Origin of the sequence: Alitabrizicola rongguiensis (assembly GCF_021491355.1) — a bacterium.
In the GTDB taxonomy this organism is placed as follows: Bacteria; Pseudomonadota; Alphaproteobacteria; order Rhodobacterales; family Rhodobacteraceae; genus Aliitabrizicola; species Aliitabrizicola rongguiensis.
Map to the genome: position 1 here is coordinate 281,261 of NZ_JAKENF010000001.1, position 110,578 is coordinate 391,838.

General features: G+C 64.1%; 108 protein-coding genes, 1 tRNA gene, 1 pseudogene and 1 riboswitch (2 of these 111 cut by a window edge). Of the genes and pseudogenes, 33 read left to right on the forward strand and 77 right to left on the reverse strand.

The features are described 5' to 3' along the window. The 3 genes from glcF to L0V05_RS01385 all read right to left on the reverse strand — a co-directional run. Positions 1-117, reverse strand: partial view of a glycolate oxidase subunit GlcF gene (gene glcF, locus L0V05_RS01375; protein WP_234867670.1) — the 5' portion only. The gene continues 1,179 nt to the left of window position 1, outside the view; 117 of the gene's 1,296 nt are visible here — the first part of the coding sequence; the start codon lies at positions 115-117; the stop codon falls past the left edge of the window. Between the two features lie 6 nt (positions 118-123). Further along, complete coding sequence (locus L0V05_RS01380; RefSeq protein WP_234867672.1) at positions 124-1,233, reverse strand: FAD-binding protein; 1,110 nt, start codon at positions 1,231-1,233, stop codon at positions 124-126. A gap of 71 nt (positions 1,234-1,304) precedes the next feature. Further along, positions 1,305-2,738 carry an FAD-linked oxidase C-terminal domain-containing protein gene (locus L0V05_RS01385; RefSeq protein WP_234867675.1) on the reverse strand — a complete coding sequence of 478 codons (1,434 nt, stop codon included), beginning with the start codon at positions 2,736-2,738 and terminating at the stop codon, positions 1,305-1,307. Between the two features lie 84 nt (positions 2,739-2,822). On the opposite strand from L0V05_RS01385, the gene L0V05_RS01390 reads away from it, so the two are divergent. After that, a complete protein-coding gene (locus tag L0V05_RS01390; RefSeq protein ID WP_234867677.1) occupies positions 2,823-3,518 on the forward strand; it encodes a DUF599 domain-containing protein in 696 nt (231 codons plus the stop codon). On the opposite strand, the gene L0V05_RS01395 is transcribed toward L0V05_RS01390, so the two are convergent. From L0V05_RS01395 to L0V05_RS01410, 4 genes are read right to left on the reverse strand one after another with little or no spacing between them, the layout of a single operon-like run. Further along, a complete protein-coding gene (locus tag L0V05_RS01395) occupies positions 3,515-5,650 on the reverse strand; it encodes a hypothetical protein (protein ID WP_234869169.1) in 2,136 nt (711 codons plus the stop codon). The genes L0V05_RS01390 and L0V05_RS01395 overlap by 4 nt on opposite strands. Positions 5,651-5,661: 11 nt before the next feature. Then, complete coding sequence (locus tag L0V05_RS01400; RefSeq protein WP_234867679.1) at positions 5,662-8,421, reverse strand: DUF4159 domain-containing protein; 2,760 nt, start codon at positions 8,419-8,421, stop codon at positions 5,662-5,664. Continuing rightward, positions 8,421-9,293, reverse strand: a complete 873-nt coding sequence (locus tag L0V05_RS01405) for a DUF58 domain-containing protein (RefSeq protein ID WP_234867681.1) — start codon at positions 9,291-9,293, stop codon at positions 8,421-8,423. Before L0V05_RS01405 ends, L0V05_RS01400 begins: the two co-directional genes overlap by 1 nt. Next, positions 9,290-10,294, reverse strand: coding sequence for an AAA family ATPase (locus tag L0V05_RS01410; RefSeq protein WP_234867683.1), 1,005 nt, complete (start codon positions 10,292-10,294; stop codon positions 9,290-9,292). The genes L0V05_RS01405 and L0V05_RS01410 overlap by 4 nt, the downstream gene beginning before the upstream one ends. 83 nt (positions 10,295-10,377) lie before the next feature. Here L0V05_RS01410 and L0V05_RS01415 point away from each other — a divergent pair, with 83 nt between their 5' ends. Next, positions 10,378-10,956: a DUF1285 domain-containing protein gene (locus L0V05_RS01415; protein WP_234867684.1), complete on the forward strand. Its 579-nt coding sequence runs from the start codon at positions 10,378-10,380 to the stop codon at positions 10,954-10,956. A gap of 139 nt (positions 10,957-11,095) precedes the next feature. Then, entirely contained in the window at positions 11,096-11,284 is a 189-nt protein-coding gene (locus tag L0V05_RS01420) for a zinc-finger domain-containing protein (protein WP_234867685.1), read from the forward strand. Here L0V05_RS01420 and L0V05_RS01425 read toward each other — a convergent pair. After that, entirely contained in the window at positions 11,275-11,487 is a 213-nt protein-coding gene (locus L0V05_RS01425; protein ID WP_234867686.1) for a hypothetical protein, read from the reverse strand. The genes L0V05_RS01420 and L0V05_RS01425 overlap by 10 nt on opposite strands. A 108-nt stretch (positions 11,488-11,595) precedes the next feature. Between L0V05_RS01425 and polA the strand changes: the two genes are divergently transcribed. Continuing rightward, a complete protein-coding gene (polA, locus tag L0V05_RS01430; protein ID WP_234867687.1) occupies positions 11,596-14,418 on the forward strand; it encodes a DNA polymerase I in 2,823 nt (940 codons plus the stop codon). Between the two features lies 1 nt (position 14,419). Next, on the forward strand, positions 14,420-14,995 hold the full coding sequence (locus L0V05_RS01435; protein WP_234867688.1) for a YdeI/OmpD-associated family protein: 576 nt from the start codon (positions 14,420-14,422) through the stop codon (positions 14,993-14,995). A gap of 53 nt (positions 14,996-15,048) precedes the next feature. Here the strand turns inward: L0V05_RS01435 and L0V05_RS01440 are convergent, their stop codons facing one another. The 3 genes from L0V05_RS01440 to L0V05_RS01450 all read right to left on the reverse strand — a co-directional run bounded on the left by L0V05_RS01440 (position 15,049) and on the right by L0V05_RS01450 (position 17,547). Then, positions 15,049-15,516: a DUF1203 domain-containing protein gene (locus L0V05_RS01440; RefSeq protein ID WP_234867689.1), complete on the reverse strand. Its 468-nt coding sequence runs from the start codon at positions 15,514-15,516 to the stop codon at positions 15,049-15,051. Between the two features lie 71 nt (positions 15,517-15,587). Continuing rightward, positions 15,588-15,965 (reverse strand): HIT domain-containing protein, encoded by a 378-nt coding sequence (locus L0V05_RS01445; protein WP_234867691.1) that lies wholly within the window; start codon positions 15,963-15,965, stop codon positions 15,588-15,590. A gap of 4 nt (positions 15,966-15,969) precedes the next feature. Continuing rightward, positions 15,970-17,547, reverse strand: a complete 1,578-nt coding sequence (locus tag L0V05_RS01450; protein ID WP_234867693.1) for a DUF5928 domain-containing protein — start codon at positions 17,545-17,547, stop codon at positions 15,970-15,972. 136 nt (positions 17,548-17,683) lie between these two features. Here L0V05_RS01450 and L0V05_RS01455 point away from each other — a divergent pair, with 136 nt between their 5' ends. Continuing rightward, positions 17,684-18,502, forward strand: a complete 819-nt coding sequence (locus L0V05_RS01455; protein ID WP_234867695.1) for a sulfotransferase family protein — start codon at positions 17,684-17,686, stop codon at positions 18,500-18,502. Between the two features lie 71 nt (positions 18,503-18,573). Here the strand turns inward: L0V05_RS01455 and L0V05_RS01460 are convergent, their stop codons facing one another. Together L0V05_RS01460 and nth are read right to left on the reverse strand one after the other, a co-directional pair. Beyond that, positions 18,574-19,557 (reverse strand): adenosine kinase, encoded by a 984-nt coding sequence (locus L0V05_RS01460; RefSeq protein WP_234867697.1) that lies wholly within the window; start codon positions 19,555-19,557, stop codon positions 18,574-18,576. Beyond that, positions 19,554-20,198 (reverse strand): endonuclease III, encoded by a 645-nt coding sequence (gene nth, locus L0V05_RS01465; RefSeq protein ID WP_234867699.1) that lies wholly within the window; start codon positions 20,196-20,198, stop codon positions 19,554-19,556. Before nth ends, L0V05_RS01460 begins: the two co-directional genes overlap by 4 nt. Positions 20,199-20,313: 115 nt before the next feature. Between nth and L0V05_RS01470 the strand changes: the two genes are divergently transcribed. Both L0V05_RS01470 and L0V05_RS01475 read left to right on the forward strand, forming a co-directional pair. Continuing rightward, positions 20,314-21,195: a methylated-DNA--[protein]-cysteine S-methyltransferase gene (locus tag L0V05_RS01470; RefSeq protein WP_234867701.1), complete on the forward strand. Its 882-nt coding sequence runs from the start codon at positions 20,314-20,316 to the stop codon at positions 21,193-21,195. A gap of 67 nt (positions 21,196-21,262) precedes the next feature. Continuing rightward, positions 21,263-22,033, forward strand: a complete 771-nt coding sequence (locus tag L0V05_RS01475; RefSeq protein WP_234867703.1) for a FadR/GntR family transcriptional regulator — start codon at positions 21,263-21,265, stop codon at positions 22,031-22,033. Between the two features lie 54 nt (positions 22,034-22,087). On the opposite strand, the gene L0V05_RS01480 is transcribed toward L0V05_RS01475, so the two are convergent. From L0V05_RS01480 to L0V05_RS01500, 5 genes are all read right to left on the reverse strand, one after another. Next, positions 22,088-22,642: a F0F1 ATP synthase subunit B gene (locus L0V05_RS01480; RefSeq protein ID WP_255683602.1), complete on the reverse strand. Its 555-nt coding sequence runs from the start codon at positions 22,640-22,642 to the stop codon at positions 22,088-22,090. Between the two features lie 5 nt (positions 22,643-22,647). After that, on the reverse strand, positions 22,648-23,181 hold the full coding sequence (locus tag L0V05_RS01485; RefSeq protein ID WP_234867707.1) for a F0F1 ATP synthase subunit B': 534 nt from the start codon (positions 23,179-23,181) through the stop codon (positions 22,648-22,650). 74 nt (positions 23,182-23,255) lie between these two features. After that, a complete protein-coding gene (locus L0V05_RS01490) occupies positions 23,256-23,492 on the reverse strand; it encodes a F0F1 ATP synthase subunit C (RefSeq protein ID WP_234867709.1) in 237 nt (78 codons plus the stop codon). Positions 23,493-23,541: 49 nt separating this feature from the next. Then, the gene (locus L0V05_RS01495) at positions 23,542-24,270 is read right to left on the reverse strand and encodes a F0F1 ATP synthase subunit A (protein WP_234867711.1); all 729 of its coding nucleotides are present in this window, start codon (positions 24,268-24,270) and stop codon (positions 23,542-23,544) included. A 49-nt stretch (positions 24,271-24,319) separates the two neighbouring features. Further along, positions 24,320-24,658, reverse strand: coding sequence for an AtpZ/AtpI family protein (locus L0V05_RS01500; RefSeq protein WP_234867713.1), 339 nt, complete (start codon positions 24,656-24,658; stop codon positions 24,320-24,322). 227 nt (positions 24,659-24,885) lie between these two features. Here L0V05_RS01500 and L0V05_RS01505 point away from each other — a divergent pair, with 227 nt between their 5' ends. Further along, complete coding sequence (locus L0V05_RS01505) at positions 24,886-25,230, forward strand: ArsR/SmtB family transcription factor (protein WP_234867715.1); 345 nt, start codon at positions 24,886-24,888, stop codon at positions 25,228-25,230. Positions 25,231-25,302: 72 nt separating this feature from the next. On the opposite strand, the gene L0V05_RS01510 is transcribed toward L0V05_RS01505, so the two are convergent. The 13 genes from L0V05_RS01510 to L0V05_RS01575 all read right to left on the reverse strand — a co-directional run bounded on the left by L0V05_RS01510 (position 25,303) and on the right by L0V05_RS01575 (position 35,563). After that, positions 25,303-26,811: a malonate--CoA ligase gene (locus L0V05_RS01510; RefSeq protein ID WP_234867717.1), complete on the reverse strand. Its 1,509-nt coding sequence runs from the start codon at positions 26,809-26,811 to the stop codon at positions 25,303-25,305. Positions 26,812-26,828: 17 nt separating this feature from the next. Next, a complete protein-coding gene (locus L0V05_RS01515) occupies positions 26,829-27,638 on the reverse strand; it encodes a division plane positioning ATPase MipZ (RefSeq protein WP_234867719.1) in 810 nt (269 codons plus the stop codon). A gap of 100 nt (positions 27,639-27,738) precedes the next feature. Continuing rightward, positions 27,739-28,176, reverse strand: a complete 438-nt coding sequence (locus L0V05_RS01520) for a hypothetical protein (protein WP_234867721.1) — start codon at positions 28,174-28,176, stop codon at positions 27,739-27,741. A gap of 87 nt (positions 28,177-28,263) precedes the next feature. After that, positions 28,264-28,485: a 50S ribosomal protein L31 gene (gene rpmE, locus L0V05_RS01525; RefSeq protein ID WP_234867723.1), complete on the reverse strand. Its 222-nt coding sequence runs from the start codon at positions 28,483-28,485 to the stop codon at positions 28,264-28,266. Positions 28,486-28,496: 11 nt separating this feature from the next. Next, on the reverse strand, positions 28,497-28,880 hold the full coding sequence (rplS, locus tag L0V05_RS01530) for a 50S ribosomal protein L19 (RefSeq protein WP_234867725.1): 384 nt from the start codon (positions 28,878-28,880) through the stop codon (positions 28,497-28,499). A gap of 49 nt (positions 28,881-28,929) precedes the next feature. Beyond that, entirely contained in the window at positions 28,930-29,787 is an 858-nt protein-coding gene (gene trmD, locus L0V05_RS01535; protein ID WP_234867727.1) for a tRNA (guanosine(37)-N1)-methyltransferase TrmD, read from the reverse strand. A 42-nt stretch (positions 29,788-29,829) separates the two neighbouring features. After that, positions 29,830-30,732: a hypothetical protein gene (locus tag L0V05_RS01540; protein WP_234867728.1), complete on the reverse strand. Its 903-nt coding sequence runs from the start codon at positions 30,730-30,732 to the stop codon at positions 29,830-29,832. A gap of 67 nt (positions 30,733-30,799) precedes the next feature. Continuing rightward, complete coding sequence (gene rimM, locus L0V05_RS01545; RefSeq protein ID WP_234867731.1) at positions 30,800-31,309, reverse strand: ribosome maturation factor RimM; 510 nt, start codon at positions 31,307-31,309, stop codon at positions 30,800-30,802. Between the two features lie 72 nt (positions 31,310-31,381). Further along, complete coding sequence (rpsP, locus tag L0V05_RS01550; RefSeq protein ID WP_234867733.1) at positions 31,382-31,735, reverse strand: 30S ribosomal protein S16; 354 nt, start codon at positions 31,733-31,735, stop codon at positions 31,382-31,384. A gap of 43 nt (positions 31,736-31,778) precedes the next feature. Then, positions 31,779-32,075, reverse strand: coding sequence for a chorismate mutase (locus L0V05_RS01555; RefSeq protein WP_234867735.1), 297 nt, complete (start codon positions 32,073-32,075; stop codon positions 31,779-31,781). A gap of 72 nt (positions 32,076-32,147) precedes the next feature. Beyond that, entirely contained in the window at positions 32,148-33,254 is a 1,107-nt protein-coding gene (locus L0V05_RS20610) for a GNAT family N-acetyltransferase (RefSeq protein WP_319937671.1), read from the reverse strand. 94 nt (positions 33,255-33,348) lie between these two features. Continuing rightward, positions 33,349-34,842, reverse strand: a complete 1,494-nt coding sequence (gene ffh / locus L0V05_RS01570) for a signal recognition particle protein (protein WP_234867737.1) — start codon at positions 34,840-34,842, stop codon at positions 33,349-33,351. Positions 34,843-35,050: 208 nt separating this feature from the next. After that, on the reverse strand, positions 35,051-35,563 hold the full coding sequence (locus L0V05_RS01575) for a hypothetical protein (RefSeq protein ID WP_234867739.1): 513 nt from the start codon (positions 35,561-35,563) through the stop codon (positions 35,051-35,053). A 126-nt stretch (positions 35,564-35,689) separates the two neighbouring features. Here L0V05_RS01575 and L0V05_RS01580 point away from each other — a divergent pair, with 126 nt between their 5' ends. The 7 genes from L0V05_RS01580 (at position 35,690) to L0V05_RS01610 (ending at position 44,869) form a co-directional block, all read left to right on the forward strand. After that, positions 35,690-36,484 carry a glycosyltransferase family protein gene (locus L0V05_RS01580; protein ID WP_234867741.1) on the forward strand — a complete coding sequence of 265 codons (795 nt, stop codon included), beginning with the start codon at positions 35,690-35,692 and terminating at the stop codon, positions 36,482-36,484. 88 nt (positions 36,485-36,572) lie between these two features. After that, a complete protein-coding gene (locus tag L0V05_RS01585; RefSeq protein ID WP_234867743.1) occupies positions 36,573-37,460 on the forward strand; it encodes a LysR family transcriptional regulator in 888 nt (295 codons plus the stop codon). After that, complete coding sequence (locus tag L0V05_RS01590) at positions 37,457-38,368, forward strand: DMT family transporter (RefSeq protein WP_234867745.1); 912 nt, start codon at positions 37,457-37,459, stop codon at positions 38,366-38,368. The genes L0V05_RS01585 and L0V05_RS01590 overlap by 4 nt, the downstream gene beginning before the upstream one ends. A gap of 133 nt (positions 38,369-38,501) precedes the next feature. After that, positions 38,502-39,143, forward strand: coding sequence for a TetR/AcrR family transcriptional regulator (locus tag L0V05_RS01595; RefSeq protein ID WP_234867747.1), 642 nt, complete (start codon positions 38,502-38,504; stop codon positions 39,141-39,143). 1 nt (position 39,144) lies between these two features. Beyond that, positions 39,145-40,338: an efflux RND transporter periplasmic adaptor subunit gene (locus tag L0V05_RS01600; protein WP_234867750.1), complete on the forward strand. Its 1,194-nt coding sequence runs from the start codon at positions 39,145-39,147 to the stop codon at positions 40,336-40,338. Positions 40,339-40,346: 8 nt separating this feature from the next. Beyond that, positions 40,347-43,652: an efflux RND transporter permease subunit gene (locus L0V05_RS01605; protein ID WP_234867752.1), complete on the forward strand. Its 3,306-nt coding sequence runs from the start codon at positions 40,347-40,349 to the stop codon at positions 43,650-43,652. A gap of 185 nt (positions 43,653-43,837) precedes the next feature. Continuing rightward, positions 43,838-44,869 (forward strand): LacI family DNA-binding transcriptional regulator, encoded by a 1,032-nt coding sequence (locus L0V05_RS01610; RefSeq protein WP_234867754.1) that lies wholly within the window; start codon positions 43,838-43,840, stop codon positions 44,867-44,869. A 14-nt stretch (positions 44,870-44,883) separates the two neighbouring features. Here L0V05_RS01610 and L0V05_RS01615 read toward each other — a convergent pair whose 3' ends face one another. The 3 genes from L0V05_RS01615 to L0V05_RS01625 are packed head-to-tail and all read right to left on the reverse strand — an operon-like array spanning position 44,884 to position 48,847. Then, a complete protein-coding gene (locus L0V05_RS01615) occupies positions 44,884-45,843 on the reverse strand; it encodes a glycosyltransferase (RefSeq protein WP_234867756.1) in 960 nt (319 codons plus the stop codon). Positions 45,844-45,869: 26 nt separating this feature from the next. Further along, positions 45,870-47,402, reverse strand: coding sequence for a hypothetical protein (locus L0V05_RS01620; RefSeq protein WP_234867758.1), 1,533 nt, complete (start codon positions 47,400-47,402; stop codon positions 45,870-45,872). Beyond that, positions 47,399-48,847: an NAD(P)/FAD-dependent oxidoreductase gene (locus L0V05_RS01625; RefSeq protein WP_234867760.1), complete on the reverse strand. Its 1,449-nt coding sequence runs from the start codon at positions 48,845-48,847 to the stop codon at positions 47,399-47,401. Before L0V05_RS01625 ends, L0V05_RS01620 begins: the two co-directional genes overlap by 4 nt. A 225-nt stretch (positions 48,848-49,072) precedes the next feature. On the opposite strand from L0V05_RS01625, the gene L0V05_RS01630 reads away from it, so the two are divergent. The 6 genes from L0V05_RS01630 to L0V05_RS01655 all read left to right on the forward strand — a co-directional run bounded on the left by L0V05_RS01630 (position 49,073) and on the right by L0V05_RS01655 (position 55,827). Next, a complete protein-coding gene (locus tag L0V05_RS01630; RefSeq protein WP_234867762.1) occupies positions 49,073-50,131 on the forward strand; it encodes a UDP-glucuronic acid decarboxylase family protein in 1,059 nt (352 codons plus the stop codon). Positions 50,132-50,192: 61 nt separating this feature from the next. Beyond that, on the forward strand, positions 50,193-51,122 hold the full coding sequence (locus L0V05_RS01635) for an NAD-dependent epimerase/dehydratase family protein (protein WP_234867764.1): 930 nt from the start codon (positions 50,193-50,195) through the stop codon (positions 51,120-51,122). A gap of 69 nt (positions 51,123-51,191) precedes the next feature. Further along, positions 51,192-52,445: a glycosyltransferase family 2 protein gene (locus L0V05_RS01640; protein ID WP_234867766.1), complete on the forward strand. Its 1,254-nt coding sequence runs from the start codon at positions 51,192-51,194 to the stop codon at positions 52,443-52,445. Then, positions 52,442-53,773: a glycosyltransferase family 2 protein gene (locus L0V05_RS01645; RefSeq protein ID WP_234867769.1), complete on the forward strand. Its 1,332-nt coding sequence runs from the start codon at positions 52,442-52,444 to the stop codon at positions 53,771-53,773. Before L0V05_RS01640 ends, L0V05_RS01645 begins: the two co-directional genes overlap by 4 nt. A gap of 31 nt (positions 53,774-53,804) precedes the next feature. Further along, on the forward strand, positions 53,805-54,578 hold the full coding sequence (locus L0V05_RS01650; RefSeq protein WP_234867771.1) for an ABC transporter permease: 774 nt from the start codon (positions 53,805-53,807) through the stop codon (positions 54,576-54,578). A gap of 1 nt (position 54,579) precedes the next feature. Further along, positions 54,580-55,827 (forward strand): ABC transporter ATP-binding protein, encoded by a 1,248-nt coding sequence (locus tag L0V05_RS01655; protein WP_234867774.1) that lies wholly within the window; start codon positions 54,580-54,582, stop codon positions 55,825-55,827. Here L0V05_RS01655 and L0V05_RS01660 read toward each other — a convergent pair. Further along, complete coding sequence (locus L0V05_RS01660) at positions 55,791-56,792, reverse strand: glycosyltransferase family 2 protein (RefSeq protein ID WP_234867776.1); 1,002 nt, start codon at positions 56,790-56,792, stop codon at positions 55,791-55,793. The genes L0V05_RS01655 and L0V05_RS01660 overlap by 37 nt on opposite strands. A 201-nt stretch (positions 56,793-56,993) precedes the next feature. Here L0V05_RS01660 and L0V05_RS01665 point away from each other — a divergent pair, with 201 nt between their 5' ends. Beyond that, positions 56,994-59,405, forward strand: a complete 2,412-nt coding sequence (locus L0V05_RS01665) for a tetratricopeptide repeat protein (protein ID WP_234869171.1) — start codon at positions 56,994-56,996, stop codon at positions 59,403-59,405. Between the two features lie 14 nt (positions 59,406-59,419). On the opposite strand, the gene atzF is transcribed toward L0V05_RS01665, so the two are convergent. From atzF to L0V05_RS01745, 16 genes are all read right to left on the reverse strand, one after another. Then, positions 59,420-61,207: an allophanate hydrolase gene (gene atzF / locus L0V05_RS01670; RefSeq protein WP_234867778.1), complete on the reverse strand. Its 1,788-nt coding sequence runs from the start codon at positions 61,205-61,207 to the stop codon at positions 59,420-59,422. Then, the gene (gene uca, locus L0V05_RS01675) at positions 61,207-64,710 is read right to left on the reverse strand and encodes an urea carboxylase (protein WP_234867781.1); all 3,504 of its coding nucleotides are present in this window, start codon (positions 64,708-64,710) and stop codon (positions 61,207-61,209) included. The genes atzF and uca overlap by 1 nt, the downstream gene beginning before the upstream one ends. A gap of 5 nt (positions 64,711-64,715) precedes the next feature. Beyond that, entirely contained in the window at positions 64,716-65,309 is a 594-nt protein-coding gene (locus L0V05_RS01680) for an urea amidolyase associated protein UAAP2 (protein WP_234867793.1), read from the reverse strand. Positions 65,310-65,320: 11 nt separating this feature from the next. Then, the gene (locus tag L0V05_RS01685) at positions 65,321-66,121 is read right to left on the reverse strand and encodes an urea amidolyase associated protein UAAP1 (RefSeq protein WP_234867795.1); all 801 of its coding nucleotides are present in this window, start codon (positions 66,119-66,121) and stop codon (positions 65,321-65,323) included. A gap of 16 nt (positions 66,122-66,137) precedes the next feature. Beyond that, positions 66,138-66,953, reverse strand: coding sequence for an ABC transporter ATP-binding protein (locus tag L0V05_RS01690; protein WP_234867798.1), 816 nt, complete (start codon positions 66,951-66,953; stop codon positions 66,138-66,140). Beyond that, positions 66,950-67,768, reverse strand: a complete 819-nt coding sequence (locus L0V05_RS01695) for an ABC transporter permease (RefSeq protein WP_234867800.1) — start codon at positions 67,766-67,768, stop codon at positions 66,950-66,952. Before L0V05_RS01695 ends, L0V05_RS01690 begins: the two co-directional genes overlap by 4 nt. Before the next feature lie 16 nt (positions 67,769-67,784). Further along, positions 67,785-68,849: a putative urea ABC transporter substrate-binding protein gene (locus L0V05_RS01700; protein WP_234867802.1), complete on the reverse strand. Its 1,065-nt coding sequence runs from the start codon at positions 68,847-68,849 to the stop codon at positions 67,785-67,787. 77 nt (positions 68,850-68,926) lie between these two features. Continuing rightward, a riboswitch (guanidine-I (ykkC/yxkD leader) is annotated at positions 68,927-69,037 on the reverse strand. Positions 69,038-69,188: 151 nt separating this feature from the next. After that, on the reverse strand, positions 69,189-69,542 hold the full coding sequence (locus L0V05_RS01705) for a cupin domain-containing protein (protein WP_234867805.1): 354 nt from the start codon (positions 69,540-69,542) through the stop codon (positions 69,189-69,191). Beyond that, complete coding sequence (locus L0V05_RS01710; RefSeq protein WP_234867807.1) at positions 69,526-70,194, reverse strand: cysteine hydrolase family protein; 669 nt, start codon at positions 70,192-70,194, stop codon at positions 69,526-69,528. Before L0V05_RS01710 ends, L0V05_RS01705 begins: the two co-directional genes overlap by 17 nt. Beyond that, positions 70,194-70,808 (reverse strand): ATP-binding cassette domain-containing protein, encoded by a 615-nt coding sequence (locus L0V05_RS01715; RefSeq protein ID WP_234867810.1) that lies wholly within the window; start codon positions 70,806-70,808, stop codon positions 70,194-70,196. Before L0V05_RS01715 ends, L0V05_RS01710 begins: the two co-directional genes overlap by 1 nt. Further along, positions 70,799-71,734 carry an ATP-binding cassette domain-containing protein gene (locus L0V05_RS01720; protein WP_234867838.1) on the reverse strand — a complete coding sequence of 312 codons (936 nt, stop codon included), beginning with the start codon at positions 71,732-71,734 and terminating at the stop codon, positions 70,799-70,801. The genes L0V05_RS01715 and L0V05_RS01720 overlap by 10 nt, the downstream gene beginning before the upstream one ends. Further along, a complete protein-coding gene (biuH, locus tag L0V05_RS01725) occupies positions 71,731-72,408 on the reverse strand; it encodes a biuret amidohydrolase (protein ID WP_234867840.1) in 678 nt (225 codons plus the stop codon). Before biuH ends, L0V05_RS01720 begins: the two co-directional genes overlap by 4 nt. 11 nt (positions 72,409-72,419) lie before the next feature. Then, on the reverse strand, positions 72,420-73,343 hold the full coding sequence (locus L0V05_RS01730; protein ID WP_234867841.1) for an ABC transporter permease: 924 nt from the start codon (positions 73,341-73,343) through the stop codon (positions 72,420-72,422). Beyond that, on the reverse strand, positions 73,343-74,455 hold the full coding sequence (locus L0V05_RS01735) for an ABC transporter permease (RefSeq protein WP_234867843.1): 1,113 nt from the start codon (positions 74,453-74,455) through the stop codon (positions 73,343-73,345). The genes L0V05_RS01730 and L0V05_RS01735 overlap by 1 nt, the downstream gene beginning before the upstream one ends. A gap of 19 nt (positions 74,456-74,474) precedes the next feature. Continuing rightward, positions 74,475-75,599 (reverse strand): BMP family ABC transporter substrate-binding protein, encoded by a 1,125-nt coding sequence (locus L0V05_RS01740; protein ID WP_234867845.1) that lies wholly within the window; start codon positions 75,597-75,599, stop codon positions 74,475-74,477. Between the two features lie 222 nt (positions 75,600-75,821). After that, positions 75,822-76,721, reverse strand: coding sequence for a LysR family transcriptional regulator (locus tag L0V05_RS01745; protein WP_234867853.1), 900 nt, complete (start codon positions 76,719-76,721; stop codon positions 75,822-75,824). A 280-nt stretch (positions 76,722-77,001) separates the two neighbouring features. Between L0V05_RS01745 and L0V05_RS01750 the strand changes: the two genes are divergently transcribed. From L0V05_RS01750 to L0V05_RS01760, 3 genes and pseudogenes are all read left to right on the forward strand, one after another. Next, entirely contained in the window at positions 77,002-78,291 is a 1,290-nt protein-coding gene (locus L0V05_RS01750; RefSeq protein ID WP_234867855.1) for a tyrosine-type recombinase/integrase, read from the forward strand. Continuing rightward, positions 78,288-79,049: a hypothetical protein gene (locus L0V05_RS01755; RefSeq protein ID WP_234867857.1), complete on the forward strand. Its 762-nt coding sequence runs from the start codon at positions 78,288-78,290 to the stop codon at positions 79,047-79,049. Before L0V05_RS01750 ends, L0V05_RS01755 begins: the two co-directional genes overlap by 4 nt. Before the next feature lie 48 nt (positions 79,050-79,097). Beyond that, positions 79,098-79,264 (forward strand): annotated as a pseudogene (locus L0V05_RS01760) (IS481 family transposase); the annotation flags it as partial. 74 nt (positions 79,265-79,338) lie between these two features. On the opposite strand, the gene L0V05_RS01765 reads toward L0V05_RS01760, so the two are convergent. From L0V05_RS01765 to L0V05_RS01790, 6 genes are read right to left on the reverse strand one after another with little or no spacing between them, the layout of a single operon-like run. Further along, positions 79,339-80,265 (reverse strand): electron transfer flavoprotein subunit alpha/FixB family protein, encoded by a 927-nt coding sequence (locus L0V05_RS01765; RefSeq protein WP_234867859.1) that lies wholly within the window; start codon positions 80,263-80,265, stop codon positions 79,339-79,341. Position 80,266: 1 nt separating this feature from the next. Then, a complete protein-coding gene (locus L0V05_RS01770) occupies positions 80,267-81,028 on the reverse strand; it encodes an electron transfer flavoprotein subunit beta/FixA family protein (RefSeq protein WP_234867861.1) in 762 nt (253 codons plus the stop codon). 16 nt (positions 81,029-81,044) lie between these two features. Beyond that, positions 81,045-81,893, reverse strand: coding sequence for a sugar phosphate isomerase/epimerase family protein (locus L0V05_RS01775; protein WP_234867863.1), 849 nt, complete (start codon positions 81,891-81,893; stop codon positions 81,045-81,047). A 1-nt stretch (position 81,894) separates the two neighbouring features. After that, on the reverse strand, positions 81,895-83,043 hold the full coding sequence (locus L0V05_RS01780) for a dihydrodipicolinate synthase family protein (protein ID WP_234867866.1): 1,149 nt from the start codon (positions 83,041-83,043) through the stop codon (positions 81,895-81,897). Between the two features lie 11 nt (positions 83,044-83,054). Further along, positions 83,055-83,816 carry a 3-ketoacyl-ACP reductase gene (locus tag L0V05_RS01785; protein ID WP_234867868.1) on the reverse strand — a complete coding sequence of 254 codons (762 nt, stop codon included), beginning with the start codon at positions 83,814-83,816 and terminating at the stop codon, positions 83,055-83,057. Continuing rightward, positions 83,813-84,955, reverse strand: a complete 1,143-nt coding sequence (locus L0V05_RS01790; RefSeq protein ID WP_234867870.1) for an acyl-CoA dehydrogenase family protein — start codon at positions 84,953-84,955, stop codon at positions 83,813-83,815. The genes L0V05_RS01785 and L0V05_RS01790 overlap by 4 nt, the downstream gene beginning before the upstream one ends. Positions 84,956-85,093: 138 nt before the next feature. Here L0V05_RS01790 and L0V05_RS01795 point away from each other — a divergent pair, with 138 nt between their 5' ends. Further along, on the forward strand, positions 85,094-86,110 hold the full coding sequence (locus tag L0V05_RS01795) for an aldo/keto reductase (protein WP_234867872.1): 1,017 nt from the start codon (positions 85,094-85,096) through the stop codon (positions 86,108-86,110). Beyond that, positions 86,107-86,559 (forward strand): MaoC family dehydratase, encoded by a 453-nt coding sequence (locus L0V05_RS01800; RefSeq protein WP_234867874.1) that lies wholly within the window; start codon positions 86,107-86,109, stop codon positions 86,557-86,559. Before L0V05_RS01795 ends, L0V05_RS01800 begins: the two co-directional genes overlap by 4 nt. Positions 86,560-86,561: 2 nt before the next feature. Here L0V05_RS01800 and L0V05_RS01805 read toward each other — a convergent pair whose 3' ends face one another. The 4 genes from L0V05_RS01805 to L0V05_RS01820 are packed head-to-tail and all read right to left on the reverse strand — an operon-like array spanning position 86,562 to position 90,475. Further along, positions 86,562-87,821, reverse strand: a complete 1,260-nt coding sequence (locus L0V05_RS01805) for a glycerate kinase type-2 family protein (RefSeq protein ID WP_234867876.1) — start codon at positions 87,819-87,821, stop codon at positions 86,562-86,564. Then, entirely contained in the window at positions 87,818-88,129 is a 312-nt protein-coding gene (locus tag L0V05_RS01810) for a Dabb family protein (RefSeq protein ID WP_234867877.1), read from the reverse strand. Before L0V05_RS01810 ends, L0V05_RS01805 begins: the two co-directional genes overlap by 4 nt. 1 nt (position 88,130) lies before the next feature. Beyond that, on the reverse strand, positions 88,131-88,907 hold the full coding sequence (locus L0V05_RS01815; RefSeq protein ID WP_234867879.1) for an enoyl-CoA hydratase/isomerase family protein: 777 nt from the start codon (positions 88,905-88,907) through the stop codon (positions 88,131-88,133). Then, entirely contained in the window at positions 88,904-90,475 is a 1,572-nt protein-coding gene (locus L0V05_RS01820; protein WP_234867881.1) for an acyl CoA:acetate/3-ketoacid CoA transferase, read from the reverse strand. The genes L0V05_RS01815 and L0V05_RS01820 overlap by 4 nt, the downstream gene beginning before the upstream one ends. Positions 90,476-90,609: 134 nt before the next feature. Here L0V05_RS01820 and L0V05_RS01825 point away from each other — a divergent pair, with 134 nt between their 5' ends. After that, positions 90,610-91,428, forward strand: coding sequence for an aldo/keto reductase (locus tag L0V05_RS01825; RefSeq protein ID WP_234867883.1), 819 nt, complete (start codon positions 90,610-90,612; stop codon positions 91,426-91,428). Positions 91,429-91,487: 59 nt separating this feature from the next. Here L0V05_RS01825 and L0V05_RS01830 read toward each other — a convergent pair whose 3' ends face one another. From L0V05_RS01830 to L0V05_RS01860, 7 genes are all read right to left on the reverse strand, one after another. Further along, positions 91,488-93,089, reverse strand: coding sequence for a GMC family oxidoreductase (locus L0V05_RS01830; protein ID WP_234867884.1), 1,602 nt, complete (start codon positions 93,087-93,089; stop codon positions 91,488-91,490). A gap of 1 nt (position 93,090) precedes the next feature. Then, on the reverse strand, positions 93,091-94,587 hold the full coding sequence (locus L0V05_RS01835) for an aldehyde dehydrogenase family protein (RefSeq protein ID WP_234867886.1): 1,497 nt from the start codon (positions 94,585-94,587) through the stop codon (positions 93,091-93,093). 78 nt (positions 94,588-94,665) lie between these two features. Then, complete coding sequence (locus L0V05_RS01840; RefSeq protein WP_234867888.1) at positions 94,666-95,697, reverse strand: zinc-dependent alcohol dehydrogenase; 1,032 nt, start codon at positions 95,695-95,697, stop codon at positions 94,666-94,668. Between the two features lies 1 nt (position 95,698). Further along, positions 95,699-96,640 (reverse strand): ABC transporter permease, encoded by a 942-nt coding sequence (locus L0V05_RS01845; RefSeq protein WP_234867891.1) that lies wholly within the window; start codon positions 96,638-96,640, stop codon positions 95,699-95,701. Between the two features lie 11 nt (positions 96,641-96,651). Further along, complete coding sequence (locus tag L0V05_RS01850) at positions 96,652-98,157, reverse strand: sugar ABC transporter ATP-binding protein (RefSeq protein ID WP_234867893.1); 1,506 nt, start codon at positions 98,155-98,157, stop codon at positions 96,652-96,654. Between the two features lie 10 nt (positions 98,158-98,167). Then, on the reverse strand, positions 98,168-99,133 hold the full coding sequence (locus tag L0V05_RS01855; RefSeq protein WP_234867895.1) for an ABC transporter permease: 966 nt from the start codon (positions 99,131-99,133) through the stop codon (positions 98,168-98,170). 87 nt (positions 99,134-99,220) lie between these two features. Beyond that, positions 99,221-100,330 carry a sugar ABC transporter substrate-binding protein gene (locus L0V05_RS01860; RefSeq protein WP_234867897.1) on the reverse strand — a complete coding sequence of 370 codons (1,110 nt, stop codon included), beginning with the start codon at positions 100,328-100,330 and terminating at the stop codon, positions 99,221-99,223. 246 nt (positions 100,331-100,576) lie between these two features. Here L0V05_RS01860 and L0V05_RS01865 point away from each other — a divergent pair, with 246 nt between their 5' ends. Next, positions 100,577-101,245 (forward strand): TetR/AcrR family transcriptional regulator, encoded by a 669-nt coding sequence (locus tag L0V05_RS01865; RefSeq protein ID WP_234867899.1) that lies wholly within the window; start codon positions 100,577-100,579, stop codon positions 101,243-101,245. Between the two features lie 4 nt (positions 101,246-101,249). Here the strand turns inward: L0V05_RS01865 and L0V05_RS01870 are convergent, their stop codons facing one another. Genes L0V05_RS01870 through L0V05_RS01880 form a run of 3 tightly spaced genes read right to left on the reverse strand, consistent with a single transcriptional unit; the run spans position 101,250 to position 103,216 of the window. Further along, on the reverse strand, positions 101,250-101,666 hold the full coding sequence (locus L0V05_RS01870; protein WP_234867902.1) for a GlcG/HbpS family heme-binding protein: 417 nt from the start codon (positions 101,664-101,666) through the stop codon (positions 101,250-101,252). Positions 101,667-101,674: 8 nt separating this feature from the next. Further along, the gene (locus L0V05_RS01875; RefSeq protein ID WP_234867904.1) at positions 101,675-102,673 is read right to left on the reverse strand and encodes a zinc-binding dehydrogenase; all 999 of its coding nucleotides are present in this window, start codon (positions 102,671-102,673) and stop codon (positions 101,675-101,677) included. Positions 102,674-102,697: 24 nt separating this feature from the next. Then, the gene (locus tag L0V05_RS01880) at positions 102,698-103,216 is read right to left on the reverse strand and encodes a VOC family protein (protein WP_234867907.1); all 519 of its coding nucleotides are present in this window, start codon (positions 103,214-103,216) and stop codon (positions 102,698-102,700) included. A 327-nt stretch (positions 103,217-103,543) separates the two neighbouring features. Between L0V05_RS01880 and L0V05_RS20785 the strand changes: the two genes are divergently transcribed. Then, a complete protein-coding gene (locus tag L0V05_RS20785; protein ID WP_490372018.1) occupies positions 103,544-103,753 on the forward strand; it encodes a hypothetical protein in 210 nt (69 codons plus the stop codon). Between the two features lie 468 nt (positions 103,754-104,221). Here L0V05_RS20785 and L0V05_RS01885 read toward each other — a convergent pair whose 3' ends face one another. Continuing rightward, positions 104,222-104,647: a hypothetical protein gene (locus L0V05_RS01885; RefSeq protein ID WP_234867909.1), complete on the reverse strand. Its 426-nt coding sequence runs from the start codon at positions 104,645-104,647 to the stop codon at positions 104,222-104,224. Positions 104,648-104,841: 194 nt separating this feature from the next. Next, positions 104,842-105,456, reverse strand: a complete 615-nt coding sequence (locus L0V05_RS01890) for a hypothetical protein (protein WP_234867911.1) — start codon at positions 105,454-105,456, stop codon at positions 104,842-104,844. A gap of 819 nt (positions 105,457-106,275) precedes the next feature. On the opposite strand from L0V05_RS01890, the gene L0V05_RS01895 reads away from it, so the two are divergent. Then, on the forward strand, positions 106,276-106,518 hold the full coding sequence (locus L0V05_RS01895; protein ID WP_234867913.1) for a type I restriction-modification system subunit M N-terminal domain-containing protein: 243 nt from the start codon (positions 106,276-106,278) through the stop codon (positions 106,516-106,518). Here the strand turns inward: L0V05_RS01895 and L0V05_RS01900 are convergent. Next, a protein-coding gene (locus L0V05_RS01900) for an IS3 family transposase (protein ID WP_234867915.1) occupies positions 106,508-107,676 on the reverse strand; the annotation gives its coding sequence in 2 pieces (ribosomal slippage) (positions 106,508-107,412 and positions 107,412-107,676; 1,170 coding nt in all). The two genes, L0V05_RS01895 and L0V05_RS01900, sit on opposite strands and share 11 nt — an antisense overlap. Before the next feature lie 93 nt (positions 107,677-107,769). Here L0V05_RS01900 and L0V05_RS20460 point away from each other — a divergent pair. After that, positions 107,770-107,904, forward strand: a complete 135-nt coding sequence (locus L0V05_RS20460; protein WP_255683603.1) for a hypothetical protein — start codon at positions 107,770-107,772, stop codon at positions 107,902-107,904. 155 nt (positions 107,905-108,059) lie between these two features. On the opposite strand, the gene L0V05_RS01905 is transcribed toward L0V05_RS20460, so the two are convergent. The 3 genes from L0V05_RS01905 to L0V05_RS01915 all read right to left on the reverse strand — a co-directional run. Continuing rightward, positions 108,060-108,136 (reverse strand) — tRNA-Arg (locus L0V05_RS01905). Between the two features lie 66 nt (positions 108,137-108,202). After that, a complete protein-coding gene (locus L0V05_RS01910) occupies positions 108,203-109,624 on the reverse strand; it encodes a sensor histidine kinase (protein WP_234867917.1) in 1,422 nt (473 codons plus the stop codon). Between the two features lie 42 nt (positions 109,625-109,666). Continuing rightward, positions 109,667-110,578 carry the 3' portion of a dihydrolipoyl dehydrogenase family protein gene (locus L0V05_RS01915; protein ID WP_234867919.1) on the reverse strand. The gene runs 504 nt beyond the window's last position, so 912 of the gene's 1,416 nt are visible here — the last part of the coding sequence; the start codon falls outside the window, past its right edge; the stop codon is at positions 109,667-109,669.

Below are 110,578 nucleotides of genomic sequence, written 5' to 3' on the forward strand. Positions count from 1 at the left end.
TTGATAGGTCGGACAAGTCGCGGTGCAGAATCCGCAATGCACACAGGTGCGCAAGATTTCGTTCGCGCGCGCGATGCCCGGATCGGCCAACTGTTCGGGGGTGAAGTTCGTCTGCATCGGGGCTTAGTCCATCAGGCCGGGGTTCAGGATGCCGCGCGGGTCGAATCTCGCCCTGAGGCCGCGTGTAAGCGCCGCAATCGGTGGCGCCTCGGGTGGAAAGGCCGGGATCATCGCACGGATCGGCTCGGAGGCCCGCACCAGCGTCGCATGGCCGGCGATGGGGCCGAGACGCGCACGCAGGTCGGTTCCCTCGCTGACCAGGGCCCAGATCAGGCCGCCCCCCCAGTCAAGCTGCAGCGCCTCTGCGTCAAGCCGATCCAGCAGCCCGGGTGCTGTTGACGGGGCGACCGACAACCGCCAGACGTCCCCCTCCCGCCCATGAAAGGCCTTCACATCGCGGATCTCTGCCCATCGCCCGGCCGATGCGGTGCCCAATTCCACTTGCGGATCGCCCCACCGGCCCAGTAACTCCGTCAACCGCCCGACACGATAGCGCACCGACAGATCCAGCCCTTCGACCCGGAACGCGGTCGTTCCATCGACCTGACGGGCCGCGCCCGTCACCTCGAAGGGCGAGCCAAGCGCCGCCGACATGGCCTCGACCGCCCGGACCGGATCGAGATCGGAGAGCAGCAGCGTCGCCTCGGCTTCAGGCGCGGGGAGCACCTTGAAGCTCACCTCACTCAAGACGCCGAGGGTGCCGTAGCTGCCCGCCACGAGCTTCACGAGGTCATAGCCGGTGACGTTCTTCATCACCCGTCCGCCGTTCTTCACGATGGTGCCGCTTCCGTCGACGAAGCGCACCCCGATCAGGCTGTCGCGGCAGGCACCCGCCTGCACCCGGCGAGGACCTGAGGCATTGGCGGCAACGACCCCGCCGATGGTGGATTGCCCCTCGCTCCCCAGAAGGCCGCGCATATCCGGGGGTTCGAAGGGCAGCCGCTGGCCTTCCGCCGCCAGCACCGCCTCAATCTCCGCCAGCGGCGTGCCCGCCCCGGCCACCAGTGTCAGCGCGCCCGGCTCGTAAAGGCGGATGCTCGAAAGCTCGACGGTCTCAAGCCTCTCACCTGATGCTGCCCGCCCGATCATCCGGGTCCCGCCACCCCGGATTGCCAATGGGCCATTCGCGGAGCGGATCAATTCGGCCAGTTCGGTCTCGGACTGCGGACGCATCTGCCCCTGCTTCTTCTGTTCACAAATATCCCACGGGGGTGCGGGGGTGTGAAATCCCCGCTTCCGCCCTCTCAACCCGCGCGCCGCCCGGCCGTCAGCTCCAGCGGAAACACCTTGGCCGGGTTCATCAGCCAGGACGGATCGAACACGTCCTTGACCCGCATCTGCGCTTCCATGTCGGCGGTCGAGAACTGCACACTCATCAGGTCGCGTTTCTCGACCCCGACCCCGTGCTCGCCGGTCAGGCAGCCACCGACCTCGACGCAAAGCCTCAGGATCGCCGCACCAAAATCCTCGCAGCGTTCAAGGTCGCCGGGCTTGCTGGCATCGAACAGGATCAGCGGGTGCATGTTGCCATCGCCGGCATGGAAGACATTCGCCACATCCAACCCGAATTCGCGGCTCATCTCGCCGATCCGGCGGAGCACCAGCGGCAGGGCCGAGACCGGAATGGTCCCGTCGAGGCACATGTAATCGTTGATCTGCCCCATCGCCCCGAAGGCCGATTTCCGCCCGAGCCAGATGCGCCGGCTCTCCTCTTCGCTCCGGCTTTCGCGGAGCTCGACCGGATCGTGCCGCCGGGCAATTTCCATGATCCGTCCCAGCTGGTCATCGATCTCGGCTTCCGAGCCCTCGACCTCGACGATCAGAAGCGCCTCGCAGTCCGGATAGCCCGCATGGGCGAAATCCTCGCAGGCCCGGATACAGGGACGATCCATGAATTCGATCGCGACGGGCAGGATGCCCGCCTTGATGATGTCGCTGACGCAGGCCCCTGCCACCTCGTTCGAGGCGAAGCCCATCAGTACCGGCCGCGCGCCTTCGGGCTTGGGCAGGATGCGAAGCGTGGCCTCGGTCACGACGCCAAGCTGGCCTTCCGAACCGCAGACGACACCCAGAAGGTCTAGCCCGCCCGGATCCATCCACGGCCCGCCAAGCTCGACCACGGTGCCGTCCATCTGCACCAGCGTCACGCCCAGAAGGTTGTTGGTCGTCACCCCGTACTTCAGGCAATGCGCTCCGCCGGAGTTCATCGCGATGTTGCCGGCAATGGCGCAGGCGAGCTGGCTGGACGGATCGGGCGCATAGAAGAAGCCGTCCGCCTCGACTGCGCCGGTCACCGAAAGGTTCGTACGGCCGCTCTGCACGCGGATGTATCTGTCGGCGTAATTCGTCTCGATCACGGCGTTCAGCCGCGCCACGCCCAGGATCACGCTGTCAGCTGTAGGCAGTGCCCCACCTGCCAGTGATGTTCCGGAACCGCGCGGCACCACCGGTACCCGCTCATCGTGGCAAATGGCGAGGACCGCCGATACTTCGGCCGTGCTGCGCGGCAAAACGACGGCGAGCGGCGGGCAACGATAGGCGGTCAGCCCGTCGCATTCATAGGCGCGGGTTTCGGTCGGAGCATCGATCACGGCATCCGCAGGCAAGGCCGCGCGTAGACGGGCGACGATCGCCGACTTGCGGTCAAGGAGCCTGGCATCGGGCACCGGCATCTGCATCGTCGCTCTCCCTTGAATCCGGTAAGAAATTATTACCAATCCAGGCGACTGGCAAGGCAGCCCGACCGGTTGTAGAGTCAGTCTATGTCTCTACCGCCCTTCTTTGCCAGTCTCAGTTATCTCGACATCGCTGCAGTTCTGCTGCTGGTGATCGCCTGGCTGGTGACCGGGCGGCTGACCGAGCATCCCCCGGCGGGGCGTCCCTCGGTTTCGGTGCTGATGGCCGACTACCGGCGCGACTGGATGCGGCAATTCGTAACGCGGCAGCCACGCATCTTCGATGCGACGGTGATCGACAGCCTGCGTCAGGGCACGGCCTTCCTGGCCTCGGCCTGCATGATCGCGATTGGCGGGGGTGTCGCACTGCTCGGCAACTCCGACCGGCTGGAAGGCGTCGCCCGTGACATCACGCCCGGCATCATCTCCGACGCACTGGAGATCCGCATGATCCTGCCCCTTCTGCTTCTGGCAAATGCGCTGCTGAAGTTCATCTGGTCGAACCGGCTCTTCGGTTACTGCGCAATCCTGATGGCTTCAGTGCCAAATGACCCGAACGACCCGCTGGCCTATCATCGCGCCGGCCAGGCAGCCGAGGTCAACATCACCGCAGCCGCGGCCTTCAACTCCGGCCTGCGGTCGATCTTCTTTGCCCTGGGCGCGCTTGCCTGGCTGTTTGGAGCCGTCCCGCTGATGCTGGCGACAGTCGTTGCTGCCGGTGTGCTCTTCCGTCGCGAATTCGCGTCGCGCTCGCGCGAGATCATCCTGAAGCGCGACCTCTAGTCCGGACGCATCGTGGGCGACCGCCGCCCCTCCCACATCCACGCCCCGACGGCCAGCAAAGCCGCCATCAGCAACGCGGCCCAGGCCGGCAACAACGGCTGCACATGCACGTCCTGCGTGATGTAGGCACCACGCGGAGTGATCCCGATCCAGCCCCGCCCGGCGGCAGCGCGACTCGCCGAAACCTCGCGGATATCGGGAACGCCATCCTCGATCCGAAGAATCCCTCCGCGTCCGGGTTCGACCACGGGCTGCAGGATGCTGCCATCGGCAATCGTGCGTTCGAATTCCCGCGGGGCCGAGGGGCCGACAGCGATCACCGTCTTGAGATCGCCTTGCACGAACCGGTAAAGGCCAAGGCCCGGCGCCAGCCAGTCGGCCTGATAGGCACCCGGGGCCGTTTCGGTCAGCGTCACGTCGACCTGCTTGCCATCGGGCCCTGTCACAGTGACCGGACCAGGCTGATCGCCGATCGTGTGGCGGGTAATGGTGATTGTCTGCCCCTTGGCGGTGGCTGACAGGAGTTCTTCCTCAAGCTCTGGCTCCTTCAGCATCCAGTGCGCCAGCCGTCGCAGAAGCTCCAGCTGCGGCCCCCCGCCTTCATAGCCGCGCCCCCAAAGCCAGGCATGGTCCGAGGCAAGGACCGCGACCCGTCCCTTGTCCACCCGGTCCAGAACCAGAAGCGGCCGCCCCTCGGCACCCTCCATCACCACTTGGCCACCCGTCGCCTCGACATCGACCTGACGGAACCAGCGGCCCCATTGCGGTTCGCCTTCTTGCGTCGCGGCCTGGGCTGGGGGTTGCGAGGCTGCTTCCTGCCCTCCCTCGTCGGGCTTGAAAGAGTCGAGTCCCTGCGTGACGGGATGGCGCCGGCCAAGGTCTGTCAATCTTGGCTTGAACCCCTCCTCGATCACCCGGCCCGAGGGAACAACCGGCAGGATATCCGCAAGGGGCGAACGATACAGGCTGTCGGCGGTGCCGAATTCCGGACCGGCCGCCATCAGAACCGTGCCGCCATTGCGGACATAGTCGCGGACGTTCTCGATGTAGGAGTTCGGCAGAATCCCGCGCTGGCGGTACCGGTCGAAGATGATGAGGTCGAACTCGTTGATCTTTGCGACAAACAGCTCGCGGGTCGGAAAGGCAATCAGCGACAGTTCCGTCACTGGCACCCCGTCCTGCTTTTCCGGGGGGCGCAGGATGGTGAAATGGACGAGGTCGACGCTGGCATCAGACTTCAGCAGATTGCGCCAGACCCGCTCGCCGGCATGCGGTTCGCCCGAGACCAGAAGCACCCTCAACCGGTCGCGGACGCCATTGATCTGCACGACGGCGGCGTTGTTGCGGTCGGTCAGCTCGCCCTCCTCGGACGGGATGCTGAACTGCAGGACGTTCATTCCGCCATGGGGCAGCTTCACCGGCAGTTCCAGATCCTGACCAACTGGGATCGGAAAGACCTGTGGCGTCTCGCCATCGACCGAGATCGACAGGGCGGCCAAAGGCTCGACTCCTTCCGGAACCGCACCGTCATCGTCGACCCTCAGCTTGAGAAACACCTCTTCGCCGAGGATGCCGAAAGCCGGGGCATTGCGGATCGTCAGCCGCCGGTCCCAGTCGCGGTCATGCCCGGTCAGAAGTACATGAACCGGCGCAGGCATCTGGGGCGCGGCCGACATGTCGTGAACCTGTCCGTCGGTGATGAGGATTGCCCCCGCCACCCTTGAGCGCGGTTCTTCCGCAAGGGCCTGCGCGAGGCCGTTCATCAGGAGCGTGCCCTTGTCACCCTCGCCATCCGCAACCCGTACGATACGTGTCTCGACATTGGCCAGCGACGCAAGTTCCCGCTCCACCCCCGCGAGCGCCTCGGCCGTCTGTGTCGGGCGGTCGCCGATCTTCTGGCTGGCGCTGTCATCGACAACGATCAGAACGATATCGGAAAGCGGAGCCCGATCTTCACGCTGGAAGGAGGGGTTGGCGAGAGCAGCAAGCAGGACCAGGGCTGTCAACGCCCTGAGCCACCAGCCCGACAGGCCTCGCCAGAGCGCAATCGCGACAGCGGCCGCAGCCAGGGCCGATATGCCCAGGAGCACAGACCAGGGCACCAGCGGATCGAAGATGATGCTGCCGTTCAGAAAGGCTCCGCTCACTGGCCCAGCCTTTCCAGAAGCGCCGGCACATGCACCTGATCGGATTTATAGTTGCCCGTCAGGACATGCATGATGAGATTGATGCCGAAGCGATAAGAGATCTCGCGTTGCCGCTCGCCCGAGAAACCGCGCCCGACGGGATAAAGCGGCAGCCCCGTATCATCGGTGGCCCAGGCCGCGGCCCAGTCGTTGCCGCCGATCACGACCGGCGTCACACCGTCGTTGAGGTTGCGGAACGGCATGCCCTCGGCCTGCTCGGCGTCCGGCGGCGATGCCTCGACCCAGATCGAACCGGCATAGCGGCCGGGAAAGTCCTGCAAGAGGTAGAAGGTGCGCGTCAACACATGGTCCGCGGGAATAGGCTCCAGGGGCGGCACGTCGAGTTGTGCTGCGATTTGCTGCAGGCGCCGCCCTTCGGGCGTCGTGCCGCCGGCACCAGCGACATCGGCATCACGGGTGTCGAAAAGGATCATGCCGCCCGTCCGCAGATAACGGTTGAGCGCGGCATAGGCCTTGGCCGAGGGGATCGGCTGGTCTGCCGTGACCGGCCAATAGAGGAAGGGAAAGAAGGCCAGCTCATCCGTCTCGATATCCACGCCAAGCGGGGCGTCAGGTTCGATCGACGTGCGTTCTGACAGCTTCTGGCTCAGGCCCAGAAGCCCGGCTTGCGCGACATCGTCAACTCTGGGATCGCCCGTCAGCACATGACCCAGGACGACGCCGGTCGTGGCGCGCAGCGCCAGCGGGTCGTCGGCCTCGCTGGCCTTCGCATTCCCCGGGGCGATCAGAAGCGCAGCCACCAGCACCGAGGCTATGGCAGCCCCCCGCATCCGCCCCGTCAGCCAGAGCGAGGCAAGGATGTCGACCAGGAGAAGGCAGAGCGCCGCGGCAAGGAATGCCCCCTTCAGCGATTGCTCATGCGCGGCTGCCATGCCCTCGACGGGCACATCAGCGGGCCAGACGGCCGGAGACAGGACCCTTTGCGGGCCGATCACGTTCAGAGCCACCCGGCGATCGTCGCCAGTGTAGAGGCCGGGGGGCAGCCCTTCATGAGGGCCATCCTTCAGCGCCTTCGCCAGATCGTCGCCCGGCACACCTGCGACCTTGCCGGCATCGGCGGCCGTGCCGAACGCATCAAGGACCGTGTCGGGCACCCAGGTCCGCCCGGTCAGGTCGCTGGCCTCCGGCATCGAGGGCCGGGTCGAGATCGCCAGCCGTTCGAGCATCTGCACGAAAAGGCCCGAAAGCGGCAGGGTCGACCATTCGGCATTGGCGGTGATGTGGAACAGCACGACCTGCCCCTGACCGACCGCCTTGCGCGTGACCAGCGGCGTGCCATCGGCGAGTGCCGCTATCGTGCGTTCGGACAGGTCGGGATCGGGTTGGGCCAGAACCTGCTCGCTGACCGTCACATCGGCGGGGATGTCGAGCCCGTGGAAGGGCGAGCTTTCCGCGAAGGGCGCCAGCGATTTTGGCTCGCCCCAACTCATCGCTCCGCCTACGGTCCGGCCGCCTTCGCGCAGGCGCACCGGCATCAGCGGATCTTCCTCGATCCGGCTGACATCGCTGGCGGCAAGCTTCGGGCCGGCGAACCGCACCAGAAGGCCGCCCTTGTCCAACCAATCGCTCAGGCCGTCGGTTTCGGATTGCGACAGCTTCACCACGTCAGCCAGCACGATCACATCGGGCGAGGCCAAGAGCACGTCCGCCATGGTGCCGTCGATCAGGTCGGCCACTGGCTCAAGCGCCTGTCGCAGGTAATGCGTAGGCGAAAGAAGTTGCAGCCCCTCGCGGCTTTCGCTGCCGGCGATGAGCGCAACCTTGCGGCGCTTGAGGCTGTCATCGGTCAGGCTAACCGCGCCGGCCGACCGGAACCCCGCCACTTCGAACCGCTGCAGCCTGTTGCGCAACTCCGGCGGCAGCGACAACTGCGCCTCGGCCTCAAGCGACCCGGCCGGGAATACCAGCGGAACGCGCGCCAGTTCCCGCTCGACACCACCCGGATCGGTTCCGCGGGCCGATAACTCCAGATCTGCCTGACCGCCCGCAACCGGACGCACGGCCTGAAGCTTGACCACACCATCGGCGAAAACCGCGGGGCGCAGGCCCACCAGCGGGCGGGCGCTTTCAAAGGCCCTGACAGGTCCGCGCGCCTGCAAGGCGGCAAGAAGCTCTGCCTTTCCGGGATGGTCAAGGCCGTCCGAGAGCCAGAAAGTCTCGAACGCGCCTTCCGGCAGCGTGGCGGCCCAGCCAGCCAGATCGCCGGCCTCCCATGGATGCGGCTGCAAGGCGCCGAGGCGCCCCTGCCAGGCTTCGGCCGTCTGGAAGGCCGGCGTTTCCGGACTATCGCTCAGCCTGACGATCGCAACCGTGCGCCCGTCGCGCTGCGCTTCTTCAAGCAAAGCCGTGGCGCGGTCAATGCGACGGGGCCAGTCGCGCGCGTCGGCCCAGCCGCCATCGAACAAGATCAGGAGTGGTCCCGAACCAGAAACGCGCGGCTCGGGGTTCAGGACCGGCCCGGCAAAGGCGATGATCGCGGCCGCGATTGCGGCCATGCGCAGAAGCAGCAGCCACCAGGGCGTCTTGTCCGTCTCGGCCTCGTCGTCCTTCAGGCCCAGAAGTAGGGCCACGCCCGGAAAACGCCTGCGGATCGGCGCCGGCGGCACCGCACGGAGCAGAAGCCAAAGGATCGGCAGCGCCACGAGTCCCAGCAGAAGCCAGGGCATGGTGAAACCGAGGGAACCTATCGTCCACATCAGCGCGAGGGCTCCAGCGCACGGTAAAGCCAGAGCAGGGCCGACTGCGCCCCCTCGGCGGTGTGGTGACAGAGGTAGTGCCAGCCAGACGCCTCGGCCAGATGCATCAGCCGGTCCTTGCGGTCAGCCAGCCGGGCCAGATAGCGCGAGCGCAAGTCGCCTGCGCGCAGCGTCTCGTGGCGCAGGCTTCCACCCATGGATTCGAAGATCGTGCGGCCGTCGAAGGGGAACTCCTCCTCTGCCGGGTCGAGGATCTGCACCAGCGCCCCGCGCACTCCACGATCCGAGGCCCGCGCCAGCGCGTCCTCGACCGGGGCCAGATCACCGAGGAAATCGGACAGGAAAACCGCGCGGCCATGCGCGACAAGCCCAGAGACATCGGGTCTGCCATAGTCCTCGCCGCCCGCGCCCCGCAGCGCCAGTGTCAGCCGCTCCAGCTGGGCGCGCCCCGATCTCGGCGGCACATCGCTGCCCGCCAGGCCAACCCGTTCGCCCGCACGGATCAGCAGGATCGACAGCGCCAAAGCCAGAAGTCGCGCGCGATCGCCTTTCGGCGCGCGCCCCCGATCACCGGAAAACTCCATCGAGCGCGAAGCATCGACCCATAGAACGACCGACTGCGCGGCCTGCCATTCCCGTTCGCGCACGAAATGCGCATCAGACCGACCCGAACGGCGCCAATCGATCATGCGGGCGGAGTCGCCGGGATGGGCGGCCCGATACTGCCAGAACTCGTCCCCCATGCCCGAGCGGCGACGGCCGTGCTCACCCAGGATGACCGTCGCGGCAAGATGATCGGCCGCTGCCAGCAGGGCCGGCAGCGACTGGCCGAGCGTCTCGGCCCTGACGCGAAGGTCCTCGTCCGGTGTCACGCGGCCGCCTCGAGCCCAGTTGAGCGGGCGACGGCGCCATCGATGACCGCGGCAAGGCTTTCGCCCCGGGCCCGGGCGGCGAAGCTCAGCGCCATGCGGTGGATCAGCACCGGCCGCGCCAACGCCCGCACGTCATCGATATCCGGCACCAGCCGGCCTTGCAGCAGCGCCCGCGCCCGGACGGTCAGCATCAGCGCCTGCGCAGCGCGTGGACCGGGCCCCCAGCTCAACACGTCGGCCAGTGCCCTGCCCTCCGGCTCGCCGGGGCGGCAGGCGCGCACGAGGTCGAGGATCGTTTCGACCACGGTCTCGCCCACCGGCATACGGCGCAGGACGGACTGGGCGGCGATCAATTCATCGGCGGCGAAAACCTGATGCACCTCGGCCTCTTCCGCACCGGTTGTGGCGATCAGGATGTCCCGTTCGGTGGCGCGATCGGGATAGGCCACATCGACCTGGACCAGGAACCGGTCAAGCTGCGCCTCGGGCAGCGGATAGGTGCCTTCCTGTTCGATCGGGTTCTGCGTCGCAAGAACGTGGAAGGGCCGGCCAAGCGGGCGATGTTCGCCCGCGATGGTTACCTCGCGTTCCTGCATCGCCTGCAGCAGTGCAGACTGGGTGCGCGGGCTGGCACGGTTGATCTCGTCGGCCATGAGAAGCTGACAGAAGATCGGCCCTTCGATGAAGCGGAAGGCCCGGCCGCCATCGGGGCGCGTATCCAGAACCTCGGAGCCGAGAATATCGGCCGGCATCAGGTCTGGCGTGAACTGGATGCGATTCCCCTTTAGGCCCATCACCGTCGAAAGCGTATCGACAAGCCGTGTCTTCCCCAGTCCCGGCAGGCCGACCAGCAGCGCATGGCCCCCGCAGAGCATGGCAGCCAGAACCAGATCGACGACCGGCTCCTGCCCGATGAAGCGCCGATTGATGCTGGATTTCGCCTGAGCCAGCCGATGACCCAGTGCTTCGATTTCGGCAACCAACGCCTGTGTCTCGGCCATGACAATCTTCCTCACGCAATTATATGCTGCATCTGAACAGACTATGCCGCCGGCTACAAATGACAAAAAAGAAGGAGGCACAAATGATCGTGAAACCATCTGCGGACAGCGTGCTGGCCGGAGCACAGGAGGCCGCCAAGAAAGGTCCGCCGCCGGTTCACCTTTGGAACCCGCCCTTCTGCGGCGACCTCGACATGCGTATTGCCCGCGACGGGACCTGGTTCTACCTCGGCACTCCTATCGGCCGGCCAAGCCTCGTGAAGCTGTTCTCGTCGATCCTGAAGCGCGAAGATGGCAAGTATTTCCTTGTCACGCCGGTCGAGAAGGTCGGCATCGTCGTGGACGATGCCCCGTTCGTCGCAGTGGATTTCGAACGGACAGGCGCCGGGCAGGACCAGACCCTCACCTTCATTACCCATGTCGGCGACCGCACCACTGCCGGCCCCGAACGGCCGATCCGCGTTGTCCGCGATCCGCACACGGGCGAGCCGTCGCCCTACGTGCTCGTGCGCGCGGATCTGGAGGCGCTGATCGACCGAAAGTCCTTCTACAGGCTGGTCGACCTCGGCGCGCATGAGCCGGTCAATGGCGAAAGCTGGTTCGGGTTGTGGTCCGCCGGGCGGTTCTTCCCGTTCATGCCCTCGTCCGAACTGGCTGCCTAGCTTTGCCGCCCGGGATCAGGGCATCGGGGCGCGGCAGGATCGCCACTTTGCCGCGGGAATGACGGGCTTCCCCTTGCCGCGACAGGCGGGATGGGTATCATGCGCGGTCATTGAAAGCCCGACCAAGGAACCGAGCCCCATGCCGATCGACGCGCCCGAAACCCAAGTGGTGAAAACCTGGAAAGTGGCCTGCGACGGCGGCGAGGGCGCTCTTGGCCATCCGCGCGTCTGGCTGACCATCCCCGAGGATCGCGGCTGGGTTGAATGCGGCTACTGTGACAAGCGCTTCGTCCACGAAAGCGTCAAGGATCCTGCCGTTCAGGGCTGACGGCTGCGCGTCGCTCTTGCAACGATCGCGCCGATGATTGCGCCGATCAGAGCTGCCGTGGGCGTTATGAAGAACACGATTCCCATCGCCGCCGCGCCTTCGCGGGTGGAGACCCACCCCTGATCCATGGCAAGAATGCCGATCGCGAGCGCGATCGCGCCTGCGATCAGCCCGCCAAGCAGAAATCCAAGAAACGTCCGCATTCCGCCCCTCCAGACTCGGCGCGATGATGCCCGCGGGCGGGGACGGGTGGCAAGCGCCCTCTGATCGTGCCAATACTTTCCCGCGAACGGAACGGCGGGAGGCACATGATGGACGGCACATTCGGCAAGGGCAGCCATCTGCATCTGATCGATGGCTCGGCCTATATCTTCCGCGCCTATCACGCCCTGCCGCCGCTGACGCGCAAGTCGGACGGCCTGCCGATCGGCGCCGTCGCCGGCTTCTGCAACATGCTGTTCCGCTATGTCGAGAATAACAAGAAGGGCGATCAGGCGACCCATGTCGCGGTGATCTTCGACCATTCCTCGAAGACGTTCCGCAACGACATCTACCCGCTCTACAAGGCCAACCGCCCCGAACTGCCCGAGGAGTTGCGCCCGCAGTTCCCCCTGACCCGCGAAGCGACACGGGCCTTCAACCTCGCCTGCATCGAGACCGAGGGCTTCGAGGCCGACGACATCATCGCCACACTGGCCTGCCGTGCGCGCGAGGCGGGCGGGCGGGTGACCATCGTCTCCTCCGACAAGGACCTGATGCAGCTCGTCGGCAACGGGGTCGAGATGCTCGACCCGATGAAGAACAAGATCATCGGCATTCCCGAGGTCGAGGAAAAGTTCGGCGTCCGCCCCGACCGCGTGGTGGATGTGCAGGCGCTCGCCGGCGACAGCGTCGACAACGTCCCTGGCGCGCCGGGGATCGGCATCAAGACGGCGGCGCTTCTGATCCAGGAATATGGCGATCTCGAAACGCTCTTGGAGCGCGCGGGCGAGATCAAGCAGGAGAAGCGGCGCCAGACGCTGATCGACAATGCCGAACAGATCCGCGTCTCGAAGCGGCTGGTCGAACTCGACTGCGACACACCGCTCGATTTCTCGCTTGAAAGCCTTGAGGTGAAGGAGCCCGAGGCGGACAAGCTGATGGGCTTCCTGAATGCGATGGAGTTCCGGACCCTGACCAAGCGTGTCGCCGACAGCCTTAAGGTGCCGGTCCCCGAGCCGACCGCTGCGCCCACCGGAGCGCCCCTTGCGACCGAAACCGAGGCCCCGGTCGAGCATGTGGCTCCCCTGCCCTTCGACCATGACGCCTACGAGGCCATCCGCGACCGCGCCGCGCTCGACCGCTGGATCGCCGAGATCCGCGAGGTGGGCCATGTCGCCGTCGATACCGAGACCACGAGCCTTGACGAGATGCGGGCAGAGCTGGTCGGCATCTCGCTTTGCGTCCATGCGGGGAAAGCCTGCTACATCCCGCTCGGCCACCGTCAGGGCAGTGGCGACCTGTTCGGGTCTTCGGCGCTTGCGGAGGGGCAACTGCCGGCCGACGAGGTGCTGGCAGCGCTTAAGCCGGTGCTGGAGGACGATGCGATCCTCAAGGTCGGCCAGAACATGAAATACGACGCCAAGATCTTCGCCCGGCAGGGCATCCGGGTCGCCCCGATCGACGATACGATGCTGATGTCCTACGCCATGCATGCGGGCCTGCACGGCCACGGCATGGATGCGCTATCGGAGACCTACCTTCACCACCAACCGATCCCGATCAAGTCGCTGCTCGGTTCGGGCAAGAGCCAGGTCACCTTCGACCGCGTGCCGATCGCCGACGCGGTCAAGTACGCCGCCGAGGACGCCGATGTGACGTTGCGGCTCTGGCAGCAATTCCGCCCGCAACTGCACCGCGCCCATGTCACGACGGTCTACGAGACGCTCGAGCGCCCGCTGGTGCCGGTGCTGGCCCAGATGGAGATGGCGGGCGTGCAAATCGACCGCGATACGCTCAGCCGCATGTCGAACGCCTTCGCCCAGAAGATGGCCGCGCTGGAAGACGAGATCCAGACGCTGGCGGGCGAGAAGTTCAATGTCGGCTCACCGAAGCAGCTTGGCGAGATCCTGTTCGACAAGATGTCCCTGCCCGGCGGCGAAAAGGGCAAGACCGGCGCCTATGCGACCGGCGCCGATATCCTCGAGGATCTGGCGGCGGAAGGCCACGACCTGCCCGCCCGCGTGCTGGACTGGCGGCAGCTGTCCAAGTTGAAATCGACCTATACCGACGCACTGCAGGACCATATCAACCCCGAGACTGGGCGTGTCCATACCTCCTACTCGATCACCGGCGCGGTGACAGGCCGTCTCGCGTCGACCGACCCGAACCTTCAGAACATCCCCGTCCGAACCGAGGAAGGCCGCCGCATCCGCGAAGCCTTCGTCGCGCCGAAGGGGCGGCTTCTGGTCAGCCTCGACTACAGCCAGATCGAGTTGCGCATTCTCGCGCATGTCGCTGACATCCCGGCGCTGAAACAGGCCTTCAAGGACGGGATCGACATCCATTCGATGACCGCGTCGGAGATGTTCAACGTGCCGCTCGACCAGATGACCCCCGAGATCCGGCGACAAGCCAAGGCCATCAACTTCGGCGTCATCTACGGGATTTCCGGCTTCGGGCTGGCGCGCAACCTGCGCATTCCGCGCGCCGACGCGCAGGGCTTCATCGACCGCTATTTCGAGCGTTTCCCGGGCATCAAGGAATACATGGACAGGACTATCGCCTTCGCGAAGGAGAACGGCTTCGTCCAGACGCTGTTCGGGCGCAAGATCCACACGCCTGAAATCAACTCCAAAGGTCCAACCGCCGGCTTCGCCCGCCGCGCCGCGATCAACGCGCCGATTCAGGGGACGGCCGCCGACGTCATCCGCCGCGCGATGATCCGGATGCCCGCCGCCATCGACGGGTTGCCCGGCAAGATGCTGTTGCAGGTCCATGACGAATTGCTCTTCGAAGTCGATGAGGATGCCGCCGACGCGCTGGCAGCGCGCGCCAAGGCGGTGATGGAAGGGGCAGCAGACCCGGCGGTGCATCTGACGGTGCCGCTGACAGTCGAGTCTGGGAAAGGCGCGACCTGGGCTGCAGCGCATTGAGATGGGGGCAGCCGACCACGCGCCTACTCTGACGATCCGCAGCCGAGCCGAGTTGCGTGCCTGGCTCGCAGAGCATCACAAGACAAGGGGCCCGGTCTGGCTTGCGAGCTACAAGAAACATCACCCCGACTATCTGGCCTACGAACCGGTCGTCGAGGAACTGCTGTGCTGGGGCTGGATCGATAGTGTCACCCGCGCCCTGGACGCCGATCGCTCCATGATCCTCGTCGCGCCGCGCAACGTGAAATCGGCCTGGTCTGCAATCAACAAGGCCCATGTCGAGCGAGCACGCGCCAGCGGCGCCATGATGCCGGCGGGCGAGGCGAAGGTTGCGGCGGCGATCGAGAACGGCCAGTGGACCTTTCTGGACGATGTCGAGCGGCTCGAGGTGCCGCCCGACCTTGCGGAAGCGCTCGGCCCCTTGCGTGCGGGATGGGAGGCCTTCCCCCGCTCGATCAAGCGCGGCACGCTCGAATGGATCAAGACCGCCCGAACCGTCGAGACCCGCGCCAAGCGGATCGAGGACGTTCGCGCCAGCCTGGCAGAGGGAAAACGTCCATCACCGTTCCGTCGGTGATGGGCGCCTCCATCTGCCAGCAGACCGAGTTCTCGCGAGACAAATTCGGGGCCTCAAGCGCGTTCGATCCTCAACTGGTAGCAGTTGTTGCGCGCAGACCGGACATGGCAATAAGCCACGGCGGGATCGGCAAGACGCGCCTCCGCCTCGACTTCGATCCGCGCGGTCGGCACCACCGCGCCCGTGCCATAGACGATCCGGTGATCGGCTGAATAACCGCGGATAATGTAGTCCGGCGAGGCGAGAATCTGCGGCATCGCATCCCCGTCAGCCGGGGCCTCGCAGGCCTCGGCACACAGGAAGATCGGTCCGATCTCGGCATAGGGCTGGGGCGCCGGAAAAGGCCGGTGCGCGAGGATCAGCATCGGCGCGCCTTCGGGGATCATCGTCAGGCAATGGCGGCAGGGATTGGTACCGGCCGCCGCGATCACGCGCTCCGGCGCCTGGCCGTTCGCGTCAGCGCCGCCCGCCTGATAGTGGCGGGCGATCTCGGTCGGGATGGGTTTGAAGCAGATGGTCATGGGAAGTCTCCTTTCCCCGACATCCTGCCGACCGGGCCGGCGTCGCGCGACCCGATCCTTGCGCATTCTCCTCAGTGCGGCAGCAGTGCCCCGAGATTGCGCCCACCGAGGATGTGCAGGTGGTAATGCGGCACTTCCTGATTGCTGTCCGGCCCTGAATTGGCGATGGCCCGGTAGCCCGCCCCGCCCTTGCCCGGCGACACGCCGAGAAGGGCGCAGACCGCCGCTGCGGTGCGGTGGAAGTCGACGATCTCGTCCGCGCTCGCCTCGGCCGAGAAATGGTCGTAATTCACGTAAGGCCCCTTGGGGATCACCAGCACATGGTGCGGGGCATGGGGACGGATATCGTGGAAGGCGAGCGTATGCTCTGTCTCCATCACCGTCTTGTTCGGAATCTCTCCACGCAGGATACGGGCAAAGATGTTCTGGTCGTCGTAGCTGTAGGTCATCTGATCAGTCCACGAAGAGATAATCGGTCGCCGCAATCTGTTGCGCCTTGTCGAGCGGAATATCAAGGAAGGCTGCCAGTGCTTCGGCGTTTTCCGCAACCGTCGCCGACTGCCGGACGCGAAAGAAGCCCTCGAATCCGGCATCGCGCAGCCGGTCACTTTCAAATCGCAGATCGAAGCGGATTGTCGGCAGCAAGAGTTCGATCGTGCCATCTGGCGTGTTGTCGCTGGCCAGTCCCACGCGCCGCGCATGCCCGATCAGGTAGTCGTCGGTAAAGTCGCAGTCGATCTCGAGCACCCGGAGCGGCGAGCGGTCCGCGGCGAAATCCTGGATCAGGTCGAGGTTTGCCGGATCAATGCACAGCACCATCCTGTCCGACCCGAAATCGTCGAACAGCATCCGAACGAGCGCCCGCCTGTGGCGCGTCCGCTTCTCGACGGTCTTCTGGATGCCCCCCAGATCGGGCAAGGCGGTCTCATCTTCGTTGAAAAGGTATTCGACTGCCGGGATATCCGTGACCTGCCGGATGCGTTCCGCCAGACGCTTGGCCACATGCCATTTCTTCGACACCACGATCTGCACCGTCCGGTTGCGCCCGACGCTGCCCTCAGACTCCCAGAAGCGCGGCGCAAAGCGGCGACCGATCCGCCCGCGCCCGGTCAGGAAACGGTAGAGCTGCCGCCCCTCGTTCGAGATGCTGAATTTCTGGCCGACCGTCGCATAAAGATTGCCGAGCTTTGTCTTGAGCTCTGCCGCATCGCCCGAAATCTTGCGCGCAAAGAGATAGTCCTGGCTGACAAGCAGGTCATAGTGGTCGTTGTAGAACGTCACCGGCATGCCGTAGTCGGAAAACATCAGGAAGGTCAGCGTGCGGCTGTCGATCTCGGCCTCGGGCACCAGGTGGCGGACCAGCGTCTGGAAAAAGGTCTCGTCCGGGATCCAGCTGTAGCGGAAGAACCGCATCACATCGGGGCGCTTGCGGCAAGACTGCAGGATCGCCTCGATGGTCCGCCGCCGCAGGCACCACCACTGGCTTCCGATCATCACCTGCAGGTCATGGGGCACCTTGCGCTCCAGCCCGAGCGATTTCTGCCAGTCCATCGAACGGTAGAACAGCGCCTTGCGCTCGCGTTCGTTGAACAGGTGCCAGTAGATCAGCCGCTCTTCCTTGATGCCTGTCTTGATCCAGTCCGACGCATAAAAATCGAAGCTCTCTATGTAGTCGCGATCCGCCCCATCAAGGAAGTCATGCGCATATTCGGCCGACTTGATCGGCATGCAGTCGCCCGAGAGCAGGTAGAAATGCGTCGCCTCCGGAAAGGCATCAACCGCGGCCTCGGTCGCCAGCAGTGTCGCCCCGACAAGGCTCCATTCCCCCCAGCCGCAGCGGATCCGCCGACGTGCGAAGGCGACAGAGGGGTTCTCGGCCAGCGCAGTTCGGATCCGATCGAAATCGGACCGGCTCGCACGCGCGTCGAAATGGATCGCGATGAAGTCGCCGACGGCGGTCAGCCGTTCCGCTTGGGCGATGATCCCGTCGGGATCCTTGTGACAGAGGAGGACATAGGCAATCCGCGCCATGACCGAAATTCTTGCCCCTTTTCTGCCCCCATTGTTTCCTTATTCCGGATTATCCACCATTGGAAAGCCGATGTTGTCTTGATTCCCGCGCATTCAGGTTGTCCACCGTCTGCAGGGTGAACGGAGAAGTGTTTTCATGGGGTTTCCCGGCACGTGGATGACGGAAAGCGAAAGCATGGTCTATCGCGTCGTCCCGAAATGCGCCTGCTCGACCATCGGGCAGATCATGTTCTTTTCCGACCACGGCCGCTTCTTTGACGGTGACATCCACGATGCCACCTCGGGCATGCACAAATGGGCGCTGGACGCCAGCCAGCCGCTGATCGAGAAGACGGTGAAGAAGCATCGCGCCTACACCTTCACCTGCGTGCGCAATCCCTACACCCGCATCCTGTCGTCCTTCTTTGACAAGATCTGCGGCATCCAGCGGAACGGCCGGCGCTATCGCGGCAATCTCGTGCCGCTCATAATCCAGAAGTACGGGATCGAGGTGGGGGGCGAGGACGGCAAGGGCGAGTTCGACCAGATCGCGAGCTTCCGCCGCTTCCTGCTCTTCGCCCGCGACACCATCCGCTGGAAGAAGCCGATGGAACCGGACATCCACTGGTCGGCCATGTCGGGCCATGTCTCGACCTTCATCGTCAATGGTGGCCGCTACGACCGCATCTTCTTCACCGAAGCCTTTGACGAGGGGATGCAGGACGTCCTCGACCATGTCGAGACGACGTATCCGATCGACCTTAAGACCATCCCCCGCTTCAACGAAAGCGAAGGCCACGGTCCGAAGCGCGCCCATCCGGTCGAGGCGTATTTCGACGATCTGTCGATGCACCTGATGTGGGAGATCTACAAGAAGGACTTCCAGATCTTCCGCTACGATTTCGAGAACCCGGCCAACAAGATGCCATTGGGCGAGATCGACCTTGACGAGGTCCACGCCAAGCTAGGCGACTAGCCCTCGACTGTCCGCGGCAGCGGCGCCGGGCGATGGCTCCAGCGGAGCCTGAGGCCGGCGCCTCTCCCGGTTCAGATCAGCCCTTCCTTGCGGAACAGCGCCTTCAGATCGGTCTCGGGGCGCGCACCATAGTGGCTGATGACTTCGGAGGCGGCGACGCAGCCCATCCGGCCTGCCGTGGCAAGGCCTTGGCCGGTCGCGAGGCCATAAAGGAACCCTGCCGCGAACTGGTCCCCCGCCCCCGTCGCATCAACGGGCACAACCCGGCGGACCGGCACGACCGCCTGATCGTCACCCATCTGCAGGATCACGTCATGGCCCGAACGGGTACAGACCACGCAGCCCGAGTCCTCCGCCGCCTGTTCCAGCGCTGCCGACAGGTCGGTCTGGTAGAGCGAGCACCATTCGTGCTCGTTGCCGATGACGTAGTCGAGGTCGCGCACCAGCCGGCGGAAGTCGTCGCGATGACGGTCGACGCAGAACGGGTCCGACAGCGCGATTCCCGCCTTGCCGCCGTTCTGCTGGCAGAGCTTCGCCGCCCGCTCGAAGGCCTGTTTGCCCTTGGGCTTGTCGTAGAGATAGCCCTCGAGGAACAGGATCTCGGCCCGGCCCGCCACATGGTCCGACACATCCTCGGGACCCAGCTCCGACGAAATGCCAAGATAGGTGTTCATCGACCGCTCGCCGTCCGGCGAGACGAAGATCATCGAGCGCGATGTCGGCAGATCGCCCCCCGGCACCGGCGCATTGACGAAGTCGGTGCCGTTCTCGGCCATGCTCTTTGCGTAGAAATGTCCAAGGGCATCGTCGTGGACCCGCCCGATGAAGGCCGTCGAAAGCCCCAGATTGCCCAGACCCGCCAGCGTGTTGGCGACCGATCCGCCCGGCGCCTGCACCCGGTTGCGCATGGCGGCGTAAAGCAGCTCACCGCGCTTCTTCTCTACCAGCTGCATGATGCCCTTCTCGATCCCCATGAGTTCGAGAAAGCTGTCGTCGGCCTGCGAGAACACGTCGACGATGGCATTGCCGATGCCGACAACATTGTAGGTTTTCATTCGGTCTTTTCCTCGAAAGGGCAGAGATCGCGGATAAGGCAATCGGGACAGCGCGGCTTGCGGGCCACGCAGATGTAACGGCCATGCAGGATCATCCAGTGATGGGCATGAAGCTGGAATTCCGCGGGCACCTGATCCTCGACCGCCCGCTCCACCGCGAGTTCGTCCTTGCCGGGCGCGATCCCGGTTCGGTTCGCCACACGGAACACATGGGTATCGACGGCTTGAGTCGGCTGGCGGAACCACATGTTCAGCACGACATTCGCCGTCTTGCGCCCCACGCCCGGCAGCGACTGCAGCGCCGCGCGGGACGAGGGAACCTCACCGCCATATTGCTCGATCAGGATCTGCGACAGTCGGATCACGTTCTTGGCCTTGTTGCGGAACAGGCCGATCGTCTTGATATGTCCGATCAGCGCCTCTTCCCCAAGCGCCAGCATCTTCTCGGGCGTGTCCGCCACGTCGAACAGCGCTCGCGTCGCCCGGTTGACCCCGGCATCTGTCGCCTGCGCCGACAGCGCGACCGCGACCAGCAGGGTAAAGGCGTTGCGATGCTCCAGCTCGCCCTTCGGCTCCGGTTCCTGCGCGTGGAAGCGGGTGAAGATCTCGCGGATCGTGCGATAGGGCAGCTGGCGGCTCATGCCTTCTCTTGCCAAAGGCATGGGCTCACGGCAAGCGGGCCTCGGCGGAAGCCGCAGGTTCCGGGTCGCGCCGTGGCCCGGCTGCCCCTATCTTCGGGGTCAAAGGAGACGCCCGATGTCCAGCACCGCCGCCGAAGACCGCTACCACTACGCCGTGATCGAGCGCGCGCTGAAGCTGATCGACGAGGGCGGGCCGGGCATGACGCTTGACGACCTGGCGGCCCGCATGGGCATGAGCGCAGCGCATTTCCAGCGGGTCTTCTCTCAATGGGTCGGGGTCAGCCCGAAGCGCTATCAGCAGTACCTCACGCTCGACCACGCACGGAGGTTGCTCGCCGACCGCTTCACCGTGCTCGAAACTTCGCTCGCGACCGGCCTGTCGGGTGGCGGGCGGCTCCATGACCTGTTCCTGCGGTGGGAGGCGATGAGCCCCGGCGATTTCGCCAAGGGCGGAGAAGGCCTGCGGATCTACTGGGGCTGGTTCGAGAGTCCCTTTGGACCCGCCCTGGTCATGGGAACCGAGAAAGGCATCTGCGGCGTCGGCTTTGCCGCCGAGATGGGCGAAGAGGGCGCGATGGGCGATCTCGTCTCACGCTGGCCCAAGGCGGATTTCGTCGAGGACCCGATGATGCTGCGGCCCTGGGTGCTCTCGGCCTTCGGGTCGAGCACACCTGCCAACTCCGATACGCCGCTCTACCTGATCGGTGCGCCCTTTCACATCAAGGTCTGGGAGGCGCTGCTGCGCATACCGACCGGTCATGTCACGACCTATTCGCAGCTTGCGTGCGCGGTCGGCCACCCGACGGCCGTGCGCGCGGTCGGAACAGCCGTGGGCCGCAACCCGATCAGCTGGCTGATCCCCTGCCACCGCGCGCTGCGCAAATCGGGGGGCCTCGGCGGCTATCACTGGGGCCTGCCGGTCAAGCGTGCCATGCTGGCCTGGGAGGCTGCCCGCTCCGACGCCGAGTCGGATGCCAATCGACGCGCTTCCTCCTGAATAGGCTGCCCTTTCGCATTGTCCGATCCAGACTTCCGCCCTAGGTTCCGCCGGGTGGAGGTGCGCAATGCCGTTCCGAAAGATCGAGCCCGAGAAACTGTCCCGATCGGTCGTCCGCCAGATCGAGTCCCTGATCCTGCAAGGGATACTGCGCCCTGGCGAACGTCTTCCCGGCGAACGCGATCTGGCCGAGCGCCTTGGCGTCTCGCGCCCCTCCCTGCGCGAGGCTCTGGCCGATCTCCAGACCGAGGGCCTTCTGGTCAGCCGACCCGGCGCGGGCATCTTCGTGGCGGATGTGCTGGGGTCCGCGTTTTCGCCGGCGCTGATCCGGCTGATGGCCGACCATGACGAAGCCCTGTTCGACTATATCGCCTTCCGCAGGGATATCGAGGCACTGGCAGCCGAGCGTGCCGCAACCCAGGCATCGGACACCGACCTTGCCGTCATTGCCGAGATCTACCGCCGAATGCAGGCCGCGCATGACAAGCCCGACCCCGAAGAGGAGGCGCGGCTCGACGCCGAGTTCCATCTCGCCATCCTCGAGGCGAGCCACAACGTCATCATGCTGCACATGATGCGGTCGATGTTCGACCTCTTGCGCGCCGGGGTGTTCTACAACCGCCAGATCCTGTTCCATCAATCCTCCACCCGCGACGCGCTGTTGGCCCAGCACCGAGCGATCCTCGACGCGTTGCAGGGCCGCAATCCCGCAGCCGCCCGCCGCGCCGTCGCCATGCATCTTGGCTTTGTCGAGGACGTGTTGGCGGCACGTCGGCGCACCGAACAACAGGAAGACGTGGCCCGCCAGAGGCTTGAACAGGAGCGCCGCCGAACATGAGAAGACGCCCGGCCGTTTCCGACCGGGCGCTTGGCTTCCTGGATCGCCGTTGGCTCAGTGCAGGCGAGCGTCGACTTCCGCGATCGATTTCTCGATCAGGGCCGTCGCCTCGTCGCCGGTAACTTGCTTGGACAACACATCGGCAGCCGCGGCGATCGCCACCGAAACAGCACGCTCGCGCACCTCTTTCAGGGCCGAGGCTTCCGCCGAAGCGATGCGCTCTTCCGCAGCCGAAATCCGGCGCGCGATCGACACCTTCAGGTCTTCCTTCGCCTGGGCCGCGGCGGCAAGCGCCTCTTCCCGTGCGGTGGTCACGATGCGGTCGGCCTGCCCCTGCACTTCCTTCTGCTTGCGCTCGTAGGAGGCAAGGATCGCCTGCGCCTCTTCGCGCAGGGCTTTGGCTTCGGCGATCTCGGCCTTGATTTGCTCGGCGCGGGCGTCGAGCATCGCGGTGATCTTGCCCGGGATCTTCAGATAGACGAGGACACCAACGAACACGATGAAAGCCAGAAGCACGACGAAGTTCGCATTGGCCAGCGTGAAGAACGGGCCTTCTGCGGCATAGGCCGGGCTGGCGGCCAGCAGGGCGAACGGAACGAGTTTCTTCATCGATCTCACCCTTTCAGCCGCGCATTGACCGCAGCGGTGACGCTGCGCGCATCCGCCTTGCCCCCGAGGGCCGCGACGATTTCCTTCGCGGTGTCCTTGGCGACTTCGGTGACCGCTTCCAGCGCGCCATCGCGGATCTCGGCGATGCGGCCTTCTGACTGCGTCGCTTTCGCCGCAATCTCGCTATCCGCCCGAGCTGTTGCCGCGTCGAGGTCCTTCTGGATCTCGGCACGGGCTTCCGCCACGATCTTGGCCGCCTCGGCGCGGGCTTGTGCCAGCGCGTCGTTATAGGCCTTCTCGGCGCGGAGCGCCTTCTGCTTCAGCTCTTCGGCCGCAGCGATATCATTGGTTATCGCGCCCTTGCGGTCGGCAAGGACGGACGAGATGCGCGGCAGCGCGATCCGCGTCAGCAGCAGATAGATCGCGACCAGCGTCACCAGAAGCCAGAAGATCTGATGCGGCCAGAGCGCGAAATCCAGCTGCGGCATGCCGGAAGCTTCGGCCGCGTGGCCTGCCGCTTCGGTTGCTTCGGTTGCCATGTCCTACTCCTGCAGACCGTTGGAATAAGGCCGGACGGGCTTCCCCTCCCGGCCCCGAACACTCGGTCGTCGGATCAGACGGCGAACATCAGCAGGAGCGCGATCAGGAACGAGAAGATCCCGAGCGCTTCGGCGAACGCGATGCCGACGAAGAGGTTGGCCATCTGGCCGGGGGCCGCCGACGGGTTGCGCAGGGCGCCGGACAGGAAGTTGCCGGCAATGTTGCCCACGCCGATGCCGGCGCCACCGAGACCGATCGTTGCCAGACCGGCGCCGATGAATTTACCCATTTGTGCGAGTTCGCCTTCCATAGCTTCAGCTCCTTATGGAATTTGGATTGAGGGGTTCTTTGTCCGGACCTTAGTGATGGTTGTCGCCGACGGCGTCGCGCAGATACACACAGGTCAGAATGGTGAAGACATAGGCCTGGACGACCGCCACCAGCGTTTCCAGGCCGTAGATCAAGGCGATCGACCCGACGACGACCGGCGACACGACCGCCATCGTTGCAAAGCCGGCAATCACCTTCATAACGGCGTGGCCAGCCATCATGTTGCCGCCAAGACGGATGGAGTGGCTGACAGGGCGCACGAAGTACGAGATCACTTCGATGATCGCGAGGATCGGGCGAATGGCGAGCGGCGCCGAGCTGACCCAGAACATCGACAGGAAGCCGAGGCCCTTGCGGTAAAGGCCAAGCAGCGTCACGCCCAGGAACACCATCAGTGCCAGCGTCACCGTTACGGCAAAATGGCTGGTGGTGGTGAAGCTGGTGGGGATCAGGCCGAGCACGTTCGCGAACAGCACGAACAGGAACAGCGTCAGGACATAGGGGAAGTACTTCACGCCGTCATGGCCGGTCACTTCCTCGACCATGTTGTGGATGAAACCGTAGATGAGTTCCGCAACCGATTGGCTGCGCGACGGGATCATGGCGCGGCGACGGGTGCCGAAGATCAGGATAGCGGCGATGACCAGGACGGTGATGGCAAGCCAGAGCGTGACGTTGCTGACCGTGTACCAGTGAACCTCGCCCTCGCCGAACAGCGGGTGGATCTGGAACTGGTGCATCGGGTCGATGTGGAACATCTGACCATCCACATCTTCCGTGAGGGGGACAACCGCTTCGCCTGCCACGTCACTTGCTCCTGCTCTGTGCGTCCGCCTCGGCGGCCGCCGTCTTTTCCTTGAGTTCGTTTGCGGTGCGAAGCATCGTCTTCACGCCCGCCGCGAACCCCAAGAGCGAGAAGATCACCAGGAAGACCGGGCGCATGCCGAACAGCTCGTCAAGCCCGTAACCGATCCCGCAACCGATCACGATGCCGGTCGCCAGTTCGATCACCATCCTCCAGGCTACCTCGCCCTGCGAGAAACCCTTGCCCATCTCGGACTTCTCCGGCTTCTTGCCCGCTTCGGCCTTCTGCGCCAGACGCTGTTCAAGCGCGCGCAAACGGTCCGGCTCGGGTTCGTCAGCCATGGAAGACGCCCTTTCGACAGTCGGGCGGAACCTACGGAGGGCTAACGCGTGAGTCAAGGTGCGATATCACCGCGCCGTGATCCGCCAACGGATTGATTATAATTGATAAAACTAACAGGCCGGCAGTTCTGGCCGCCCGGATTTCGTCCACCCGCCGCCCAGGGAAGTCGCCTGGCACATTCAACCTTTCGGTTGACCTTTCTCGGCACTGGCGGCAACCAGGGAACATGACCCACCCGCTCGACCTCGCCTTTGCCGCCCTGGCCGACCCGACCCGACGGGCGATCCTGACCATGCTGCTCGAGGATGACATGGCGGTCACCGACGTGGCAGAACCCTTCCAGATGTCGCTGGCCGCCATCTCGAAACACCTGGCCGTGCTCGCCGAAGCCGGTCTCATCGCCCAGGAAAAGCGCGGCCGGGTGAAGTGGTGCAAGCTGGAACCCGACGCACTGCGCGCCGCGTCGGTCTGGATGCAAGGCTTCGGTCAGTTCGATCCCGTTGACCTCGATGCGCTGGAACGATTCCTCGAGACGGAACTGTCAGACGGCGACAGCGCTGAACCCGACTGAGCTCTTCTGTTCCGAAATATCCTCGGGGGTGAGGCCCGAAGGGCCGAGGGGGCAGAAAGCTCCCTTGCCTGCCTACCGCTTGAACCAACCCTTGTAGGTCTCGCGCAGCAGGTTCTTCTGCACCTTGCCCATGGTATTGCGGGGCAGACTGTCGACCACCGCCGCCGCCTTGGGCTGCTTGTAGCGCGCCAGCTTGTCGCCGATTGCCGCCAATGCATCTGCCGCCTCAAGCGTGGCGCCCTTGCGGGCCACCAGCACCGCGAAGACCGCCTCGCCGAAATCCGGATGTGGCACACCGATCACGGCGCTTTCCAGCACGCCCGGCACCTCGTCGAGCAGCAACTCGACTTCCTTCGGATAGACGTTGTAGCCGCCGGTGATCACGAGGTCCTTCTGCCGCCCGACGATATGGACATAGCCCTCCGCATCGATCCTCCCGAGGTCGCCGGTGATGAAGAAGCCGTCGGCCCGCAATTCCTCCGCCGTCTTCTCCGGCATCTGCCAGTAGCCCTTGAACACGTTCGGCCCGCGCACCTCGATCACGCCGACCTCGCCCTGGGCGACCTCCCGACCGTCGGACATGACCCGCAACTCCACCCCCGGCAGCGGGAAACCGACCGTGCCCGCCCTCCGCTCGCCCCCATAGGGGTTCGAGGTGTTCATGTTGGTCTCGGTCATGCCGTAGCGTTCAAGGATGCGGTGGCCCGTTCGCGCCTCGAAGTCCACATGCGTTTCGGCCAGAAGCGGCGCCGAGCCGGAAACGAAAAGGCGCATGTGGCCGACTAGGTTGCGGGTAAAGCGCGGATCGTCGAGGAGCCGCGTGTAGAAGGTCGGCACCCCCATCAGCGCCGTCGCCTGTGGCAGCGCTGCCAGCACCTGCTCCAGGTCGAAGCCCGGCAAGAAGATCATCGCGCCGCCGGACAGAAGCGAGACGTTTGACGCCACGAACAGCCCGTGGGTGTGGAAGATCGGCAGGGCGTGCAGCAGCACGTCGCGGTCGGTGAAGCGCCAGAGATCGACCAGCACCTCGGCATTGGACAGGAGGTTGGCCTGCGTCAGCATCGCCCCCTTCGACCGCCCCGTGGTGCCGGAGGTATAAAGCAGCGCCGCCAGATCGTCCGGCCCCCGGTCAGCGGCGGAGATCTCGTCGCCCTGCCCCGTCGCGGCCTCGGTCAGCGATCCCGACCCATCGCCATTCAGCGTCAGCACGGTCGCTCCGTGCCGCGCGGCAATCGGGGCCAGTGTCCCCTCGGCCGCGCCATCGCACAGGAAGACCCGCGGTGTCGCATCGCCAAGGAAGTAGTCCACTTCAGCGGCCGTATAGGCTGTGTTCAGCGGCAGGAAGACGGCGCCGAGCGCGACGCAGGCGCCATAGGCGGCCAGCGCCTCGGGCGACTTGGCGACCTGTGCGGCCACGCGGTCGCCCGGTTCCACGCCTGCCGCGCGCAGTGCATTGGCAGTCCGCGCCACAAGCCGCAGGAAAGCATCGCCGCTGATCTTCTCGCCCGCGGCAAGGATCAGCAGGGGCGAGGATTGGCCCGCGAGGGGCGCGAACAGCGCATCGAACAGCGGGTTGGCCATCCCTGCACCCTTTTGGATCAGAAGTTCACCGTCACGCCCGGCAGGTGCAGTTCATTCACCAGATCGCGCACCTCCTGCCGGGCCGCGACGTTGGAGATATTGAGCTGATCGACCCCGGTGTCGCGCAGGTCGAGCAGGGTCAGCCCGCGCGGGAACAGTTCGCGGAAGATCACGCGTTCGGAAAAACCGGGGGCGACGCGGAACCCGATCCGCCGCGACAGATCCTCCAGCGCGGCGCCCACCTTCTTCTTGTTGTGCATCTGCTGTGCACCAAGGCGGTTGCGCAGCACGATCCAGTCGATCGGCTTCAGCCCGGCTTGGGCACGGAGTTGCCGGGCGCTCCACACCATTTCGGAATAGATCGACGGACCGATGACCCGGCCCGTCTCGGGATCGATCCGCGCGAGCAGGTCGAAGTCGACGAAACTGTCATTCAGGGGCGTAATCAGCGTGTCGGCCAGCGAATGCGCGACCTGGCTGAGGCGTGTGTGCGATCCGGGGCAGTCGATCACGATGAAGTCGGAATTGGGCTCCAGCGCCGAAATCGCCGCCGACAGGCGTTGGTCGAACGGGTTCTCGCCATCGGCCAGCGTCTCTTTCGACGCCTCGGGAAGCTCGCGGTAGTCTGGCGTTGCCAGGTGCAGGCCGGCCCGCTCCAGATAGGCGCGGCGGTTCTCGATATAGCGGCCAAAGCTCTTCTGCCGGAGGTCGAGGTCCAGCGCCCCGACCCGGTGCCCCATCCGCGCCAGCGCCGTTGCGACGTGCATGCAGGTGGTCGACTTGCCCGACCCACCCTTTTCGTTGCCCACGACGATGATATGCGCCATCAACCGAACCCTCTTTTTCCCCCGCTATAAGCGGAGCGCCGCGCAAGGGGAAGCGGGAAGGCGAAGTCGAAGCAGGCAGGTGCGGTACCGGCTGAATGCCTCACGAGACAGGTGCGCTGCAACGCAGTTGCTGGTCTTCGCACCTCACCAGCGGCCAGTCGGCTCCACCCCAGCAATACCCCTCGGGTTCGGTCGTGCGCCGCAGGATCCAGATCGGGCGGTCGCCGCTGGCGGTTCGCTCGGTCTCGCCTTCACGCCGCAGGGTGAAGCTGCCCGCATCCATCGCCAGAAGATCGTAGCGCCGCCCGCTTTCGCTGGCGCCCGAAGCCGTGGTCCGGGGCTGGTTCCAACTGAGGAAGAGATGAGGTGGCGAGGCGAGAAAGTTCATCTCGTGCGGATTGACCTCGCAAGCGGTGGCGGGATCGGTTGCCGATCCATAGAGGCCCTGCATGATCTCGGGCAGCGACTGCGCCCGCGCCGGAGCCGCAAGAACGAAAAGAAGGAAGACTGCAAACCGCATAGTCGAAACATGCGTCATGAAAGCAAGTGTGCCAAGTCCGACCTCGCTGCCAGAAATGCAAAGGGCGCCCCGAAGGACGCCCAAGCAAGATGCCGTGAGGCGGGCTCAGAACCCGAGACCGGCGTATTTGTTCTTGAACTTCGACACGCGGCCGCCGGTATCCATCAGCTTGGCCGAACCGCCGGTCCAGGCGGGGTGGGCCAGTGGATCGATGTCGAGCGCGAGCTGTTCGCCTTCCTTGCCCCAGGTGGTGCGGGTCTGGAAGGTGGTGCCGTCGGTCATCTTGACCGTGATCAGGTGATAGTCGGGGTGGATGTCTTTTTTCATGGTCCCGGTCCTTATGCGACGGCGCCGTCTTTGGCTTTGTAGTTCGCATCCTCGGCGATCCGGGCGGATTTGCCGCGACGGTCACGGAGGTAATAAAGCTTGGCGCGGCGCACGCGGCCGCGACGCACGACCTCGATCGAGTCGATGTTGGTCGAGTACAGCGGGAAGACGCGCTCGACGCCTTCGCCGAACGAGATCTTGCGCACGGTGAACGAGGCCGAGATCGTGTTGCCGCCCTTGCGGCCGATCACGACGCCTTCATAGGCCTGCACGCGCGAACGCGAGCCTTCGGTCACCTTGTAGCCGACGCGCACGGTGTCGCCGGCCTTGAAATCCGGAATGGTCTTGCCGAGTGCCGCAATCTGCTCGGCTTCGAGTTGGGCGATCAGGTTCATGCCCTGGTCCTTTCGATGCTCACGGTTTTCCCGTGAATGTGATGCCGCCTCAGAGCTCTCGGTCTTCATCCGGGTCCCTACCATGCTCGGCACAGTAAGCCCGCCAGAGATCAGGCCTGCGTTCTTTCGTCAGCCTTTCGGCCATTCCCCGGCGCCAGTCGGCGATCTTCGCGTGGTGCCCCGACAGAAGAACTTCGGGGATCTCGCGGCCTTCCCAGACCGAGGGTTTCGCATACTGCGGAAATTCAAGAAGCCCCCCCGAAAAGCTTTCCTCTTCGGTGGACACCTGATTCCCGAGCACGCGGGGTATAAGTCGAACGGTCGCGTCGATCAAGGCCTGTGCGGCGATCTCGCCGCCGGTCAGGACGAAGTCGCCCAGGCTGACTTCCTCGATCCCCCAATGGTCGATCACGCGCTGATCCACGCCCTCGAACCTGCCGCAGAGAAGGGTGATCCCGTCCGCCTCGGACCAGCGCTGCGCCATCGCCTGCGTGAAGGGCTTTCCCCGCGGGGAAAGATAGACGACCGGCCAGCGCGCCCGGTCAACCGGCGCCCCAACCGAGGCTTGGGCAAGCGCCCGGTCCACGACATCGGCACGAAGCACCATGCCTGCGCCGCCGCCAGCGGGCGTGTCGTCGACATTGCGGTGGCGCCCCTCGCCGAAGGGACGCAGGTCAATGGTTTCCAGAGCCCAAAGACCCATGTCCAGCGCCTTGCCCGTCAGGCTGAGTCCAAGTGTGCCGGGAAAAGCCTCGGGGAAGAGCGTGATGATCCGGGCGCACCAGGCCCCTTTCAGCCGGCGCGGCTCTTGCATCAGGTCACGCGGCTTGATTGACGCGCTGATCTTCAGCCGCCCATGGGATTTCGCTGCGGCCGAAGGCGGCGGAGTGTCGGATGCATCGGACATGATGCCGCCTTCTAGCGGGTTCCGGCGGCGACGGGAACCGACTTAGAGCACGGCATTGTCGGGATCGGAGACTTCGATCACCTTGGCAAAGCCGCGCAGCCTCTCTCCCAACGCGGCGTCGGGGACAGAATCGGCCGCGATCCGCAAGGAATCTGCCGCAGGGTAATCATCCCAAAGGTCGGGCCGGTCTTCGAACAGGGCCTCGGCGCGGGACAGGAACTCATCCAGAAGCTGGGGATCCTGACTGGCGATGAAGAAGGCCTCGGTCACCCCCGAAGTGCCCTTCAAGAGGTCGGCCATTGCCGGATCGGTCGCCAAACGCACGATGGCGCGCCGCAAGACCGCCTGCTCCTTCTCGGAAAAGCGCAAGTGACGCGCCAGTAGCCGCAGGTTCCCGCCGCTATCCTCGGTCCCGATCGCCTCGATCAGCGCCTCCTCCATGCGGAAATCCGGCGTGTCCTCGCCCAGATCCAGCAGCGGCGCAAATCGGCCGGGCCAATCCGATCGGGGTCGATCGGCAAGCGGCATGGCCGTCATCTGCCGCAAGGCATCGTCAAGAAACGCATCCATCTCTGATCGATTAGCCGGATTCCAGACAAGACGGCCAAGAAGGATCGCCACTGCGCTCAAGCTGACGGGCAGCCAGAACGGAACTTTAGGTTCAAAACCAAGGACATGCCCGATTCCGCGGCCAAATCCGAAGCACAGAAGGACTAACAGCAGTTGAACCACCGTCCTGGCAGCCAGCGCGATCCATGGGCGCGGAGCCAACCATTCCCTGTCCTGCTCCGGCCATGTCTCGGGGCGCAGCACGAGGAGCCACAGCAGGAATATCAAAGTGAAGATCGGAACCAGCGACCAGCCAAGCCCAGCCAGCCCAGCCAAGAGCGGGCCCAGATAAAGCAGGGCCGTCGCACCGCGAAGCAACGTTGCTCGGTTGAACATGAAACTCTTCCCTCACCCCAAGCATAAGGATGCCGAGGGGGCGGGCTTCTGGCAAGCGTGCTGAAGGCTAGTCCAGGCCTTCTGGCAGATCGACGATCAGCCGGCCGGCGGCAATGTCGACCGTAGGAACGGCGGCGCGGGTGAAGGGTATCAGCAGGGTATCGGACGGAGCAGGACGGATCACCTCGATCAGGTCGCCAGCGCCGTGATTGTAGATGGCCCGGACCCTGCCCAGCACCGCCCCACCCGTGTCACGCACCTCCAGACCAAGCAGGTCGGCGTGGTAGAACTCATCTTCGGCCGGCGCAGGAAGCCGCGAGCGGTCGGCGAAGAGGCTCGTGCCCTTGAGCGCGTCTGCCTCTTCCTTGGTGACGATTCCGGTCAGACGTGCGCCAAGCCCACCCGCCACCGGGCGGGTCAGCGTCACGCGAAAGCTGCGGGCCCCGTCCTCGGTGAAAAGCGGGCCGTAGGAAGCGATGTCGGAGGGTTCCGAGCAGAAGCTCTTCAGCCGTACCTCGCCCTTGACGCCGAAGGATCCGGCGATGGCACCGACGCAGATGCGGTCAGGTCCTGGCATGGGCGCGTCCTTGGCGGCTGCATTGGGGCGGACGGCCCGACCGGGCCGCCCGCGAGTCATTGGAAAGGCGAGTTATTCTTCCGCAGGAGCAGCCGAACGGGCCGCCTTCTTGGCAGCGAGTTCGGACATCTTCTTGCCCGGCACGGCAGCTTTCGGGTTGTTGCGCTCGACTTTGGCTTTGTGGCCGGCGGCTTCCAGCATCCGGGCGATCCGCTCGGTCGGCTGGGCGCCCTGCGCCAGCCAGTACTGTACGCGCTCGATGTTCATCTGCACGCGCTTCTCGTCGTCTTTCGCGAGCAGCGGGTTGTAGGTGCCGAGCTTTTCAAGGAAGCGGCCGTCGCGCGGCATGCGCGAGTCGGTGGCAACGATCGAATAGAACGGGCGCTTTTTCGAGCCGCCGCGGGCCAGACGGATTTTCATGGACATTGGGTAGTCTCCTTCAGGGTTGGGTATACCGGCTTGGGGCCGGTCATTTCTGCAGTTTCTCGTGGTGCCTGATGACTTCGGAGATGATGAAGTTCAGGAATTTCCTGGCAAATTCCGGATCTAGGTCTGCCTCTTGCGCCAAGCGCTCCAGACGTTCGATCTGCCGTGCTTCGCGCGTCGGGTCCGACGGCGGAAGGTCGTGCTCGGCCTTGAGGCGGCCGACGGCCTGCGTGTGCTTGAAGCGCTCCGCAAGCGTGTAGACGAGGATCGCATCGAGCCTGTCGATGCTTTCGCGGTGGGTTCGGAGCAGCGCCTGCGCGCGGGTGGCGGCGTCAGTCATTCGGGCCTCCGGGCAAGGACTGGAAACCGCAGGGCATGCGTCTGACGTCCGTCTGAGGAGCGAGACGGACGGTCATTGCCGCACCTCCGGCCGGGGATGGCGGTAGACATGAATCGGTTTGTCGTAGTCGAACGTCGGCGCACCGGGGTCGAGGCGGGCGCCAAGGCGTTCCGCCAGCGCGATCGACCGGGCATTGTCCGGCGCAATGTAGCTGACGATGTCGGTCCAGCCGAGCGCGCGGACGGCCCAGTCGCGCGCGGCACGGGCGGCCTCGAAGGCATAGCCCCTGCCTTCGGCCTCGGGCGCCCAGACCGACCAGCCGATCTCATGCTCGGGCCAGCCTTCGGGAAACCAGGGGCCCGCCATGCCGAGCGGCGTGTCAGGCGCCTCGCGGGTCGCGAAGATGAACATGCCAAAGCCGCGATGCACCCAATGGCCGGTCAAGTGCCCCATCGCGCGCCAGGCCAGCGGCCGGGACAGCGGGCCGCCGACGTAGCGGCCGCGGTCCGAAGTCAGGAATGCGGCGCAAGGCTCGAAGTCGCCAGGGCGGGGCGCCCGCAGGATCAGCCGTTCGGTCTGAAGAACCGGAGTGCCGGCCAGGGCGACGGGGGGGCGCGAATTCTCGTACGAAAATTCGGGGCTGGAAGGGAGCCGGGTCAGGTCGTGACGGATGACGACGTCAGTCGGGTCCGCGCCCGGCGCATCGACCTTTCGACCGCCGAGACGAAGCCCGAGCGCGATCGAGCGGTCGTTGCCGGGATCGATGTAATTGTCGATATGGTCCCAGCCGAAGGTCGCCGCTGCCCAGGCCATCACGGCCTGCGCCCCTTCGGCGGCAATCCCCTTGCCTTCGGCCGGTTCAGTGACGAACCAGCCCAGCTCGGGCTCGGGATAGCCCTCCGGCTGATAGATGCCGACCTCACCCAGATATTCGCCCGTCACCAGGTCATCGATCGAGAACGGCCCGAAGCCCATCAGCGGCCATTGCCCGACCTCGGAGGCGAAGATGCGCCAGGCCTGTTCGGTGGTGAACGGCCCGCCTTCCCACTTCGCCCGGTCGGCGGCGAGGAAGGTAAGCCGATGCGCGAAATCGTCATACCGCGGCATGCGCAGACGCAGGCGAGCGGTCTCAAGAACCGGCGCGGTGGCGTGCTGGACAAGCGGCGGACGGGCGATCATGCGCAACGCATCCGCAGAGCGCGAATTTTCATACGAAAATTCGGGGCTTCAGGGGAATTTTCGCCAGAAAATTCGTTGGGTCGGGCGGAGGGCATCATTTCTTCTTCATCAGCCCCGACAGGCCCGCGGGCAGGGTCAGGCCGCGCGGCATGCCCATGGGCGGCATCCCCGACATGCCTTCGCGCATGCCTTTGGCGGTTTCTTCGAGCTCGGCGGGCGACATTTTCGACAGGTCGGGCATGCCGCCCTTGCCCAGCATGGACTTGAGCGCCTGTTTCATCATGCCGCCCTTGCCCATCTTCTTCATCATGTCCGCCATCTGGCGGTGCTGCTTGAGAAGCCGGTTCAGTTCGGCCACGTCGAGGCCTGCCCCCGCGGCGATGCGCTTCTTGCGGCTGGCCTGCAGGAGATCGGGGTTCGCCCGTTCCTTCTTGGTCATCGAGTTGATGAGCGCGATCTGGCGGCGCAGCATCTTGTCGTTGAAGCCCGCTTCCTCGGCCTTCTTCGCCATGCCGCCCATGCCGGGCAACATGCCCATCAGGCCCTGCATGCCGCCCATCTTCAACATCTGGTCAAGCTGCATCTTCAGGTCGTTCATGTTGAACAGGCCCTTCGCGAAGCGTTTCGCCATGCGCTCGGCCTGTTCGGCCTCGAAGGTTTCCTGCGCCTTCTCGACCAGCGCGACGATGTCGCCCATTCCGAGGATGCGGCCCGCAACCCGGTCGGGCTCGAATGTTTCGAGCGCATCCATCTTCTCGCCAAGGCCGACGAAGCGGATCGGCTTGCCGGTGACGGCGCGCATCGACAGGGCCGCGCCGCCGCGCCCGTCGCCGTCCATCCGGGTCAGGACGACACCGGTGATGCCAACCTTGCCGTCGAATTCGGTGGCGACGTTGACGGCGTCCTGACCGGTCAGGCCGTCGACAACCAGCAGCGTCTCGCGCGGGTTCACCGCATCGCGGACCGCCTGCACCTCGTCCATCAGGACTTCGTCGATATGGAGCCGCCCGGCGGTGTCGAGCATGTAGACGTCGTAGCCGCCGAGGGAGGCTTGCGTCTTGGCACGCTTGGCGATCTGCACCGCCGTCTCGCCCTTGACGATCGGCAGGGTATCGACGCCAATCTGCGCGCCGAGGATCTGCAGTTGCTCCATCGCCGCCGGGCGGTTGGTATCGAGCGAGGCCATTAGCACCCGCTTGCCGTTCTTTTCCTTCAGCCGCTTGGCGAGCTTCGCGGTCGTCGTCGTCTTGCCCGAGCCTTGCAGACCAACCATCAGGAGTGGCGAAGGCGGGTTGTCGATCTTCAGCGCGTCGGCCGGGCCGTCGCCCGCAAGGACATGCACCAGCTCGTCATGGACGATCTTGACGACCTGCTGGCCTGGCGTGACCGATTTCGTCACTGCCTGGCCGGTGGCCTTGTCCTGCACCCGCTTGACGAAGTCGCGCGCAACGGGCAGCGAAACGTCGGCCTCAAGCAGCGCCGTGCGAACCTCACGGAGCGCGGTCGCGACATCTGCTTCGCTCAAGGCGCCCTGCTTGGTCAGCCGGTCGAATACGCCACCAAGGCGTTCTGACAGGTTCTCGAACATCGCGGCACCTCATCGTTCGCGTTTGCCCCGATATGGGGCTGCAGGGACATGATACAAAGCCGGAGCGCACCCGTGGGCGCAACGCGCTGACGGATGGCGATCCCGGGCATTGCCCATGGGACCGGAAGCGGCAAGCCTCCGGGGAATTCCGCAGCGCGATACGCCCGAGTGGTGCGGGAGTCAAGCTGGAAGCCGACCGACCACACGTTCAGTCTGCGCCGAACCAGCCATTCAGCGCGGCGGCAAGGGCACCGGCGGTCTTCTGGCTGCCATAGGCTTCGGTCAGCGGCAGGTGAGTGCCATCGCGCCGAACGAGCGCGGTCCGCCAAACGCGCGGCTCGGGTGGCAGGCGGCGGCCGGCCTTGCCGATCCTGTCGCCGGGCTTGCGCCTGATAAGCGTCGATTGGAGCGTCGCGCCCGTCAGATCGGCAAGCGAATGGATCGTCTGACGACGCCCAAATATGCCTGTCTGCGTGATCTCTGCGTGATCGGCTGCACGGTCGAGCCGCACGGTAAGCACCTGTACGAAGACACCGAAACAGCCGAGGAAGATGATGACCCCGAAGCCGATCAGAAAGAGGCCACCCGTCATCTGCCCTGCCCGCGCCAGCGCCCATCCCCAGAGCATGGGCAAAAGCGCCACAGCCAGAAGGGCAGCGCCGGGACCAAGGGGAATGTCGCGCAGCACAAGTCGTTCCGGTGTATTCTCGACAACGCGCATGATGAGCCCTCGCCACCTCGGGAAAGCGATAGCGCCGATACGATGCCGGCGCCAGCACGGCCGCCCTTGACGGATCGGCGGCGCAGTCAACCTTAGCCGCAAGAGACCGAACAGAGGGACGGCGGGATGCAAGGCGTGATCTATGTGGCGAAGGGAGCGGGTTATCTGGACCTTGCGCAGCGGTCGGCCCAAAGCCTGAAGGCGCTCAATCCTGGCCTTGAGATTGACCTCTTTACCGACCTTGCCCCCGAACCTGGACTGTTCGACCGGATCGCGGCAATTCCCGACGGTCCAACGGCCAAACTGGCAAGCCTCGGCGCCTCGCGGTTCGAACGCACGCTGTATCTCGACTGCGACACCCTCGGCCTTGCCCCGCTCGGCGATCTTTTCGATGTGCTCGACCGCTTCGATCTGGCCGTGGCACATGACGTGCGCCGGACGTCCGACCTGATCCGGACAGGAACGGGCGAGACCGTGCCCTATGCCTTTCCGCAGATGAATTGCGGGGTCCTGCTGTATCGCAGGTCCGAACCGATGGCGCGGTTCCTGACCGAATGGCAGGCGGCCTATCACGCCGCGGGTCTCGACCGCGACCAGCCGAGTTTCCGTGATGTCCTCTGGCGCAGTGACCTGCGCTTCTACGTCTTGCCGCCCGAATTCAACCTGCGCCGGGTGACGGAACTGGATGCCTGGGAACCGCTCGATGCCCGTCCGACCATCCTTCATTCGCACCGGCTGCTACAACATCTCCGTGGCGCGACCGAGCGGCTCGACGATCTTGCAGCAATCCTTCCGGAAGAGCGTCGAGCCAGACAGGAGGAATGGCACGCGATCGGGCTGCGCGATCCGGCCCAAGGCGATGATCCGGTCGCGGCCTTCCTCGCCGCCGAAGCAGCACAGGGAGGCGCGCGCGGGCAATAGGGCGGTTTTCCCTTGTAGTCCGCACGATTGGCGCTAACCCTTCGCAGAATTGCACGAAATCCGGCACATGCCGGCGACGGAGTTCGTTATGTCCTTTGACAACTGGGACGAGATCCGGACGGCCTACCAGGTTGCCCGCCTAGGCACCGTTTCAGGTGCAGCCGAGGTGCTTGGCGTCCATCACGCGACGGTCATCCGCCATATCGACGCGCTGGAAAAGCGGCTTGGAACAAAGCTTTTCCAGCGCCATGCGCGCGGTTACACCCCGACAGAAGCCGGGCGCGACCTGCAGACGGTTGCGCAGGCGACCGACGACCAGTTCGCACAGCTTTCAGGCCGACTGCGCGGGCGGGGCGATACGGTGACGGGTGAGCTCGTCGTCACCTCGATCGGCGGGCTGTCCCCTGTCCTCACCCCCGTCTTCGTCAGCTTCCAGAAGCTTCACCCGGCCGTCCGTATCCGCTTTCTCGTCGACTCGCGGCTGTTCCGGCTGGAATACGGCGAGGCGCATGTCGCGATCCGGGCCGGAGCGATGCCGGAGGAACCCGACAACGTCGTCCAGCAGTTGAGCCGGATTCATACCGGGCTCTATGCCTCGAAAAGCTATGCGGCCGAGAATGGCATTCCGTCCTCGCCGGCCGATTTTCGCGGTCACCGTTTCATCGGGGTGAACACGCCGGCGTCGCGAGCGCCATTCCACCGATGGCTGGCCGAACGCGTCGCACCCGAAGACTTTACCTTTGTCGCATCGGACCAGGCAGCGTTGATGGAGGCGATCCGCGAAGGTGCAGGCATCGGCTTCATCTCGGCAGCCGAGGCAGAAGGCGACGACAGGCTGATCGAGGTGATGCCGCCGCTGCCGGAGTGGGAAGTCACGCTCTGGCTTGTTACCCATGTCGATCTGCATCGCACGACAAAGGTGCAGGCGTTCGTCAGCCATCTGAAAGAAGCGGCGCGGCACTGGAAGGGGTTATGACACCTTCCAGGCCGAGTACGACCTGGGCCGGCCATGTGGCGATGCTTGCCTTTTCGGCGCTGATTGCCGGGTCCTTTTCGCTTGGTGTTCTGGTTGCGCCGATGGCAGATCCGGCCGCGCTGAGTGCAGTGCGTTTCGTTCTGGCGGCGGGTGTGATCGGGGCAGCCGCCCTTGCGACAACGCCCGTACGGCGCAGCGACCTGTCCGCGCCATGGCGCTATCTGGTTCTCGGGCTGCTTCTTTCGATCTATTTTGTCCTGATGTTCGAGGGTCTGAAGACCGCAGATCCGGTTTCGGCGGCTGCGGTTCTGACCTTGACCCCGGCGATGGCAGCCGGGTTTGGCCGTCTGCTGCTGCGCCAGCAGCTGTCCGGGCGCATCGCCGCAGCGCTGGCGATCGGCGCATTGGGGGCACTCTGGGTCATCTTCCGGGGCGACCCACAGGCTGCGCTGCGCTTCGAGATAGGTCCGGGCGAGGCGATCTATTTTCTCGGCTGCGTGGCCCATGCCGCCTATACGCCAATGGTCCGGAGACTGAACCGCGGCGAGCCAGCGCTGACCTTCACCTTCGGCACGCTTCTGGCCGGGAGCGGCGTTCTTCTGCTTTGGGGACTGGCTGCTATCCGCCAGACCGACTGGACCGCCCTGCCCGCCCTGTTCTGGTTCGTCATGGGCTATCTGGTGATCTGCGCCACGGCGATGAGCTTTGTGCTGCTGCAATTCGCCTCGCTGCGGCTGCCTGCCTCAAAGGTCATGGCCTATACCTATCTGGTCCCCAGTTGGGTGATACTGTGGCAAATGGCACTTGGCGCGGCGCATCCGCCCATGACTGTGATTGTCGGTGTCTGCCTGACCGCTATCGCCCTGTTCATGCTGCTGGAGAACGGGCGCGAAAGTCCCACGGCATGAAATAATGCACACCGCATATTTCTTTGGCACTTGACGTCCTGTCGCATTGACGTCAGAGAATGAATGTTCATTCACGCCGCTCTGCGGCAAAAATCTGCCGCCTCCCGCCCAAATCCCGGATTGCAAATCCAACATGACCGCACACAGCCCCGACTTCCGCCCCCCGATCCAGGACAGCCGACAAGCCGACATCCTGCAGGCCGTCCGAACCGCCTTCATCGAGAAGGGCTTCGATGGTGCGTCGATGCAGGATCTGGCGCGCGCGACCGGCATGAGCGTGGGCAACTTCTACCGTTATTTCCCGTCCAAGTCGGCGATCGTTGCGGCGCTCATTGAAAAGGATGTGGCTGAGGTCGAGCGCGACTTCGCGGCGATCCAGAGCATGCCGAACCCGTTCGACGGCTTGCGGTTGGCCGCGCAAAGGCGCGTGATTGAATGCGAATGCTCGGGCGAGGGTCAGATCTGGGCCGAGATCACGGCGGCCGCGCTGCGCAAGGGCGATGTGGCCGAGGTCGTTTGCCGGATGGAAATGGCGGTGCACGAAAGCCTGCTGCGCACCATCGCAAGCGCCAAGGGCATCGACTTCGAGACCGCCAGAGAACGCTATACAGCCCATATCGAGTTGCTGATGCTTCTGGTCAAGGGCGCCAGCACCCGCGTCGCATTGCGGCGTCCTCAGCGCGCGGCAGGAAATGGTCCTGATCTGACCGGGCTGGTCCTGCGAACAATAGATCAAGTGCTTGACGAGATTTCAAACGACGACGTGAAGGTTTGACATGAGGCAGTTTCGTTCTCTCTCTTTCGGTCTGGCGGCATTGCTTGCCACCCTGCCGGTTCTTTCAGGCGGTGCTGTGTGGGCCGAAGACGCGGCGAGCGCGCCGAAGGATGTGACACTTCCCGCCATCACCGTTTCTGCCGCCAGGATGGTTCACCTGCGCGATCGCGTTGTCGCCTCGGGGCTGGTCGCCCCGGTCGAGACGGTGCTGGTCCAGCCGTTGATCGAGGGGCAACCCATCGAGACCCTGAACGCCGATGTCGGAGACACGGTCTCGGCAGGGCAAGTGCTGGCCAAACTTTCGGATTCCACCCTGCTGCTGCAGGAAAGCCAGTTCGAAGCGTCGCTCGCGACGGCTCAGGCGCAGGTCGCCCAGGCCGAAGCGCAGCTCTTGGAAGCGAAAGCCAAGGCGGACGATGCAAAGCGCATCAATGAGCGCACGGCCGCACTTCGCGCGCAGGGTTCTGCCTCGCAGGCGGCGGCGGATACGGCATCTGCCAATGCCGTTGCGGCCCAGGCCGGAGTGACGGTTGCCGTCCAGATGCTCGAGGCGGCGAAAGCGCAGGTCAAGGTCGTGCAGGCCCAGATCGAAAATCTCGATCTCGAACTGACGCGGACAGAAGTCGTGGCCCCCGTTGGCGGTACCGTGGTCGAGCGCAATGCCATGGTCGGGGCGATCGCCTCTGCGGCTGGAGACCCGATGTTCACACTTGTCCGCGATGGTGAACTGGAACTGCGTGCCGACGTGGCCGAACGGCTTGTCGCAAAACTGCAGCCCGGTCAGCCCGCAACGCTGCGAGCTGTCGGGCTGAGCGAGCCCCTGTCGGGTACCATCAGGCTGGTTGATCCGGTCATCGACACCGGTACGCGGCTTGGGCGTGCCCGCATCACCGTGGACAGGAACGACGCGGTGCGTCAGGGCATGTTCATGGACGCAGACATCCTCGTCGCTGAACGCGATACGCTTGCGATCCCCGTCACTGCTGTTGGTGCGGCGGCCTCGGGCGCTACGGTGATGAAGGTGACGGATGGCGTCGTGTCGCGCGTTCCGGTCCAACTCGGCATCCGCGAGGACGGCCTGGTCGAGGTCGTCTCTGGCTTGAACGAAGGCGATCTGGTCGTGACGAAGGCGGCGTCCTTCGTCCGCGACGGCGACCATATCAAGCCTGTTCCCGAAACCGTCGGTACCAACTGAGGGACACCATGAACTTCTCAGCCTGGGCCATCCGAAAGCCGATCGCACCTCTGCTGCTTTTCATGATGCTGATGGTGCTGGGTTGGCAGTCTTTCAACACGCTGCCGATCACCCGGTTTCCGAACATCGATGTGCCGCTTGTCGCCGTCACCGTGACCCAGTCGGGCGCGGCGCCGGCCGAGATGGAGATGCAGGTCACCAAGGAAATCGAGGATGCCGTCGCTGGCATCAGCGGGGTGAAGAACATCACCTCGACGGTCACAGACGGCCAGTCGCAGACCCTTGTCGAGTTCCGCATCGAAACGCCAACCAACCAGGCCGTGCAGGACGTGAAGGATGCGGTTGACCGAATCCGCGGCGACCTGCCGGGGGACATCGACGCACCAATCGTCACCAAGATCGACGTTGAAGGTCAGGCGATCATGTCCTTCGCGGTCAAGGCTCCCAACATGTCTGTCGAAGAGCTTTCATGGTTCGTCGACGACACAGTAAAGCGGGCGCTTCAAGGTAGGTCCGGCATCGGACGCGTCGACCGCTATGGTGGCGCAGACCGCGAAATCCGGATCGAGCTTGACCCTATAAAGCTGGACAGTTTCGGCATAACGGCCGGCTCCGTCAGTGCCCAGCTGCGTGCGACCAATACCGACCTTGGCGCTGGCCGCGCAGAAGTCGGCACGGGCGAGCAGGCAATCCGTCTTCTGGGCGACGCCTCGACTGTCGATAGCCTCGCAAACACCACGATCGCCATCGGAAATGGGCGCTTCGTGCGCCTGTCGGATCTTGGCTCGGTGGTAGACACCAGCGAAGAGCTCCGTTCCTTCGCACGGTTCAATGGCGAACCGGTGGTGGTGTTCGCCGTGTTCCGGGCGAAAGGCGCGTCGGAAGTCAGCGTTTCTCGGACGACGAATGCGGTCCTGGACGACATCAGGAAGGAAAATCCCGAGGTCTCGATCGAGCCGGTTGATGACACGGTGTTCTACACCTTCGGAAACTACGAAGCGGCGCTGCATACCCTGATCGAAGGCGCGATCCTCGCGGTCCTAGTGGTGCTGGCGTTCCTGCGGAACTGGCGCGCCACACTCATCGCCGCGGTTGCGCTACCACTTTCGGCGGTGCCCACGTTCTGGCTGATGGACCTCCTTGGCTTTTCGCTGAACCTCGTGAGTTTCCTTGCGATCACGCTCGCGACGGGGATCCTGGTCGACGATGCCATCGTGGAGATCGAGAACATCGCCCGGCACATACGCATGGGCAAGACGCCTTACCGCGCCTCGATCGAGGCGGCCGACGAGATCGGCCTGGCCGTGATCGCGACCTCGGCCACGATCGTGGCGGTGTTCGTGCCCGTCAGCTTCATGCCCGGCATTCCCGGCCAGTACTTCCGCCAGTTCGGCCTGACTGTCGCCATCGCTGTCCTGTTCTCGCTGCTGGTGGCGCGCCTCATCACCCCGATGATGGCCGCCTACCTGATGCGGGCCAAGGACGCGATGGAGGAGCACAAGGGCGATGGCCGGATCATGCGCGCCTACCTCTGGTTCGTGCGCAAGAGCGCGGGCGGCCGGATCCTGTTCATTCCGTCTCGCTATGTAACGCTGGTGGCTGCGATCGCCGTCCTGATCGTCTCGGTTTACTTCATGGCGAAGGTACCGGGCAGCTTCATCCCTCCCGAAGATGTCAGCCGCATACCGGTCAGCGTCGAGTTGCCACCCGGATCGACGCTGGACGATACGGAACGCGCGACGGACCGCATCTTTGCCGAGTTGAAGGATATCGACGGGGTCGAAAGCATTTTCATCCTGGGCGGCTCATCACCCACGGGCGACCTCGACGTCCGGCGTGCCAGCGTGACGGTCATCCTGGAGAAGCTTGACCATTCGCTCGTGCACCGGCTGGTTTCGCTGGCGCGCGAGATTCCTGTCATCGGGGGCATGGTGCCTGAGATGAAGAGCGAAGGACGCGAACGACCGCAGAACCAGATCGAAGCAGAAGTCTTTGACAGGCTGTCGGCCATTCCCGACATCCGCGCGTTCAAGTTGAACGACCGGGGCGAACGCGACATCTCCTTCTCGATCCTTTCGTCGAACGAAGCGGACCTGAACGAGGCGGTGGCTAGGCTTGAAGAGCAGCTGCGCGGCGATCCCCTGCTTGCCAACGTCTCGTCCGAGGGCGCCCTTCCCCGGCCGGAAATCCAGATCAGGCCGCTGGTAGAAGAAGCGGCGCGGCTTGGCGTGACGACCAATGACATCGCCAACACCGTCCGCGTGGCGACGATCGGCGATGTGGATTCGGCACTGGCCAAGCTGTCGATCGACAACCGTCTTATCCCGGTACGGGTCCGTCTGGACGATGCCTCGCGCGCCGATCTGGCACGCATTGCGGCGCTGAAGGTCAATACCTCGACCGGAACCGCCGTACCTCTGAGTTCCGTGGCCGAAGTGTCCATCGCCGAAGGACCGAGCGTTGTCGATCGCCTGAACCGCGAGCGGCGCGCGACGATCGGGGCCAACCTGCCCGTCGGTGTGGCGCTTGGCACGGCGACGGACCGCTTCAAGGAGGTGCTGGCCCAGACCGAACTGCCGCCAACCGTCCGCGTGCAGGAATCCGGCGATGCCGAAGTTCAGGCAGAACTGACGCAGTCCTTCGGCAATGCGATGGTCATGGGGCTGATGCTGGTGTTGACGGTGCTGATCCTGCTGTTCGGCAGCGTGATCCAGCCTTTCACCATCCTGTTCTCGCTGCCGCTTGCCATCGGCGGTGTCGCGGCGGCGCTGATCCTGACCAATAACGCGGTGTCGATGCCGGTGCTAATCGGGATCCTGATGCTGATGGGGATCGTGACCAAGAACGCCATTCTGCTGATCGACTTCGCCATCGAGATGCGCAACCAGGGCATGAACCGCCTGGCTGCGGTGATCGAGGCTGGTCACAAGCGGGCGCAGCCGATCGTCATGACATCGATCGCGATGTCGGCAGGCATGCTGCCCTCGGCACTTGGCGTGGGCGAAGGAGGGGCGTTCCGGGCACCGATGGCCATTGCGGTGATCGGGGGCATCATCGTCTCGACCGTTCTCAGCCTAGTGGTCGTGCCGTCCTTCTTCCTGATCATGGATGATCTGTCCCGCCTGCTGGCCTGGATGTTCAGCCGGCTGATCGGGCCGAAGGAGCAGGAGCCGGAGGTGCCCGAAAACGCGGAACTTGCGGCTCGGATCGAGGAAGGCGCCGGCGAAATCGCGGCCCTCCGCAACCGGATCGCGGAGATCGAGGCAGGTCAGGCCGGCAGGCGAGGATCAACGACCCTGCACGTCGCGGAATAGATCGTCCGATACAATGAACATGTGACAAGGCACCGGCTTCGGCTGGTGCTTTTGTTTGCGACCCTGAAATTGACACGTAAATCCTGAACTTTTCTCGGGGAAAGTTGGAATTTGACAAGACCGGGGCAACCTGCCACCAACGACCATACGCCAGGAGGCCGGGCGTGATCCGGCAGGAGGGGGCGATGACAACGAGACCGGTTCGGACGATGGAGGATTTCGCGGCCAGCGTCGGCCTGTCGCGCCCGACGGTCTCCAAGTATTTTCAGGATCCCGCTTCGGTTCGACCGAAGGTGCGCGAGAAGATCGAGATCGGCCTGAAGGCGACGGGGTTTCGCCCGAACCTTTTCGCAGTGAACCTCAACCGCCGCCGGACCAAGATCATCGGCCTGATTTTCCCCAGTTCGCTTGATCCCTTCTTCACCGGCCTGCGCCGCCGGATCGAATCCGAAGCGACCGCAGCCGGATACATGCCCTTCGTCTTTTCCTCGGATGGGCGCGCCGAACTTGAAGCCGAAGCGCTTGAAACGCTTGGATCCCTGAACGTCGCGGGGGTCATCATGGTCCCTGTTCGCGGCGACGATGCCCATCGGGCAAAGGTCAAGGCGCTGGCGCAGCGCATTCCCGTTGTATTCATGGATGCGCCCTTCGATGGCGAAGAGACCTTTGTCGGCACCAATAACGCCCAGTCCATGGCGCTGATCACCGACTATCTGACGCGCCTGGGGGACCGGCCCTGCTATTTCGACATGCCGGACGTGAATTCGAACGCCCGCGACCGGCGCGAGGCCTATCTCGCGACCATGCGCCAGCGCGGGCTGGAGCCAGTGCTGGTGCCCCTGAATCCCTCGGTCAGTTGGGACTTCGAACGCTACGCCTTCGATGAGACCAATCGCATCCTGGCAAGCGGCGGGTTTCCGACCCGCACGATCCTTTGCGGCAACGACCGTGTCGCCTTCGGCCTGCTGGCGGCGGTGAATCAAGCTGGTTTGAAGGTCGGCCTCGGCCCCGACTGCGACTATCGCGTCGCTGGCCATGACAATCAGCCCCTGTCGGAATACATCTGGCCCCCGCTGACGACGGTCCAGCAGAACACCGCAGAGATGGGCCGCGCGGCCATCCGCCTGCTTCTGGCCCGGATCGCCAACAGCGAACAGAAACCACGTGCCGAACATCTTCTGATCGGGGGCGAGTTGATTCTGCGTGCCTCGGCCTGACACGCGCCGCTCACTCAGCGGCGCCCAAGCCTCGCCTCGAACATGCACCAGACATAGGTGGCCGAGGCATAGATGTAGTAGAGCTGGTGCCAGACCAGGCCGAACAGGGCAAAGATCGGGCCACCTTGGCGGTTCAGGAACAGCGCCAACCGCCAATTTGCAAGGATCGCGGACACGAACAGGACAAGAGGCAGCGGCCAGAGCCCGGCATCAGCAACTAGCGTGAGGCAACTGAGGGCAAAAAGCCCGGCCAGCCCCGCGCGAAGACGTTCGAGCCGCGAAATGTTCAACGTATCAGCAAGACCGGAGCGTTCACGGATCAGGCGTGACCATGGCAGCGCACGATGCAGGATGTCGGTCCGCAGGACATTGACGATGCGCCAGCGCTTGAGATGCGTCGCCTGCAGTGCTGGTTCGATACGGATTCGGCCAACATGGCGCAGCCGATCGCCAAGTTCGATGTCTTCGATCGACGGGTAGCGGTATCTCGCGGCATCGAAGCCGCCGACAGCCCTGAAGGCATCGGCGCGCACGGCGCCGCATCCGGCCCAGAAAGTCGTCGCTTCGCCAGCGCCCTGCGTGTGATAGAAATGGTGGATCAGGTTCTTGTAGCGCGAAAGCCAGCCCGGCTCGGGCGGGTTAGTATCGTAGCTGCCGAAGGCTGCAACCAGCGTCGGATCGACCATCAGCTTCTGCATGACCTCGCCCGCGTCGGGATGAACGGCAACATCGGAGTCGACGAACCAGAGGATCTGGCCGCTCGCCTCCTTGGAACCGCGATTGCGCGCGGCAGCCGGACCGGCCTGATGGGCCATCTGAATGACCCTTGCCCCAAGATCACGTGCCTGCGCGGCCGTGCCATCGGTCGATCCGTCATCGACAACGATTACCTCTTCGACAGTTCCCTGTCGCTGCAAGGTCAATACCGCGGCAAGGGAACGGTCGAGAAACCGCGTGGCGTTGTAGGCCGGCATGATCACGGAAATGCCCTGTCGATCGGTCAAAGGCTGACCCTTCGAGTGCTACGGGGCCAAACCGCGAGCGCCAGCGTCAAGGGCAGCAGGAAACCCACGCGCGCGCCGTAGCGCGAGGCCGGCTCGGATATCGCCCCGCAGATGAAGGCATTGGCGATGAGACCCAGAAGAACCGTCACAATGAACAGGCGCAGGGACTCCGGTGTTTCCGATCGCCGCAGTACGATCAGGAGGCCAAGCAGCGATCCGAGATAGACAGCGGCGTGAAGGGACGAAACCCAACTGATCCAGCCCCTGCTCGGGCCAAGCAATCTCCCATCGGCATGGTCCGGCGTCAGATAGGTCGGACGGGAAAAAATCGAACCGACCATGTCAGGCGTCGGGATGGTCATATCGACGCTTACCAGATGCAACTGGTCGATGGTGTTGGCAACCAGCGCCCCGGTAACGGCAAGAGGCGCGGACAGGAACGTTCGCAGGCCGAACTCCAGTTGCTCTGCGGCCACCTTGGCACGGATGTCCGGCGACAGAAGTGCATATGAACCGTCATTCGGGTCGGACGAAAACAGGATGACCGGTGCGTCGAAGCGGTAGCTTCGATCTCCCGGTCGCTCGAGCTGCTCATAAAGCGCACAGGTCGCCAATGCCGGATCGGGACAATGAGCGGCAAGATAGTCGCGGCCCGGACCGTCCTCGACCAGGCGGGCCGTCAGGAAGGGCAGATAGATGACCTGAGAATGGCGGATGGCATTGACCGCGCTGGAAAAGATGAACCGTTCGGCCAAACCACCGCCCACAAGAAGCGCACAGAGCGCAGCGATCTTCCAGCGATGACCCACCGCAGCTGGGGCCATGAGTACGCAGAGTGGGATCATCACCACCGCGATCATAAGATGGGACGGATGCGCCAGAATTGCGGCGATCGCGACGGCAATCGAGAGGACAATCTCGCTCGCACGCAATTGCCTGAGGAACGCCGTCAGCAGCGCGAGCATCAGGATCAGGACCGGTGCCAGCAAATCAGGCATCAGGAACGCGACATAGAACGGAAGTGATCCAAGCGCACCTGCCACCGTCAGACTTGCCGCGACCTCTGCCGGACGCCCCTCCAACCCGATGCCGCGGACCGCAACCTTCGCGACGATCCAGACCGCAAGCCAGAAGATCGCGAGATTCGCGGCCACGGCGAAGTCCACATTCCCAAGCCATGCGAAAAGGGCGAGCACCGCCGCATAAACTGCCGATCGGCTGCCGACCGTCGTGTTGTCCGCGGGAGCATCATGGGTCGAAGCGACAGTCGCCGTCGTCGAAGATTCACTTGCAGGAGCAATCTCCGCGCCCGTTTCAACCGAAGTGGCGACAAGATCGGCTCCGAACAGGGACAACACCTGTTTGCCTGCCTCCAGATAGCCTTCGGTGTCGTAATAGAACGTTGCCCGGCCGTTGAAGCCATAGACTGAAATCGCGCAGATCAGAGCGACTGCGACCGCCAATATCGTACGCCAGGATACCGCACTTTGGGCCGGGACACGCGTCTGGCTTACCGTTCGTGCCTTCATGCCGCAAGCGTCGTCTTCTGCCGCTGGTCCGTGGTGAACTCCTCATGGTAGGAGCGCTCGACATTCACCTGCCACAGGTCGTGGCTTTCGCCCATCAGGTTGCGTGCCGCCAACATGGCGGTCAGCATCGAATGGTCTTGGTTGTTGTAGCGGTGCAACCCGTTACGTCCGACCGTCTGCAAATTGTGGAACTTGTCCAGCCAGCCTCGGATCACGTCCAGCGCCGTCATGTAATCGGCATCGTAGACCGGGTACGCCTTCGGTTCACGAATGACGCAACCATCGATCACCGAGTCAGCGGGCGCGAGGCCGATCGCCTCGAGTTCCTTTGCGGCCTTGCGGACCAGATCCTCATCCGGCTCTGCCCACATCGCATCCGTCACGTTCAGGAAATACTCCATCCCAATCGCGGCATGGTCCGGACGCGCCAACATCTCGGGCGACCATGCCCCGAAGTTCTGGATACGACCGACAGTGACCTCGTCTGAATGGACATAGATCCAGTTGTCGGGAAAGGGCGCTGCGCGATCCAGAATCAGCACTACGATCAGGAAATCCCGATACTTGAGTTGCCGCGCCGCAGCGAGAACTTCCGGGGGCGGCGGCGGATCGAGGGATAGCAGAAGATCGCGCAACGCCATTGAATTGATCACTTCATCGACCGGCATCTGGACGATCTCGCGTCCGCCTCGTCCATCGGGCTGGTCGATCTCGAGAGCTGTCACATGGAAACCATCGCGCAACACGTGCCGCACAAACACGCCAGTGCGTACCTCGCCTCCGTCTGCAACAATCCTGTCCCGCATCTTCTCCCACATCATCCCCGGACCCAGGCGGGGATAGCGGAATTCCTCGATCAGGCTGGCGGTGTCATTCGCCCCTGTCAGCGCGTTCCAGACAGCCTTGGTCAGCGACAGGTTGCGGATACGCTGCGCCGCCCAGTCTGCGCGGATCTCGGTGCAGGGAACACCCCAGACCTTCTCGGTATAGGTCTTGAAGAACATCCGGTAGAGCCGGTCACCGAACCGGTTCGTCACCCACTCCTCGAGTGTATCCTCCCGAGAATACGGGAAAATCCGCCAGCGAAGATAGCTGGCCAACACCCGCGAGGTTTCGATGACGCCAAGCTGGCGCAAGGTGTTGGCGATCTTGAGCGGATAGTCGAAGAACCGGCCGCGAAAGAAGATGCGACTCTGCCGCGGACGTGTCAGAAAGTCGTCCCCGCAAATCGTTTCCCAGATGCGCTCGACCTCAGGCACCTTGGTGAAGAAGCGGTGGCCGCCGATGTCGAACCGGAAGCCGGCATGGCTCTCTGTTCGCGCAATTCCGCCCACCAGATCGCGGGCCTCCAGCACGACAGGGTGCAGTGGAAGTCCGATTTCCTGCGCCTGATGCGCGGCCGTAAGTCCTGCGGGACCGCCACCAATGACTGCCAGAACTTTCACTTCGGAACCTTCCAATTCACGGGGCCACTCAACCTTAAAAAGAATTCAGCACGGGCACTGCAACCGAACAAACAATCACGCGCCATAACCCTTCCGTCTTCGCATCAATATTCGGCAGAAGAAGACATTTTCGCCCTTCCGACAACAGACTTTTCCGACGAAGATCGTTTCGAAATCTGGGTATTCACGAATCGTTGCTGCAGTAGCATTGTTCCGTGGAGTTAGATGATCTTCAACTTCTTTGTAACTGGTTGGACGATGATGCAAAAAAGAATTGTTATAACTGGCGGTGCAGGCTTCATCGGTAGCCATCTTTGCGAACGTCTTGTTGATCAGGGAAATGATGTCCTTTGCGTGGACAATTATTTTACCGGCAGACGAAACAATGTCGCAAAATTGTTGGGCAGGCCGAATTTCGAATTGCTACGCCATGATGTGACGCAGCCACTTTTTGTCGAGGCTGACGAGGTCTACAACCTCGCCTGCCCAGCTAGCCCGATCCATTATCAATTCGATCCGGTCAAGACGACAAAGACGTCAGTCATGGGCGCATTGCACATGCTTGGCCTCGCTAAGCGCTGCCGCGCGAAGGTCCTCCAGGCCTCGACATCCGAAGTCTATGGCGACCCGCTGGTCCATCCGCAGGCGGAAGATTACTGGGGCAACGTCAATCCTGTCGGTCCGCGCTCGTGCTACGACGAGGGCAAGCGCTGCGCAGAAGCGCTGTTCTTCGACTATCGTCGACAGCACAATGTCCGCATCAAGGTCGTCAGAATCTTCAATACCTACGGTCCGCGCATGCTGCCGAATGACGGGCGCGTGGTTTCGAATTTCATCCTGCAGGCCCTGCAGAATGAGCCGATCACAATCTACGGAGGTGGATTGCAGACTCGCTCCTTCTGCTACGTAGACGACCTCGTCACAGGACTTATGGGGATGATGGCGACGCCAGACAGCTTTACTGGGCCCATGAACCTCGGAAATCCGGAGGAAATCACAGTTCGCGACCTGGCCGAATTGATCGTTGCCATGACTGGTTCGAAATCTGAGATCGTGAATCTTCCGGCAACTGCAGATGATCCCCGCCAGCGCCGTCCGGACATTAGCCTCGCAAAGGAAACAATTGGCTTCACTCCGACGGTCCGCCTGACTGATGGGCTGGCCAAGACCATCCGATATTTCGAAACTGTCCTTTCGCAGGGAAAGAACGATCGGATTGAAACTTCGGACCCGAGGCGGGGCGATGTCGTTACGCCGATCTTCGTCCGGTCCGGAACCCAGTGAGCCCGGTGAAGGCTTTCGCTGACCACCACGCAGTAACAAAGAAGAACGCGGAGACACGCACATGAAAGTGCTGGTTACCGGAAGCTCTGGGTTGATCGGCCGAGAAGTCGTCGCCCGTCTTGCGACCGACGGCCATACGGTCGTGAAATTCGACATCACGGATGATGGCAGTGATATCCGCGACGCCTCGGCCCTGGCTGCGGCCATGGAGGGCTGTGACGGCGTCATGCATCTGGCGGCGGTGTCACGTGTCGCTTGGGGCGAGGCAGCTCCGGCGCTGTGCGACGACGTCAACATCGCCGGGACACGCGTCCTGCTGGATGTCATGGGCCAGCGGCTCCGCAGGCCGTGGCTGGTGTTTGCAAGTTCGCGCGAAGTATATGGCGACCCGGAAATCGTGCCGGTATCGGAATCTGCGCCGATGCAGCCGGTCAATACCTACGGCCGCTCCAAAGCCGCGGGTGAACGGATGATCGAGGCCGCACGTGCAAACGGACTTTCGGTTTCCATTGTCCGTCTGTCCAACGTCTACGGTACGGTCCACGACCACCCAGATCGAGCGGTCCCTTCGCTTCTGTGGCGTTCATACAAGGGGGAGGAGTTGCGCCTGTCGGGCGTGAACGCCTTCTTCGATTTCGTCCATGTTGACGATACCGCACGCGGCCTCGTGATGGCAGCCAAGCTGCTCGCAGACGGCACCGAGCAGCTTCCGACCGTGCATCTGGCGACGGGTGTGGCGACTTCGCTGGGCGAGCTTGCCCGCCTGTCACTCGAAGTCGCGATGTCGCGGTCTTCTGTCACAGTTCTTCCTGCGCGCAGCTTCGATGTCAAAGGGTTCTGCGGCAATCCGGCCCGCGCCGCCGAGGTGCTTGGCTGGCAGGCCGAAATACGCCTGATGGATGGGTTGCGTCGCTACCTTGAGATCCTCAAGAAACGAGGACGTCCGCTCGATCCGGTCGACATGCCCGCCCTCTCGCAATCCGCAGCGTGATAGACTTTGTGAGTGCAGCGCCATCGCTTGGTGCTGTCCGGTTTCGAATAGACATGTGAGCGGACAAGTATGTGGGATCGCGAGCGGCTCAAGCCGCCTTATGTGATGCTTGACCAGGAGATAACGGATCCGGTCGCAGCCATAGAAATGGCGCCCGAGGTTAACGGCGCGCATATGATCGTGCGTTATCGGGGCCATCCGGTCAGCCGCATCTGGCTTCCCCGCTACGAATACAGTGGTTCTATACCCATATCGGTTGTCGAGGACCGAATCCACAAACAGGCCGGTCAGGCGATTGACCAGATGAAGGTCCGGCTTGCCCTGGAGAACCGCACCCGCCCTGCGCGAACTCCTGATCTGACCGTCGTTGTCTGTACACGCAACCGCGCAGATCTCTTGCGTCGTTGTCTCGGCTCGCTCATTGCCATGCGCGATGCACGGCTGGATCATGGGCCGGCGGTCGATCTTCTGGTGGTCGACAACGCCCCGCCAGATGACAGCACCCGCAACGCGGTCGCGGAATTCCCCGGCGTGCGCTACGCGGTGGAGCCAGTTCCCGGCCTCGATTTTGGCCGCAACCGCGCCATCGCCAGCACCAACCGCGCCTGGCTTGCCTATGTCGACGACGATGCCGTTGTCGATCGCTACTGGCTTGACCGGCTTGCTGAAGAAATCGAACGCTGCCCCGATGCCGGCTGTTTCACCGGTCCGATCCTGCCGATGATGCTGGAAACCGAGGCGCAGCTGCGTTTCGAATGGGCGGGCGGGTTCGGCAAGGGGTTCTTCTGGAAGCGCTACGCCAGCAGGAAATGGGGTGATGCGATCTATCCCGCCGGATCGGGCATGTTCGGCACGGGTGCCTGCATGGTCTATTCTACCGCCGTGCTGCGCGAACTCGGACTATTCGATGAAGCGCTCGATACCGGCCCGCCGCTTCCCGGAGGCGGCGACATCGACATGTTCTACCGGGTCGTTCGGTCAGGTAGGCCGCTGGTTTACGCGGGGGGGATCCTGGTTCATCACGAGCATCGCCGCGATATCCCCGGTCTTCGCAAGCAATATGGCAGTTGGGGCGCTGGCCTGATGGCCCTGTGGACCAAGAACTGGGCGCAGGATCCTTCCATGCGGCCGCAGCACAAACGGCTGCTCAGATGGTATGCCGGCCATCTTGTCCGGCAGATGCTAAGGTCGCTTCGCGGTCGGGGAGGCTATTTTCCGTCCTTCGTCTGGGCAGAAATGATTGGTGCGGTAAAGGGTTACTTCGGCGAATACGGACGGTCGCAGAAGCGGATTGCAGAACGCAAGGCAAAGGTGCTGCAATGAGTGTCGCGCCTTGGTACATCGTTCACATCGAACTGACCGATCCCCCCTCTGAGGTTACGCCCCCCCCATCGGCCAATGCGATATTTGCCGTCTATCGATATAGGGGCGCGGTGATCGGGTATGATCGATTTCTGCCCGAGGAGATGCCGCTCAAGGGGGCGGAGGTCGCTCCTCGCGCCGCCGGTACACTTGCGTACTTCGCGAAGCAATGGCTGCAGCTTTCCCCGGGCATGGAAATGCCGGCCTGGACCCCGCGGGCCGACGCCGCCTATTGGTTCCCGTTGCGCGAACTTCCCGAGGACGCGCTTGCAAGGCTAGATGCGGCACTCGATCATCGCCGAAGCCGCCCTGCGCCAGTTACGGGAACGGTGGCCATTTGCACCAGACACCGCCCGCAGCAACTGGCCGAATGCCTCGCATCGATCGCTGCCGAATGCGACGGCTCTCGCGAAGTCATCGTCGTGGACAATGGCCCGGATGCGGAAACCGAGGCTGTCGTCCGCCGATATCCCCACGTCCGCTACGTCTCCGAGACGGTGCCGGGGCTCAGCCGCGCGCGCAATGCCGCAATCCGCGAGGCGCGGGGCGATGTCGTCATCTTCGTCGATGATGACGTGCGGCCCGAACCCGGATGGGTGGAACCGATCCTGCGCGCGTTTTCAGACCCCTCGGTTGGGGTCGTTTGCGGACTGGTCCTGCCGCTTGCGCTGGATACGCAGTCGCAGATTTCGTTCCAGTTCGATCTGGGCTTCGGCGGCATGGGCTTTGTACCGCTGCGCTTCGGTCAAGACTTCGTTCGCGGCGGCTGGAGAGGCGTTCCCGTCTGGACCATCGGTGCTGGTGCCAATATGGCGGTGCGCCGGTCAGCCAGTGACGCCATCGGCGGGTTCAACGAGGCCGTAGGGCCGGGTCGCTCGGTCGGCGGAAGCGAGGATTCCGAATTCTGGCATCGGTTGCTATTTGCCGGGCATTCGATCGTCTATGAGCCTCTGTCTGTCGTGCGCCATGACCACCGTCGAGATCAAGACGCGATGAGCAAGCAGGCCTACGGCTATAGCGCCGGGCATTTGGTGGCACTGTTCGCGCAATTCGGCGAAAACCGCGACTGGGGCGACCTATTTCGCGCATTCATCACAATCCCGGCTTGGCACATCAAACGCATCATGAAGCAGCCATATCTGAAGCTGAGGGGAAGGGCCGACCCACAACTTTGGGACTGGGTCAGGGGCTATTTCAAGGGGCTCACGGCAATCCGCCTTGCATTCAGTTCGCCGGGGGCGCTAAGCGCAAAGGGCAAGAATCCAAATAGCAGCGGGAGGAACGGATGATCCCGCACAATCAAGGGCTGCTCGGATGAGCATGCCATCGTCCCGCGATCTGATGCATCTGCGCGACGTGATCCGTGTCCTGGTGTGGCGCGACCAGCGCGGGCGCTACACCACGACGCTGATGGGCGTGGTCTGGGCAGTCGCAGCCCCGGTGCTGTTCCTGATGACCTTCTATTTCCTGTTCACCTTCGTGATGCCCCTGGCGATACCGAACTATGCCTCGCATGTCTTCGTGGCGCTCGTGGCCTGGACATGGTTCCAGGCAACCGTTTCTGAAAGCGTGGAATGCATCGTAGGCAATCAGAGCCTCATCAGTCAGCCGCGCTTTCCTGTGGCAGCCCTGCCGGTTGCTTCGGCCATGTCGAACCTGCTGACCCTATGCCTGACTCTGCCGGTGCTGCTTCTGGTCCTGCTGGCTGAGGGATCGCAAGCCGGGCTTTCCTTGGTGACGCTGCCGATCATCATGCTGTGCCAGCTCGTGGTCATTCTTGCCATCGCCTTTCTGGTCGCCGCGCTGAACGTACGGTTCCGCGATCTTGGCTATATTGTGCCGATCCTGCTGCAGCTTTTCATGTTTGCCACGCCAATCTTCTACGATTACGCGGCCGTCCCCGATCGCGCGCGCGCCGTACTCGCGGTCAACCCCCTTGTCACTCTGGTCGAATCCTATCGGACGGTGCTTATCCAGGGCGGCTGGCCTGACTGGACGCCCCTTGTGCTGGTGTTCCTGGGCGGATCGGTCGCGCTGGCGCTGACCTGGCGGTATTTCCGGGCAGCCAGTGCCGACTTCCTTGAGGAGGTCTGAGATGGGGCCCGCGCTTCACGTCGCGGATCTTGGCAAGGCGTTTCGCCACCGCACCGGACAGGAGCCTCGATCGTTCCGCCGGTGGGTCGAGAACGGATTTGGCAGGACGACGACGAGCGAGCGGTTCTGGGCGCTTCGCCACGTTTCCTTCGACGTTGCGCCTGGCGAGATGCTGGGGGTCATCGGTCGGAACGGGGCTGGCAAGTCGACATTGCTGCGGCTGATGGGGGGGGTCATGCGCCCCGACGAGGGGCGCATCGAAACCTCGGCACCCGTCAACGGGCTTCTCGAACTGAATACAGGAATGCATCCCGACCTGACCGGTCGAGAGAACATCATCGTCAACGGCGTGCTGGCCGGACTTCTGCGCAAGGAAGTGGAAGAACGCGTCGACAGGATCATCGATTTCGCTGAACTGGCCAATTTCATCGACGACCCTGTCCGCACCTATTCCAGCGGTATGCGCCTCCGGCTAGGCTTTGCCGTTGCCGTTCACGTCGATCCGAAGATCCTGCTGATCGACGAGGTTCTGGCGGTGGGCGATCTGGCGTTCCAGCAGAAATGCCTGGCTCGGATCGAAGAATTCCGAGCGCGTGGTTGTGCCATCGTACTGATCTCACACGAGCTTGAACAAGTCGCAACCCGGTGTGACCGGGCGATCTGGCTTGCCCACGGCGAATTGCGCGGCAGCGGCGACGCGCCCACTACGGTCGAGGCCTACATCGGATCGATGCGGGCAGAAACGCTGCAACGCACCCCGGACCCAGCAGAAGCGGTTTCAGAAGATGCTGGCCGCTATGGAGCGCGAGAGATCTATGTCTCCGCCATTGAGGTCATCGATCGGCATGGCCTGCCGGCGACAGGGATCGGCGCGGGAGAGCCGGTGACATTCCGCCTTACGGTCAATCCGCAAGAGGAGAAACAGGCCTGGCATGTCTCTGTCGCCGTCGCCCGAGAGGATGGTACGGTACTGCTCGACCTGAACTCCGGTGCCGACGGCATTGTGCTTCCGCCCCTGACGCGCGAATGCCGGATTGACCTGCAAGTTGAGCGTCTTGATCTGTTGCCAGGCGACTATCGGATCGACGTCGGGCTTTGGCAGTACGACTGGGACTATGCCTATGACTATTTTCCGTCAGCCGCTCATCTGACCGTCGCCGGCGAACGCGGAAGGCAGGGCATTCTCCATATTCCGCACCATTGGCGGATTGATCAGGAAGCGGCCCCGACCGGAGAAAGGAACGAATAGGGCTGGCCGCCATCGGGCTCCGTCAGGTCCGCCAGCGCGACCGGCCCGTTGCCGCTGTGAAGCGCGGCCTTGAGCTTCTGCCAATGCAGAGATCTGAGCTCCCGCGACCGGAACCAAAGTGGATTGAGAAGGTAGGACTCCGTCAGCAGACGGGCCGCCAGTTTGACTTCTCCCTTGCGCAGTACCGCTGGAAGAAGCCACCCGTTCAGGGTCGTGCGGGCATCGCGGAATGCGCCTTCGGAGGCGGTTGGGCCGGTCTTGCGGATGTCGGCCAGCACGGTCCTGACGGCGCGCAATTGTCGCACAGGGTCCGACTGCGACATGCTCTCGGGCAGAAGCCGATAACCGACCAGCGGCTCGGGCACCAGCACCGGAGGTGCGACAGCGGCAAGCTGCAGGCACAGCTTCCAGTCTTCGGCGCCCTGCGCGCCTCGATCGCGCAGGCTCGAGTCGAAGCCGCCGACACTCTCTAGCGCAGTGCGGCGAAACAGAGAGGCGCTGCCGTTGCCAACCGAGTTGACCGCCAGCAAACCTTCGAAATCGTGCCGTGGCGGCGTTGTCCATCCGGGCGTCGACAAGAGGCGGTTCTGGCGGTCGATGCGAAAGGAATAGGCATAGGCAAAGGGAGCTGCCTTATTCGCCAGAAGAGCATCGCGCGTGCGTTTGAGAAAGGCAGGATGCCAAATGTCATCGGCATCAAGAAAGGCCACGAGCGTCGCGCGCGCCTCGGCCAGGCCACGGTTCCGCGCCCCTGCCAGACCGGCATTTGCCTGCCGGACGAGGCGCAGGCGCGGTTCGCCTTCAAAGGCACGAAGGCTATTCTCGAGATCGTCGGTCGAGCCGTCATCGACGATGATCAGTTCGAAATCAGCAAACTGCTGGGCCAGCACGGAGCGGATCGTATCGCCAATCGACCAGGCAGAGTTGTAAGTTGGAACCGCTATCGAAATCTCTGGGTTCGCCATTTGCGGCTCACCTCTTGGCGGCAAGGAGGGAAACGGGCAGGATCACCAAAGGCATGGCATCGATGTCAGTCATTGACGCACACTAGCACAGTCTACCCGCCGCGAAAGACCACAGCCCTGAAGCCAATCTTTACCCGCAAGACCATCTCTAGAAGATCGGCCCGCCGGTTCATCCGCAAGCGGTGGCCGCTTCTGGCCGGCGTGTTGGTCTTGGCATTGGCTCTCGCGGTACCCTTCCTGTTCGGCTCCTCCGAAGAACAATCAGCCGCAGCTTTGTCGCAAGCAAAGGCGAGCATTGCTGCAGGAGATGACGACACGGCTGTATCGCTTCTAGGTACAGCCTTGAGGCTTGACCCGGAGAACCTTGAAGCAAGGCGGACCCTCGCGGCTGCTTTTCTCCGCCAAGGCAAGACCGGTCCGGCCAGATCGCTATTTGACGAACTCGTTACCCGGGACCCCCAGTATCTGGATGGTCTGATTGCCCTCGCAACCATCGCCTACACGACTTACGATTTCTCTGGGGGTCAAACCTACGTGGCGGCCGCGCTGGCGATTTCTCCGGAAGATACAGAGGCGAATGCGATTGCGGTCGCACTGAAGGTCGAAGAGGCAATCCAGACCAAAGACCCTTCCACCCTTGCCGAGGCGGAAAGCAAGGCGCTCGAATTCGCGAGGGAGAATCCCGATAACCTGATGGCGCTACGAGCGGCTGTCCGCGCGACCATGAATGGACAAGATCCTGCATCGGCCATCCCGTTGGTCGATCATGCCATTGAACTGACCAAGGGTCGCTACGACTTCGAGGAGCTTCGGCTGGCTGTGCTGCAGAAGGCCGGCGAAAAAGAAGCTGCGGTCGATCAGATCGAGAGGATGTTTCATGCTTTCCCCGAAAGGTCCGCAATTGGCGACTGGCTGTTCTCGATACTCGACTCACGAGACGACTATGAAGGCGCGAGGCAGGTCCTGTTTGAAGCCGCTCAGCGGGCTGACTTTGGCGAGGAGCCGACTGACAAGCTGCTTGACTACGTCAGACGAAAGGGCCAGCCGGGAGACGTGCTAGCCACGCTGGAGATGATCATTGCTGCGGCTCCCGACCTCAAGACGTCGTCGCGATACGTCCTCGCAGTTGCCGATCTCCAAGCTGACGAAGGCCACCCTGACGCTGCGCTCGAAAGGCTCCAGGCGCTCCTAAACAGCGGTGCCGATGTTCAGACCATCGCCGCAGCCCGGACGATGATGGCCCGCATCTATCTGGCTCAGGGCAAGGCCGCCGAGGCGCAGGATCTTGTCCGCGAGGTCCTGGCGACGGCGCCGGAAACCGTATCGGCCTTGAAATTGCAAGCCCGGATCGAGCTGGACGCGGACAACGCCTCGCAGGCACTCACCGCCCTTCAGAGCGCTCTCGACCAGAGCCCGCGCGACAGCGAGGTCATGTTGCTGCTGGCTGAAGCCTACGAGAAATCAGGTGCTCTGCCGCTGGCGGGTGAACGCTTTGCGCTGGCAGTCGAATACTCCAACCACGGCGTAGACGAGACCTTGCAGGCCGCTGCCTTTCAGGTCCGGATGGGTAGATCCGACAGGGCGATCGAGATGCTGAACCAGGCTCTCCAGGCGAATCCCGATAGCATACCCCTTCGTGCTGCGGCAGCACGCGCCTATGCGAGCCAGTTCGACTGGGTCCATGCACGGCAGATGATCGACGCTTTGACCGCGATCGGCACCCCCGAGGCGCTGGCAGCTGCAGACCAGTCACGCGACGTAGTCATTTCAACACAGACGACGCTTGGACAGACACGCCTTGTCATCGATCGCATTCTGGCAGAGGGGCCGGGGAAGACATCCGACGCGACGCGGGCCGTCGATCGAATGATCGATCAGGGGAAACCGGATACGGCGCTGACCTATCTGCTCGACCCTGCACGCGGCATTGACCCGGCCATGACAACGCTGCGTGCCATGCTGTTCGCGCTGAACGGCAAAACCGATCAGGCCACGGAACAGCTTCGCGCAATCCTGAAAACTGACCCGACCGACGATTTGGCTTTTCTTGCACTTTACGGCCTGCTCGATCGATCTGGTCAGACTGACGCCGCCATCGCCCTTCTGGATGGCGCGCTGTCCCAGCCGGAACCGCCGATTGCCGCACTTCTTCAGGCAGCCGACAACAAGGCCGCCGCTGGTAACGTGAGCGAGGCTATCGCACTGACGAGGACCGCCTATGATCGTGACCCGGGCGACAAGATAACCGCCGCCTTGCTCGCCCGCCGCATCGTCCTTGACCCGAAGGCCACCGCCGATGATCTGCGGGAGGCACGGGATATTGCCGCGCCGCTCCGTTCTCTGGACCGACCCTTGGTGCTGGATACGCTCGGCTGGGTCGAGGTGCGGCTGGGCACGCCCGCCGCCGGCCTGAGCGATCTGCAGACTGCCGGGCGTCTCTTGCCCGACGACCCGACTGTCCGGTTCCATCTGGCGATGGCGCTGTTCGCTCTTGACCGCCAGATCGAGGCGAAAGACGCCTTGAAATCCTATCTTGCAATGACCGGCACAAAGGCCGAGGCGGATGTGGCCGAGGCCAAGGCCATCCTTCAGAAGCTCGAGACAGGTGGTTAGGCCGCCAGGGCATGTCAGCTTCGCGCAGCGCGGTAGGCTCGCCATCCCCCGAAGTCGGTAATTTCCTCCGCGCCATCAAGTGCATGGGCCTCGCACAGGAAGCCTGAAACCTGCCGCCCGTCTGCCAGCGTGACCTTCCCGATGCCTAGCGGCGACGGGATGCGGGCAACGAACCGCCCGAACACGCCCGCAGGCAGCGCCCAGACTTCAACCTCGATCCCCGGTCCGGCAAAGCCAGGCTCGTGAATGAGGCCAGGCTTTGCCGGGACGGTGCCGGCAAGCGCATAGAGCCGATAATCGGGGGCGCTGCGCGTTGCTTCCAAAAGCATCCCGCCTGCTCCGGTCAGTTCGGGATTGAGCGGCATACCCGTCAGATGGGCGCCGACCACAACAATCGGCAGCATCTCATCGCTAACGGCCACGGGTGGCGGCGGCGGGACTTCGGCCGAGCGGTCTCGGCCCAGGCCACTGGCCGCTGCGCGGTGCAGAGCCGCAGCGAAGGGTGCGAGTGCGTCGTCACTGAAACCCGGCCCGACCAACGTCACCCCCGCAGGCAGCCCGCTTGGACCAAAGCCCGCCGGAACCGCAATCGCCGCGTAGCCGAGAAGGTTCGCAAAGTTCGTGTAGCGCCCGAACTGGCTGTTGCGGGCGATCGGGTCGGCCAGCATCGCCTCGACCGTGCAGGTGGTAGGCGAGGTAGGCAGAAGCAGCATGTCGACCTCGGCCCAGACCGGCGCGACGATCTTGCGCAACTCTTCCAGCCTGTAGCGCCCGCGGAAGGCGTCAACAGCCGTCTTGTCCTTTGCACCCTCGATGATCCGTCGCACGGTCGGATCGAAATCCTCGGCGTGCTCTGCCAGGAAATCCTCGACCGCCGCCAGCCGTTCGGCCACCCAAGGACCGTCATAGAGCAGCGCCGCGACCTCGCGGAACGGGGCATAATCGAAGGGCAGGATCGTCGCACCCAGAGCTTCGGCCCGGGCGATGGCCGCGCCGTACAGCGCCTCGACCTCGGCATTGCCGTAGAACTCGCGCTCGGCACCAGCCAGAATACCGATCCGCGGACGCGAGGGTAGCGGGACCGGCAGGGCGGGCCGCGAGAACGGGTCACCCGCATCCTCACCCTCCATCAGGCGGCGGATTTCCACCCCTTCGGCCACTGTGGCGGCAAAGACCGTCACGACATCGACGCTGCGGCAGGCCGGAACCACGCCGGTATTGGGCACGAGGCCCGGAGTCGGTTTGATGCCGACGAGGTTGTTGAAGGCTGCGGGTACCCTGCCCGATCCCGCCGTGTCAGTCCCGAGCGCGAAGGTGCAAAGGCCAGACGCTACCGCCACCGCCGAGCCGGACGATGACCCCCCTGAAACATAGGCCGGATCAAAGACAGAGCGCGGCGCACCATAGGGCGAACGGGTGCCGTTCAGCCCGGTGGCGAACTGGTCCAGGTTGGTCTTGCCGATGACTATCGCGCCCGCGGCCCGAAGCCGTGCCACGACCGTGGCATCCGCAGAGGGGTGATAGGTATAGGCCGGGCAAGCGGCGGTTGTCGGCAGGCCCGCCGCGTCGATATTGTCCTTGACCGCGAAGGGGATGCCCCAGAGCAGCCGGCCCTGCGGCCCCTCGTCTGTCAGCCGGCGCGCCTCGGCGCGGAGCATCTCATCCGGGGTCGCGGTGATGAATACGGCCGGGTCCGGCAACGCCGCGCGGCGGGCGATGACCTCCTCGATCACCGCAAGCGGTGTGGTTCCGGCGGCATAGGCGGCGCGCAAAGCAGGCAGGGTCAACATCATCGGCAGCATCAGGCGGTCTCCATCACGGCAAGCACATCTCCGGCGCGCACGGTCCGTCCGGGCGCGGCACGCAGGTCGCGGATCCGCCCGGATACAGGCGCCTCGACCATGATTTCCATCTTCATCGACTCGACAATGGCGATGCGATCGCCCGCCGCCACTCGGTCGCCCGGCTCGACCAGCATCTTCCAGACGCTGCCGGGCACCGGGCTTTCGATCCCGGTGCAGCCATGGGGCACCTCGCCCTGATCCGAGGACAGGCTTTCGTCGGCAACGAAGGTGTCAAGCCCGGCCTCCTTCCAGCGCTGACGCTCGGCCTCGAAGGCGGCCTGCTGGCGGGTCTTGAAGGCGGCGATGGCACCTGCTTCGCCCGCGAGGCGTCGGCTCTCATCGGCCCAACTGAGCCGGGTCTCTTCGATCCGGACAGGATATCCGCCATGCGGGAAGGCAGCGCGCGCCTCGGTCAGTTCTGCATGGTCCACCGGGAAGAAACGGATCTGGTCAAAGAAGTCGAGCAGCCAGGGCCCATCCGCAAATGCTGCCGTTCGCCGCCAGGTGTTCCACATCTGGATCGTCCGACCGAACAGCTGATACCCCCCGGGCCCCTCCATCCCGTAGATGCACATATAGGCCCCGCCGATGCCAATGGCATTCTCGGGTGTCCATGTGCGCGCCGGGTTGTACTTCGTCGTCACCAGCCGGTGGCGCGGATCGACTGGTGTCGCGACCGGCGCCCCGAGATAGACATCGCCCAGACCCAGCACCAGATAGCGCGCATCGAAGACGATGCGCTTGACTGCGTCTTCGTCTTCCAAGCCGTTGATCCGGCGGATGAACTCGATGTTCGACGGGCACCACGGCGCATTGGGGCGGACAAGCTCCTGATACTTGCGCATGGCCAGCGCGGCATCGGGATCGTTCCAGGACAGCGGCAGGTGGACGATGCGCGAGGGCACCGACACCTCTTCAGCGGGGGGAAGCTGCTCCTCGACCGCGGCGAGTTCGCGCAAGAGGTCGGCGCGGGCAATCCGGGCCGGGTCGTAGTGGATCTGCAGCGATCGGATGCCGGGCGTCAGGTCGATCACCGGCAATCCGGCCGCCTTCACCGCCTGCATCAGCACATGCACCCGGAGCCGAAGTCCCACGTCCAGCGCCATGTCCCCATATTCGACCAACAGGTTGGCGTCACCCTGCCGGCGATAGACCACCTGCACATCGCCATGACGCTCGCCCAAGATCGGCGAGCCTGCGCGGGCCACCGAAGGGCCGGCCACCGGATCGGTGGTCCTTTCGACCGGGCGGAAGCGCACCCGGTCGCCGGGCCGAAGTTGGCCGATCTTCCACAGATCTTCCTCCGCCACGACCGCCGGGCAGACGAAGCCACCCAGGCTCGGGCCGTCGGGGCCAAGGATGATCGGCATGTCGCCGGTGAAGTCGATCGCCCCGATCGCATAGGCGTTGTCATGCAGGTTCGACGGGTGCAGCCCCGCCTCGCCGCCATCCGGCCGCGCCCAGTCCGGCGCCGGGCCGATCAGGCGGACGCCCGTGCGGGCCGAGTTGAAATGCACCTCGTAGGGGGTGGAGAAAAGCGTGTCGATGTCGCTGGTTCGGAAGAAATCCGGCGCGCCATGCGGGCCATAGACAACAGAGAGATCCCAGTCATGGGTCAGGTCCGCGGGTTCCGGCGGGGTCACGGCGCCCTTTGGGCCGTTTGCCAGATGCAAGACATCGCCGGTCTTGAGCGTTCCGGTCGCGTGGCCGCCGAACTGTCCCAAGGCGAAACAGGCGCGCGAGCCCAGCACCTCGGGCGCAGCAAACCCGCCCGCGATCGCCAGATAGGCGCGCTGCCCCGGCCCGACGATGGCGCCGATCGACAGAACACCACCTGCCGGCACATCGACCATGGGTCCGGCATGGTCCTCGCCATTCAGGGTAAGCCGCATTGCCGCCCCGGCCAGCGCCACCCGCGCCGCAGTCAGGAAACGCAACGTTGGGCCGTTGACGGTCAGCTCCAGCGCGGCGGTGTCGGGTGGGTTGCCGACCAGCCGGTTGGCATTGCGAAAGGACCGCGCATCCATCGGACCAGAGGGAGGCACACCGACATGCCAGAGACCAAGGCGACCCGGAAGTTCCTGAAGGCTCGATTGCGCGCCGGGGGCCAGAACCTCGACCCCCTCGGGCACGAAGGGGAAGCTGCGCAGCGCCGTCGTTGCAACACGGCCCGAGGTGAACAGGTCCGACACCGCAATCGCCCTAAGGTAGCCGAGGTTGGTTTCGATCCCCGACAGACGCGTTTCGGCGAGCGCAGTCTGGAGCGCAGCGATGGCGGCGGCCCGGTCAGGGCCTTGGACAATGACCTTGGCCAGCATCGGATCGTAGAAAGGCGTCACCTCGGTGCCCGTCTCGACCCAGCCATCGACACGGATGCCCGGCGGGAAGGTGACCTCGGTCAGCAGCCCCGCCGCCGGACGGAAACCGGCATGGGGCATTTCGGCATAGATGCGCGCCTCGATGGCCGCCCCAAGCGGCTGCGGCAGTACCGCCGGAATGACCGCCTCGCTCGCCGCCTGCCGGATCATCCATTCCACGAGGTCGATGCCGAAGACGGCCTCGGTCACCGGATGCTCGACTTGAAGCCGGGTGTTGACCTCGAGGAAGTAGAACTCTTCCCGTGCGAGGTCGTAGATGAACTCGACCGTTCCAGCCGAGGCATAGGCGACACTGGCGCAGAGGTCTGTCGCCGCCCGGTGGAGCCTCTTGCGCACATCGTCCGGCAAGCCGGGGGCAGGCGTTTCCTCGATGACCTTCTGGTTGCGGCGCTGGAGCGAGCAGTCCCGCTCGCCAAGCGCCACCACCTTGCCCTGCCCGTCGCCGAAAACCTGCACCTCGACATGACGCGCCTCAGAGACGAAGCGTTCGAGGTAAACCCGCGCATCGCCGAAGCTGGCGCCGGCCATGCGCTGGACCCCGTCGAAGGCCGCGGTCAGCGCCGCGGCATCGTCGCAAAGCTGCATCCCGATCCCGCCGCCGCCCGCCGTGCTTTTCAGCATCACCGGGTAGCCGATGCGGTCTGCCGCGGCCAAGGCCTCCTCCAGCCCGGAAAGGAGCCCCGACCCAGGCAGCAGCGGCACGCCCGCCGCCTGTGCTAGGTCACGCGCCGTGTGCTTCAGCCCGAAGGCCGCAAGATGCTCAGGACGCGGGCCGATGAAGGCGATCCCTTCCGCCGCCAGCCGCTCGGCAAAGCCGATGTTCTCGGACAGGAAGCCGTATCCGGGATGCACCGCCTCGGCCCCGGTCGCCTTGCAGGCGGCCACCACCGCCTCGACGTTCAAATAGCTTTCCGTCGCCGGGGCCGGACCCAGCCGCACCGCCTCGTCGGCCATGCGGACCGCCATCGAGAAGCGGTCTGCATCGGAATGGACTGCGACCGAGGCGATCCCCATCCGCCTCAGCGTGCGGATCACCCGCACCGCGATTTCGCCGCGGTTCGCGACAAGCACCTTGGCAAACATCGGCCTCAGTCCCGGATGATGACGCGGATCGGCGTCGGGTCGAAGCCGTTGCAGGGATTGTTGATCTGCGGGCAGTTCGAGATGACGCAAAGCACGTCCATCTCGGCCTTCAGCTCCACGTGGTCGCCGGGCGCCGAGATGCCGTCGTCGATGGTCATCGCGCCATTCGGGCTGATCGGGACGTTCATGAAGAAGTTGATGTTCGGAACGATGTCCCGCTTGGACATGCCGTGTCGGGCCAGTTCCAGAAGGAAATTCTCGCGGCAGGCGTGGAGGTAGCGGGTCTCATGCCCGAAGCGCACGGTATTGGACTCGCAGGAGCAGCAGCCGGCCGAGGTGTCATGCCGCCCCGAGGTATCGGCGGTGACGGTCAGCATCACGCGCCCCTCGGACGAGACGATCTTCGCCCCGGTCGAGATATAGGCGATGCCATTCGTGCGCATCGTATCCTGGTTCGAGTAGCGCTCGCCGAAGTCATCGGCGTTGTAGAAGATCGTGTCGATCGCCTGCTGGCCAAAGCTGTCCTCGATGCGGATGGTCTGGCCCTTGCGGACAACGCCGGACCAGGGCTTTTCGGCGGGAATCTCGTGGATCTGCATGATGGTCCCCCTCAGCCCCGCGCGTTGTTTTCAAAGCCGCGGATCGCCTCGGCCGTGGCGGTGCGGCAAAGGTCGTCGGCCGGCACCGGCCTTGCCGCAAGGCGGGTCGCGGTGACCGCCGGTTCCGGTCCCGTGGCGGGGTCGAGCGGATGGCGGGTATTGGACAGGGCGATCAGCAGGTCCATCTCGGCGCGCAGTTCTACCCAGTCTTGCCCAGACAGAAGCGCACCGCGCCAGCCGAAGCGGCCCGCCGCATCAACCCGCACCGGGGCGAAGAGCGTCAGCACCGCCGGCAGGTCGCGCCGGTCGAGGCCCAGCTTGCCCGCCGCCAACACCATGTTGTCGCGCTGGTTGCGCGCACGTGGATCAGCAAAGGTCGCGGGCGAAGACCCGCCGGTCAGGGCATCATGCGCGCCGGAACTGTCCTCGGTGATCGACAGCATCACCCGGCCCATGTCGGAAAAGATGACCCGCCCCCTGCGCAGCTCGGTCGTCCACTGGACCTTGACCGTATCGGGCAGGTTCATCCGTTCGGATGGGTCGCGCGCCGCCCAGGCGGCAAGGCCAACGCTCGTGCCGCTGCCGCCAAGGGCCAGCCGCAGCACCTCGCCCGCCGCCAGCCGGGTCGGCCAGTACCAGCCGCCTGGGATCACCTCGGTCTGCAGGACACGCTCCGGATCGGGATCAGGCGCCGGAACCGGGCTGGGGTCCGGCAGGGCCTTCGGCGCAAAGTTCAGGCCGCGGCGCTGGTGTTCTTCGTAGCGGGCGCGGTCGGCGGCAATCTGGTCGGGGCTGCGGGGGGTGTGGAGCATCTGCCTCTCCTGATGTCTACCGGGTCGTCCCGGATGGGGCCGCGAACAGGGCCGGGTCGTCCCGGCCGGGCAGGGTGTCGATCTCGAACATCGTGCGCTGGCCGGCCACGCGCGGCGGCCACAGGACGATGTCCTTGGTGATGGTCGCGCCGTAGCGCTCGAGTTCCTCGGTGCGAGTGCGGGTGCGCTCGAAGGCGATGATCCGGGTCGCCAGGCTGAAGGCCTCGCGCAGGTCATGGGTGACCATGACCACCGTCATCGGCACCTCGTTCCACAGCCGCTTCATCAGCACATGGATATCGGCGCGGATGCCGGGATCGAGCGCACCGAAGGGCTCGTCCAGCAGCAGCACGCGCGGCTGCATCATCAGCGCTTGCGCCAGCGCCAGCCGCTGCTGCATTCCCCCCGACAGTTGCGCGGGGTATTTCGTCTCGGCCCCCTCCAGCCCGACCTCGCCGATCATCGTCCGCGCCTGCTCCTCGATCCGGCGGCGGGTGGCGCCGAACGTCCGACCCAGCCGGCGGCTGGCGCGAAGTTCGGGGCCAAACATGACGTTGCCCAGCACCGTCAGGTGCGGAAAGACCGAGTAGCGCTGATAGACCACACCGCGATCGGGGCCCGGCTCGGGCGGCAGAGGCGCACCGTCGAGCAGGATGCGCCCGCGCGTCGGCTGTTCCTGACCCAGGAGCATCCGCAAGAAGGTGGTCTTGCCGCAGCCCGAGGGACCGACCAGCGCCACGAAGGCGCGCGGCGCGACCTCGAGCGAGATGTTTTCCAGCACGATCTGGTCGCCGTATTCCTTCCAGACCCTTTCGACGGTCAGGGCGGTCATCGCGCACCCTCCAGTTCGGACCAGGGGAAGACGCGGCGGCGGGCAAGGTCGATCAGGCGGTCACCGATCACGGCCAGAAGCGTGATCCAGGCGACATAGGGAAAGATCACGTCCATCGACAGGTAACGCCGGACAAGGAAGATCCGGTAGCCCAAGCCGGAATCGGCCGAGATCGCCTCGGCCGCGATCAGGAACAGGAAGGCCGGCCCCAGTTGCAGGCGCAGGCTGGTCAAGAGGCGCGGCAGCACCTGTGGCAGCACCACACGCAGGCCGATCAGCCAGGTTGAGGCCGACAGCGTCTCGGCCTTGACGATCTGTTCGCGCGGCAGCGCCTGCGCCGACAGCGACAAGTCGCGGATCAGGATCGGCGCCACACCGATCACGATCAGTGCGATCTTCGAGGCCTCGCCCAGACCCATTACGATGAAGAGGATCGGCAGCAGCGCCAGCGGCGGCACCATCGAGACAAAGGCAATGAAGGGCGCGAGCGTCGCCCGCATCACCGGCAAGAGCCCGATCAGCAGGCCGATGACCAGCGCGAGCGCAGTCGAGATGCCAAGCCCTGCGAAGAGACGCCAGAGGCTCGCCGCCGTGTCGGACCAGAGCAGGTAATCCCCAGTGCGCGGATCGGGCTGGAAGGCCATGCGGTTGACGGTATCCGCCAGCGTCGCGAGCGACGGCAAGAGCTTGTCATTCGGGTTGGCCTCCAGCCGGATCGCCGAGCCGATCAGGTAGGCAACGATCAGCAGGGCGAAGGGCAGGCAGTGCAGCACGAGGGTGGCCCCGCGCGACGGCCGCCGGTTGATCCAGCGCATCGGGTCGCTCCGCCGGTCAGAGCGCGCCGTCGGCGGCGAGCTTCATGTAGGTGTCGCTGAAGCGCAGCTTCACATTGCCCGTGTCACCCAGCACCGCGCCACCCGGCAGTTCGATCCCGATCACGTCAGCCGAAGGCGCGCCGGACCCGAGCAGGCCCTTGTCGAACAGGAAGCCCCGCACATGGTCCATCGTCTTGGACAGATCCGGCGAGGTCACGAAACCCACCGCATCCGCCGGCTTGGCGAACAGCTTGGTCGCTGCCAGCTGATCCTCGAAACCCGCCTGATCGGTGCCAGAGGCCGCGCCCATCGCCGCCCGCGCTGCAGCGCCTTCGGGCGTGTCAGAGGCCATCACGGTGACGGTGTCATACCAGATGCCCGCCAGCGCCTTGCCGAAGTCGGGGTTGTCGGCCAGCACCTGCGTGTTTGCGACCATCAGGTCGATGATCTCGCCCGGGATCTGGCTGCTGTCGAAGACCTTGGTCGCGCCCGGCAACTTGACGATTTCGGAGACCATCGGGTTCCACGTCACCATCGCGGTCACGTCCGGCGTCTGAAAGGCGCCGACCATGTCGGGATCAGCGGTGTTGACCACTTTCACGTCCTGCTCGGACATGCCGACGCTGTCGAGCGCCCGCGCCAGCAGGTAATGCGAGACCGAGAACTCCACGAGGTTCACGTTGCGGCCCTTGATGTCGGCCAGCGTCGCGCCGTCCTTCAGGATCACAGCGTCATTGCCTGCAGAGAAATCGCCGACGATCACCGCCGTCGTATCCACGCCCCCGGCCGAGGGGATGGAAAGCGCGTCCATGTTGGTGACGGTCACCGCGTCATAGGCACCGGCGGTGTACTGGTTGATCGATTCCACATAGTCGTTGAACTGGGTCACCTCGATGGTGATGCCATACTTGTCGGCCCATTTCTTGACGATCCCGGTATCGGCGGCATAGCCCCAGGGCATCCAGCCGACATAGATCGACCAGGCGACCTTGAAATCCTTCTTCGGTTCGGCAAGGCCGGGTCCGGCCACGGCCAGAACGGCCAAAGCGGTCAGCGTGGCAAGCGCGGTTCGACGGCACATCGTCATTCTGGTGTCCCTTTCGGCGTTGAAAAGGGATTGTCGGAACCATCGCGCCGCCAATCCCTTGGCTTTACGAGGTCTCCCGGGTTTTTATCCCGCCGTGCGCCAGGCAGGGATTTCTCCCCCTGCCGGTGGCAGCTCTCGGACCAGACGCGCCTTGCGGTGCCGGAACCCTAGCCGCCAACTCATGCCTTCCTTGATTCCGCCGACGGGGCCGCGAGCCAAGATTTTGGCGCCCCAATCTGCGCCCGAAGCCGGTCTTGCCGGATCTCGCGCCGCTTTCTCCGTCCGCCGCCCATTTCTTGGGCTTGGTGCGACCGGAGCCTGGCTTGCCTCCGGTCACGGATCCTCTCCGACGAATTCCACGGGGCGCTCCCACTGAATCAGCACGACACAACCCGGAGTGGACCATACGGAATGGATGCTGCCCTCGGGGTTGACGATCAATGCTCCGGTCCCATAGTCGCCGTGTTCGTCGCTTTGCGCCCCTTCCAGTACGAGGATGGTCTCCAGTCCGGTATGGCGATGGCGCGGGACCGAGGCGCCGGGGGCGTAGCGCAGCAGCGCGACCGAGGGAAAGCCATCGCAAAGCGGGCAGATCTCGACCCCCTGCCGGAAGGGCTGGAATGGCAGCGCCGCCCAGCCGCCGGAAGCGAGGCCCGGAAACGACAGGGGTTCAATCATCGAGCGCATCCACGATTTCAGCCGTCGTCGCCGTCCAGCCGACGATCGCCCCCTGCGCGCGGATCATCTGCAGGGCGGCTTCCTTGAATTCGGGGAAATAGCTTTCGGTCGCGTCCTCGGCGAGCAGGCAGTCAAAACCCCGGTCATTGGCCTCGCGCATCGTGGTCTGCACGCAGACCTCGGTCGTGACGCCGGCAAAGACCAGCGTTCGGATGCCGAGCCTTGCCAGATGATCGCCAAGCGGGGTGGCGTAGAAGGCGCCCTTCCCCGGCTTGTCGATCACGATCTCGCCCGCCGCCGGCAGCAGTTGCGGCACGATCTCGGCCCCCGGTTCGCCCGCGATCAGGATGCGTCCCATCGGGCCCGGATCGCCGATCCGGAGCGAAGGCTTGCCCCGCTCGCGCTTGGCCGGTGGACAGTCCGACAGATCGGGGCGATGGCATTCGCGGGTATGGATCACCGGCAGGCCAGCTGCGCGGAACCCTTCGATCAGGGCGGCCACGGTCGGGATGATGGCGGCCAGCACCGAGACGTCATTGCCTAGGGCCGCACCGAATCCTCCCGGCTCGATGAAGTCGCGCTGCATGTCGATGACGATCAGCGCCGTCGTGGCCGGATCGAAGCGAAGGGGAAAGGGCCTGGCGGCCACGATCTCGGCCATCAGGCATGTCCCCCCATGTGATGGCCGATGGTCCCGATGTCCGCCTGCGCCGCATCTACGGCATAGGCGATGCGCCCCTCAGACATGACCAGAACACGGTCCGACAGCTCGAGGATCTCGTCCAGGTCCTCGCTCATCAGCAGCACCGCCGCACCCCGGTTGCGCGCTGCGACGATGCGGGCGCGGATTTCGGCCACCGCCGAGAAATCGAGGCCGAAGCACGGGTTCGAGATCACCAACAGGTCAACGTCACCCGTCAGTTCCCGCGCCAGAACGGCGCGCTGCACGTTCCCGCCCGAGAGAGCGGCGATCGGCGCATCGACTGAGGTCGTCTTGACCTTGAAGTCGCGCACCAGCTCGTTGGCCCGCGCCCGGATCTCGCGCCCCTTCAACCAGAAACGCGTGCCCTTTCCGTCCTGGTCGAAGCTGCGGAAGCCGATGTTTTCGGCCACGCTCATCTTTGGCGCGCAGGCGTTGCGGAGCGGCTCTTCGGGCAGGTAGCGAACGGCGCGGATGCGGGCCTCGGCCCGGCTGGCGCTGTAGGGTGCGCCCTTGACCCTGATTGTTCCCGCCTCCAGCCCACGCTGGCCTGTCAGGATCTCCATCAGTTCCATCTGACCGTTGCCCGAGATGCTGCAACACCGACGATCTCGCCTGCGCGAACAGTCAGCCCCTCGATCGATATCTCCTTCAGGCCAGAACGGTCACGCGTGCGGACGCCGTCCACTTCCAGGACCGGCGCTCCTGCCATGCCCGCCCGCGCCATTGCGGCAACGGGCGCATCGGACCCGATCATCATGTTCGCCATATCGGCATGGCTCAGATCAGCCACCCTGCCCTGCCCCACGAGCCGACCGCGCCGCAGGACCGAGACATCGTCGGCAAAGGCCGTCACCTCGCGAAACTTGTGGCTGATCATCAGGACCGAGATCTCGCCCTTTTCGCACAGGCCACGGACATGACCGAGAACCTCGTCCGCCTCGTCGGGCGTCAGGACCGAAGTCGGCTCGTCGAGGATGAGGAAGCGGCGGCCGAGATAGAGCTGCTTCAGGATCTCGAGCTTCTGCTTCTCGCCCGCTGCCAGCGCCCGGACCGGCTGGTCCAGCGGCACGGCGAAGGGCATCCGCTCCATGAACTCGGTCAGCGCCGCATGTTCTTTCCGCCAGTCGATAATGGCGGGGGTGTCATCGCGGCTGATGACGAGGTTCTCTGCGGCGGTCAGCGAGGGGACCAGCGTGAAATGCTGGTAGACCATGCCGAGGCCAAGCGCATGGGCTGCCCGCGGATCGGGCACCTTCGCCTCGCGTCCTCCGACCATCATCTGCCCCGTGGTCGCGTGGTAGAAGCCCATCATACATTTCACGAGCGTGGATTTGCCCGCGCCGTTCTCGCCCAGAAGCGCATGGAACGTGCCGGGTGGCACAGTGATCGATACGTCATCGAGGGCCGTGAACCCCCCGAAGCGCATGGTCATGCCAAGGGTTCTGACCTCGAGCGCGCCTTCGGGCAGCTTTTCCTCGCCGATCACCATCATGGTCATGGCAGGGCCTCCAGCAGGGTCTTGCTGTCGGCCACCGCGCCGAAGACGCCGCCCTGCATCGTCACCATCTTCAGCGCCGCCTCATGGTTGCCGCGGTCCGTGGCACCGCAGCAATCCGACAGGACCAGACATTCGAAGCCGCGGTCATTCGCTTCGCGCATGGTGGTCGAGACGCAGACATCGGTGGTGATGCCGGTGATGATGAGGTTGTCGATGCCCTTGGTGCGCAACATCAGTTCCAGGTCGGTTGCGCAGAAGCTGCCCTTGCCGGGCTTGTCGATGATCGGCTCACCCGGCAGGGGGTAAAGCTCTTCGATGATGTCCCAGCCCGGCTCACCCCGGATCAGGATGCGTCCACACGGCCCGACCTCACCGATGCCTGCCCCGATCTGCTGCGACCGCCAGCGCTTGTTTGGCGGAAGGTCGGACAAGTCGGGCCGGTGCCCCTCGCGGGTGTGGATGATGTGATAGCCATTGGCGCGCATCGCGCCCAGCACCGCCTTGATCGGTTCAATCGGCGCGCGCGTCAGCGACAGGTCATAGCCCATCTTGTCGACATAGCCGCCCGGCCCGCAGAAGTCGGTCTGCATGTCGATGATGACCAGCGCCGTGTTGTCGGGGCGAAGCTCGCCGTTCCAGGGCCAGGCATATGGGGTTGAGGCGATGGTGGTCATCGGCGGCTCCGTCACTTTGTCAGGCTGAGTTCACCGGGCGCGCCGGTCATGGCGCGGCTGGGCGAGGAAATCGCGATCATCACGCCAAGCGTCAGGACGTAGGGCGCGGCGTAGAAGAGGTAGTAGCCGGAAGAGACACCAACCGATTGCAGCGCCGGGCCAAGTGCCCCCGCCCCGCCGAACAGAAGTGCCGCGAAGAAACAGGCGATCGGGTTCCAGCGGGCAAAGATCACCAGCGCCACGGCCATCAGGCCCTGACCAGAGGAGATGCCCTCGTTCCAGCTACCCGGATAGTAAAGTGATAGGTAAGCGCCGCCGACCCCGGCCATCGCCCCCCCTGCCCCTGTCGCCAACGTGCGGATGATCGCGGGCCGCAACCCCATGGCGCGGGCGGCGTCAGTGCTGTCGCCGACCACGCGCAGGATCAAGCCGATGCGGGTCGATCGCAGCATCCACCAGAAGAACACCGACAGCGCCGCTCCGATCAGGAACAGCACATTGACGTTCAGCGCCGCTTCCAGTTGCGGCAGGCCCGACCAGCCGCCAAAGGGGATGGACGGTAGGTCGGGCGCAACCGGCTGGATGAAGGGTTTGCCGAAGTAGAAGGCAAGCCCCATCCCCAGCAACATCATCGCGATGCCGATCGCGATGTCGTTCACCTTGGGAAGCGAGCAGATCAGGCCATGGACCAGTCCGAAGACCGCCCCCGCCAGCGCGGCAACCGCGACACCTGCCCAAGCGGAACCGGTAAGACAGGCAACCGCGTAGCCGGACATCGCTCCGAAGACGAGCGTGCCCTCGAGGCCAAGATTGATGCGGCCAGAGCGTTCGGTCAGCACCTCGCCGAGGCTCACGAACAGGAAGGGCGTCGAGACGCGGATCGCCCCGCCGAGGATTGCGATGGGGATGGCCCAGAGGCCAATATCGTTGTCCATCATGTCCTCCAGCGTTCCGGGGTGAAGATCTTGAACCGTCCGTAGAGCGCATCGCTGAGCAGGATCGCGACGAAGACGAACCCCTGCAGCACCAGGACGGTCGCGTCGGGCAGGTCCATCCGCCGTTGGATCAGGCCCGACGAAGCCTCGAACCCGGCCAGAAGGCAGGCGACGGGGATGATCGCAAGCGGGTTGTGACGCGCAAGGAAAGCAATGAGGATACCGGTGAAACCATATCCGGCCGCGAGCGAGGCATTGGCAGAGCCAAGCACAGCCGAGGTCTCGAAGAAACCGGCGAGGCCGGCAAAGGCACCCCCGAGCGCGGTAAATCCAAGGATCAGCCGGCCCACAGGCAGGCCCTGCACCTGCGCTGCGCGCACGTTGCCGCCGGCGATCCGGGCGGCGAAGCCCCAGGTCGTACGGTCGATCAGCGCCCAGGACAGGATACAGCACAGGATGCCCACCGGCAGGCCCCAGTGCAGCTCCGCCCCGGGGATGTTGCCGACGCGAAGTGCATCGGGCAGCGGCGCGGTAGACGGTTTGTTCAGGCTCGCCGGGTCGCGCAGAGGTCCTTCGACGATATGATTCATCAGGGCGATGGCGATGTAGGACATCAACAGGCTGGCAATCGTCTCGTTCACGCCGCGGTAGTGCCGCAACGCCCCGACGGTGCCGATCCAAAGTCCTCCGACGAGCGCCGCGGCCAGGGCCATCAGCGGCAGGCCGACCCAGGACGACGCGCCGCTCAGCACAACCCCAAGCGCCCCGGCCGCCACGCCGCCCAGAACGATCGCCCCCTCGCCACCAATGACCACGAGGCCCAGCCTTGCGGGCAGCGCGACGCAAAGGGCGGCAAACAGGAGCGGGGCAGCCCGCGAAAGCGTGTTCTGCCAAGAAAACCAGCTGCCGAAGCCCGCCTTGTAGACCAGGCCATAGAACTCGGCCGGGGATTTTCCCTGCGTCATCAGGAAGAAGCCGAAGATCGCGAGCCCGGCCAGAAGCGCGCCGACCGGAAGCACGACGGCCTCGGACTTGCGGGCGAGAGCGGCGCGCCATCCTTCCCCCGCCCCTGCCCTGGCTCCGGCCTGAACCATGGCTGTCACATCGGCCATGTGCCGCCCTCCGCAGACGTTACGAGGTGGAGCCGAGGACACCCTCGACGAGGTAGTCCATGCTTTCAAGCTTGACGTCCGTCTCGACGAAGGCTTCGCCCTCTGCCGCGATGACGTTGCCCTTGTTGTCCTTCAGCGGGCCCTTGATGACGGCAAAGCCACCCTTGAGGATCTCGGCCTGCTTCGCCTCGAAATCGGCCTTTGCCTCGGGGGTCACGGCAGGCCCGAGCGGCGACATCTTGATGAAGCCTTCGGCGAGCCCGCCACGGACGAAGTTCGGGATCGGCTCGCCCGCCATCGTCGCAGTAATCATGTCGGTATAGACCTTGGACCAGTTCCACTCGGCCCCGGTCAGATACTTGTCGGGCGCGAGCGAGGACTGGTTGGCATGGTAGCCGCAGACATAGGCGCCACGACCGGCCGCTGTCTCGATCACAACCTTGGGGCTGTCCACGTGGCAGGTGATGACATCACACCCCGCGTCGCACAGTGCGTTCGTCGCCTCGGCCTCCTTCACGGCCAGCGACCATTCGCCGGTGAAGATCACCTGGCAGGTGATGGTCGGATCGACCGAGCGCGCGCCCAGAAGGAAAGAGTTGACGTTCAGCAAGACCTGCGGAATCGGCTTGGCCGCAACGAACCCGATCTTCTTGGTCTTGGTCATGTGCCCGGCAACGACGCCGTTCAGGTACTGACCCATGCCGATATAGCCGAAATAGCTGCCGACATTCGTCGGATGCTTGTCGGCCTGCCACATCCCGCCCGCATGCTCAAAGCGGACATCGGGATATTTCGCCGCCATCTCGAGGATATGGGGATCGAAATAGCCGAAAGAGGTCGGGAACAGGAGCGTGGCCCCGTCGAAGTTGATCATCGACTCCATCGTCTTCTGGACGTCGATGGTTTCGGGGACGTTTTCTTCTTCCACCACCGTCACGCCGGGAATGGATTTCAGCGCCGCAGCGCCCTCGGCATGGGCCTGGTTGTAGCCATAGTCATCCTTGGGTCCCACATAGATGAACCCGACTGTCAGCTTGTCGAGGGCCTCGGCACGGGCCATGCGGGGCAGTCCCAAAAACGCGGCAGACCCGGCAAGCGCCGTCCCCATCAGAAAGTGGCGGCGCGAAAGAGAGGAAGTGGACATCAGCGGTTCTCCATCCTGGCGGGCCGCGTCTAGGACGTGAGGGGAGGAGGAAGGCAGCCCGAACAAAGATGACGATGAGCAATCAGAGTGCTGCTGTCTCCTGCTGATTTCGCACTGGATCGCTGCAAGACCTGCAGCACTTATCATGCCGGAGAAAATCCGCCCCCGCAGCCATCGGCATGGTCAGGCCCAGACGACCAAGAAGTGACGGCTCAAGAGAGATCAGCTGTAGCGCTCGGTCATGGCTCGCGCGATCTGATCGGCGAACTTCGCGGCAGCGACCGGAAGGCTTCGTCCGCGCAACTGGCCAAGCAGAAGCTGCCCGGGCGCGGCATCCCGCAGATCGAGCGGGCGATATTGCAGCCCGTCCTGCCCTTGTGGCGGCAGGCCGATCGGGATCTGGAACGAAATCAGGTTCTCGGTGGTCGGATAGCGGCGCAGGAACTCGAAGCTGTCCGACTCGACGGTGGCCGGAAGACGGAACGAGGCCCGTGTCATGGCCGCATCGATCAGATGACGCACTCCGTAGGATGCAGTCGGGAGTCCGATCGGGTATGGCACGCAGTCACGCAGGCGGACGATCTCTTTCTTCGCCAGCGGGTGGTCCGCCGCCATGACAGCGCAAATGGTCTGCTGTACCGCTGTCAGCGTGTGAAAATCGCTGAAACGCACAGGCTCCAGCACCAGCGCAATATCCGCGGAATGATCGACAAGCGCCTGCTCGGCCGCATCTCGGTCGCGCAGATGCACGCTGAAGGTCACAGCCGGGTGGTCGCGGCGATAGAGCGATATCTGCTCGGGCAGGAAGAACGGGAGCAGCGCCTGGCTGCAGGCGATCGAGATATGGCCGCGCCGTTCCCCCGAAAGATCGGCGATATGTGACCGGACTCGGTCCAGGTCGGAGATCTGGTTGCGGATGTGATGGATCAGCAACTCTCCCGCCGTCGACAGCCTTACCCCGCGCGGCAGCCGCTCGAAGATCGGAACCCCCAGTTCCTCCTCCATCGCCAGAAGCCGCCGGTTCAGCGCCGTCGAGGTGATGGCCAGCGTCTCGGCCGCCTTGCGGATCGAGCCGGCCCGGGCGATCGCATCGATATAGCGTAAGGAGTCGAGATGCTTCATGTCCGACCGATGCCGCAGGATGATGGCACCAGATGCAGTCGCGACAGCCCCGCGGTCAAGCGACCGCTCATTCCGAATTGAAGTTTGGGGAGGAAATGGCGGACCCGGAGGCCGCCTCGGTCTAGGTGCTGCCAGTAGCATTTCGTCACGCCAAGCCACTGACATGGCTGATTTTCCCAGTTTCTCCGAACTGACTAGTGACTTCCTGTTGCAGCCGGAAGCCGTCCGATGCAGAATTTTTGGTGGATTGGTTGGCGGGTAATGACTGAAAGGCGTTCAGATGCCGAAGAAAGCTCGGGAGCTAGGGCCGCTGGACATCAAGCGAATGGTGCGGCTCGGTCGCGACAAGACCGAGATGTTCTCGGTCGGCGGCGTGAGCGGCCTCTACCTTCAAGTTCTCCCAAGTGGGGCGGCGTCATGGCTGTTGCGCGTCATGGTTGGCGAGAAGCGCAGGGAGATCGGGTTGGGGGGCTATCCCGATGTGACTCTTGCCGCCGCTCGGGAAAAGGCCAGACAGGCGCGGGACGCAATCCGGCAAGGCATCGACCCGGCTGAAGAGCGCAAAGCCGCCCGCGCTTCGCTGGTGGCTATGCAGAGGCGAGAATTGACCTTCTCGACAGCGATCGACCGATGCTTGGCTGGCAAACTGGACGCTTTCCGCAACCAAAAGCACAAGGCGCAGTGGCGGTCGACCTTAGCCACATATGCCGAGCCGTATCTGGGCAAGATGGTGGTTTCGGAGATAACTACCCAAGACGTGCTTCGGGTTCTTGAACCCATCTGGTCCCTCAAGACCGAGACTGCGTCGCGCCTTCGCACGAGAATCGAGGCGGTTCTGTCTTGGGCTACGGTTGCTGGGCATCGGACGGGCGACAATCCCGCGCGTTGGGCGGGCAACCTAAAAGAGCTCCTGCCGTCGGCCGCGAAGGTGGCTAAATCTTCCAACTTCCCGGCATTAGCGCTCGACGACGCCGCGCGCTGGTTTGCAGACATTCAAGCCCGCCAAGGAACGACTGCCAGAGCATTGGAGTTTCTGGCTCTTTGTGCGGCGCGATCGGGCGAAGTGAGAGGTGCGCTGTGGAATGAAATCGACCTCGCAAAAGGGATTTGGACGATCCCTGCCACTCGGATGAAGATGGAGCGCGAGCATAGGGTGGCCTTGTCGAGCGCTGCAGTGAGGCTCCTGGGGGCACTGCCAATGCTGCATGGTAACCTCCTGGTTTTCCCCGCTCCGCGAGGTGGTGAGCTTTCCGACATGGCTCTTTCGATGGCAATGAAACGGATGCACACCGCCGATATGGAAGCAGGGAATCGTGGTTTTTTGGACCAAGTATCAAGGCGACCAGCCGTGCCACATGGTTTGCGCAGCACATTCCGTGATTGGGTGGCCGAGCGGACCAGCTTTCCCGGCGAAATGGCTGAGGTAGCGCTCGCACATCGCATCAGTAACGTGGTGGAGGCAGCCTATAGACGTGGCGACATGATAGAGAGGCGTCGTGCAATGATGGAAGGCTGGTCAGAGTTCCTCGCTTGCGAGTCCGGCAGTCCAGGGACGGAGGAGCGCGCGTGAAGCGATTTGAGCCGTGCGACTGCTGGGAGCCGGGCTGCTTTCGCTGCGCCGTAGGTTTCGCAATTTTAAGACTTGGCTTTTCCATCGATTGCAATTGCTTCGCCAACAGGGGAACGCCTTGCCGCAACAGTTGCAATCGTCTTTACTTGGATTGGGCTTCTGCCTTTGCTCGTGCGAGCCCACCCTATCTAGAGTGGGCTAGACGGCGATTGGCACGATCCGGCCTAGTCGTAAACCAAGCCTTTGTCTTCAATGGCCATGAGCAGCTGGACGTTTCTGAAGAGGTTCGAGAAGGGAGAAGATTAACTGAAGAGGAGAGTTTTTTTGTTTCCCTGCGGCAGATCGAAGATGCCGCTGCCAAGGAACTCAGTGTTGAAGTTGAACAAGATCCTGTCAGTTTCGATGCTGCTAAACTTCTAGTTGCATCAGCTATCAAGGAGGGGAGGCCAGTCCCTGCGCCGCTTCGCGCATGGGCATACGGTTTGATCACTGGCGAAACAGTCAGGCCGGTGGCCAAGGGCAAACTGCTTGGAGCGACGGACGCGCGCGACAGAATGATCTGCATGCTGGTGCAAGAGTTGCTGGATGCCTTTTCCCTAAAGCCGACCTCCGGAGAGCGGGAAGCGGGAACAAGCGCCTGCAACGCGGTTGCAAAGGCCTTTGCTTTAGTCGGCTTGGCCCCAAGCAGCTACGAGGCTGTGATTGGCATCTGGGGGAAGCGCAAGAAGCACATGCAATTCGACAGCCGCGCGGATTAGTAAGAACTCTACCAAGAAGCTACAAACGACGAGCTGCAACCGGTTCGGCAGCTGCGCACCCACCTCGCGGACTTCATGGCAGCCTACAACTTCGCCCAATGGCTGAAGACGCTCGGGGGCTCATGCCCTACGAATCTATCTGCAAGATCTGGACACCAGAGCCGGATCGATTCATCCTCGACCCGATCCAACAGATGTCGGGACCGAACTCTTAGGCACGCTACTTGACGTCCTCTTGATAAGGCCGAAGTTTGGGATTCTCGCCGCCGGTCCTGGGGCGCTGGTGTCTTCAGAGCTTTTCGATCAATTCCGGGACGGCGGAGAAGAGGTCGGCCACGAGGCCATAGTCGGCCACCTGGAAGATCGGGGCCTCTTCGTCCTTGTTGATGGCGACGATCACCTTCGAGTCCTTCATGCCGGCGAGGTGCTGGATCGCGCCCGAGATGCCGACAGCGACGTAGAGGCTCGGCGCCACGACCTTGCCGGTCTGACCAACCTGCCAGTCGTTCGGGGCATAGCCCGAGTCGACCGCCGCGCGCGAGGCGCCAACGGCTGCGCCCAGCTTGTCTGCCAGTTTCTCGATCAGCGCGAAGTCCGCTTCCGAACCGACGCCGCGCCCGCCCGACACCACGATCCCGGCGCTGGTCAGCTCCGGACGGTCCGAGGTCGCGGTCTTGTCCTCGACCCAGGACGAGAGCGACCCGTCCTCGGCCGTGGCCAGCGCTTCGACCGGGGCAGACCCGCCCATCCCCACCGCGTTGAAGGTCGCGGTGCGCACGGTGAAGACCTTCTTGCCGTCGCCCGATGTCACCGTCTGCACGGCGTTGCCGGCATAGATCGGCCGCTCGAAGGTCGACGCATCGATCACCGCCGTCACGTCCGACAGCACCATCACGTCCAGAAGCGCGGCCACCCGCGGCAGCACGTTCTTGTTGAACGCCGTCGCCGCGCCGCAGATATGCTCGTAGCCGCCCGCCAGCGACACGATCAGCGCCGCGGTCGGCTCCGCCATCCCGTGGCAATAGACGTGGTCGCCGGCAAACAGCACCTTCGCCACGCCCTCGAGCTTCGCCGCCTCGGCCGCGGCGGCATCGCCGCCCTGGCCCGCGACCAGCACATGCACCTCGCCCAGACCCTTCACCGCGGCAACGGTCTTGGCGACCGCGTCCGTCGACAGCGCGCCCTCGTTCACATCGGCAAGCAGAAGAACCGCCATCTCAGATCACCCCCGCTTCGTCTTTCAGTTTCGCGATCAGCTCGTCGACCGAGCCGACCTTCACCCCGGCCTTGCGGCCTGCCGGCTCGACCGTCTTCACGACCGTCAGGCGCGGGGCGACGTCGACGCCGTAATCGGCCGGCGTCCTGGTGGCCAAGGGCTTGGCCTTCGCCTTCATGATGTTCGGCAAGCTCGCATAGCGCGGCTCGTTCAGCCGCAGGTCGACCGTGATGATCGCCGGCAGCTTGACCTTGATCGTCTGCAACCCGCCATCGACCTCGCGCGTCACCGTTGCGCTGTCGCCTTCGACCGCAAGCTCGCTCGCGAAGGTGCCCTGCGACCAGCCCAGAAGCGCCGCAAGCATCTGCCCCGTCGCGTTCATGTCATTGTCGATCGCCTGCTTGCCCGCCAGAACGAGGCCCGGCGCCTCTTCCCTGACGACACCCGCCAGCAGCTTCGCCACGGCCAGAGGCTCGATGTCGGTCTGCACATCCGCCGCCGCCTCGATCAGGATCGCCCGGTCGGCGCCCATGGCGAGCGCGGTCCGCAGCGTCTCCTGCGCCTGCTTCACGCCAACCGAAACCACAACCACCTCGGTCGCGATCCCCTTCTCCTTCAGACGGATCGCCTCTTCCACCGCGATCTCGTCAAACGGGTTCATCGACATCTTCACGTTCGCAAGATCAACTCCCGTCCCATCCGCCTTCACGCGGACCTTCACGTTGTAGTCAATCACTCGTTTGACAGGCACCAATACCTTCATCGGCGTGTCTCCGTTGTCAGCAGCAACGGCGGAAGCGGTCCACGATCACGTCCAGCACCTCGGACGGATCGCGCTTCCACCAATTCTCGGCCGAGAAGATCTCGACCTCGCACAGGCCGGTGTATCCGGTCCCGTCTTCGACCGCTTGCCGTATCGCGCGCAGGTCCGCAACGCCATCACCCATCATTCCCCGGTCCAGAAGCATGTGGCGGGTGTCTTCCAGCCAGTCACAGAGGTGGTAACCCAACACCCTGCCCTTCGCGGCGGCAAGGATGTCGATCAGTGTCCGGTCCCACCAGACGTGATAGACATCGACCGCGAGCCCCACATTCGGAGCGGCCACCCTGTCAGCCACGGCCAGGGCATCGGCCACGGTGAAGATGCAGGTGCGGTTTCCCCCGAACATCGGGTTCAGTGGCTCCAGCGCCAGCGAGACCCCTGCCGCCGCTGCGAGCGGGGCCGCAACGGCGACGCGCTCGGCCAAGCGCTTCTGAGTCTCGATCACGCCCTTGGTCCCGGGTTCGGTTCCCCCGGTCACGATCGTCAAAACCGGAGCGCCGAGTTCGGCCGCCATGTCGATCGAGGCGCGCAGATCGCCGTCGCCACGAGGGGCCTCGGACCCGACCAAATAGGGAGTGCGGCACAGGCCCACGACCTGCATCCCCGCGGCCCGCACACGATTGCCGATCTCGACCGCGCGGGGACCGATCTCGCGCCGCCAAAACACGATCCCGCCATAGCCCCGCGCCGCGCAGGCGTCGATAACGCGTTCGGGCGACCACCCGGCCCCTGCCCCGTCCAAGTTGTGGCCCAAGCTTGCAGTGTTCAGGGCCAGGGCCGAGTGGTCATTCGTGAAGTCCCGCACCTTACGCTCCGTAAAGCGCTAGGAGGTTCTTCATCCGGGTCACCGCAAGGCCGGGATCGCGCAGGAGGCCGCAGCCGTCGGCGAGGCGGAACACTTCGGTGAAATAGGGGAGCGGACGCATCGCCTGCGCGCCGTTCAGCATGACGAAATGCTCCTGGAAGCCGTTGAGCCAGGCCAAGAAGACCACCCCGGTCTTGTAGTATTGCGTTGGCGCGCGGAAGATCAGGCGCGCGAGCGGCACGGTTGGCTCGAGCGTGGCGCGGAATCCCGCCAGGTCGCCTTGGCCCAGAAGGCCCACCGCATGGGCGGCAGCGGGGGCGAGCGGGTCGAAGATGCCCAAGAGAGCGTGGCTGTAGCCCTGGTCATCGCCCGCGATCAGTTCGGGGTAGTTGAAATCGTCGCCGGTATACATGCGGACACCCGCAGGCAGGCGGCGGCGCATCAGGATTTCCTTGTCCTTGTCGAGGAGGCTGATCTTGATCCCGTCCACCTTGGACAGGTTACGATGGATCACCTCGAGCGCCGTTTCCAGTGCGTCTTCGAACCGGGGGCTGCCCCAATAGCCGGCAAGGGCCGGGTCGAACATCTCGCCCAGCCAGTGCAGGATCACCGGCTTGTCGCAGGCCGCAAGAACCCGGTCGTAGACCTGCACATAGTCTGATGGTCCTTTCGCCACACGGGCAAGTGCCCGGCTGGCCATCAGGATGAGCCGGGCATCCAGTTTCTGGATCGCCTCGACTTGTTCCAGATAGGCGCGGATCACGTCATCCAGACTGCGGGCATCGACCGGGTTCAGGTGGTCGGTGCCGCAGCCGTTTGCCACCCGCGCCTCGGGCAGGTCTTCCCGGGTGCGGCGGATCAGTTCCAGCGCCCCGGGCCAGTCCAGACCCATGCCGCGCTGCGCCGTGTCCATGGCTTCGGCGATGCCAAGGCCGAGGCCATGCAGATGGTGGCGGAATGCCATCGTCTTGGCCCAGTCCACCGTCGCCCGGCCCGAGGGGTCATTCGCGGTGAAGGGATCAGCCACGACATGTGCGGCCGAATAGACGACGCGGGCGGCATCGCGGCCAAGCTTTCCGGCGGGAATAGGTGAGCCGGTCAGTGTGTAGTCGGACATCCGGCCCGCACAATCGGGAAGCGCAATCTTCATGGCCTGTCCTTTCAGAACCTTGGAACGAGCAAGCCGCCATCAGCGGAGATCACCTGTCCCGTCGTGTAGGGGAGTCGCCCGGAGGCAAGCGAGGCGATGATGGTGCCCATCTCGTCCGGCGTGCCGACGCGCGGCAGAAGGGTCAGGCCTGCCTCGGCCCGGGCGCGGTAGCTGTCGATGACCGCCGCCGTCATGTCGGTGGCGATCAGGCCGGGCTGCACGTCGTAGACGTGAATGCCTTCGCGGGCGAGCCGCACCGCCCATGTTTTCGAGGCCATCGCGGCGGCAGCCTTTGACATGGCGTATTCGGCGCGGGGTTCGGCCACGGCGGTCGCATTCGACGAGGTGACGTTGACGATGGCGTGGAACACGTTCCGTTCCCGCCCTATCACCCGGCGCGCAAAGGCCTGGGTCAAGAAGAACATGGCCTTGGCGTTCACCGCCTGACAGCGGTCATAGCTGGCCTCGGTGACCTCGAGCGGGTCACCACGTTGCATCACGCCGACGCCTGCGTTGTTTACCAAGGTGGTCAGCGGACCCAATTCGGTTTCGATCCGCTCAATCATCGCGGCATGGGCCGCGAGGTCGGTGACGTTCATCGGAACTGCGAGCGCATCGCCCCCCAATGCGCGGACAGTTTTGACCGCGACCGGGAGATCGGCATCGTCGGGCAATCCGTTCAGCGCGACCGCGAACCCCTCGTGCGCCAGAGCCTTGGCTGCGGACAGACCGATGCCGCGTGAGGCGCCGGTCACAAGGGCAACGCGCTTCATGCCCGGGCGCCCTTCTTCAAGAGCTCGCGTGCAATGATCATGCGCTGGATCTGGTTGGTGCCTTCGTAGATCTGGGTGATCTTCGCGTCCCGATAAAGCCTTTCCACCTCGAAGCCGCGGATATAGCCCGAGCCGCCAAAAACCTGTACGGCATCTGCTGTCCGGGCGACCGCCATGTCGCCGGCAAAGCATTTGGCAATCGAGCAGGCCTTGGTCGCATCCTGGCCGCGGTCGATCTTCGAGGCGGCCGACTGGACGAGGAGCCGCGCCGCCTCGATGTCCTTGGCCATGTCGGCCAAAAGCCACTGGACGCCCTGAAACTCGGCAATCGCCTTGCCGAACTGTTTACGGGTGCCGGCGTAGTCCACCGCCGCTTCCAGTCCGGCCTGGGCGATCCCGACGGCCAGTGAGGCGATGCCGACACGGCCCTTGTCGAGAACGCTCATCATCATGTGGAAACCGCGACCGGCGTCGCCCAGAAGTGCGTCGGGGCCAAGCCGGACATCGGTGAAGGTCAGCGCCCCGACCTGAGAGGCGCGTTGGCCCATCTTGTGTTCCTTGGGGCCGCGCTCGACGCCTTTCGCGTGCAGGTCGACGATGAAGATCGACATGCCGCGGTTCCCGGCCTCTTTGTCCGTCCGGGCAAGAACGAAGCCCAGGTCCGCGACGGGCGCGTTGTGGATCCAGATCTTGCCGCCGTTCAGCCGCCAGCCATCCCCATCCCGTTCCGCCGTCGTGCGGATGCCGGATACATCGGTCCCCGCCTCGGGTTCGGTGATGCAGTAGGCCACCTTGGTCTGCATCGCCAGGATCGGGGCCAGCAGCTTGCGCTGTGCATCTGTTCCATGGCGGACGAGCAGCGAGGAGATCAGTTCGACCAGGCCGCACTGGTCGGCAACCGACGCATAGCCGCGCGAGAGTTCCTCCATGACGATGGAATAGGTCAGGGTGTCGAACCCCGGACCGCCCATCGCTTCGGGCACACCGATCCCGAACAGGCCCAGCTTGGCCATCTCTTGATAAAGCTCGTCGGGGAAACGCTCGTCACGGTCAAGCGCTTCGGCCATGGGGCGGATCGCCTCGTCGGCAAAGCCGCGCGCCATGTCCCGAACCTGTTCCTGCATCTCTGTCAAAAGCATCGTTGTGCCCTTTAGTAACTATGTAGTTACATACTGGGCCATCCTTTGACGGTCAAGCGATTCCTCCTGTGAATGCCCTTGCCAGACTCGGGCGCCCCTGCCATTAATGCACTATATGGTTACTTATGGGAGGAATGGATGCAGCCGTCGGATTTTCGCACCTTTGGCCGTTCGGGGCTGAAAGTCACCACGTTTGCCTTCGGCACCGCACCGGTCGGCAACCTGTTCCGGCCCATCGACGATGCAACCTCGGACGCGATGTTCCAGACATCGTGGGACGCCGGGATCCGTTTCTACGATACGGCCCCCATGTACGGTCACGGGCTGGCCGAGCTGCGCACCAGCGAGAACCTGCGCTGGAAGCGGCGTGACGATTTCGTACTGTCGTCCAAGGTCGGGCGGCGGCTGGTCCCGGCAAAGCGCGAGACGATCGATTTCACGCCCTGGACCCAAGGCGCGCCGTTCAGGATGGAGTTCGACTACACCTACGATGGCACGATGCGGGCGTTCGAGGACAGCCTGCAGCGGCTGGCGCTGGAACGGATGGACATCGTCTTCATCCACGACATCGACGTCTTCACGCGTGGCAAGGACCAGCCCGAGGTTTTCAAGCAGGCGATGGAAGGCTGCTACACGGCGCTGGCGCGGCTGCGCGACGAACAGGTGGTCACGGCCATCGGCGTGGGCGTCAACGAATGGGAGGTCTGCCACGAGGCGCTGAAGCAGCGCGATTTCGACTGCTTCCTGCTGGCAGGCCGCTACACCCTTCTGGAACAGGAGGCGCTGGACGCGTTCCTGCCGCTGTGTGAACAGCGCGGGGCGGCCGTGCTGGTCGGGGGCGGGTTCAACTCGGGCATCCTGGCGACGGGGGCAAAGCCCGGGGCGAAATACAACTACGGCGCGGCGCCTGCGCATGTCATGGAGAAGGTCGCCCGGATCGAGGTGGTCTGCGCCGAGTACAACGTTCCGCTTCCGGCCGCTGCGCTGCAGTTCGTGGTGGCCCATCCGGCGGTGCCGTCATTCTGTGCCGGCACGCGGACGGTGGAACAGTTGAAGCAGAACCTGGCGTGGTTTAGCCAGCCGATCCCGGCAGAGTTCTGGGCGGCGCTCAAGTCCAAGGGCCTGTTGCGCGAGGATGCTCCGGTTCCGGCATGACCCGGCGGCAGCTGCCCCCCGGGCTTTATGGCCACAGCGTTCTGGGGATCGGAGATCGGATAGAAACGGCCCGGGTGAAGGTCACGCCTGAGGCGATCGATCGCTTCGCGGACCTCTCCGGCGACCGCTTTGCCTTGCACATGGACGATGCCGCCGCGCGTAAGCTTGGGTTTCCGGCCCGTGTGGCGCATGGGCTTCTGGTCCTGTCGCTGATCGACGGGCTGAAGAACCAGTCGCCGGTCCGGCTGGATGCGGTGGCTTCTCTGGGTTGGGACATCCGGTTCCGAGCGCCGGTGTTTGCGGGCGATGAGGTGAAGGCGACCTTCACAGTGGACTCAATGCGCCCCGCACGCGACGGCCGGGGGATCGTGGTCTTTGCGGTCGAGGCGCGCAACCAGCAGGACGAGGTTGTGCAGCAGGGCACCACCACCCTGATGATGCGGCCCTGACCTCAGCGCAGCAGGATCGCGCGGAAGTCGTTGACGTTGGTCCCCGTCGGTCCGGGTACGAACAGATCACCCAAGGCAGAAAAGGCGCTGTAGGCATCGTTGCCGGCAAGGAAGGCCGCCGGGTCGTGGCCCAGAGCGCGCAGGCGGGGTGCGGTAGTGCCGGTCGCAAAGGCCCCGGCGTTGTCCTCGGACCCATCGATGCCGTCTGTGTCAGCGGCAAGCGCGGCGAAGGGCAGGCCCTCGGCGGCCAGTGCGGTTGCCAAAAGGAACTCGGTGTTGCGCCCGCCCTTGCCCTTGGCCCGCAGGGTCACGGTGGTTTCCCCGCCTGAAAGCAGGACCACGGGCCGGGCAAACGGGCGGTCGCGCAAGGCAACCTCGCGAGCAATCGCGGCGTGGACGCGACCGACGTCGCGGGCTTCGCCCTCGATGGCATCCGACAGGATCACGGCGGGGACGCCTTGCGCTTCGGCGACCCCGGCCGCAGCCTCTAGCGACAGGCGGGCCGAGGCGATGACTTTCACCTCATGACCGGCAAAGACAGGAACGCCCGGGTCGGGCGCCTGCCCCTGATCCCCGGCCAGCCATTGCGCCACGGCTGTGGGCAGCGCGATGCGCCAGCTGGTCACCATAGCGCGGGCTTCGGACCGGGTAACTGCATCGGGGACCGTGGGGCCGCTGGCCACCTGGGCCGGATCGTCCCCCGGCACATCCGACACCACGAGGGTCACTACCTTGGCCGGGTGGCAGACCGCGGCCAGGCGCCCGCCCTTGATGCCCGAGACCTGCTTGCGGATTGCGTTCATCACCGAGATCGGTGCGCCCGACGCCAGCAAAGCCTGGTTCAGCGCGGCCTCATCCTCCAGCGTCAGGTCGCCTGGCGGACAGGGCAGCAGCGCCGAACCACCGCCGCAGATCAGCGCGACCACCAGATCGTCGGGCCCTAGCCCCCTGACCGCATCGAAAAGGGCCGCTGACGCCCGCAGTCCCGCAGCGTCCGGAACAGGATGCGCGGCTTCCAGAACCCGGATCCGCCGCGTGGGGCAGGCATAGCCGTAGCGGGTGACGACCACGCCCTCCAGTGGGCCATCCCACTGTGCCTCGAACGCTGCCGCCAGTTGCGCGGCACCCTTGCCAGCGCCGATCACCACCGTTCGCCCCTGCGGCCGGGGTGGCAGATGTGCCGCAATCGCCAAGGCCGGATCGGCCGCCTGCACTGCCGCCTCGAACAGACCCGTCAGGAACGTCCGATCCTCAGGGCTCAAAGCGCGACATCCGCCACGAAGATACTGTCGACTCCGCCGTCCAGTTCGGCCAGGACGCGCGCGCCGATCACCTTGTGCAGGGGATCGTCCAGGTAGGTGTCCCGCACTCCGGCGTCCCGGAAATCGAACCAGAAGACATCGTTGAAGCCCCGCACCAGCGGCGTTTCGACCGAGACATTGTCGAAGTGCCGGAAGTCGAGGATGCCGTCGATGTGCCCCTTCAGGCCGGCAAGGTCACGGAAGAGCGAAGCCTTAGTTTCTGCCGTGGTCCCCGCGCGGAAGCGCAGTGCAACGATGTGACGGATCATCCTAATCCTTTCTGAAATCGGGTTTGCGCTTGTCCCGATAGGCGGCAAGCCCCTCGGCCAGGCCGGGTGAGGCGGCGGCGATGGTTCCGGCCAGCGCCTCGATCACCCGTTCGCGTTCTTCGCCCTCGGCGGCGTTCACCAGCATCTTGGTCAGTTCACTGGCGCGGGGCGACCGAGCGCGAAGCCGTTCGACAACCTGATCCGCGGCCACCAATCCCTTGCCCTGCGGCACGACCTGATCGACAACACCCAGCGTCAGCGCCTGCTCCGCGGTCAGGACCTCTCCCATCAAGGCCATCCGCCGGACAACCTGCGCGCCGAAGCGGCGGACCGTCCTCTGGGTACCGGACCAGCCAGGAATGACACCAAGGCCGGTTTCCGGCAGGCCAAGCTTCACATGCGCCTCGGCGATCCGCAGGTCGGCACAGGCGGCCAGTTCCAGGCCCCCGCCAAGGCAATGGCCGTTCAGGACGGCAATCACCGGGGCTGTCAGGCGGGCGAGCGCGTCAAAGGCGAGGTGGCCGTCGCGCAGCCAGTGACGGCCGAAGTCGTCTGGCGTCAGGCTGGACCAGTTTGCGATGTCGCCTCCGGCGCAGAAGGACTTGTTCCCCTCGCCGGTCAGGATAACGGCGCAAGCTCCCGCGCGTTCGATCTGGCGACATAAGGCAAGGAGTGCATCGACCATCTCGGCATCAAGCGCATTGTGCTTGTCGGCCCTGCGGATCGTCAGGCGCGCCACCCCGTCCGAGATGGCAAGGTCAAGCCGAGGGTCGGTCACAGCGCAAGGCCCATCGGTTCGGGCTGGAACAGCCGCGCGTCCATCGTTTTCAGGTCCTTTGCAACGGCGAGCGGCGTTGCGGCCTGATCCAGAACGTCGCGTTGCAGGTCAAGGCCGGGGGCGATTTCGGACACCATCAACCCGCTGTCGACCAGCCGCAGGACGCAGCGCTCGGTGACATAAGTGATGTCCTGGCCCTGCATCCGTGCGCGCTTGCCCGAGAAGCTGACCTGATCGACCTTGGGCACGATCTTTGCGATCCGGCCTTCCTTATCGATGACCAGCCGTCCGTCTTCGAGGTGCATCTTCGCCCCGGCGTTGAAGTTGCCCGAAAAGACGATCTTGCGGGCGCGCGCGGTGATGTCGACGAAGCCTCCGGCCCCGGCGGTGCGGTGCGGGGTGGCCGACAGGCGGCTGACGTTGACCGAGCCTTCAGCGTCGATTTCCAGGAACGACAGCAGCGAACAGTCGAAACCCCCGGCCTGGAAGTAGATGAACTGGTGCGGTGAGGCGACGAAAGCCTCGGCGTTCGAGGCGCAGCCGAACTTGAAGTCGAGGAGGGGGACGCCGCCCACTGCGCCCTGTTCGATGACCCAGGTGACCTTGCCGTGGTGGCCTTCCTCGATCAGGACGCGTGGCACGTTGGCCGAGATGCCAAAGCCGATGTTCACCGCCCAGCCGGGCCGCATCTCCATGGCGACGCGACGGGCGATGACCTTTGCGACGTTGAATTCGGCCAGGCGGAAGGTGTGCAGCGGCCGGAACAGCTCGCCCGAGATTGCGGGGTCATAGGCGGTTGCGGTGGTCTGCAACTGATCCGGCGCCTCGACGATGACGTCGACAAGGATGCCCGGGACGCGAACATCGTGCGGGCGGAAGGTGCCGACGGCGGCGATGCGCTTGACCTGGGCGATGACAATGCCGCCGGAATTGCGGGCCGAAAGTGCCATCTCCATCGCGCCAAGGGTGGCGCCTTCGTGTTCGAAGGTGAGATTGCCGTTTTCGTCGGCGGTCGTGGCGCGGATGATCGCCACATCCGGGCGCAGCGCCGGGAAGTGCAGCCAGGTGTCGCCGTCGAACTCTACCCGCTTGACCAGCGGCAGGGCCCGGGCGCTGGCGTTCATGGCGCAGCCATCGATGTCGGGATCGACGAAGGTATCCATGCCGACCTTGGTCAGGACGCCGGGCCGCTTGGCCGCCCCTTCGCGCAACATGTCGAAGAGGATGCCGGAGGGGACGTTCCAGGCCGCCAGGTCCTCGGCCAGGATCCGTTGCCAGATCAGCGGGGGATCGGCGTTGGTCGGGCCCGAAGGGTAGGAGCCGCCCAGGATGCGCGCGATCATGCCCTTGTGGGCGATGTGGTCGACGCCCTTGGTCCCGAACATGTCACCGGCGGTGATGGGGTGGATCGTGGTCAGTCCGCGCGGGGCGCCCTCTTCCAGGAAACGCTCGCCCAGGGCCTTAAGGACGGCATCCGGACAAAGCAGGCCGGAGGACGAATTCACCGCCACCACCGCCCCGTCCTTGACCAGGCGCGCCGCCTCTGCAGCAGACTTGACTTTGCTCACGGCGGACTCCTTCCGGGTTGGCTTTAAGTAACTAACCAGTTATAACGATAGCGAAGGTGGCCGCCCAAGATCAAGCCTCAATTGCGCGACTATGGGATCGAGTTGCCGGGACTTGGACAGGAGGAGCGCCACCAATGAACATCACTCTCCAGAAGACCCACCAACGCGCCTTCGGGACGTTCCCGCTGAAGGGCGACGTTCTGCGCCAGGCGGTCCACGATGCGGTGGAAGCCGGCTATCGCGCCTTCGACACGGCCCAGATGTACCAGAACGAGCCGGACACTGGTCTTGCGCTGGCCGACTGCGGGCTGGCGCGCGACGAGCTTTGCATCACCACCAAGGTCGGAGTCGAGAACTTTACCAAGGCGACGTTCATGCCCTCGGTCGAGCGGTCGCTGAGGGAGCTGCGGGTCGATCATGTGGACGTCCTGCTGCTGCACTGGCCGACGCCCGGCGGGGATGTCCGGGAATCGCTGGAGCTGCTGCAAGCGGCCAAGGATCGCGGGTATACCCGGCATATCGGCGTGTCGAACTACACCGCCGCGATGATGGCCTTTGCGAAGACCGTGGTGTCGGACCCGCTGGTGACGAACCAAGTCGAGTTCCATCCGCTGCTGGATCAGACAAAACTTCTGAAGGCGGCGAACGACACCGGCATTCCTTTGGCCGCCTATTCCTCGGTCGCGCGGGGCGAGGTGTTCAAGTATCCGCTCTTTGCCGAAATCGGGGCGGGATACGGCAAGTCGGCTGGGCAGGTCGTTCTTCGCTGGATCCTGCAGAAGGGGGTGCAGGTGAATTGCATGTCGACAAAGGCGGCGAACATCCGGGCGAACTTTGACATCATGGATTTCACCTTGTCGTCGATCGACATGGCGCGGATCGACGCCATGACGGCCATGAACTACCGGATCATCGGCAAGAACCTGATCCCCTATGCGCCGGACTTTGACTGAAACGAAATCGGGGCGGCCTGCAAGGACCGCCCCAGGTTGCGCATCAGCCGGGAGGTGGCCTAGCGGTTGCCGCGGATCAGGTCGGCGGCTCGCTCGCCGATCATGATCGACGGCGCGTTGGTGTTAGATCCGACCAGCGAGGGCATGACCGAGCTGTCACAGATGCGCAGCCCGTCGACTCCCCGGACGCGCAGCTGCGGATCGACGACGGCCATGTCATCCTTGCCCATACGGCAGGTGCTGACAGGATGATAGGAGGTACGGCCGTATTGGCGCGCATATGCCTCGAAGTCGGCCTGGGTCCGCACGTTCTGGTCGGGGAAGCGGATTTCGCGGATGTATTTCTGCAACGAGGGCTGGCTGAAGATCTCGCGGCTGATCTTGACGCCTTCCGTCGACTTTCGCAGGTCGTCGGGGTCACCCAGGAAGTTCGGGTCAACGATGGGCGTTGCCGCCGGGTCGGCGCTTCGCAGGGTGACCGAGCCGCGCGCCCTGGGGCGGAGATTGTAGCTGTTCAGCGTGATGCCGGACGATCCCTTGCGCACCGAAGGAACGCCGGCCTCAGCCCCTGCGCCGCACAAGAAATGGAACTGGAGGTCGGGGCAAGAGGCCGACCCGACGCCGCCTCCGAACCAGAACGCGCCGGCTTCGACCACGTTCGAGGTTACGGGGCCGGAATTGAACAGGAAATACTGCGCCCCGGCCCATGCGGCCCAGAGCGGCTTGTTGTATTTGTCGAGGCTGTCATGGCCCTTCAACTCGGCCACGATGTCGATGCCAAAATGGTCGGTCAGGTTCTGACCGACGCCCGGCAGGTCCTGGACCACGGTTATCCCGAGGCTTCTCAGATGCGCCGCCGGGCCGATCCCTGACAACATCATCAGTTTGGGGCTGCCGATGGCGCCCGAGGTCACGACCACCTCGGACCCTGCGCGGACGGTGACCGGCGCGCCACCGGTGGAGTATTCGACGCCGACGGCCCGACCGTTTTCGATCAGCAGTCGCCGCACCAGGGCACCCGTAGTCAGCGTCAGGTTTGGCCGTTTCAAAGCGGGGCGCAGATAGCCAACGGCGGCGGAGCAGCGCCGGTTGCCGCGGATGGTCGTCTGGTAGATGCCTGCGCCTTCCTGCTGCGGGCCGTTGAAGTCCGGGTTGAAGGGGATGCCGTATTCCTGGCAGCTTTGCACAAAGGCGCGGCTGGTCGGGTTCGGGTCGGGCAGGTTCGACACCCCCAGTGGCCCGTCAGTGCCATGCCAGTCCCCCGACAGGATCGTGTTGCCCTCGGACCGCATGAAGTATTTCCGGATGTCCTGAAAGCCCCAGCCGTCGGCCCCTTCCTCGACCCAGCGGTCGTAGTCCGAGGGGTGGCCGCGGGTAAAGATCTCGGCGTTGATCGAAGAGCCGCCGCCCAGCACCTTGGCCTGCGCGTAGGGGATTTCGCGGTTGTTCGCGTGCCTTTGCGGCGCGGTGACCAGGCCCCATGTCAGCGGGCCGGTGGTCATCTTGGCAAAGCCCACCGGCATGTGGATCAGCGGGTTCTTGTCCGGACCTCCGGCCTCGATCAGGCACACCCTGGCAGAGGTGTCCTCACTCAGCCGAGCCGCCAGGACGCAGCCAGCCGAGCCGCCACCGACGATCACGTAGTCGAAACCCTGTGCCATGTCACTTGATCCAGTGGCTGCGCTTGCCAAGTTCGATGTGGACGGACTTGACCTGCGTGTACTCCTCGACCCCGTAGGTTCCGGCCTCGCGCCCCCAGCCGGATTGCTTGAACCCGCCCAAGGGCATTTCCGGCCCCCCCGCCATGATACAGTTGACCCACATCCGCCCGGCGCGGATCCGCCGCGCGGCGGCAAGAGCGGTGTCGATGTTCTTGGACCAGACGCTGGCGGCAAGGCCATAGACGGTGTCGTTGGCCAACTGGATCGCCTGCTCGGCGGTCTCGAAGCGGAAGGACGACAGGACCGGCCCGAAGATTTCATCCGTGGCGATGGCCATCTTGCGGGTGACGCCCGAGAAGAGAGTGGGTTCGATGTAACTGCCCTTGCCCAGGCTCATCGCACCGCCGCCGGTCAGAACCCTTGCGCCCTCGGCCTTGCCCTTTTCGATGTAGGACAGGATCGTCTGGTTCTGCGCGTCGGTCGTGATGGCACCGACCTGCGTCGCCTCATCGAGCGGGTCGCCGACGACGATCTTCTTCATCTTCGCGCTGAGGATCGTCTCAAGCTCATCAGCAACGCGGGCATCCACGATCAATCGGCTGGAGGAGACGCAGCATTGCCCGGTGTTGAAGCTGATCCCGAAAGCTGCACCATCGGCCGCATCTTCAAGGTCGGCATCGGCGAAAACGACGATGGGGTTCTTGCCGCCCAGCTCCAGGCCAAGCTTCTTGAAGTTCGTGTCCGCCGCCGCATGGACGACCGACCGACCGACGGCGGTTGAACCGGTGAAGGACAGCATGTCCACGTCGGGGTGTTCGGTCAGCGCCTGACCGATGCTGCGGCCCGACCCCGTCACGACGTTGTAGGCGCCTTTGGGCAGTCCGGCCTCGGCCAGGATCTCACCCAGGATCAGGGTGGTGGCGCTGGTCACCTCGGACGGTTTCACCACCATGGTGCAGCCAGAGGCGAGGATGAAGGGGACGCGTTCGCAGAGGATCAGGAACGGGAAGTTCCAGGGTGTAATCAGGCCGACGACGCCCACGGGTTCGCGCAAAACCATGCCGAAAAGGCCGTCGCCCAAGGAGTTGAAGCTGTCCCCGTGCAAGAGACGCGCAGCCCCGGCCCCCACCTCGAAGCAGGCGATGCAATGGTCAATCTCGCCCCGGGCCTGGGAGATGGGCTTGCCGTTTTCCAGCACTTCCCAATAGGCGATCTCGTCGCGGCGGCGGCGGAGGATTTCTGCGGTGCGCAAAAGGACACCCGCCCGTTCCGCCCCGGACAGGCCGGCCCAGCTGCGGTCCTCGAACGCGCGGCGGGCGGCGGCGACGGCGGCGTTCAGGTCGGCCGGGGTGCATTTCGGGATGCGGGTCACCGGCACGCCATGGCCCGGAGATCTGCGTTCGAACAGGTCGCGCCCGCCGTGCCATGCGCCGTCCATCCAGAAACCGAACTCACGCGGGGCGGTGGGAAGGCTATGTACCGTTGTGCGCTGATCCATCTCGATCTCCCATAGGATTTGCCGCCCGAAACACTCGAGCTTGTAACCGATTAGTTACTTAAGTGTCAACCCGGCGCCTTAGCCGATCACGACTTGGGTCTTCAGATCGGCCGGACGGTCCGCAAGCGTGTCGAAGGCGGTCTGGATGTCTTCCAGCCGGAACGAAGCGCCGGTAAAGTCTTTCGTCTGAAACCGGCCATGCGCCAAGAGCGTCAGGGCATCGTGCATGTCCTCGCCCATGCCCGCGACACTGCCCTTCAGGCTGTTTTCCTCAAGCACCGTCCGCAGGATGTCGACGGGCACGGTTTCACCCGGACCGGTGATGCCGAAGAAGGCGACATGGCCGCCCTTGCGGATCAGATCGAAGGCCAGCGCATAAAGCCGGGGAGAGCCAACGCTTTCGATCACCAGATCAGCGCCGCGACCCTGAGTGCGCGCCAAGACCTCGGCCTTGAGGCGCGCGGGATCGCTGATGGCGGAATCGGCCCCGACCTCCAGCGCCATGCGGCAACGGTCCGCGCTGAGGTCGGCCACGATGATCGGCGCCACGCCGCACAGGCGCAGCATCTGGACATGGAGGTTGCCGATGGGACCCGCGCCCAAGACCACTGCCGACTGGCCGAAGCCCACCCGCGCCTTGCGCGCCGCGCGGACGACGCATGCAACGGGTTCGACCAGGGCCTGCAATTCCGGCGGCATGCCGCCCGGCACCGGAATCACCAGACGGGCCGGGACCACGACATATTCGGCGAAAGCCCCATCGCGCCCGATGCCCACCTGGGTCATCGACGGGCAGTTCAGGATTTCGTTGCGGCGGCACCAGTAGCAGGTGCCACAGCCGATGTTGATGTCGGCCACGACGGCCTGGCCTTCGGTCAGGTGGCGGACATCCTGGCCCAAGACGGCCACCGTTCCGCAGAACTCATGGCCGGGAACCAAGGGCAGCCGGTCGGCGGCGTAATGGCCGTTGAAGATATGGACGTCCGTCCCGCAGATGCCGGTCCGGGTCACGCGGATCAGCACCTCGTCCCGGCCTACGGCGGGGATCTCAACCTGTTGCAGGTCGAATTTGCGGGGCTCGACAAGGACGGCGGCCAGCATCTTGCCCATGTCACTTCACCGTGCGCAGTTTGGACCGGTCGATGGTGAGCGCGATGGCCACGATCAGCACCAGCCCGAAGACCATCTGCTGCTGTGTGGCCTGCACGCCGAAATACAGCATCGAGGCGCGAATGACGGCCACGATCATCGTGCCGATCGCGGTGTTCAGGACGCCGCCCACCCCGCCGGTCAGGGGCGTGCCACCGACCAGAACGGCCACGATGGCTGGCAGAAGGAAGCCGTTGGCGATCGTCGGGGCGCCCCCGGACAGCTTGACGCTGAAAAGAAGCCCCGCGATGGCAGCCAGCGCCCCCGAGATGGCGAAGGCCAGCATCTTGTAGCGCGTGACGTTCAGACCCGAGGCCGCCGCGGCCAGTTCCCCTGCGCCGACGGCCTTCAGCGCCCGCCCCAGCGTCGTGCGCCGTTCGATGAAAAGGCAGATCGCCAGCAAGGCGGCGGCAATGAACAACTCGTTCGGGATGATGCCCGTGCGCCCGATCATCCAGCCGAAAAGGGCATCCCGCTGGTCGGCGTCCATGTTCAGCGCCCGGTTGCCCGAGAGCCACTGCGCGACCGAAAAGCAGACGCCTCCGACCGCAAGCGTCGAGATGAACGACGGCACGAAAAGACGTGTCGTAATGAACCCCGACAGAAGGCCCAGGCCAAAGCCGAGGACGATGCAGAGTGCCGCCACCCAGAGGCCAAGACTGGCGAGGTAGACCGAGGCCACCACGGTGATCATGTTGGCCATGGACTGCGCCGACAGGTCGATCCCGCCGATGTAGATCGCAAAGGTCAGCCCCAGCGCCATGATGAACAAGGGGACGATGTCACCCGCCAGCGACAGCAGGTTCGCAGGCTTCAGGAAGTTTGGGTCGGTGATGCCGACGAAGGCCACCAGGACCAGAAGTGTGATCCAGGGAAAGTGAGGCTTGAGGCGTTGCAGGTCCATCGTCTTCCCCGTCAGATCATGTAATGCAGCAGGTCGTAGAGCGTGGGCTTTGCTCCGGGCTTGCAGTCAAACCGTTGCTGGATGGCGCCGTCCTTCAGAACGATGATGTTGTGGGACAGGCCGATCGCCTCTTCCAGCGTATCGGCCACCAGGATCACGCCCACGCCGTCATCCGACATGTCACGGATCATCTCGTAGACGTCTTCCTTGGCCCCGATGTCGAGACCCCGCGTCGGATGGTCCAGAAGCATGATGTCCGACCCGCCCGACCGCCATTTCGACAGCACGACCTTCTGCTGGTTGCCGCCCGACAGGTTGCCACAATCAGCAAATTCGGAATGGGCCTTGATCGACAGTTTGCCGATCCAGTCGCGGGCCAGAGCTTTCTCGGCCGCCACGTTCAGGACCCCGGCGCGGGAATACCGGCCCATCTGTGAGAGCGTCATGTTCTCGTAGACGTTCATTCCGGCGACGATGCCTTCGATCTTGCGTTCGCGCGGGACATAGCCGACGCCTGCTGCCACGGCTGCTTGCGGATTGAATGCGCGGATCTCGTTCCCTTTGATCTTCAGCGTTCCCGAAACCGGGGTCCGCATGCCGTAGATCGTGCGCAGGATCGCCTCGCGCCCCGCGCCTTCGGTGCCAACGAGGCACAGCACTTCGCCTGCGTGCAGCGTCAAGCTGATGTCCTTGATCCGCCCGGGAAGCGAGACGCGGTCCATTTCCAGCAGCACCTTTGACGCGTCGTAAGGCTTTTGTCGCTGCTCGCGGTAATATTCGCGGTCGACGCTGCGGCCGACCATCTTGTGCTGGATCTGTTCAACCGTTGCTGCGCCGCGCGCGACGACATCCACCACCGCGCCGTCCTTCATGACGTAAATGCGGTCAGAGAGTTCCATCACCTCGTCCATTCGGTGGCTGACGAAGATGAAGGAGGCGCGCTTGGTCAGGTCGCGGACGATGGTGAAAAGCATTTTCACCTCATCCTCGGCCAGCACGCTGGTGGGCTCGTCCAAAAGGATCACGAGGTCGCCATCGACGCGTTCCTCCAGCGTCAGGACCTTGGCGAGTTCCACCAGTTGCCGCTGCGCGAAGGAAAGGGCTGAGGTGATGGTGGCCGGGTCGATGTCGAGCTTGACCTTGGCCAGTTGTTTCTCCGCGGCCTCGGACATGGCTTTCCAGTTGATCACGCCAAGCCGCACGAACTGCCGCTCGTAGCCGAGGAAGATGTTCTCCATCACCGTCAGGTTCGGGATCAGCGACTGTTCCTGGAACACCATGCCGATGCCCTTTTCCATCGCCTGGCGGGGGTTCTGGAAGCGGACAGCCTTGCCATCGATGGAGACGGTCCCGCCGTCGGGCTGGTAGGCGCCATAGATGACCTTCATCAGGGTGGACTTACCGGCGCCGTTTTCGCCCACAAGGCCGACGATCTCGCCGCGCTTGATCTCGAAATCCACCGCCTTCAAGGCGTGGACGCCGGGAAACTTCTTGTCGACTGCCTTCAGCTGATACATGGCAGCGCCCTCATTTCACGAAGCTTATGGAGCGGCGGTCGGTCGACAGGACGACCGCCACGATCACTAGAAGACCCAGCATGCCGTCCTGCAGGTAGTCCGGCAGCCCGATCACCACCATGCCGTTGTTGATGACGTTGACGATCAGCACGCCCACGACCGTGTTCCAGATGCCGCCGATGCCGCCCCACAGTGCCACGCCGCCGACCACGACCGAGGTGATGGAAATGAACATAAAGTTCGCGCCCGAGACGGATTCCGCCTGGCCAAGCTTGGCGACCTGCAGGATGCCCGCGACGGCGTAGAAGACCCCCGCCAGAACAAAGCCCAGTATGCGGACGCGGCGGACGTTAAGGCCCGAGGCGTGGGCCAGTTCCTCGCCCCCGCCGACGGCATAGAAATTGCGGCCAAGTGTCGTGTGTGACTGGATGAACCACGCAATCAGGGCCATCACGATCACCACATAGACCATAAGCGGAAAACCGGCGATCCGCCAGGTCAGCAGAGCCCGGAAGGTATCGTCGTCGATCTTGACGATGTCGCCACCCGTAATCAGTACGGCAGCCCCGGTGCCGACAAAGCCGATGGCAAGGCTTGCCATGAAGGACGGGATGCGCAGCTTGACGTGGACAAGCCCGTTTACGAGCCCGATCAGCGCACCCGCGAGCAGGATGACCGGAACAGCGACCCAGGCGCCTGCGGCCAAGGTGCCGCCCGTAGCCAGGAACACAAAGCAGAACAGCACCGCAGTCAAGCCGACCGTCCCCTCCATGGACAGGTCGATCGAGCCCATCACGATGATGAATGTCACCCCGATTGCCACCATCAAGGCCGGAGCGGCGGCAATCGCGATGCGGGCGAAATTGCGTTGCGACAGAAAAGCCGGGTTGATCGCTGTGAACAGGATCATCAGGCCGATCAAGACCAGAAGTGGTGCCCAGCGGATCGCGTTCTCGCGCGTCATAAGTCGTTTCACCCTGTCCTCCCGTGGCGGATCACCCCCCTTGGATCAGGGGACGAAAGAGGAGCGGCCAGAGACTGGCCACCCCTATCGCAGTGAAGCTTACTTGTAGACGATTCCGCCGTTCGACGGGCCCCAGAAGTCCGTCCAGTCATAGGTCGGGACGTTGTCCAGGTACTTGGCCTTGAAGTCGGCGGCGTCCTTGGCCGTCACAAGGATCGTCGGGCCATAAAACTCGCGGTGTTCGTGCGGCTCTTCCGACGGCTTGAACGTGCCGATGGCGGCATGGTATGCGAGCGACAGTGTGATGCCGCCGCCCCAGTGCGGGTTGGTGAACACGGTGGCCAAGAGCTTACCGTCCATCACCATCTGCACGGCTTCCGGGTTGCCATCATAGGCGACGATCGGCATGCCTTCGATGCCTTCGGCCTTCAGCGCCTCCATGACACCATAGGCGATGTTGTCGTTGGCGCAATGAACGCCGGTGATCTGGTCGCCGTACTTGGTCAGGAAGCTGGCCATCAGTTCGGCCGCCTTGGTGGTGTCCCAGTCTGCGGGCTGAGCGTCCAGCAGCGTGATGTCCGGATAGTCCTTCAGCGCGTTCTTCAGGCCGTTCAGCCGCTCGATGGCTGGGTTGTTGGCAGCAATGCCGCCCAGGTGAACGACCCCGCCCTTGCCACCCATCGCCTCGAACAGTATGCGGGCGGTTTCCTCGGCAGGCTTCTCATCCGACCAGGTCATGTGGCTGACCCAGTTGTCACCGAAGTCCCAGGGATGCGCGTCGTCGGTCTTGTTCCAGATCGTCGAGACATAGCCGCCCGCAGCCTGGACCGCCTCTGCCACCGGACGCGCGTTCGGGCTGTCGTTCGGATCGCAAGCGATGGCGCAGGCGCCGTTATTCTTGGCGAGGAATGCTTTGATGTCAGCCAGCGACTTTTCCGACGACCCTTCGTTGATTAGCGAGGTCATCGCATCCTTGGGCTTGCCGATGGATTCGGTGAATGCTTCGCCGCCCGAGACGATGGCGTTCCAGTAGGCCGAGGCGCGGTCGCGGTAAGACCAGGCAAGAGCAGGCTCGGTTGCGGCGCGGGCCATGCCGCCGCCGAAGACGCCGGGCATGGTGGCCGAGGTCAGACCGGCAGCCGAAGCGAGCAGGAAGTTCCGACGGTTGATCGTTTCGCGTTCGATGAAGTCCTTGATGAACGTGGACATTGGTTTCCTCCCAGTTTCCCACATCTGCGCCACTCCTTGGTGGCCGAGGCTGTCGCGTAACGAGAAGGATGAGAAACCAGGTCCGCTCTCGTTAATGCACTAACTGGTTACTTTTTAGCCGACCAGAGAGTCAAGGGTTTTGTTTGCCGACAGCAGGCATCTGACCTCGATTCCACTTTGACGTCACTGGCCTTCGCCGTGTATGCAGACTGCTAGCGCAAACGGCGGGGACGGACCGGTTAGTCCATGGAACTAGTTGCAGAAAAGACCAGCGGCGGCGGCTCATCCGCGCGCAAACCGCGGACGCGAGACGCCGAAGCGACCAAGGCCCGGATTCTGGATGCGGCTAAGCGCGAATTTGCGAAGAACGGCCTTGGCGGGGCGCGCGTCGATGTCATCGCCGAGAAGGCGCGAGCAAACAAGCGCATGATCTACCACTACTTTGAGTCGAAGGAGGGCTTGTTCCAGACGGTACTGGAAAACGCGTATGTCGACATCCGCACCGCCGAGCAGAAGCTGAACCTTGACCACCTCGCCCCTAAAGAGGCGCTGGAGCGTCTGGTCCGTTTCACATGGGATTACTACCTCAAGAACCCTGAGTTCATCACGTTGGTCAACAGCGAGAACCTGCACCGCGCAAAGCACCTCAAGAAATCTGAGATCGTGAAGGTGTACAGCCGCAAGTTTGTGTCGATGGTGAAGACCATTCTCGACCGTGGTGTGGCCGCAGGTGTGTTCCGCGACGGCGTGGACCCCGTGCAGCTAAACATCACGATTGCAGCGATCGGCTACTACTATCTGACCAACCGCTTCACCGGATCGATCGTGTTCGAGCGGGATCTTCTGGCGAAGGATGCACTTGAAGAACGCCTTCGCTTCAACATCGACACGATCATGAGGTTGGTCGCAACCTGACGGGTCAGGCTTCCCACCCAAGTCCTAGTGCCCGCAACCCGGCCTCGGCGCAGGCGATATCCTCGGGTTCTTGCGCGCCGGACACGCCGATACCACCCACGACCTGGCCTTCGTGCAGGATTGGCAACCCTCCACCCCAAGGCAGCAGCCGTTGCCGGGTGGACAAGCCTAGGGTCAGCGACGGGCGCGCGGCCATCCGTTCGGCAAAGGCCGCCGTGGCGCGCCGCATCGTTGCAGCGGTATAGGCCTTGTCTTCGGCAAAGGTCAGGATCGGAGGGGTGGCGCGCTCTGTCCGGGCCGATGCTAGCGTATGGCCGTGTGCATCGACGACACAGACCGCGACGCAAAAGCCCTGCCGAGCCGCCTCGGCCAGTGCTTCTTCGACTATACGCAGCGCTGATGTGCTGGAAAGGCTTGCCATCTGAACAATCATCTTGCCGCCGTCTCCCAGTCGATCAGGATGAAGGGTTCTGCAATCTTCTTGCCTTGGATCGACGCATAAAGTGCCGCCGGATCGTCGGACGTGGCGCGATGGACCAGTCCCGTCAGCGGGATGCGCCCTTCCGCCAGCCAGCGCATCGCCCGTTCGAACCCACCGAAGACGGAATGGTCTGCGTTGTTGTAGCCTTCCAACAGCTCTTCCCACTGGAAGCTGCGGCCGTGCATCGGCAATTCCCACTCCCAGCCAGAGCGCAACAGAACATGGTTGAAGAAGACCGCCTGCGTGACATCGTGCGCCGAATGATCAGAGAGCTTGCGCCAGGGGACGCCCACCAGGACGACTTCGCCCATGCGCCGCACGATCCGGCACCCTTCCAGAACTGCACCCTCATGGCCAGAACAATCGACGACAAGTGCCACGTTTCCCTGATAGGCGGCCTCACCCAGCGGCACGGCAGACAGCGCCGTAAGGCCACTGCCTTCCACCTGCGCTCGGCGGGTCGGGTCGGGGTCCACCACTGTCACCCGGTAACCCGAAATGTTGAACAGATGCGCCGCCAGATAGCCCACAGGACCGGCTCCGGTCACGATGACTTGATCTCCGGGCCGTGCGCGCGTCGTCATGAGGGTGGTCATCGACACGCCCATGAGCCGGGCAAGGACCGCCGTCTCGGGGTCGAGGTCCGGCGGCAGGGCCAGGGTATGCCGTGCATCATGCGTCTGGGTCGCACGGTGGCAGCCCATCGCAAAGCGCAGCTCTCCCCGGGCGATGCCGGTAACGCCCTCACCGACTTCGGCAACCCTAAAGATGGCAGCATATCCCGGGCGGATCGGGAAGTTATCGCCGTTGGCCCAGCCGATTTCGGTGCCCTGGCTGACTAGGGTGCACAAGGTCGGGCCACGGACCTGACCGGGTTGCAAGGGTGCGTCCTGATAGCTGTCCAGCACAAAGGTCTGGCGGGCAGGGATGACGATTTCCTGGGGCATGACTGGGTTCCCTTACCTTGAGCCTTAACGGTTCGTGACCGGAGACCACTGCGGCGGCTGCCCGGCGCGTTCTGCCCCCAGCGGGCCGTCCATGCTGACAATCTCAAGGAACTGGCCCCAGGGAGCCTTCAAGTAGCACCAGGTCAGACCAGCCATCGCACCGGCATCGACGTAGTTGGGGCCGTCAAGCACCTCGACCCCTGCGGCCCGCAACGTGTCGGCCGCTGCGATGCAATCTTCGACCTGGAACGCCAGGTGAAAGCCGCCCGGCTGACTGTTGCGTTTTAGCTCGGCCGTCGGATCGGGGTCGCCGGAGTACTGAAAGAGTTCAAGGTTGGTGCCATGCCCCACGCGCAGGACCCTGATGTCGTCGATCCGGGCAGAGCCGGGAACACCGAGACGACGGCGCATGTAAGTGTCATCCACGTCAATCGGTCCCGTGGACAGGCATTCTACCGCCCCGAAATGTGCTTTGAAGAAGCTGACCGCCTGGTCCAAGTCGGGCACCGTGAAGCCGATGTGCTGCATGCCGTAGATGGTCATCGAAATCCTCCTGCCAGAGATCGAAGTCCCGTCATTATATGTAATAACCAGTTAGTTCATTAGTCGATACACGAATGCGGCGGCGCGTCAAGCTTCCTACAGGATGCCAGTTGGCCCGCCCTCTAAAGAGCGGTCCTCCCTGAACTAGGATTTCGAGTCAGATTGGACTTCACCCCGTCTCTGGTCCGGACTTAATGCGACCTGCCGGAGCTGATTTCAGTTGCGCCGCATAGCGCCGGAAATCAATGCTCTGCCCCCTGAGAACTGGACCGCTTGAAGCTGGAGTTTTCCGCTACGTTTTCCTGGCTGGGAGAGGAGCGGATTCGCATGAAGGCATCGCGGTTCACGGAGGCGCAGAAGGCGTTCATCCTGCCCGGCGACATTATGCAGAAAGGACCGAACGCGTTGCGCGAAGGCAGGGTGGCGAAGGCAGCCATTGCCACACTCGAAAGGTATGGATGGCTTGTTCGACTTCCGGATGGTGCCATGGTCCGCGGCGTAGCTCGCAAGGAAGCATATCGGGTCGTGAGGGCTTGAGATGTTGTTTGACGTGCGAGCCGCCCTTGCGGAAATCCAGAACGATATACGCTATGCCGCGAAACCCGCGAATTACGCGAAACCGATAGGCGATGCACCCCCTGTTTCGCGGGTTTCGCAGGTTTCGCAATGCGCAGAGCCGCAAAACAGAAGCAGCCCGGGCGGACAACTCTTTCCACCTCCCGCCATCCAAATCCAAGCTGACGATGACCCATTCCCTCACGGTCGGGCGGTGAACGGCAACCCCAAGACATGGACGGGCCGCATCGTCAGTCTCGATGAATGGCAACGGCTGTCGGACTGGGATAGGCACGGCTCGACGGGGAAGGTTTGGAATGCGCTCACAAGACGATGGGAGCCCTAAAGACGACATACGGCATTCGACGCCAGTTGCGCATCGCTCTGAGATTTGGCCGGACTGGCCTTGTATGGATCAGTCTGCGGCAGGACAGACGTCCCTATAGGGTGTCAGGGCTCGATGTCATCTTCATCATTCAAATGGCTGTCTGGAAGAGCAGCAAGGGACGCCGACGGCAGCTCCTGCACGGATCGAATGGGCATAGCCGACCCGCGCTGTGAGATCTCGCGGATGGCCTCGGCGAGCGGGTTGACGCTGGGTTCGAGAGTCGCAGGTGCCTTGCCATAGCCCCGGTCGATGATGGCGTTGGCTGCCGACACGCGTGCCGCTGCCGGAGCATTCGCGTCTTTTGCAACATCGACGAGCACCTTCAGGGCATCCTCGGCAAAGTTACGCGCCAATTCTGCGATCTCTTTCTTGGCCTCGCTCTCCTTGCCCTTCGGCCGTCCTGCTCCCGGCCGTCGCCCTCCGCGCGAGGCAACTGATATTTGATTTGCCGTATTGTTTTTCAGATCGCCCACGAAAGCACCTTGCATCTATATGATGCGGAATCATGCCAAATATACACTGCATTTAGATTCTCAAAATCACCATGCATCCTGTTGGCATGAAGTAGATGCACGCCTGAGCTGACCGGCGCTGTCGATCTACAGGACCCATATCCAAGTGCTCGGGGGCGGCGCTGTCCTGACGCTTTACTCCCGTTCGGTCGTCGATGATCCCACCCGGATCATGCCCTAGAAGAAAACTCGGCCCTTGATCCGGCTTTACGCCATAGTGCAGCCACTCCGGCGGACCCCGCGGCGGGAATGCACCGGCGTCCCAGGAAAAGCAGCGCACCACCGAGCAGGGGCAGGGAAGCGGGGAGCGGCACTGGGGCCGGATCGTCGAGCGAGATCCGCTCGACAATGGCGCCACCGCAGAACTCGCCGCACCAGATTTGTCCAGGCTCCAGCATTTCGTAGAAATCGAAGAAGTGGTCGAAAGACGGTATGCTCAATTGGAAGAACAGCATGTCGACTTCGCCGAAGGTCTTGCCGAACTTGATGTCGAAGAGATGGGATTTCCGGCTCTTCACCTGCTTTTGGCCGACGACTTCTCCGTCATTGACCCCGATAATGTTCAGGACAACATCATAGGGCTTATTGTGGAACGCCCATTTCCGCAGCGCCGTGTCGTCATCGTCATAGGGCGGCATCGGCTTGGTCGATGCCTTCCAGATCAGGTTTTGGATGATGATCGTCGCGGAGCGGACAGAGAAGCCCTTGCGATCGACGCGCCCCAGAAAGCTTTCCGATGCACCCGAGTCGTCGTGGAGGTAGGTGACGCCATCGGGATAGGCCATGCTGGTGGAGATGTGATAGCCGTCCCGCTCGACGCAGAACACATCGTCCAGAGGGACTCGGTCGTCACATGCGACCTCGGCAGACGACCAGTCCGCCGAACCGGTTAGCACCGTTGCTGCATTGGCCGAACCGGCCAGAAGAACCGCAGAAAAGAATATTGTCAGAAATCGCATTTCAAGTCCCCAAATCACTCATGAGACTGGAGATTTCGCAAGGAGGTCAGCGATTCGCCAAGCAAATTTTTCCGGTCTTCGGTTCACCTTTCCCAGATCAAGCCATGAGGGACAAAGGTGGTGCCGCTCTATAGCGTGTTGGACTGTCGTCGGAGCTAGCCGGCTTGTGCATAGTGGGCGAGGACAGACGACTGGTCCAGGAGGCCAAGGTCCAACAGAACCCGAACCCATTGCGATCATTTGTTAGCATTGTTTAGCGGCGGGTGACTTCGTTAGGGTCAACCCCCCGCTGCCTAGCCTTTGTCGCAGGGGCAGCCTCACTTCAGCCACGTGAACGAAGACATCGTTCGCCGTGTCACCCTACCGAGATCCAATTTCTGAACTGCGTCACAGAGCAACTTTCTTGGGCCTGCTGCCCGATTGGGAACACGGGATTGGGACAATGGCGACGTAGCGGTGGTTTGGCAAAATCACAGAGGGACGTGCCTGCAAGAAGCCACGCGCTTCGGCCGTGGAGCGTAAGCATGCAGCATCGGCGGCAGCAGCCTGACCATGGGTTTCCAGGCCTCAAATTTCCCAAACTGCATCGTTGCAATCTCCGGTTGGGCGTTGTTCCATCCACGCAAGACGAGCAGGAGTTAACCAGTGAACCAACAGACCCTTTCCGCGTTTCTATGGTCTGTCGCCGATCTGTTGCGGGGGGACTACAAGCAAGCTGACTATGGCAAGGTGATCCTGCCTCTCACTGTCCTTCGTCGCATCGACTGCGTGCTCGCCCCGACCAAGGCCGCGGTGCTAGAGGAACTGGCGCTTCGGCAGCAGCAGAACATAACTCCCACTTTCTGGCCTGCCCCTTTCGGGTGGTCCTGTATCAGTCTTAGTGCATGACAGGTCTTGGCGCTACGGCCGGGGTGGCCGGCGAAGCGGGTCCGGATGGCGAAGCCGGCCACTGCACCGCCTCGGGGGCCGGGGGGCGATAGCCCAGTGATGAGTGCGGGCGCCTCGTGTTGTAGTGGCGGCGCCAAGACTCGATGACGATCTTCGCCTCGGCGAGGCTGTAGAAGATCTCCCCGTTCAGCAGTTCATCGCGGAGCTTGGAATTGAAGCTCTCGCAGTAGCCGTTCTCCCAGGGGGACCCCGGCTCGATATAGGCGGTCTTCGCGCCGACGGCGGCGATCCACTCCCGCACCGCCTTGGCGATGAACTCCGGGCCATTGTCCGACCGTATGTGATCCGGCACTCCGCGCAGGATGAACAGATCAGACAGCACGTCGATGACGTCGGTCGACCGAAGCTTGCGTTCGACGCGGATCGCCAGGCATTCGAAGCTGAACTCGTCGATGAGGTTGAGCATGCGGAACTTCCTCCCGTCGTGGGTCCGGCTTTCAACGAAGTCGTAGGACCAGACATGGTTCGGACGCTCGGGCCGAAGACGGATGCACGACCCGTCGTTCAGCCAGAGCCGGCCCTTCTTCGGTTGCTTTTGTGGGACCTTCAGCCCCTCCCGCCGCCAGATCCTCTCGACCCGTTTCACGTTCACCGCCCAACCGGCCTCGCGCAGAAGGGCCGTGATCCGGCGGTATCCGTAGCGCCCATATTGCGAGGCGAGCGCGATGATGTCCGCCGTCAGGGCGTCTTCATCGGCGCGCCCCTGCGGCACCTTCCGCTGGGTCGAGCGATGTTGCCCGAGCACGCGACAGGCGAGCCGTTCCGAGATCTGGAACTTCTGCCGGACGTGGTCGATGCAGGCACGGCGGCGGGCGGGGCTCAGAAGTTTCCCCGTGCAGCCTCAGCCAGGATCAGCTTCTCCAGAGTCAGATCGGACACCGCTTTCCGGAGGCGCTCGTTCTCCTTCTCCAGCTCCTTGAGCCGCCTCACCTGGTCGGTCTTCAGCCCGCCAAACTCCTTCCGCCACCGGTAGTAGGTGAACTGCGTCACGCCGATTGACCGTACGGCCTCCGCAACCGATTGGCCCCGCGACACCAATACGTCGACCTGCCGCAGCTTCGCGACGATCTCCTCCGGCTTGTGCTTCTTCTGGGGCATTCCTGCATCCTCCAAATGGCTCGAAAGCCATACCTCAGGGAGGACCACTTTTCAGGGGGCAGACCAACATTGGATGCTGCAATCGGAGACGCCGTGATCGATGCAATGGACGCGCATGCGGCGATGAGCAAGCAAGCCCTGGAGTCCGAAGCGGTGCGCAAGGGAATCAAGGACATCTTGCTGAACCTCGGAGGCCTCTATGAGGCACTGAAAGCCGCTGCTGCCTGAGGATCTCCGAAATCTGTGGTCTGGGCTCTCTTCGCTTGCGGTGTCTGAGTCGCAGATTGATGCATCGAGATGCGTCCAAGCACTAAACCTATGATGGGTTCTTTGGTGGGTGATCGCCATTCCACCGGAATTTCTACAATGATTTCAAGGATAGATGGCGGACCCGGAGCGATTCGAACGCCCGACCCTCAGATTCGTAGTCTGATGCTCTATCCAGCTGAGCTACGGGTCCGTCGTGGGACGGGCATTTAGACGCCCGCGGTGGCCATTGCAAGGCCGAAAAAGAAAAACACCGGCGTCAGGCTCCTTCCGCTCCATCCAGTTCCTTGGGAAGGCGGATCAGGAACTCGGTCCCCTCGGCGTCGCTGCGCAGCAGATCCAGCCGGCCGCCATGGCCGCGGATCAGTTCGGCGGAGATCGCCAGCCCCAGGCCGGTGCCCCCTTTGCGTGCGCCCCCCTGAAAGGCGGTGAAGAGATGCTCGCGCGCCTTGGCCGGAAGACCGGGGCCGGTATCGCCGACCTTGATCCACCATTCGGCTTCATCCTCGCCCGCGCCGATCTCGACCGTGCCGGGATTGCCCGTCGCCTCGATTGCCTGCCGGGCATTGCGCACGAGGTTCGACAGGACACGGTAGAGCTGCTCGGAATCGGCCCGGATCGTCAGCGCGGGCGGAACGTCGACTAGGCACGCGACAATCGTGCCTGCGCCTTCGCCCAGCCCTTCCGCCTCGACCACATCCTCGGCCAGCGGGCGCAGCAGGAAAAGCGAAAGCTGCGGCGGCGGCTCTTCGGCTCTGCCGAAGGCCAGGGTCGTTTCGCAGAGGTTCACGGCCCGCTTGATCGAGGCTTCGAGCTTGGGCGCGGCGCGGGCGACCACGGGATCGTCGCTGCCCTCGATCCGGTCGGCAAAGAGCTGGGCCGTGGTCAGGATGTTGCGCAGGTCGTGGCTGATCTTGGCCACCGCCGCGCCCAACTGTGCCAGCCGCTCCTTCTGCTTCAGGGCGCCAGTCAGCTGGGTCTGCATGGTTTGCATCGTTTCCTCGGCCTCGCGCAACTCCACCAGCCGGGACGTGGGCGCGATGATGCGGCGCGTGTCCTCGGGCGCGGCGGCATAGGAGGTCATGTGATCAACGACCCGCTTGATCGGCACGACAAGCAGGCGGCGCACGGCAAGGAACAGCAGAACTGCCGTGACCGCCGAGATCAGTGCCGACAGCGACAGGATGCGCAGCCCGTATTCGATCAGCGCCTTGCGCAAGGGGCCGGTCGGCAGCGTCACCTCGATCAGCAACCCTGCTTCCTGCACTGGGTTCCCGATGACCCGGATCACGTGGTTCCCGGGATCGGCAATCAGGGCGAAGGCGTCCTGGATCAGGGTCAGCGGGCCGGAACTGCGCAGGTCGTAGGTCGCTTGTATCGGCTCGGGAATCTCCGAGGACAGGACCAGCTGCCGGACCTCGTCGCGCCGCAGAACGACGTTGTAGACCCCGGCATTCGCCAGCAGCTCTTTCTCCAGGTCCGGGCCGATCATCTCGTCGGTCGCCAGCGTGGCGAGCGAGGCGATCTGCGCCTTCTCCAGCTTGTCCATCAGGTAGTCGGCGCGGAACCGGGCCAGCGACGGGACAAGGATCAGGATTTCGGCAAGCACGAAGAAGGCGAATGTCAGAAGCAGGAAACGCCCTGACAAGGTGTTGAAAAACGACGCTCGCCCGACCTTCACTCCGTGCCGCCCCTTCCGCGCGGGCCCTGCAGTCCGCAAGGGCTATGGCAGGACATGCTGCACCAGCCACACGACCCGCCTCAGGGCAGGATTATCAAAGAGCTTGGGCGAGAAATAGGCCCCTGCCGCACGTTTCGACACCTCCGACAGAGTCGGATAGGGCAGGACCATTCCCGCAACGGCAGACAGCTTGATCCCGCTTGAAAGGGCGAGCGCCCATAGGCCGATCAGCTCGCCCGCCTGCGGTCCGACGATGCCCGCCCCGACGATCCTGCCCTTGACGGTCACCAGCTTCACCAGCCCCTCCGTACGGCCTTCCGCCTGGGCGCGGTCATTGTCGTGAAAGGGCCAGGGCAGGATCGTGACACCGGCACCATGGGCCTTGCGCGCCTCGGCTTCAGTCAGCCCGACCTGAGCGAGCTCGGGATCGGCATAGGTAACCCGGGGGATGTGATCGGTCCTTGCACGGGCGGGCAATCCGAGCACCGCCTGACGGATGACAATCCCGGCATGATAGCCCGCCAGATGCGTGAACTGCCCCTGCCCCGCCGCATCGCCCACCGCGAAGATCCGGCGATTGGTGCTGCGCAACCGGGCATCGACGGTCACGCCCTTGTCGTCATGCGCGACGTTCGCCGCGGCAAGCCCCATCCCGTCGAAGGTCACGGCGCGCCCAGTGGCCACCAGGAGATGGCTGCCCCCGAACGAGCGACCGTCCTCAAGGTGCAGCGTGACGCCATCGGACCAGTCCACGCGGGCGACCTTGGCCTTCGTGACGATCTCCACCCCTTCGTTGCGCAAGGCGGACAGAACGACCTGCGCAAGCTCGGGATCCTCCTTCTGCAGGGCGGCGCCTCCATCCAGCACCGTTACCCGACACCCCAACCGCCGATGCGCCTGGGCAAGTTCGATCCCGATCGGACCACCACCGAGGATCAGAAGATGTTGTGGCCG

What these genes read in the sequence shown, in the direction of transcription:
- L0V05_RS01865 (WP_234867899.1), top strand. Translation starts at nt 100,577, where the DNA reads ATGGAACTAGTTGCAGAAAAGACCAGCGGCGGCGGCTCATCCGCGCGC.
- L0V05_RS01850 (WP_234867893.1), bottom strand. Translation starts at nt 98,157, where the DNA reads ATGTATCAGCTGAAGGCAGTCGACAAGAAGTTTCCCGGCGTCCACGCC.
- L0V05_RS01415 (WP_234867684.1), top strand. Translation starts at nt 10,378, where the DNA reads ATGATCGTGAAACCATCTGCGGACAGCGTGCTGGCCGGAGCACAGGAG.
- L0V05_RS01575 (WP_234867739.1), bottom strand. Translation starts at nt 35,563, where the DNA reads ATGCGCGTTGTCGAGAATACACCGGAACGACTTGTGCTGCGCGACATT.
- L0V05_RS01475 (WP_234867703.1), top strand. Translation starts at nt 21,263, where the DNA reads ATGCCGTTCCGAAAGATCGAGCCCGAGAAACTGTCCCGATCGGTCGTC.
- L0V05_RS01685 (WP_234867795.1), bottom strand. Translation starts at nt 66,121, where the DNA reads ATGCTCCACACCCCCCGCAGCCCCGACCAGATTGCCGCCGACCGCGCC.
- L0V05_RS01380 (WP_234867672.1), bottom strand. Translation starts at nt 1,233, where the DNA reads ATGCGTCCGCAGTCCGAGACCGAACTGGCCGAATTGATCCGCTCCGCG.
- L0V05_RS01795 (WP_234867872.1), top strand. Translation starts at nt 85,094, where the DNA reads ATGCAGCCGTCGGATTTTCGCACCTTTGGCCGTTCGGGGCTGAAAGTC.
- L0V05_RS01845 (WP_234867891.1), bottom strand. Translation starts at nt 96,640, where the DNA reads ATGGACCTGCAACGCCTCAAGCCTCACTTTCCCTGGATCACACTTCTG.
- L0V05_RS01635 (WP_234867764.1), top strand. Translation starts at nt 50,193, where the DNA reads ATGAAAGTGCTGGTTACCGGAAGCTCTGGGTTGATCGGCCGAGAAGTC.
- L0V05_RS01585 (WP_234867743.1), top strand. Translation starts at nt 36,573, where the DNA reads ATGTCCTTTGACAACTGGGACGAGATCCGGACGGCCTACCAGGTTGCC.
- L0V05_RS01825 (WP_234867883.1), top strand. Translation starts at nt 90,610, where the DNA reads ATGAACATCACTCTCCAGAAGACCCACCAACGCGCCTTCGGGACGTTC.
- L0V05_RS01540 (WP_234867728.1), bottom strand. Translation starts at nt 30,732, where the DNA reads ATGTTCAACCGAGCAACGTTGCTTCGCGGTGCGACGGCCCTGCTTTAT.
- L0V05_RS01600 (WP_234867750.1), top strand. Translation starts at nt 39,145, where the DNA reads ATGAGGCAGTTTCGTTCTCTCTCTTTCGGTCTGGCGGCATTGCTTGCC.
- L0V05_RS01640 (WP_234867766.1), top strand. Translation starts at nt 51,192, where the DNA reads ATGTGGGATCGCGAGCGGCTCAAGCCGCCTTATGTGATGCTTGACCAG.
- trmD (WP_234867727.1), bottom strand. Translation starts at nt 29,787, where the DNA reads ATGTCCGATGCATCCGACACTCCGCCGCCTTCGGCCGCAGCGAAATCC.
- nth (WP_234867699.1), bottom strand. Translation starts at nt 20,198, where the DNA reads ATGAGCCGCCAGCTGCCCTATCGCACGATCCGCGAGATCTTCACCCGC.
- L0V05_RS01785 (WP_234867868.1), bottom strand. Translation starts at nt 83,816, where the DNA reads ATGAAGCGCGTTGCCCTTGTGACCGGCGCCTCACGCGGCATCGGTCTG.
- atzF (WP_234867778.1), bottom strand. Translation starts at nt 61,207, where the DNA reads ATGCTGCCGATGATGTTGACCCTGCCTGCTTTGCGCGCCGCCTATGCC.
- biuH (WP_234867840.1), bottom strand. Translation starts at nt 72,408, where the DNA reads ATGACCACCATCGCCTCAACCCCATATGCCTGGCCCTGGAACGGCGAG.
- L0V05_RS01510 (WP_234867717.1), bottom strand. Translation starts at nt 26,811, where the DNA reads ATGGCCAACCCGCTGTTCGATGCGCTGTTCGCGCCCCTCGCGGGCCAA.
- rimM (WP_234867731.1), bottom strand. Translation starts at nt 31,309, where the DNA reads ATGCCAGGACCTGACCGCATCTGCGTCGGTGCCATCGCCGGATCCTTC.
- L0V05_RS01650 (WP_234867771.1), top strand. Translation starts at nt 53,805, where the DNA reads ATGCCATCGTCCCGCGATCTGATGCATCTGCGCGACGTGATCCGTGTC.
- L0V05_RS01740 (WP_234867845.1), bottom strand. Translation starts at nt 75,599, where the DNA reads ATGTCCACTTCCTCTCTTTCGCGCCGCCACTTTCTGATGGGGACGGCG.
- L0V05_RS01860 (WP_234867897.1), bottom strand. Translation starts at nt 100,330, where the DNA reads ATGTCCACGTTCATCAAGGACTTCATCGAACGCGAAACGATCAACCGT.
- L0V05_RS01835 (WP_234867886.1), bottom strand. Translation starts at nt 94,587, where the DNA reads ATGGATCAGCGCACAACGGTACATAGCCTTCCCACCGCCCCGCGTGAG.
- L0V05_RS01425 (WP_234867686.1), bottom strand. Translation starts at nt 11,487, where the DNA reads ATGCGGACGTTTCTTGGATTTCTGCTTGGCGGGCTGATCGCAGGCGCG.
- polA (WP_234867687.1), top strand. Translation starts at nt 11,596, where the DNA reads ATGGACGGCACATTCGGCAAGGGCAGCCATCTGCATCTGATCGATGGC.
- L0V05_RS01595 (WP_234867747.1), top strand. Translation starts at nt 38,502, where the DNA reads ATGACCGCACACAGCCCCGACTTCCGCCCCCCGATCCAGGACAGCCGA.
- L0V05_RS01710 (WP_234867807.1), bottom strand. Translation starts at nt 70,194, where the DNA reads ATGGCCGAGATCGTGGCCGCCAGGCCCTTTCCCCTTCGCTTCGATCCG.
- L0V05_RS01480 (WP_255683602.1), bottom strand. Translation starts at nt 22,642, where the DNA reads ATGAAGAAACTCGTTCCGTTCGCCCTGCTGGCCGCCAGCCCGGCCTAT.
- L0V05_RS01750 (WP_234867855.1), top strand. Translation starts at nt 77,002, where the DNA reads ATGCCGAAGAAAGCTCGGGAGCTAGGGCCGCTGGACATCAAGCGAATG.
- rpsP (WP_234867733.1), bottom strand. Translation starts at nt 31,735, where the DNA reads ATGTCCATGAAAATCCGTCTGGCCCGCGGCGGCTCGAAAAAGCGCCCG.
- L0V05_RS01780 (WP_234867866.1), bottom strand. Translation starts at nt 83,043, where the DNA reads ATGAAGATTGCGCTTCCCGATTGTGCGGGCCGGATGTCCGACTACACA.
- L0V05_RS01840 (WP_234867888.1), bottom strand. Translation starts at nt 95,697, where the DNA reads ATGGGCAAGATGCTGGCCGCCGTCCTTGTCGAGCCCCGCAAATTCGAC.
- rpmE (WP_234867723.1), bottom strand. Translation starts at nt 28,485, where the DNA reads ATGAAAAAAGACATCCACCCCGACTATCACCTGATCACGGTCAAGATG.
- L0V05_RS01770 (WP_234867861.1), bottom strand. Translation starts at nt 81,028, where the DNA reads ATGAAGGTATTGGTGCCTGTCAAACGAGTGATTGACTACAACGTGAAG.
- L0V05_RS01705 (WP_234867805.1), bottom strand. Translation starts at nt 69,542, where the DNA reads ATGCGCTCGATGATTGAACCCCTGTCGTTTCCGGGCCTCGCTTCCGGC.
- L0V05_RS01870 (WP_234867902.1), bottom strand. Translation starts at nt 101,666, where the DNA reads ATGGCAAGCCTTTCCAGCACATCAGCGCTGCGTATAGTCGAAGAAGCA.
- L0V05_RS01440 (WP_234867689.1), bottom strand. Translation starts at nt 15,516, where the DNA reads ATGACCATCTGCTTCAAACCCATCCCGACCGAGATCGCCCGCCACTAT.
- L0V05_RS01885 (WP_234867909.1), bottom strand. Translation starts at nt 104,647, where the DNA reads ATGCAAGGTGCTTTCGTGGGCGATCTGAAAAACAATACGGCAAATCAA.
- L0V05_RS01385 (WP_234867675.1), bottom strand. Translation starts at nt 2,738, where the DNA reads ATGCAGATGCCGGTGCCCGATGCCAGGCTCCTTGACCGCAAGTCGGCG.
- L0V05_RS01505 (WP_234867715.1), top strand. Translation starts at nt 24,886, where the DNA reads ATGACCCACCCGCTCGACCTCGCCTTTGCCGCCCTGGCCGACCCGACC.
- L0V05_RS01460 (WP_234867697.1), bottom strand. Translation starts at nt 19,557, where the DNA reads ATGAAAACCTACAATGTTGTCGGCATCGGCAATGCCATCGTCGACGTG.
- L0V05_RS01790 (WP_234867870.1), bottom strand. Translation starts at nt 84,955, where the DNA reads ATGCTTTTGACAGAGATGCAGGAACAGGTTCGGGACATGGCGCGCGGC.
- L0V05_RS01735 (WP_234867843.1), bottom strand. Translation starts at nt 74,455, where the DNA reads ATGGCCGATGTGACAGCCATGGTTCAGGCCGGAGCCAGGGCAGGGGCG.
- L0V05_RS01880 (WP_234867907.1), bottom strand. Translation starts at nt 103,216, where the DNA reads ATGACCATCTACGGCATGCAGCACATCGGCTTCACGGTGCCCGACTTG.
- L0V05_RS20610 (WP_319937671.1), bottom strand. Translation starts at nt 33,254, where the DNA reads ATGATCGCCCGTCCGCCGCTTGTCCAGCACGCCACCGCGCCGGTTCTT.
- L0V05_RS01620 (WP_234867758.1), bottom strand. Translation starts at nt 47,402, where the DNA reads ATGAAGGCACGAACGGTAAGCCAGACGCGTGTCCCGGCCCAAAGTGCG.
- L0V05_RS01680 (WP_234867793.1), bottom strand. Translation starts at nt 65,309, where the DNA reads ATGCAGATCCACGAGATTCCCGCCGAAAAGCCCTGGTCCGGCGTTGTC.
- uca (WP_234867781.1), bottom strand. Translation starts at nt 64,710, where the DNA reads ATGTTTGCCAAGGTGCTTGTCGCGAACCGCGGCGAAATCGCGGTGCGG.
- L0V05_RS01765 (WP_234867859.1), bottom strand. Translation starts at nt 80,265, where the DNA reads ATGGCGGTTCTTCTGCTTGCCGATGTGAACGAGGGCGCGCTGTCGACG.
- L0V05_RS01445 (WP_234867691.1), bottom strand. Translation starts at nt 15,965, where the DNA reads ATGACCTACAGCTACGACGACCAGAACATCTTTGCCCGTATCCTGCGT.
- L0V05_RS01730 (WP_234867841.1), bottom strand. Translation starts at nt 73,343, where the DNA reads ATGGACAACGATATTGGCCTCTGGGCCATCCCCATCGCAATCCTCGGC.
- L0V05_RS01715 (WP_234867810.1), bottom strand. Translation starts at nt 70,808, where the DNA reads ATGGAACTGATGGAGATCCTGACAGGCCAGCGTGGGCTGGAGGCGGGA.
- L0V05_RS01555 (WP_234867735.1), bottom strand. Translation starts at nt 32,075, where the DNA reads ATGACTGACGCCGCCACCCGCGCGCAGGCGCTGCTCCGAACCCACCGC.
- L0V05_RS01660 (WP_234867776.1), bottom strand. Translation starts at nt 56,792, where the DNA reads ATGGCGAACCCAGAGATTTCGATAGCGGTTCCAACTTACAACTCTGCC.
- L0V05_RS01830 (WP_234867884.1), bottom strand. Translation starts at nt 93,089, where the DNA reads ATGGCACAGGGTTTCGACTACGTGATCGTCGGTGGCGGCTCGGCTGGC.
- rplS (WP_234867725.1), bottom strand. Translation starts at nt 28,880, where the DNA reads ATGAACCTGATCGCCCAACTCGAAGCCGAGCAGATTGCGGCACTCGGC.
- L0V05_RS01630 (WP_234867762.1), top strand. Translation starts at nt 49,073, where the DNA reads ATGATCTTCAACTTCTTTGTAACTGGTTGGACGATGATGCAAAAAAGA.
- L0V05_RS01580 (WP_234867741.1), top strand. Translation starts at nt 35,690, where the DNA reads ATGCAAGGCGTGATCTATGTGGCGAAGGGAGCGGGTTATCTGGACCTT.
- L0V05_RS01720 (WP_234867838.1), bottom strand. Translation starts at nt 71,734, where the DNA reads ATGACCATGATGGTGATCGGCGAGGAAAAGCTGCCCGAAGGCGCGCTC.
- L0V05_RS01810 (WP_234867877.1), bottom strand. Translation starts at nt 88,129, where the DNA reads ATGATCCGTCACATCGTTGCACTGCGCTTCCGCGCGGGGACCACGGCA.
- L0V05_RS01435 (WP_234867688.1), top strand. Translation starts at nt 14,420, where the DNA reads ATGGGGGCAGCCGACCACGCGCCTACTCTGACGATCCGCAGCCGAGCC.
- L0V05_RS01455 (WP_234867695.1), top strand. Translation starts at nt 17,684, where the DNA reads ATGGGGTTTCCCGGCACGTGGATGACGGAAAGCGAAAGCATGGTCTAT.
- L0V05_RS01500 (WP_234867713.1), bottom strand. Translation starts at nt 24,658, where the DNA reads ATGGCTGACGAACCCGAGCCGGACCGTTTGCGCGCGCTTGAACAGCGT.
- L0V05_RS01390 (WP_234867677.1), top strand. Translation starts at nt 2,823, where the DNA reads ATGTCTCTACCGCCCTTCTTTGCCAGTCTCAGTTATCTCGACATCGCT.
- L0V05_RS01515 (WP_234867719.1), bottom strand. Translation starts at nt 27,638, where the DNA reads ATGGCGCATATCATCGTCGTGGGCAACGAAAAGGGTGGGTCGGGCAAG.
- L0V05_RS01490 (WP_234867709.1), bottom strand. Translation starts at nt 23,492, where the DNA reads ATGGAAGGCGAACTCGCACAAATGGGTAAATTCATCGGCGCCGGTCTG.
- L0V05_RS01615 (WP_234867756.1), bottom strand. Translation starts at nt 45,843, where the DNA reads ATGCCGGCCTACAACGCCACGCGGTTTCTCGACCGTTCCCTTGCCGCG.
- L0V05_RS01470 (WP_234867701.1), top strand. Translation starts at nt 20,314, where the DNA reads ATGTCCAGCACCGCCGCCGAAGACCGCTACCACTACGCCGTGATCGAG.
- L0V05_RS01695 (WP_234867800.1), bottom strand. Translation starts at nt 67,768, where the DNA reads ATGCGCTGGATCAACCGGCGGCCGTCGCGCGGGGCCACCCTCGTGCTG.
- L0V05_RS01495 (WP_234867711.1), bottom strand. Translation starts at nt 24,270, where the DNA reads ATGTTCCACATCGACCCGATGCACCAGTTCCAGATCCACCCGCTGTTC.
- L0V05_RS01690 (WP_234867798.1), bottom strand. Translation starts at nt 66,953, where the DNA reads ATGACCGCCCTGACCGTCGAAAGGGTCTGGAAGGAATACGGCGACCAG.
- L0V05_RS01890 (WP_234867911.1), bottom strand. Translation starts at nt 105,456, where the DNA reads ATGGCCTATCCCGATGGCGTCACCTACCTCCACGACGACTCGGGTGCA.
- L0V05_RS01400 (WP_234867679.1), bottom strand. Translation starts at nt 8,421, where the DNA reads ATGTGGACGATAGGTTCCCTCGGTTTCACCATGCCCTGGCTTCTGCTG.
- L0V05_RS01610 (WP_234867754.1), top strand. Translation starts at nt 43,838, where the DNA reads ATGACAACGAGACCGGTTCGGACGATGGAGGATTTCGCGGCCAGCGTC.
- L0V05_RS01450 (WP_234867693.1), bottom strand. Translation starts at nt 17,547, where the DNA reads ATGGCGCGGATTGCCTATGTCCTCCTCTGTCACAAGGATCCCGACGGG.
- L0V05_RS01520 (WP_234867721.1), bottom strand. Translation starts at nt 28,176, where the DNA reads ATGACGCATGTTTCGACTATGCGGTTTGCAGTCTTCCTTCTTTTCGTT.
- L0V05_RS01875 (WP_234867904.1), bottom strand. Translation starts at nt 102,673, where the DNA reads ATGCCCCAGGAAATCGTCATCCCTGCCCGCCAGACCTTTGTGCTGGAC.
- ffh (WP_234867737.1), bottom strand. Translation starts at nt 34,842, where the DNA reads ATGTTCGAGAACCTGTCAGAACGCCTTGGTGGCGTATTCGACCGGCTG.
- L0V05_RS01605 (WP_234867752.1), top strand. Translation starts at nt 40,347, where the DNA reads ATGAACTTCTCAGCCTGGGCCATCCGAAAGCCGATCGCACCTCTGCTG.
- L0V05_RS01485 (WP_234867707.1), bottom strand. Translation starts at nt 23,181, where the DNA reads ATGGCAACCGAAGCAACCGAAGCGGCAGGCCACGCGGCCGAAGCTTCC.
- L0V05_RS01590 (WP_234867745.1), top strand. Translation starts at nt 37,457, where the DNA reads ATGACACCTTCCAGGCCGAGTACGACCTGGGCCGGCCATGTGGCGATG.
- L0V05_RS20785 (WP_490372018.1), top strand. Translation starts at nt 103,544, where the DNA reads ATGAAGGCATCGCGGTTCACGGAGGCGCAGAAGGCGTTCATCCTGCCC.
- L0V05_RS01655 (WP_234867774.1), top strand. Translation starts at nt 54,580, where the DNA reads ATGGGGCCCGCGCTTCACGTCGCGGATCTTGGCAAGGCGTTTCGCCAC.
- L0V05_RS01800 (WP_234867874.1), top strand. Translation starts at nt 86,107, where the DNA reads ATGACCCGGCGGCAGCTGCCCCCCGGGCTTTATGGCCACAGCGTTCTG.
- L0V05_RS01410 (WP_234867683.1), bottom strand. Translation starts at nt 10,294, where the DNA reads ATGGCCGAGACACAGGCGTTGGTTGCCGAAATCGAAGCACTGGGTCAT.
- L0V05_RS01645 (WP_234867769.1), top strand. Translation starts at nt 52,442, where the DNA reads ATGAGTGTCGCGCCTTGGTACATCGTTCACATCGAACTGACCGATCCC.
- L0V05_RS01745 (WP_234867853.1), bottom strand. Translation starts at nt 76,721, where the DNA reads ATGAAGCATCTCGACTCCTTACGCTATATCGATGCGATCGCCCGGGCC.
- L0V05_RS01420 (WP_234867685.1), top strand. Translation starts at nt 11,096, where the DNA reads ATGCCGATCGACGCGCCCGAAACCCAAGTGGTGAAAACCTGGAAAGTG.
- L0V05_RS01700 (WP_234867802.1), bottom strand. Translation starts at nt 68,849, where the DNA reads ATGTGCCGTCGAACCGCGCTTGCCACGCTGACCGCTTTGGCCGTTCTG.